Below are 104,017 nucleotides of genomic sequence, written 5' to 3'. Positions count from 1 at the left end.
GGGTTGGGGCGAACCAGCGGTACAGCGTCGGCCGTGACACCCACGCCTGCAGCCCCACCCCTGCGGGATCGCGATCGTGCCCGGCCGCATCTCGTCGGTCACGAGCACCTCCGATTCGACGGCGCCGTCGGCGGAAACGATCCGCACCCGGCCGCCGTCCGCAAGACCGGCCGCGCGCGCGTCGTCGGGGTGGATCCTGGTCCGGTGCCTGCGGTCGCCCTTCATCAGCGTCGGACTGTTGTGCATCCAACTGTTCTGCGACCGCATCTCACGAATGCCGATGGCCAGCAATGGATATCGCGGATCCTCATGCTGCCGGCCACCGAGGCGGCCGACCTCGGCGACGATCTGGGGCGGATCGAGCCGCACCTTCCCGTCCCGGTGCCGCACCACCTTGGCGAGAATCCCCGACGGGGCGTGTTCGTCGAGCACGATCCCGTGCGGATGCGCGGCGAGGCGTTCGAGGGTGAGCCCGCCCCGCCGCAACCCGAACCGATCGCCGTAGGGCCCGAACCGCAGCAGCAGGCCCATCATCCGGCGCGGGGTCATCCGGGTTGCCCGGAAACGGTCGAGCTGGGCGAGTACCCGGTTGAACCGCTCGAGCGGACCCGTCGCGAACAGCGAAAGACCCATCCTGCGGGCGAGTTCGGCGTACACCTGCCACTCCTGGCGGGCCTGCCCGTACGGTTCGAGCACGGCCTCTGTCGCCTGGACGAACAGCGTCGGCGAGCAGGCCGCGAACATGATCGGCAGGTCGTCGCGTTCCAGCATGGTGGTGCCGGGCAGGATGTAGTCGGCCAGCCGGTTGGTCTCGTTGACGTAGAGGTCGAGCGAGACGAACAGATCCAGTTGGGGCAGAGCCGCTTCCAGCGCCTTGCTGTTCGGGACCGACAGCACCGGATTGCCGGCGACCACGAACAGCGCCCGGAGCCGGCCGTCACCCGCAGTGGTGATCTCGTCCGCCATGACCGCCGCCGGGAAGGTGCCGAGGACGTCGGGGTGGTTCCCGATGCGCGAGCGCATCGTGTCGTAGCTGAAACTGCCCAGCCGCTCGCCCATGTCCTCGACCGGGATGACCGCGTGCGACATCAGCGATCCGCCGGGGCGGTCGAGGTTTCCGGTGACCAGCGTCAGCGCGTCGAGCAGGAAGCTCACCAGCGTGCCGTGACGGCCCAGACACGCTCCGGTGCGGCCGTAAGCGGTCGCGCTGGGCGCGGTCGCGAAATCCCGGGCCAGCATCCGGACGACGTCACCCGGGATGCCGGTCCGCTCGGCGGTCCGTTCCGGGACGAACTCGCGGCACAGGCGGCGTAGCGTCTCGCCGCCGGTCGACTGTTCGGCCATCGCGGTGCTGTCGGCGAGGCCCTCGGCGAAGATGACCTGCAGCATCGACAGCAGCAACCACGCATCGCTGTCCGGCCGGATCGCGAGATGTTCGTGGTCGCGGGCGGTCTCGGTGCGGCGCGGATCGACGACCACCACCCGCCCGCCGCGGCGCACGATGTCGGCCAGATCGTTCTTGATCCGCGGCGCGCGCACCGCAATACCGTGCGAGACAAGCGGATTCGCACCCACCATCAACAGGAAATCGGTGCGCAACAAATCCGGGAAAGGCAACTGACTCGCGGCACCGTAGAGCAACTTGCTGGCCACGAACCGGCTGTTGATGTCCTGCGAGCCGGCGGAGTACAGGTGGCGGGCCCCGATCCGCGCCATGAACACCCCCGACCACAGGCTGCTCGCGTACCCGAACGCCGCCGGGTTGCCGAAGTACTGCCCGACGGCCTCACCGCCGTGCCGGGCGAGGACCGCCGTCAGCCGCGTGGCGATGTCGTCGAGCGCCTCGTCCCAGCCGACCGCCTCGAAGGTCCCGTCGGCGCGGCGCCGGAGCGGTTCGAGCACCCGGTCCGGGTCGTTCTGGACGTCGGTGAACGCGATGCCCTTGGGGCACGCGCGGCCCCGGCTCAGCGGATTGTCGGGATCGGGCCGCAGCGAGACCAGCCTGCCGTCGTCGACGGTCGCGAGGAGCCCGCACATCGGCTCACAGATCCGGCAGTAGGTGACGCGATGCTCGGCCGTCGGCGCTGACATGGGTGAACAGTTTATGAGAACTGTCTCCTTGAAATCGGAGAACGCTATTTCCGTCATTCGCCTGACGATCGCGGCGTGATTTGTAACGCTGAACCCATGACGACTGTGCAGACCGAGTCCGGCGTGCTGGCCGGCGACGAACGGATGTTGATCGACGGCGAGTTGCAGGGCACGAGCAGCGGCGCCACCTTCGACGTCATCCATCCCGCCAGCGAAGAAGTGGCCGGACAGGCCGCCGACGGCACCGTCGACGACATGGCCCGCGCGGTCGCCGCGGCGCGGCGGGCGTTCGACGAGACGGACTGGTCGCGCGATCTCGACTTCCGCTACCACTGCCTCACCCAGCTGCACGAGGCGCTCGAGCGGAACAAGGAACGCCTGCGCCGCATCCTGATCACCGAGGTCGGCTGCCCCGTCACCGTGAGCGGCAGCCAGATCGAGAGCCCGATCGAGGAGGTCAAGCACTGGGCCGAGCACGGGAAGAACTTCGACTACCTCGTCGACACCGGGGTGCACCCCACGCAGCTGGGGCCGGCGCGGCGCAAGATCCACTACGAACCGGTCGGCGTCGTCGGCGCGATCACGCCGTGGAACGTGCCGTTCTATCTCAACATCGCCGAAACGGTGCCCGCCCTGATGGCCGGGAACACCGTCGTGCTCAAACCCGCGCAGCTGACCCCGTGGTCGGGCAGCGAGTACGGCCGCATCGTCGCCGAGGAGACCGACATCCCGGCCGGCGTGTTCAACGTCGTCGTGTCCAACGCCAACGAGGTCGGCGCGGCGCTGTCGGCCGACCCGCGGGTCGACATGATCACCTTCACCGGGTCCACCGCGACCGGGCGGGCGATCCTTGCCGCGGGCGCGCCGACGGTCAAGAAGACGCTGCTCGAACTGGGCGGCAAATCCGCCCACATCGTGCTCGACGACGCCGACTTCAACTCCGCACTGCCGATGGCGGCGATGATGGCGTGCGTGATGAGCGGCCAGTCGTGCATTCTTCCGTCGCGAATCCTGTTGCCGCGCAGCCGCTATGACGAGGGTCTGGCGATCCTCAAGACCATGATGGAGGGTTTTCCGGTCGGCGATCCGTGGACGCCGGGCACCATGCAGGGCCCGCAGATCAGCGAGACCCAGCGCCAGAAAGTGCTCGGGCTGATCAAGTCGGGCATCGACTCCGGCGCCCGACTGGTCACCGGCGGGGGCATCCCGGAGAACCTGCCGGTCGGCTACTACACCCAGCCGACGCTGCTCGCCGACGTCGACCCGGACAGCCAGATCGCCCAGGAGGAGATCTTCGGACCGGTGCTGACCGTCACGCCGTACGACACCGACGACGAGGCCGTCGCCATCGCGAACAACACCATCTACGGGCTCTCGGGTGAGGTGTCCGGCGGTGACGTGGACCGGGCGTTCGCGATCGCCTGCCGGATGCGCACCGGCAACGTCACGATCAACGGCAAGAGCCACTTCGGCATCTCCAGCCCGTTCGGCGGGACCAAGCAGTCGGGGCTGGGCTACCGCAACGGCGAAGAGGGCTACAAGGAGTACCTCGAAGCGAAGACCATCGGCATGCCCGAATGACCGGAGGGACCGACGATTCCGAGATCGCCGCATTGCTGTATCGGTACGCCCGCGCCGTCGACAGCAAGGATTGGGAGCTCTACCGCTCGGTGTTCACCGACGACGCGCACATCGACTATTCGTCGGCCGGCGCGGTGGTCGGCAGCCGCGACGAGGTCGTCGACTGGTTCGCCGCCAATTTCGGCGTGATCCCGTGGAGCATGCACTACATCACCAACATCGAGATCCTCGACCACGACGGTGACACCGCGACAGTGCGGGCGATGTTCTACAACCCGATGCAACTGCCCGGCATGCCGGACATGAGCTCATGCGGCGGCTACTACCACCACGAACTGGTGCGCACCGCGGACGGCTGGCGCAGCAGGCACCTGCGCGAAGAGAACGTCTGGTTCACCAACAAGCCGTGACGATTCCGGCGTCAGCCCTCGGCCGCCAATTGCCCGCAGGCGGCGGCGATCTCGCGGCCGCGGGTGTCGCGCACCGTGCACGACACCCCGCGCTCGCGCACGCGGCGGACGAACTCGCGCTCGACCGGCTTGGGGCTGGCATCCCACTCGCTGCCCGGCGTCGGGTTCAGCGGGATGACGTTGACGTGCGCCAGCGGCCCGAGCGCGCCATGTAGCCGTTTGCCGAGCAGGTCGGCCCGCCACGGCTGATCGTTCACGTCGCGGATCAGCGCGTATTCGATCGACACCCGGCGTCCGGTGACGTCGGCGTAGTAGCGCGCCGCGTCGAGCGCTTCGGAGACCTTCCACCGGTTGTTCACCGGCACCAGGGTGTCCCGCAGTTCGTCGTCGGGCGCGTGCAGCGACAACGCCAGCGTGACGTTGAGCCGTTCGTCGGCGAGCTTGCGGATCGCCGGCGCCAGACCGACCGTCGACACGGTCACCGAGCGTGCGGAGATCCCGAACCCGTCGGGCGGTGGTGCGATGATCCGGCGCACGGCGGCGATCACCCGGTTGTAGTTCGCGAGCGGCTCCCCCATGCCCATGAACACGATGTTGGAGAGCCGCCCGCCCCGCGCGGCCGGCGCGATGCCCTCACCGTCACGGTCACGCAGTTCGACGGCGGCCGCACGGACCTGCTCGAGGATCTCGGCCGTCGACAGGTTGCGCGTGAGCCCGCCCTGGCCCGTCGCGCAGAACGGACACGCCATTCCGCACCCGGCCTGCGACGAGATGCACACGGTGTTGCGGTCGGCGTAGCGCATGAGCACCGACTCGAAGGTCGTGCCGTCCACCGCCCGCCAGAGCATCTTGCGGGTCTCCCCCGCGTCCGTCTCGATCTCGCGGACCGCGGTGAGCAGATCCGGGAACAGCGCCCCGGCGACCCGATCGCGCACGGCGGCCGGCAGATCGGTCATCTGTTGCGGGTCGGCGGTCAACCGGCCGTAGTACTGGTTGGCCAACTGTTTGGCCCGGAACGCCGGTAATCCCAGTTCGGCCACCGCGGCCGCGCGGGCGCTGTCGTCGAAGTCCGCGAAATGCCGCGGCGGCTTACTGCGTCGCGGGGCGTCGAATACCAGGGGCAGGGGGTTGGGCATCGGCGCCAGTATCCCACCTGCGGCGGGGTGCCCGCTCAGGCCAGCAGCGTGAGCACGATCCAGGTGGCCACCGCCGACGGCAACATGCCGTCCATCCGGTCCATCATGCCGCCGTGGCCGGGCAGCAGATTGCTCATGTCCTTGATGCCCAGATCACGCTTGAACTGCGACTCCACCAGGTCGCCGAGCGTGCCGGTGATCACCAGCATCACCCCGAGCGCGACACCGGCGTACCACGGCTTGTCCAGCAGGTAGACCACCGCGAGCACCGCGGCGGTGCCGCCGAACAGCAACGAGCCGGCCAGCCCCTCCCAGGACTTCTTCGGGCTGATCGCCGGGGCCATCGTGTGCCTGCCGAACAGCACGCCGGCCACATAGCCGCCGATGTCGGAGAACACCACGCCCAGCATCAGGCAGAAAACCCGGTTGGCGCCGTCGTCGGGGTAGATCAGCAGCGCGCCGAAACTCGCGAACAGCGGCACCCACGTCGCCAGGTACACCGTGGCGCCGATGTCGCGGGAGTAGTTCTGCGGTGCGTGGTTGAGGCCCTGGCCCACCAACCGCCAGATCATGCAGACCACGACGGTGGCCGCGAACGCGCCGAGCGCGCCCGCCGGGCCGAACGGCCAGGTCAGCCACAGCGTGGCCTGACCGCCGAGCAGCAGCGGGATCAGCGGCATCCGGTAGCCGGCCTCCGTCAGCCGGCTGCTCACCTCGTAGGTGCTGACCGCGACGGCGGCCGCGACCAGCGCCAGCCACAGGTACGGCGCGAACAACAGGATCGCGATGAGCCCGCCGCCGAGCACGACACCGACCGCGATGGCGGCAGGGAGGTTGCGCCCGGCTCGCGACGACTTCTTCGGCGGCTCGTCGACCGGTGTTTCTGACACGGAACCCGCTTGCTGCTGAGAGGCCGCTAGACCTCCAGCAACTCTCCCTCTTTGTGCTTCACCAGTTCGTCGATCTGGCTGGTGTAGGTGTGGGTGGTCTTGTCGAGGTCCTTCTCGGCACGGCTGACCTCGTCCTCGCCGGCTTCGCCGTCCTTCTTGATGCGGGCCAGTTCCTCCATCGCCTTGCGGCGGATGTTGCGCACCGACACCTTGGCGTCCTCGCCCTTGGCCTTGGCCTGCTTGACGAGGTCGCGGCGGCGCTCCTCGGTGAGCTGCGGGATGGACACCCGGATGATGTTGCCGTCGTTGGTGGGGTTGACGCCGAGATCGGAGTTGCGGATCGCGTCCTCGATGTTGCGCAGCTGGTTGGCCTCGTACGGTTTGATGACCACCATCCGCGCCTCGGGCACGTTGATGCTCGACAGCTGGGTGATCGGGGTGGGGGCGCCGTAGTAGTCGACGTTGATCCGGTTGAACATGCCCGGGTTGGCGCGGCCGGTGCGGATCGACGACAGGTCGTCACGCGCCACCGACACCGCCTTCTCCATCTTCTCCTCGGCGTCGAAGAGGGTTTCGTCGATCACAGTCTTTCTCCCGTCGCTACGTTCGCCCGGCGTCGCCGCACCCGTTCAGGTGGTGACCAGTGTTCCGATCTTCTCACCCGCGACCGCGCGGGCGATATTGCCGTCGACGAGCAGGTTGAACACCAGGATCGGCATGCCGTTGTCCATGCACAGCGAGAACGCGGTGGCATCGGCGACCGCCAGCCCGCGGTCGATGACCTCGCGGTGGGTGATGGCCGTCAGCATCTCGGCGTTCGGGTCCTTGCGGGGGTCGGCGGTGTAGACGCCGTCGACGGCCTTGGCCATCAGCACCACCTCGGCGCCGATCTCCAGGGCCCGCTGGGCCGCGGTGGTGTCGGTGGAGAAGTACGGCAGCCCCATGCCCGCACCGAAGATGACCACGCGGCCCTTCTCGAGGTGGCGCACCGCACGCAGCGGGATGTAGGGCTCGGCGACCTGACCCATGGTGATGGCGGTCTGCACGCGGGTGTCGATGCCTTCCTTCTCCAGGAAGTCCTGCAGCGCGAGGCTGTTCATCACGGTGCCGAGCATGCCCATGTAGTCGCTGCGGGTGCGTTCCATCCCGCGCTGCTGCAGCTGGGCGCCCCGGAAGAAGTTGCCGCCGCCGATGACGACGGCGACCTGGACGCCGCTGCGGACCACTTCGGCGATCTGGCGCGCCACGAGGTGTACGACGTCCGGGTCGAGACCCACGGCGCCGCCACCGAACATCTCGCCGCCCAGCTTGAGCAGCACCCGCGAATACAGCGGCCGGATCTCGCCGACCACCGCGCCGGCGCCGTTGTCACTGTTCGGCTCCGACATCAGACCCTCGGCCTCCTCGCTACGACGTACCGGGCGCTCCCCCAGGTGGCACACCCATCCTGCCTCATGTGGGGTCGCCGGTGTGGCAGGGGCGGTCGAATTCGACACCGCGTCCGGTCGGGCCTGAGGTTAGGGTCGGACGTCGTGACCACCGCGGCCGGACACGTGTACGTGTCACGGCTGCTCACCGACGGCGCCATGGAGCGGTTGCGTACGCTCGGCCGGCCGCTGAGGGTCGGTGACGAGAACCCACCCACGCGAGGCGACCTCGAAGCCGGGTTCGCCGGTGCGTGCGCGGCGGTGGTGACGCTGACCGAACGGGTCGACGCCGACCTGCTCGCCGCCGCCGGGGACGGGCTGCGCGTGGTCGCGAACGTGGCCGTCGGCTACGACAACGTCGACGTCGCGGCGGCCCGCGCCGCGGGGGTGACCGTCACGAACACCCCCGGCGTTCTCGACGCCGCCACCGCCGACCACACGTTCGCCCTGATCCTCGCGGTCACCCGCCGAGTCGTCGACGGCGACCGGTTCCTGCGCTCTCGGCAGCCGTGGGTGTGGGGCCCCCGGATGCTCACCGGTCTCGACGTCAGCGCGGGCGCGACGCTCGGCATCCTCGGCTACGGCCGCATCGGCAGAGCGGTCGCGCGGCGGGCGCGCGCGTTCGACATGACGGTGCTGGCCACGACGCGCAGCCGTACCGCCGGCGCCGAGGACGGGGTCCGGTTCGTCGACACCGGAACCCTGCTGTCCGACAGCGACGTCGTCTGCGTGCTGACGCCGTTGACCGACGAGACGCGTCATCTCATCGACGCCGCGGCGCTCGCTCGCATGAAACCAACGGCCTACCTGGTCAACACCGCCCGCGGCGGCGTCGTCGACGAGACCGCGTTGATCGACGCGCTCACCGCGCGCCGCATAAGTGGCGCCGCGCTGGATGTGTTCGAGAATGAACCCCATGTCGATCCCGCGCTGCTCGATGCCCCCAACCTGGTCGTCACCCCGCACATCGCCAGCGCGGGCGAGGCGACCCGCGACGCCATGGGCGTCCTCGCCGTCGACAACGTCGCGGCCGTGCTCGCCGGCCGGCCCGCGCTGACCCCGGTCCGATGAGAATCGTTCTCGCGCCGGACTCTTTCAAGGAGTCCATGAGCGCCGCACAGGCCATCGAGGCCATGCGGGAGGGGGTGCGCGCGGCCCGTCCGGACGCCGACTGCGTCGGGGTCCCGATGGCCGACGGCGGGGAGGGCACCGTCGACGCGGTGGTCGACGCGCTCGACGGCGAACGGGTCACCGTCGAGGTGGCCGATGCGCTGGGACGGCCCGTGCAGGCCACCTACGGCCACGTCCGGGCCCGAGGGCTCGCCGTGATCGAGATGGCGGCCGCCGCGGGGCTGGAGCTGATCGCGCCCGCGGAACGGGATGTGTTGCGCGCAGGCACGTTCGGGGTGGGACAACTCATCAGCGATGCGCTCGACCGCGGCGCCACCGAGTTCCTCATCGGCCTCGGCGGCTCGGCCACCAACGACGGCGGCGCCGGGATGCTCACCGCGCTCGGGGGCCGGTTGTACGACGGGGCCGGCGCGCCGCTGCCGCCAGGTGGTGCGGCGCTGGCCGACCTGGACCGCATCGACCTCGACGGCCTCGACCCGCGGTTGTCGGCCGTGCGCATCCAGTTGGCCTGTGACGTCACCGCACCCCTTCTCGGCCCCACGGGCGCCAGCGCGGTGTTCGGCCCGCAGAAGGGGGCGAGCGCCGCCGACGTCGCCCGGCTCGAGGCCGCGCTGGCCCGGTTCGCCGAGGTGGCCGACGCCGCGCACGCCGAGACGCCCGGCGCCGGGGCGGCCGGCGGTCTCGGCTTCGCACTGCTCGAATTCCTCGGTGCCACAAGCCGACCCGGTGTCGAGGTGGTCGCCGAGACGGTCGGGTTGGAGCAGGCGTTGCGCGGTGCGGCGTGGGTGTTGACCGGTGAGGGCGGCGTCGACGCGCAGACGCTGATGGGAAAGACACCCTTCGGGGTGGCGCAGGTCGCCGCCCGCACCGGGACCAGGGTGGCCATCTTCGCCGGCCGCGTCGGCGACGACGCATCGGTGCTTCTGGAGCACGGCGTCGACGAGATCGTGGGGATCACCCCGGCCGGAACGCCGCTCGAGCGGGCGCTGCGGGAGGGCCCGCAGTCACTGGCCCGCGCGGTCGCCGACTTCCTCCGCCGAGCAGACACAGAATCGCGTGAATCTCGGTGAGATGACGCGATTCTGTGTCTGCTCGCGGCCGGGGTCACGACTCCCGGGCGACGTCGGCGACCGGCAGGCCCGCGTGGTGGGAGTGGCAGGCCTTCGGCGGTGACGGCGGCAGGTCGAGCGCCGGGTTGCCGTCGAAGAAGCCGACCGGCTTGAGGTGGAATCCGGTGTAGGCGCACGGCATCACCGGCCAGTCCTCGGGCCGCACCACGTGGTGGGCGCCCACGGTGTACCACAGCACGATGTCGGTGTCCTCCAGCGGCGCATCGTCGACGATGTATTGCGGCAGGCCCTGCATGTCGGCCGACTGGTACATGTAGTCGCCCGCTGCGTACAACTCCGCCGGGTCGTATTTCGTCACCCACAGGTTGTGCTGGACGAACCGCGCCCGGTCATAGATGTAGGACCCCTCCTGCACCATCACCGGCACGACGTCCTTCGGCGTCAGCTTGTAGGCCACCGGGGCGCCCAGTTCGTTGCGCTTCGACGGGTTGGCGATCTTCCAGTACCGCCCGGTGGACCAGTCCCAGTCCCGGGCGCCGTCGGCCTCCGAGGCCACCAGGGTGTCGCGGGTGATCCAGGCGTTGCGGTGCGGGTTGAGCGCCGGATCGGGTTCGGGAATCGAATCCACCTCGTACACGCTGTTTCCAGCGCCGTCGATGCTCATGTCCAACCGGAAGTTGAAGAAGTGCTGGTGGTTGGGTCCGTAGATGCCGGGAGCCACCATCTTGCCGTAGCGCGGGTCGTCCCCGTCGGCGACGGCACCGGTGGTCAGCACCCCCGACAGCTTGACCTCGACCTCCATCGAGGCGTCGTTGTAGAAGTACCAGAAGAACCCGTACTCGTAGTTCCCGACGGTGCAGATCATCGAGATCACCAGCCGCCGCGACCGCCGCACCTCGACCTCACCGGTGCGGAAGTCGGTGTGTTTCCACGAGATCCCGTAATCCTCCTCGTGCATGCAGATGGCGTTCGGGATGGTGACCGCGTTGCCCGCCGAATCGTTGACCGTCCCGTCGAAGTAGAAGATCTCGCCCAGACAGTCACATCCGAGCGTCAGCGGGTTCGCCGAGAACCCCATCCCGACCTCGCCCATGTCGAAGACGTTCTTGTTCCAGTGCGTCGGCGCGGTGTCGCCGTAGGGCACCACCATCTCCGACAACGACGCCCGGTACACGATCGGTCGGGTCTCCCCGCGGTCGGTGTAGGTGATTTCATGCAGCACGACGCCTTCGCGGGGGTTGAAACCCACTCGCATGGACCACTTCTGCCACTGCACCCGCCAACCGTCGACGGTGAAACTCGGCCCCTCGGGCTGGGTGATCTCGATCGGTTTGACGTCGTCGCGGAACTGCGTGAACGCGGGCCGGTTGTTCGGGTCGAACATGAACCGCTCGCTGTAGTTACCCGCGGTCGGCGGCAACGGCACCACCCCGTGGTCCTCGACGTCGACGACCCGCATCGCGTCGAGGTCGAACGTGACGATCAGCCCTTCGACCGGCCTGGCGTATCCGTGTTCGGACGGCGCCGCCCGCATGAACGTCAGCGGCCGGCAGATGAGCGGTGAGTTGTCGTAGTGGTCCTGGCCGCCGTAGTAGCCCGCGGGCCACGGGTCGATCATCGCGAGACCGAAGTCGGTGACGCCGCGCTTGCGCATGGCCGCCTGCCACCGCGGGTCCTGCCGGACGACCTCCTCGACGCCGGTCATGTGCTCGACGAGATAGGACGGGAACCGGCCCGGCACCGCGCGCCACGAGTCGACGACCCGTGCTCCGAGGTCGACGACGGCCTCGCTGACGAGTTTGGCCGCCCCGTCGTACATGGTCGCGAACGCCCGGCGCGGCACGCCGTCGAGACCGTCGAAGGTCAGGCTGGGGTTCTTGGCCGGCTCGGCGAGCGAGATCATCACGAACTTCAGTGTCGGCGTGGCGTAATCGGAATCCATGATGATCGCCGCCGCCGCCTCGATCTCGGTGCCGGTGAGCGGGTCGAGCGGGTAGGCGACCGCGCCGTCGGTGGTCTCGGTGGCGGCCACGGTGCTGTCCATGGTCATGCGTTCACACCCCTTCAGGGCTGGTGTCGGATTTGTTGAGGTCGAGGACCGCCAGGTGCGCCAGCGCGTCGTCCTGGGTCATCTTGTGCGCCGAACGGCGGCCGAAGATGTAGACGACCAGGCCGAGGGCGAACATGCCGAGGCTGATACCGCCCACCCACGTCATCCACGTCGCGGCGGGTACGTCGATCCACGGTGTGACGAACGAGTAGTAGATGCCGCCGATGGTGCCCAGCGTCCCGACCACGACGGTGATCCACACGCCGGCCATACCACCGGGGATGCGCCAGAACTGTTCGTTGACATAGCGATCCGCGTACTTCTTACGGGCGATGATCACCGGGATCAGGAAGAAGAACCCGGACAGCAGCCACACCGTCGACAGCCCGCCCTGCAGGTAGATCGTGACGTTGGCCATGCTGCTCTGCGAGTACAGGCCGACCAGGATCAGCGACGAGATGACACCCTGGATGAGGATGGCCGTCACCGGGTTACGCGTGCGCGGGTTGAGGTGGGTGAAGATGCGCGGCAGGTGACGTTCGAGGCCGGAGACGAAGATGAGCCGCGAGTAGGCGACCTGATAGGTCATCAACGCCACGATGATGATGAACGCCAGCACGACCGCGCAGACCTCCATCAGACCGGGGAAGCCGGCGACGTCGAGCATGCCGATGATGCCGGTGACCGGGTCGATCTCGTCACCGGGCAGCGCCATCATGGTGCCGAGCGTGGTGAGCAGGTAGATCGCCACGAGCGCGGTCGATCCCCACAGGATCATCCGCGGACCGCTGCGCCGTACCGAGAGGAATTCCGCGCCCATGTTGTACGGGGTCTCGACGCCGAGCAGGTACAGCAGCACCGTGCCGTAGAGGAAGCCGGCGACCGCGAAGTTCGGGATCGTCGCCTCTTCCCACGAGAACGGGGTCGCCGAACCGTTCTTGGCGGCGTAGAGCAGCCCGCAGAGGAAGATCGTCAGCGTCAGCACGCCGTAGACGACGAAGACGACGTTCATGATCCGTTGGTTGGCGGCGAGTTTGGCCAGCGCCAGCCCGATGACCGTCCACAGGATCACCAGCTGCAGGATGATGCTCATGGTCAGCCCGAGTTCGGCGTGGAAGGCCAGGAGCAGGAACTGCAGCACCACCGCCGGCGAGGATGCGGCGTTGAGGATGACCGGGACCCACGACAGGTACCCGCCGATGAATCCCCAGGTCTCCCCCATGGTGCGGTAGGCCCAGATGTACACACCGCCCTGACCGGGCCACAGGTTGCCGAGTTCCACCACGGCCATTCCCGCGGGGATCAGGAACGTGAGGATGCCGAGCACCCACATCGGGATGGCCGTCCACCCCCCGGCGGCCATCACCGACGAGCCGGTGACCCAGCAGATGATGAACACGTATGCGGCCGTGAGCCCGAACGTGCTCATCACCTTGGGCAGGATCTGCTCGGGGACGAGTTCGGTGGTCATCAGCGCGTCGCGCCCCGTCGGCGGCGCGGCCTCAGCTTGTGTCATGGATTCTCCGAAAAGTGTTGTTTCAGTTGACGATCTGTCCGTCTTTCATCCGGACGACACGGCTCGCTTCGTCGGCCACCGTGGGGTCGTGGGTGCTGGCGACGACCGTGACACCGAGCGTCGAACACAGGTCGCGCAGCATGCGCACCACCGTCTCCCCCGTGCGGTGGTCGAGGTTGGCTGTCGGCTCGTCGGCGAGGACGAGCGCCGGGTTGCTGATCAACGAACGGGCGATCGCCGTGCGCTGCTGTTCGCCGCCGGACATCTTGGTCGGCTGGTGGTGGATGCGGTGGCCGAGGCCGACGAGTTCGAGCAGTTCGATCGCCCTGGTGCGCAACGCTTTGCGGTCGTACGGTTCGAACATCAGCGGAAGCTCGACGTTCTCGACCGCCGACAGGAACGGGATCAGGTTGTAGCTCTGGAAGATGAACCCGATCGTGTCGTGGCGCAGGGCGGCGAACTGGCTCTCGGTCAGGGTGCGGGTGTCGCGCCCGGCGACGGTCACCGAACCCTTCGTCGGGCGGTCCAGCCCGCCGATGATGTTGAGGAGCGTGGATTTCCCGCTGCCGCTGGGCCCCATCAGGCAGACGAACTCGCCCGGCATCACCGTGAGGTCCGCGGCGACCAGCGCACGCACCACTTCGTCGCCGAGTTTGTGCAGCTTCCACACGTCGGCGATCTCGATCAGCGGAAGCGGCGGCGAGGTGGCCGTGTCGTGGTCTCGGCGTTCTTCGATGGCGGTCATGTCAGCCTCCTGCGGTCAGGGAGCGGATGGGCGGGCGCGACGCGGCCGCCCAGGTGGGCGGGATGCTGGTCGCCAGTGCCGCGACGACACTGACCGCGACGGCCGTCGCGACACCGGTGAGCAGGCCGCTGGCCGTGACTCCGCCGGCGGCGAGGCCGGTGGCCCCGAGGACGACCCCCGCCACCGCGGCCGCCGCCGCGCCGGTCAGCGCGCCGAGCATCGCGGCGACGAGGGGTTCGACGAGCAGCGCCGCGACCACCGGCAGACGCGGAATTCCGTTGGCGCCCAGCACCCCGAGTTCCCGGGTGCGGTGCGCGACGGTGCGCGTGGTGGCCACGGCCACCTCGACGACACCGACCAGCAGCACGCTGATGGCGATGAGGACGACGGCGCGGTCGATCTGGTCGGCGTGGCCGAGCGACGCGGATTGCGCCCGGATCCCGCCGGACATCCCGAACACGATGACGACCAGGAACGCACCGGTCGCGGTCGTGACGACGGGCAGCATCAGCTCGCGGATGCGGCGGCGGGTCGACAGCCACCCGTAGGACAGTCCCCGGCGGATCATCTGGCCCCCAGCAGGTCGACCGGACGTTGTTGCAACAACCGGTGCACGGGTACGAGCGCCCCGACGATCGCCATCGCGGGGATGAACGCGGCGACCATGCCGGCGGCCTGCAGCCAGGCAATCGGTGTCGCGATACCCGGGATCACCAGCGCGACAGCGACTCCCGCGCCCAGCACTCCGACGAGGTAGGCGGCGACGAAGACGAGCGCCGATTCGACGAGGAAGAAGTAGAGCACCTCGTCGGCGAGGCCGATGCTCGACATGATCCCGAACTCGCGCTTGCGTTCGGCGACGGCGGCCAGGAACGACGACACCGCGATCACGAACCCGAGGGCCAGACCGATCGTCGAGATCAGGCCGAGCGTCGAACTCGTCACCTTGCCCGAGAACAGCGCCGAGAACTTCTGCTCGAACGACAGCGGTCCGTTGCCCCCGACGGTGTCGTAGATCAGACCTCCTCCACCCGGATCGGGGGTCTGCGACGGGTCGGCGGTCGCGGCCAGACCGGTGGCCGCACCGAATGTCTGCGCGAGGTCGCGCCGGTTCTCCTGTCCCGCCGGTGCGCTCACGGTCCACCAGCCGTCGTCGCCGACCAGCCCGTGGGCGACCGGGGTGGCGACCGTGACCGAATGACCGGCGCTTGCGACCTCGGCGACCAGGTCGTGGCCCCCGACGTCGACGTGGTCACCCGGGGACACACCGAGCCGCTCGGCCAATGTGTCGCCGAAAACCGCTCGGCCCGAGGGGGTCTCGTCGTCGCCCCGCAGCGACACCGGGACACCGTTGATCTCCGCGCGTCCCGACAGTGTCCGCGTGGCGCTCCACCCGGCGGGAACCTCGATCGCCGGGGCGGCACCTCCGGCGATCAGCGCCTGGGTGTCGGGGTCGTACCGCACACCGGCGGCGGGCACCACCCACAGGTGCGCGTCACCGAGCACGTCGCTGACCGAATCAGCGCCGGTGATCGCGTAACTCGACGAGATCGTGCGCACCACCGTCACGCAGGCGATCGCCAGGGCGATACCGAGGACGGCCAGCACGAAGCGTGCGGGCCGGCGGCGGATGTTGGCCAGCGCGAAACGGACGAGGCACCCGAAGGTGTTCCCGGAAGAGGTGGCGATCAGCGGTGATCGTGCGGAAGTCGTTGCGTTGTCGACCTGACTGGTCTGCACGAGAAGAGATCGTCAGACCGTCTCGTTTCCCCTGCAGCAGCGCGCAGTGTCCGCGGCGTTAACTCCCGGCCGGTTCCGTTACGGCGCTGTGTCCCGGTCCTGAACCCGTCGGCCGGCCGGGCGCATCACGTCGTCGAGCGCGACGGTGACGCGAAAGCCGCAGAGCACCAGGATGTGCAGCAGATACAGCCACAGGGCCAGAGCCGACACCGCGCCGACGATGGGCAGGCCGCCGAACGGCGCCGACCACGGAATCGGGATCGCCAGGAACAGCACGAAGCCCTGCAGAAATCCGGCCAGGATCGCGCCGGTGCCGAATGCGCCGATCAGCAGCGGCCGCCAGGCCAGCCGGCCGGGTCCGATCAACCCGAACACCCCCACCAATGCGGTCGACACGGTCAGCCAGACGATGTGGAAGGCCACCACGATGCCCCAGATCAGCGACCATCCCCCGCGGTCGTAGAGCGGGCCGACGTAGGGCGCCGAGGCGAGCACCGCGAGCAGCAGCAGCGGAGCCACCGCCGCCACGCCGAGTAGGCCGACGCGGCCGCGCCATCCGGTGAGAGTGTCGGGCGCAGAAGACATCTGGACGAACGCTCGGCGCAGCCCCTCGCCGTACAGGCTGGCCGGGAAGAGCACGACGAGGGCCTGCACCCACGACATCGACAGGGCCACGGAGGTGAGCGTGCGCAGCGCTTGGGGGGTGCCGTGCCCGTCGGGCAGACCGCCGACCGCGGCGTCGATCGCCGAGGTGACGGTCTCGTGGCCGACCAGGGCGCCGACCGCCCACAACGACACCAGCGCCAGCGGAGCGATCCCGATGATCCCGAAGAACGTGGCGCCCGCCGCCCACAGCGACAGGTCGCTGCCCGGGAAGGTCCGGCGGACTTCGGTGGCCAGCCGGCGTACCCGGCTCACCGCGCGCCCCGCCCTTGCGGATGCTGGCAGGCTGATGCTGTGAGCCCACGACCCCCGGCCGACGATGACGGCTGGTCGGCGCTGCACGACGGGGTCCGACCGTCGGGTGTGGCGCGCGGCTGGCTGCGGATGGTGGGGGCGCTGGCCACCGGGCCGGTGCTGCGGGTGCCACCCGACCTGCTGTCGGCGGCGGGGGTGCTGGCGCTGGCCGGGGCGTTGGCCGTGGTCGTATGGGGCAGCGTCGCCGGCGCCGGGTGGCTGTGGCTCGCGGTGCCGCTGATCGTGGGCGCCGGGGTGCTCGACACCCTCGACGGTGCGGTCGCGCTGCGCACGGGTCGGGCCCGGCCGCTGGGCGCGATCGTCGACGCGGTCGCCGACCGCATCGGTGACGTGCTGCTCGGCGGTGTGCTGCTGGCGCTCGGCGCGCCGCCCGGGTGGGTGGCCGCGGCGGTCGTCCTGGTCCTGCTGCACGAGTACATCCGGTCGCGCGCCCAGGCGGTCGGCATGCCGGGCGTCGGCGCGGTCACCGTCGCCGAACGGCCGACCCGGCTGATCGTCGTGGCGTTGGCGGCGGGTGGGGCCGCGGCGTTGCCGGCCGGCCTGCCGCTGCTCGGATGGGGCTGGGGCACCACGTTCGCCATCACGTGGACGGTAATCGGGGCCGTCGGGATGGTGCAGCTGGCGGTCGGGGTGCGGCGTTCGACACCGCCGCGCTTCCGGCAGGCCCGATGAGACCGGCGACGATCTCGGCCGACATCAGCACCAGCGGGATGCCGCCGCCCGGATGCGCCGAGCCGCCGACGAGGTAGAGCCCGGGCACGCGGCTGCGGTTGGCCGGGCGGCGCAGCGCGGCGCGCGGTCCGTGCGACGCGGTGCCGTAGATGGTTCCACCGGGCGCGCCGGTACGGCGTTCCAGGTCGGCGGGGGTGATCACCTCGACGAACCGGACGCGGTCGCGGACGTCGGCGCCGCGTTCGGCCAGCAGGTCGAGCACACGTCGGGTGTAGTGCTCGCGGAGGCCGGGAGCGTCCCAGTCGACGCCGCCTGCCGGGTTGTGTGCGGGTGCGTTGACGAGCACGAACCAGCTCTCCGAATCGTCGTCGGGGCGCAGCGCCGGGTCGTCCGGTGCGTGCACGTAGATGGTGGGGTCGGGTACGGGTCGCGGGGCGCGCCCGAAGATCGCGTCGAACTCGGCAGCGTAGTCGCGCGGGAAGTAGATCCGGTGCGCCGGACCCGGCCGCCGCCCGGACAGGCCGAGCAGCACCACGAAGCCCCCCATCGACGGGGACCGCCCACGCAGTCGCCGCCGCAACGCCCCGCCGGCACGTGGCGGCAGCAGCCGCTCGTACAGCACGCCGGCGTCGGCATCGCTGACCACCGCGTCGGCAGAGACCTCGACCCCGTCGACCCGCACCCCTGTCGTGCGCCCGCCCGACACCGTCACCGCGTCGACCGCCGCGCCGGTGTGGATCTCGACCCCGAGTGCGCCGCAGCGCTGTTCGACGGCCTCGACGATGCGGCGCAGCCCACCCGGTACGTACCAGGAACCGAACTCCTGCTCGACGAACGCCGTCACCGACAGCACCGCCGGGGTGCGGCGCGGGTCGGAGCCGGAGTACGTCGCATACCGGTTGAGCCACATCCGCATTCGCGGATCGGTCAGCACCCGGCGGCCCAGCCCGTCGATGGTCTGCCATGGCGCGACCGCCCTGAGATCAGCGGGGCGCACAGCCATCCGGGCCAGCGCGGGCAGTGAGACCGGCCGGCGCAGCACCGGGTCACCGACCAGCTCCCACAGCCGCCGGGAGCGGGTGTGCAGGCGTCGCCACGACTCGCCGGCGCCGGGACCCAGGGCCGCGTCGAGCGCCGCGGGAACCCGGGTGTGGTCGAAGGGCAGTTCGAGGCGGGTGCCGTCGGCGAAGAAATACGCGCATGCCGGGTCGACGGGGGTCAGCGGGAGGTCGGCCGGGCCGCCGGTGTCGAGGAACAGCTGCTCGAGGATGCCGGGCATGGTCAGCAGCGACGGTCCCGTGTCGAACGCGAACCCGTCACGCTCGAGGAGGCCGAGTTTTCCGCCGACGGTGCTCGCGCTCTCGTAGACCGTGACGCGGTGGCCGGCCGCGCCGAGGCGAGCGGCGGCGGCGAGCCCGCCCAGCCCCGCGCCGATGACCGCCACCGTGCTCATACCTTGCGGCCTTTCCAGTGCAGCGTGCCGCGAATCTGACCGATCCATGACGACACCAACAGCGCCAGCAGCATCAGCACCGAGACCGGGTGCGCGGCCGCATCCGAGCGCCGGCCGCCCCACGGCGCCGCAAGGGCGCGGCCCACCACCGCGGCGGCGTAGCCGAGCGCACCGACGCGTGAACCGGTCACCGCGGCGGCCGCAGGCACGACGTAGACGACCGCCAGCATCGTGCCGACCGCGAGCGCGCCGAGCGGGGAGCCGAACGCCGCCCACAGCGACTTGCGGTACCCGTCGCGCAGTTCGCGGCCCGTCGCGTACATCCGGCACGTCGCCAGCCGCGAGCCGTCGGCGAGCCCCGTCCGGCCACCGGAGACGCGCACCGCCCGCGCGAGCGAGATGTCGTCGAGTACCGCCCCCGCCACCGACCCCCAGTCGCCGGCGCGGGCCAGCGCACCGGCCTCGACCACCAGGAACTGGCCGTTGGCCGCGGCCATCGACGGACGCCGCGACCGCTCGGCCAGCCGCAGCGGAAGGGTGGTGAGCCAGGACCACGCCAGCAGCGGTTGCACCAGTCGGCCGGCGACACCGGCGGTGATCTGGCGCGGCCACGGGGAGAGCAGGTCCAGCGGCCGCGGTCCGCGCAGCACGGCGATCGCGGCGGCGACCGCATGCGGGGTGAGCACGACGTCGGCGTCGACGAACACGAGGATCTCCCCACGCGCCGCGGCGGTCAGTTGTGCGCAGGCGTGCGGTTTGCCGAGCCATCCCGGTGGGGGGTCGGCGCCGGTCAGCACGGTCACACCCGACCGCGGCCCGGCGGTCCGGCGCACGACGTCGGCGGTGCCGTCGGTCGACCGGTCGTCGAGGACGAGGATCTCGGAATCGCACAGACCCCGCTGCCCGACCAGTGACCGGATCGTCGGCGCGATCCGGTGTGCCTCGTCGCGGGCCGGGACCAGGATCGATACGCTCGCCGTCACCGGCGGCGGATCGGCGGGCGGGCGCCGCAGCAGTCGCAGGTTGACCAGCTGGTGCAGCGTGCCCAGGCACGCGAGTGACGAGCCGATGACGACGAGTGCACGCGACGTTTCGGCGAATCGATCATCGGGCACCTTGGAGACTCTACGAAGTCTCGCCCCGCCCGCGCAGGCGGCGTTCGGCGGCGTCCGAGAAGTGCCAGAAGTGGAGGTACACACGGTGGCGTTGGCCGTGCCCGTCGCGCCGGTGCGCGGAACGGCGGTGGTGTGGACGCTGGTCGCCGCCGCCGTCGGCGTTCAGATCGCCTACCCGCTGATGCCCGACGCCTGGCGCACCGAGGTGACGGTGACGAGTGTGGTGGTCTTCTTCGTCGCCGCGGTCGCCGACGCCGCACGGGTGCACGGGGCGGCCGGCGCGGGCGTCCTGGTCGCGGTGGCAGGCGGCGGCGGCCTGGCCGCCGAGGCGGTCGGGGTCTCCACCGGATGGCCGTTCGGGCCGTACGCCTACACCGGCACACTCGGCCCCGAACTTCTCGGCGTTCCGGTCGTCGTCCCGCTGGCCTGGGTGATGATGGCCTGGCCCGCGCTGGTGGTGGCCAGGACGCTGGCCGTGCGGCCCGTGGCCGTCGTCGCGCTCGGGGCGGTCGCGCTCACCGCGTGGGATGTCTTCCTGGACCCCCAGATGGTCTCCGCCGGGCACTGGACGTGGTCCGCCACCGTGCCGGGCCTGCCGCTGATCCCGGACATCCCGTGGACGAACTACCTGGGTTGGTTGATGGTGTCGACGGCGATCATGGCGGTCCTGAACCGGGCACTGCCGAGGGAGTCGGCGCCCTCGGCGCCGGCCGCGGCGTTGTACCTCTGGGTGTACTTCTCCTCGGTGCTCGGGCATGCGGCGTTCTTCGGCCTGCCCGGCTCGGCACTCGTCGGCGGTCTGCTGATGGGCACGGTCGCGGTGCCGTTCGCGGTGGCGCTGGGCCGGCGCCGCCGCGACGGCGGGATGGTGCCCGGGTGACGACACCGCACAGCCGGGCCGCGCCGGGGCGGATGCGGCCGCGCCGACTGGTCATACCCGATCCGCTGGCGCCGCGCCGGGTTCCCCCGGGAGCGGAGGCGATCGTCGTCGGCGGTGGGATCGCGGGGATCTCGGCCGCGGTCGTGCTCGCCGAGCGCGGTGTCGCCGTCACGGTGCTGGAGGCGGCCGAACACCTCGGCGGGCGCCTGGGCGCCTGGCCCGAACGGCTGCCCGACGGCAGCGAACAGAACGTCGAGCACGGGTTCCACGCCTTCTTCCGGCACTACTACACCTGGCGGTCGGTGCTGCGGCGCGTCGACGCCGACCTGTCCTTCCTCGCTCCGGTGCCGAGCTACCCGGTCATCTCCGCGACGTGGCCGGCCGAGGATCTGGCCGGCCTGCCCGCCGCACCGCCGCTGAACCTCCTGGCGCTGGCGATGCGGTCCAAGAGCCTGTCGCGGCGGGACCTGATGCGCGCCGACCCCGACGCCGGCCGAGCGCTGCTGGCCTACGACCGCGCGACCACGGTCGCCGAGCTCGACACCACCGACGCCGCAACGTTTCTCGACCGATTGGGGATGTCCGAGCGCACCAGGAGCATGTTGTTCGAGGCGTTCGCCCGGTCCTTCTTCTGCAACCAGGGCGACCTGTCCGCGGCCGAGTTGGTCGCGATGTTCCACTACTACTTCCTCGGCAACCCGGAGGGCATCGGCTTCGATGTGCCCACCACCGACCACGCGACCGCGATCTGGCATCCACTGCGCGAGTATCTGACCCGGCTCGGCGCCGCCGTCCGCACCGGCACCCCGGTCACCGGCATCGCACCGGACGGCCACGGTTGGCGCGTCGGCACCGGTGAGGGTGACCTGGTCGGCCGGCACGTGGTGCTCGCCGTCGATCCGGGCGCGTTGCGTCGGCTGATCGCCGACTCCCCGGCCCTGGCCGCGGCGGCGCCGTTGCTGTCGCAGCGTTGCGAAACCCTGTCCGTGGCACCGCCGTTCGCGGTCAGCAGGCTGTGGCTCGACCGCGACGTGGCTGCTGAGCGCGCACCGTTCAGCGCGGTGACCGGACAGCCGACGCTCGATTCGGTGGCGGTGTATTCACGTCTCGAGGAACCGAGCGCGCGGTGGTCCCGCTCCACCGGCGGCTCGGTCGTCGAATTGCATTCCTACGCTTGCCGATCGACCGATGCCGAGGCGGCGGCCCGGGCGCTGCGCGAGGAGCTCGCGGCACTGTGGCCGGAAACCGCCGACGCCGCGGTGATCCACGAACACCACCGTCTGGAGGCGACGGCGCCGGCGTTCCCGCCCGGGTCGACGGGCACCCGGCCCACCGTGCGCAGCGACGCCCGCGGTCTGCGGGTGGCCGGCGATTTCGTCGAACTGCCCTTCGTGGCCGGACTGATGGAACGGTCGGCGATGTCGGGGGTGCTCGCCGCCAACGACATCCTGGCCGAACTCGGCGCGGCGGCCGAGCCCGTCACCGGGGTGCCGCAGCGCGGTCTGCTCGCCGGGGTGCCGCGGGTGGGTCGCAGAAGCCGCAGCTGAGCAGGACCCTCAATCCTGGATGCGCCGCCACGGCCGCGCCTGCTCGAGTTCGTAGGCCAGTTCCAGCAGCCGCCTCTCCTGCCCGACGGTCGAGGCGAACATCATGCCGATGGGCAGTCCGTGGTCGGAATGCCCGAGCGGCAAGGAGATCGCCGGGTCGCCGGTGGCGTTCTGCAGCGGTGTGAACGCCACCCAATCGACCAGCCGATCGATGATCTGCCGGTAGTCCGCCGTCGGGTCGAGGTGGCCGATCCGCGGTGGAGCGTCGGCCAGGGTGGGGGTCAGCACGACGTCGTGGTCGCGGGCGAGGCGCGCGGTGATGCGACGGGTGCGGGCCAGGCGCGCGATGGCAACCGGCAGCCTGTGCAGGTTGCGCGCGGCGTGGGCTTCGAGACCTAGTGTGAGGTTGTCCAGGCGGGTGCGATCGAAGCTGGCGCCGAACGTGCGACGGCCACCCCGGACGAGGGCGAACGACAGGAACGACCAGTAGAGCAGGAAGTCGTCCATGAAGTGTCCGGGGACGGGGTTGTCGATCGGGGTGACGTGGTGGCCCAACTCCTCGAGCAGCGCAGCGGTTTTCATCGTCTCCTCGCGCACCTCGAGGCTCGCCTCACGGGCGATCGAGTGGGTGCACACCGCGATGCGCAGCCGCTGCCTGCCGGGCGCGGTCACGTCACCGATCGGCGGCAGTCCGGGGTTGCGATGCACCCGTTCCATCTCGCGGTAGAACGCGGCGGTGTCGCGGACCGAGCGGGTGACGACACCGTTGGCGACGATCCGCACCGGCATCTGGCGCACATCCCGGTCGAGCGGCAACCGGCCGCGGGACGGCTTGAGGCCGATCAATCCGTTGCAGGAGGCCGGAATCCGGATCGACCCGCCTCCGTCGTTGGCGTGGGCGACCGGGACCACACCGGCGGCGACGAACGCCCCGGAACCCGATGAGGACGCGCCCGCGGTGTGGTCGGTGTTCCACGGGTTGCGCACCGCGCCGAGCCGGGGGTGTTCGGCGGAGGCCGAGAACCCGAACTCCGACAGCCGCGTCTTGCCCAGCGCCAGCAGACCGGTCGCCAGGTACGCGCGGGCGAAGTCCCCGTGCGCCGCCGCGGGCCGGGGCTCCCACGCGTCGGTGCCCTGCATGGTCGGCATGTCGCCGACGGCGACGTTGTCCTTGATGTAGGTCGGGACACCGTCGAAGTAGCCACCGAAGGACCGGGGTGCGCCCGCCCGTGCCCTGGCCCGCTCGAACGCTTCGTAGGCCAGGCCGTTGAGCGCCGGGTCGACCGCCTCGGTGCGCGCGATCGCCGCCTCGACGAGGTCGGCGCGCGACACCCGCCCCGAGCGCAGGGCCTCAACGATGCCGACGGCGTCCAGGTCTGCGAGGGCGTCGTCGGTGAAGGCGCTGATGCGGGTCATGGCCCGACGGTACCAACACGTACCGCACAGTCGGTGGAGCAGACGCAAAAGTGCCCCGGTACTCGCGTTCCGGGGCACCTCTACGAGTGATCGCGCGTCAGGCCTGGCCGACCTCGAACCGGACGAACCGGGTGACGGTCACGCCTGCCTCGTCGAGCAGGGCCTTGACCGTCTTCTTGCTGTCGGAGACCGACGGCTGATCGAGCAGCACGACGTCCTTGTAGAAACCGGTGACCCGGCCCTCGACGATCTTCGGCAGCGCCTGCTCGGGCTTGCCCTCGTTGCGGGCAGTCTCCTCGGCGATGCGGCGCTCGTTGGCGACGACGTCCTCGGGCACGTCCTCGCGGGTGAGGTACTTCGCCTTGAGCGCGGCGATCTGCAGGGCGACCGCGTGGGCCGCACTCTTGTCGTCACCTGTGTACTCGACCAGCACGCCCACCGCCGGCGGCAGATCCGCCGCACGCTTGTGCAGGTAGGTCTCCACCTGGCCGTCGAAGTAGGCGACGCGGCGCAGTTCGAGCTTCTCGCCGATCTTGGCGCTCAGGTCCGCGATGACCTGCTCGACGGTGGTGTCACCGACCTTCGCGGCCTTGAGGGCGTCGAGGTCGGAGGCCTTGGCGGCGGCCGCCGCGGCGACGATCTGATCGGCCACCGACTGGAACTCCGCGTTCTTGGCGACGAAGTCGGTCTCGGAGTTCAGCTCGATCAGTGCGCCGTCCTTGGCGGCGACCAGGCCCTCGGCGGTCGCGCGCTCAGCGCGCTTGCCGACGTCCTTGGCGCCCTTGATGCGCAGCAGTTCGACAGCCTTGTCGAAGTCGCCGTCGGCCTCGACGAGCGCATTCTTCGAAGCCATCATGCCGGCGCCGGTCAGCTCCCGAAGCCGCTTGACGTCGGCAGCGGTGTAGTTCGCCATGTGAGCCTTCCTACGGGTTCTGGGGGGCGGTGGGTTCGGTCTGGATGTCCGCCTCGGGCGTGCCGGGCGCGGCACCGGCCGCGGTCGGCGACGCCGTCGCGCCGGCGAGCAGTTCCTGCTCCCACTCGGCGAGCGGTTCGGCGGCCACCCCATCCTGGCCGGCCTCGGCCTTGGCGCCGTTGCCGCCGCCGGCCCGGGCCTGCAGACCCTCGGCGACCGCGGAGGCCACGACCCTGGTCAGCAGCGCAGCGGACCGGATCGCGTCGTCGTTGCCCGGGATCGGGTAGTCGACGACGTCGGGGTCGCAGTTGGTGTCGAGGATCGCGATGATCGGGATGTTCAGCTTGCGGGCCTCGGCGACCGCGAGGTGCTCCTTGTTGGTGTCGACGACCCAGATGGCCGAGGGCACCTTCTGCATGTCTCGGATACCACCGAGGCTGCGCTCGAGCTTGTTCTTCTCGCGGGTCAGCATCAGGATTTCCTTCTTGGTGCGACCCTCGAAGCCACCGGTCTGCTCCATCGCCTCGAGTTCCTTGAGGCGCTGCAGACGCTTGTGCACGGTGGAGAAGTTCGTGAGCATGCCGCCCAGCCAGCGCTGGTTCACGTAGGGCATGCCCACGCGGGTCGCCTCTTCGGCGATGGACTCCTGCGCCTGCTTCTTGGTGCCGACGAACATGATCGAACCGCCGTGCGCGACCGTCTCCTTGACGAACTCATACGCCTTGTCGATGTAGGTCAGCGTCTGCTGCAGATCGATGATGTAGATGCCGTTGCGGTCGGTGAAGATGAACCGCTTCATCTTGGGATTCCAGCGACGGGTCTGGTGCCCGAAGTGGGTGCCGCTGTCGAGCAGCTGCTTCATGGTTACAACAGCCATGATGGCCATGTCCTCTTGTTGTCGGTTGCCGCCCGGCGTCGGGTGACGCTGGGCCCTGGTGACTGCTGGAGTGCCGGACCCGTCTGGGACGGGACCGCCGGCATCCGGTTCGACTCTCCGGTCGAGGTGCAGACACGCGAAGTCAGCCCGCTCGAAGCGAACTGCAGGTAGGAGTTTACACCGTCGGAACAGGTGCTTTGTCCACAGCGTGAGCCCGCTCCACAGGGCGGCGGCGCACCCCTGGCGATCTCCACGGAAAACGTCTGAACTGGGCCGATGCGACTCCTGGCGGTGCTGGTGGCGATCTCCGTCGCCGTGGCGGCGCCGGTGGCGGCCGAGACGGGCAGGTTGGACTGGCCGGTGCGGCCGCGCCCTCCGGTGGTGCGGACGTTCGACGCGCCCACACCGAACTGGCAGCGCGGACACCGCGGGGTCGACCTGGCCGTCGCGCCCGGGCAGTCCGTGTACGCGGCGCAGGCCGGCACGGTGGTGTTCGCCGGCGAACTGGCCGGGCGGCTTCTGGTCTCGGTCGCCCATCCCGGCGGCCTGCGCACCAGCTACGAACCGGTGCGGCCGTCGGTGCGGGCGGGGCAGACCGTGCGTGCCGGCGCGGTGCTCGGCGAGGCGCTGGCGGGCCACCCCGGGTGCGCAGCCGAGGCCTGCCTGCACTGGGGGGCGATGTGGGGTCCCGCGTCGCGCGCGCAGTACGTCGACCCGCTGGGGCTGTTGGAGACGACACCGATCCGGCTGCTGCCGCTCCGCCCGTAGCGAATTCGGCGTGTTGGGTCACGCTGGGCGCGACTGCGCACGCCGAGAGCGCCCACAATCGACGTCATGATCGCCGGCGAAGCCCACCGGTCACGACCCTTCCGATTCGGCCTCACCACAGCACGGTCGCGCGACGCGTCGGACACCCGGCGCTTCGCCCGCGCGGTGGAGTCCTCGGGGTTCGACGTGCTCACCTTCGCCGACCACCTGGTGCCGGCGACACCGCCGTTCACCGGGGCGACGGCCGCGGCGATGGTGACCGACCGGCTACACGTCGGGACATTGGTGCTCAACAACGACTTTCGACACCCGGTGGAGACCGCGCGCGAATCGGCGGGCGTGGCCACGGTGTCCGACGGCCGGTTCGAACTCGGCCTCGGTGCGGGCCACATGAAATCGGAGTACGACGCGGCGGGAATCCCGTTCGACCGTGGCGGTGTCCGTGTCGCCCGACTGGAGGAGTCGGCCGGGATCATCCGTGCCCTGCTCGACGGCGACGCGGTCGACGTCGACGGTGCGCACTACCGGGTGCACGCCGGGGCCCGGGCGCTGCTGCCCGCACCCCCGCACCGGGTGCCGATGCTGATCGGCGGCAACGGAGAGCGGGTGCTGCGGTTGGCGGGCCGGCTCGCCGACATCGCCGGGTTCGCCGGTATCGCCCACAACCACGACGCCACCGAGGTCGCGTTGACGCACTTCGGACCCGAGGGGCTGCGGGACCGCATCGCGCTCGTGCGCGACGCCGCAGGCGACCGGTTCGACGAGATCGAACTCAACGCGCTGATCCAGGCGGTGGTGGCGACCGACGACCGTGACGCCGCCGCCGCGGAACTGGCTGCCGCGCTCGGCGGGGTCAGCGCCGCCGAACTGCTCGACTCGCCGTTCGTGTTGCTCGGCACCCACGAACAGATGGCGCACACGCTGGACGAACGGCGACAGACCTTCGGGGTGACCTACTGGACGGTGTTCGACGAATGGGCCGGCCGGCCGTCCGCGATGCCGGACCTCGCGCAGGTCATCGCGTTACTGCGGTCGTGACGCGGCCCGCCAGCCCAGGTAGACCAGTCCCAGACCCACCACCGCGATGACCGGTCCGGCGATCGACCACGTCGTGGTGCCACTCATCGGGCTCCCCCCGACGAACCCGAACCCCTGGAGCGCGAAGAGCCCACCCGCCAGGGCCATCAGGATCCCGACCACGACCAGCACGACGCTCTTCATCCGGCAACACTAACCTCAGGCCGGCTCACACCGTCGCACTCAGGCGCGCGGGTGGGCCTGGTCGTGGACGGCGCGCAGCCGCTCCACGGTGACGTGGGTGTACAGCTGGGTCGTCGCGAGCGTGGAATGGCCCAGCAGTTCCTGCACGATGCGCAGATCGGCGCCGCCTTCGAGCAGATGTGTGGCGGCGCTGTGCCGCAGGCCGTGCGGGCCGATGTCGGGCGCGCCGTCGACCGCGCCGACGGTCTGATGCACGACCGTGCGGGCCTGGCGCGGGTCGAGTCGCCGCCCGCGCGCGCCGAGCAGCAGCGCGGGCCCCGACTCGGGTGTGGCCAACGACGGACGGCCACCGCTCAGCCAGGCTCGCAGTGCCTGCTCGGCCGGTTCGCCGAACGGGACGGTGCGCTGCTTGTCCCCCTTGCCGAGTACGCGCAGCAGCCGCCGGGGGGTGTCGACGTCGTCGATGTCCAGTCCGCACAGTTCGCTGACGCGGATCCCGGTGGCGTAGAGCATCTCGACGATCAACCGGTCGCGCAGGGCGAGCGGATCACCCTGCTGCGCACCGAGATTCGCGGCGTCGAGCGCGTCGCGGGCCTGGTCACGGCGCAGCACCGCGGGCAACGTCCGCCGCGCTTTGGGCACCTGCAGCCGAGCGGCCGGGTCACCCGTCATCAGGCCCCGACGCACGGCCCACGCGGTGAAGGTCTTCACCGCCGAGGTCCGCCGGGCCAAGGTGGTGCGCGCCGTTCCGTCGACGGCCTGGGCGGCGAGCCAGGCGCGCAGCACGGGCAGGGTCAGCGACGTGAGGTCGGCGCCGGGGGTCCGGGCGTCGACGAACGCCGACAGGGAGCGCAGATCCCCGAGGTACGCGCGCCGGGTGTGGACGGAGCGGCCCCGCTCCAGCGCGAGGTACTGGTCGAACTCCTCGAGGACGGACTCCACGCCCCTACCGTGGCAGAGCCGCCACGGGTGTCCAGCCGACGCGCCGCAGCGTGTCCGGGGTGAGATCGGCCAGCGTCGGATAGCCGTCGACGGCCATGGTGAGGTCGGCTTCGGCGAGCAGCGACCGCAGGACGTGGACGACGCCCTCGACGCCGCCGAGCGCCAACCCGTAGGCGTACGGCCGGCCGATGCCCACGGCGGTGGCGCCGAGCGCGAGCGCCTTGACGATGTCCGAGCCGCTGCGGATGCCGGAGTCGAACAGCACCGGGAGCCCGTCGGCGGCCTCGACGACGCCGGGCAGGCAGTCGATCGCCGGGAGGCCGCCGTTGGCCTGGCGACCGCCGTGGTTGGAGCAGTAGATGCCGTCGACGCCTTCGTCTTTGGCGCGCCGGGCGTCGTCGGCGTGACAGATTCCCTTGACGATCAGGGGCAGCTTGGTCAGCGAGCGCAGCCAGGGCAGGTCTTCCCACGTCAGCGGGTTGCCGAACAGCGACACCCACTTGAACACGGCGCCCTGCGGGTCCTCCTCCGGTGGCCGCGCCAGGCCGGCCCGGAACACCGGGTCGCTGGTGTAGTTGGCCAGGCAGCGCCCGCGCAGCTGCGGGAAGTTCGAGGTCGACAGGTCGCGGGGCCGCCACCCTGGCACCCAGGTGTCGAGCGTGACGATGATCCCCCTGTAGCCGGCGGCCTCGGCGCGCTGCACCAGGCTCGCGGCCAGGTCCCGATCGGTCGGGGTGTAGAGCTGGAAGAAGCCCGGTGTCTCCCCGAACTCGGCGGCGACGTCTTCGAGTGGGTCTTCGGTGAGCGTGGACACCACCATCGGCACCCCGGTGCGCGCGGCGGCCCGCGCGCTCGCGAGGTCACCGTGCCCGTCCTGCGCGCAGATGCCGATGACGCCGATCGGCGCCATGAAAACCGGTGCAGGCAGGGACAATCCGAACAGGTCGACCGACAGGTCGCGATCACGGGTGGCCCGGAACATCCGCGGTATCAGGCCCCAGTTGTCGAAGGCCGTGCGGTTGACCCGCTGCGTGCGTTCGTCGCCCGCCCCGCCCGCGACGTAGGAGTACACCGACGGCGGCATCGCGGATTGGGCCTTGGCCTCCCATTCCGCGAACGTCATCGGCAGGTTCGGCACGATGCCGGACAGCCCCTGCAGGTAGATCTCGAGTTGGTAGTCGCCGAATGCCATGCCCGTCAGCGTGCCAGCCCGGGCACCGGCGGGGGCGCAGACTCGCGTCTCAGTTCGCCGCTTCGGCCTTGGCCAGCTCGGCCTTCCACTGCCGGAACGTCTCCTCGGTGCGGCCGCGTCGCCAGTAACCGGAGATCGACGAGGCCCACTTGGCCTCGACACCGCGTTCCTTGCGGATGTAGGGCCGCAAATTGTGCATGACGGCCTGAGCCTCACCGTGGATGAACACCTGCGCCTGCCCGGGTAGCCACGCGGCATCCTTGACCGCCGCGATGAGCGGGGCGTTGTCGCCGGCGGCTTCCTCGGGGACCAGATCGGCGCGGCCGCCCCGGTAAACCCAGCTGACCGTGACGCCTTCGGGCGCGGCCAGGGGGATCTCGTCACTGGGCCCGGCGACCTCGACGAAGACGTAGCCGACGGCATCGTCGGGCAGCGCCTCGAGCACGGCGCCGATGGCGGGCAGGGCGGCCTCGTCGCCGGCGAGCAGATGCCAGTCGGCCGCCGGATCGGGGCTGTAGGCGCCGCTCGGACCCATGAGGTAAGCCGGCTGCCCCGGCCGCGCCGAGGCGGCCCACGGACCGGCCACCCCGTGTTCCCCGTGGACGACGAAGTCGATGGTGACCTCACCGCGCTCCGGGTCGGCCTTGCGGACGGTGTACGTCCGCACCACCGGCCGCTTTTCCGGTGGCAGTGCCGTGAAGCTGTCGATCGTGAGCGGCGTCTCGAGTGCGGACACGTCGACACTGTCGGGGACGATCACGAGTTTGACGTAGGCGTCGGCGAACTCGTTGGGCGTGAAGGTGCCGAAGCCGGACGTCGTTCCGTTGCCACCGAGCACCACACGAATCATGTGTGGTGCCAGCTGCTCCGTGCGCAACACTTCGAACGTGTGCACCGGTCGTCCCGCCACAACTGCCTCCTGACTCTCGACTGATCCCCCGACGATACGAGCGGGCCCGCCCGCGCGGTGACCTACCGCCCCCTGGCGATCTTCCAGCGCCCGCCCTCGTGGACCACCAAGCCTGCCACCTCCAGCATCGCCAGCGGCCCAACCACCTGGTGGGCGGGTATGCCCGCGGCGACCGCCAACTCGTCCGCGCTGCGCGCACCCCGCATGGGCAGCGCGTCGTAGATCCGCCGCTCGGCGTCGGTGCACGCGTCGAGCGGTGACGTCGGCCCCGCCTCGACCGGGGCGAGCTCTCCCATCCGTCCCACCAGCTCGACGACCTCCTCGGGGCCGGTCACCAGGGTGGTCTCACCGTCGCGCAGCAGGCGGTGACACCCCACCGACGCGCTCGACGTGACCGGTCCCGGGACGGCGCACACGTGGCGACCGAGTGCCCGGGCCCACGCCGCGGTATTGGCCGCACCGCTGCGGGCCCCGGCCTCGACCACGACGGTGGCACCCGACAGGGCCGCGACGAGTCGGTTGCGGGTCAGGAAGCGGCTCCGGGTCGGGCGAGCTCCGGGCGGATATTCGCTGAGGAGCAGCCCGTCCCTGCGGATCCGGCTCAGCAGAGCGGCGTGGCCGGCCGGGTACGGCACGTCGACGCCGCCGGCGACCACCGCGACGGTCACGCCGTCGGCAGCCAGCGTCGCCCGGTGCGCCGCGCCGTCGATGCCGAACGCACCACCCGACACCACCGCCACCTCGCGCATCGCGAGCCCCGCGGCCAGGTCCCCCGCCACGTGCTCGCCGTATGCCGTGGCGGCCCGCGTGCCGACGATCGCCGCGGCCCGACCGGCGGTCTCGGCCACACCGACCGGGCCGACCGCCCACAGCACCAGTGGTGAATGTCCCTGCGGGCGATCGAGAGTGCCGAATGCGACGAAGCTCAGCAGCGGCCACTCGTCGTCGAACGGGGTGACGAGCCGACCGCCCATCCGGGCCAGCACGTCGAGATCGGCCTGCGCACAGTCCTGCTCCCGGCGGGCCTCGGTTCTGCGCTCGAGCGTGTCCTCCACGTCCCCGCGCCGCACCTTCTCGGCGGCCGCCACCGGACCCTGCGCAACAGCGAGCGCCGCCAGCTCCGGGCACGGCGGTTCGGCGACCCGGGACAGATACGCCCACGCCCGCTCGACGTCGGTGCTCATCGCAGCCCCTCCACGTGCCGGAAACTCAACGCCACGCCGACGTCGTCCTTGGTCGGTGAAGACCGCCCGGCCAGATCGGCCAACGTCCAGGCGACCCGCATCGAGCGGTCGACCCCACGGATGCTCAGCACGCCGCGTTCGAGCGCGGTCCGCAGCGGCGCCATCGCGTCACGCGGGAGCCGGAACCGCCTGCGCAGCAACGGTCCGCTCACCTCGGCGTTGGTGCGGACGCCGTAGGGACGCCACCGTTCCTCCGCCGCCGCGCGGGCCGCCGCGACGCGTTCGCGGACGACGGCAGTCGGCTCCCCCGCTTCGGGGATCAGCGCGCCGGCCCGCACGGGGTGCATGTCGACCCGGATGTCGACCCGGTCGAGCAGCGGACCCGACAGCTTGCCGAGATAGCGGCGTTTGACCCCGCCTGGACATATGCAGTCCTTGGGGTCGGTGCGCGCGCACGGGCACGGGTTGGCCGCGAGCACCAGTTGGAAACGGGCGGGATAGCGGGCGACGCCGTCACGCCGGGCGATCCGGATCTCGCCGTCCTCCAGCGGAGTGCGCAGCGCCTCCAGCGCGCTCACCCGGAGTTCGGCGCATTCGTCGAGGAACAGCACCCCGCGGTGGGCGCGACTGACCGCACCCGGACGCGCCATTCCCGTCCCTCCGCCCACCAGCGCTGCGACACTCGACGTCTGGTGTGGCGCCACGAACGGCGGCCGGGTGATGAGCGGCGCGGCGCCGGTCAGCAGGCCCGCCACCGAGTGGATCGCGGTCACCTCGAGCGACTCCGCTTCCGACAGCGGCGGCAGCAGGCCCGGAAGGCGTTGCGCCAGCATCGTTTTGCCCACCCCAGGTGGTCCGGTCAGCATGAGATGATGCGCACCCGCGGCGGCCACCTCGACCGCGAAGCGGGCATGCGCCTGCCCCACCACGTCGGCGAGGTCGGCCGCCTCGTCCGGTGCCGCCGGCGGCGCGGCGATCCGTCGTTCGAGCTCGTCCTTGCCTTCCAGCCACCCGTACAGCTGCCCCAGCGTCCGCACGCCCCACACGTCGACGCCGTCGACCAGGCTGGCCTCGGCGAGGTTCTCACACGGCACGATGACGGCCGGCCAGCCCTCCCGTTTGGCCGCGAGCACCGCGGGCAGCACGCCCTTGACCGGCCGGACCCGGCCGTCGAGCGCCAATTCGCCCAGGAGCAGCGACTTTTCGAGCCGGTCCCACTCCTTCTTGCCGTGCGCACAGGTCACCGCGGCCGCCAGGGCCAAGTCGTACACCGACCCCATCTTCGGCAGCGTGGCCGGCGAGAGCGCCAGCGTCAGCCGTGCCTGCGGCCACTCACAGCCGCCGCAATTGGTGATCGCCGCCCGCACCCGATCCCGCGACTCCTGCAGCGCCGCATCGGGCAGCCCGACCAGATGCACCCCCGGCAGGCCCGAACTGATGTGGGCCTCGATCTCGACGATCACCCCGTCGAGCCCGAACACCGCGACCGAGAACGCCCGGCCCAACGCCATCACGCCACCCCCTCGAGGTGGTGGATCACCGGGACGCGTCCGCCGAGGCGCACCCCGATGACGTCGATGCGCACCGCCGCCCAGCGCGTCTCCTGACCGGCCAGCCACAGCCCCGCGAGGCGGCGCAGCCGCCGCACCTTCTGCGGCGTCACCGCCTCCGCGAGACCGCCGAACCCGTCACCTGTGCGGGTCTTGACTTCGACGAACACCACCGCACTCCCATGCGGATCGGTGACGATCACGTCGAGCTCACCGTACCGGCACCGCCAATTGCGTTCCAGCACCTGCATTCCCAAACCACGCAAGTGCTCGACCGCCAGGTCCTCCCCCAGCGTGCCGATCTGCGCGCGCGTCCATGAAGTCATGACCCGACCCTGTGCAGCGCCACCGACACCGAACCCACCGCCGGACCGATTCATCCCCAGGCGCCGGTTCATCCACAGGCGCGCCGAGTTTCACGTCCGTCAAAACGGGGGACTCGTAGCCGTCCGTCCACGCGACTGCACCGACGCAGGAGGTTCCATGAGCATGAGCGCCAGACCCGGCTACGGCAACGTTCAAGGCAGCGCCCACGGCGCTGTCAACAGGGCCACCGACAGCAACGCCTTCGAATACGCCGCCCGGGCCGGGTTCGCCGCCAGCGGTGTGCTCCACCTGCTGGTCGGCTACATCATCCTGCGGATCGCACTCGGCAGCGGCGGCAGCGCCGACCAGTCCGGGGCGCTGGCGACGCTGGCCGGCCAGACCGGCGGCAAGGTTGTGCTGTGGATCGCCACCATCGGGTTGGTCGCCCTCGGTCTGTGGCGCCTGGCGGAGGCGGTCGTCGGATCCAAGCCGGGCGAGCAGTACGGGCAGACCCAGGGCGACAATCCCGCCTGGAAGCGCGCCAAGTCGGTGGGTCTGGCGATAGCCAACTTCGCGATCGCGTTCTCGGCCATGCAATTCGCCACCGGTGGCGGTCAGAGCAGCGGCCAGCAGAACTCGGGGATGTCGGCGCAACTCATGCAGCACGGATGGGGCAAGGCACTGCTGATCCTTGTCGGCCTCGGCGTCATCGCGGTCGGCGGCTACCACGTCTACAAGGGCGCAACGAAGAAGTTCCTCGAGGATCTGCGGGCCGCCGGCGGAACAGGCATCACCGCGGTCGGCGTCTCCGGTTACGTGGCCAAGGGCCTCGTGCTCGCCGGTGCGGGCATCCTCGTCATCGTCGCGACCCTGCAGGCCGACCCGGCCAAGGCCTCCGGACTCGACGCGGCGGTCAAGACGCTCGGTCAGGCGCCGTTCGGCAAGTTCCTGCTCATCGTCGCCGCGATCGGCATCGCGGCGTTCGGCGCCTACAGCTTCGTGCGCAGCCGCCACGGCCGGCTCTGACCACCCGTGAGACGGGAACCGCCGCCGCCGCGTCGCTGCGGCGGCGGTTCTCGTCGCCGGGATTACTCGGCGAGCGCGTCGAACAGCGTCGCGAGCTGACCCGGCTGCACCGTCACCCCGCACTGGTTGCGCTGATCGATCAGCGGCCGGGCGATGTTGCGCAGGTCCACGAACTCATTCGGGTGGGCGGTGAAGTACGCCCGGACCGAAGCCTCGCCCTCGCCGGCCGGCTGCGAAGCCGGTGGCGTCGCACGTGGCAGGCTGCGCCGCGGCGGTCGGCAGCGCGATGGTCGCCGCGGCCACGCCGCCCAGAGCGCACGCGGCAAACGCGCGGCCATTCCGCGGCGTGCGGTCTTCGATGACATGGTCATGTCTCGTCTTTCCTCGTCTGTGTGGTGAACGGTCGCTCTCCCCCGCGACCAGAGGCCAACGTACCCGCGCAGAACCGGAGGACTTCGAGCCCCGGAAACCGCCTGGTCAGAATGCGAAACGCGTGACAGATTGGGCAGTGATGTCGGCCTCAATCCGATGCCGTTCCCTGAGTGTTCGTTAAGGCATCGACGCGCGATTCAAGAAACCCGCAGAGTGCCTTCACGACATCGTTACCGCATCGTGACAGCTACCGAATGGCGCATCAGGGGCATTGCGGTCGTGGCGGTCCAGTCGGCGACAAGGTCCCGGCCGGCAGATAGGGAAGGGTATCTTCACTTAGGTCTGCCTCAGGTCACAGCGCCCGTGGCGCGGGAAGGATGCACTGGATGCGACCACGTTTGAGCCGGATCACCCGCCCGATCGTCACCGTCGTGTCGGTCCTCGCGGTGGTGACGGGTCTGGCCGCCTGCTCGAGTTCCGACGACTCCGACGAGCTGCTGATCTACAACGCGCAGCATGAGTCGCTGACCAAGGAGTGGATCGACGCCTTCACCGAGGAGACCGGGATCAAGGTCTCCTACCGTCAGGGCGGTGACACCGAACTGGGTAACCAACTGGTCGCCGAGAAGGATGCCTCACCCGCCGACGTCTTCCTGACCGAGAACTCGCCCGCCATGGCGGCCGTCGAGCGCGCCGGGCTGTTCGCCGACCTCGACGCCGCCACCGTCGGTCAGGTTCCCGCGCAGTACCGGCCGGCCACAGGCAAGTGGACCGGTGTCGCGGCGCGCAGCACCGTATTCGTCTACAACCCGTCCCGCCTCAAGGCCGATCAGCTGCCGAAATCGCTGCTCGATCTGCAGCGGCCCGAATGGAAGGGCCGCTGGGGCGCCCCGCCTGCGAAGGCCGACTTCCAGGCGATCGTCGCCGCCCTGCTCCAGCTCGAAGGTGAACCCGCGACGGCGCAGTGGCTGGCCGGGATGAAGGCGAACGCGGTCATCTACAACGACAACATCGCCACGCTCAAGGCGGTCAACGCCGGTGAGGTCGACGGCGGCGTGATCTACCACTACTACTGGTTCCGCGATCAGTCCAAGACCAAGGAGATCAGCGGCAACACCGCGCTGCACTACTTCAAGAACCAGGACCCGGGCGCGTTCGTCAGCCTCTCCGGCGGCGGGGTGCTCGAGTCCAGCGACAAGAAGGATCAGGCGCAGCAGTTCATCACGTTCATCACCGGTCGGGCCGGACAGGAGGTGCTCGAGAAGGGCACGTCGTTCGAGTATCCGGTTGCCAGCGGGGTGCCGGCCAACCCCGCCCTGCCGCCGCTGGACACGCTGCAGGCACCGACGGTCGATCCCTCCACGCTGGACGCCCAGAAGGTGACCGATCTGATGACGAAGGCTGGCTTGCTGTAGGTGGTCGCCGCCGCCCCGCCCGTTCCACCCCCCGCGACACCGGTCACGCGGTCCGACAAGACCGCCCGGCCCGGCCCACTGGTCTCCGGCACGGTGGCGATCCTGGTCGCCGCCACGCTGATCCCGCTGGGTTACGTCGTGTGGGGGGCGATCTCGATCGGGTGGAGCCGGGCCTACGAACTGGTGGTCCGGCCGCGCGTCGGCGAATTGCTGCTCAACACCGTCGCGCTGGTCGCGGTCACCGTTCCGCTGTGCGTGGTGATCGGTGTGGGGGTGGCGTGGCTGGTGGAACGCACCGACCTCCCCGGCCGTGCCTTCTGGCGTCCGGTGTTCGTCGCGCCGCTGGCGGTGCCGGCGTTCGTCAACAGTTACGCCTGGGTCGGCGTCGTCCCGTCGCTGCACGGACTCTGGGCCGGTGTCCTGGTCACCACGCTGTCCTACTTCCCGTTCATGTATCTGCCCGCGGCCGCGACGCTGCGCCGGCTCGATCCGGCCGTCGAGGAGTCGGCGCGCGCGCTCGGATCCCATTCGGCCGGGGTGTTCTTCCGGGTGGTGCTGCCCCAACTGCGGCTGGCCATCCTCGGTGGCGGGCTGCTGATCGCGGTGCATCTGCTGGCGGAGTTCGGCGCGTTCGCGATGGTGCGCTTCGACACCTTCACCGTCGCGATCTTCCAGCAGTTCCAGGTGACGTTCGACGGTGCGGCGGGCAGCATGCTGGCCGGGGTGCTGGTGGTGCTGTGCCTGGTGCTGCTCCTCGCCGAGGCCGCCGCCCGCGGGAAGGTGCGTTACGCGCGGATCGGCTCGGGGGCACAACGCGCCGCCGCGCCGGTTCACCTGGGCCGCAGCATGATCGGCGCACAGGTGACGCTCGCCGCCCTGGCCGTGCTGGCCCTCGGGGTGCCGGTGTGGACGATCCTGCGCTGGCTCTACATCGGCGGCGCCGAGGTGTGGGCGTTCGACGACATCGGCGAGGCACTCGGCCAGACGGTCGTGCTGGCCGGGATCGCCGCCGCGTTGACGACGGCGCTGGCATTCCCCGTCGCCTGGGTCGCGGTGCGGTCCAGCGGATTCCTCGCCCGCGCAGTCGAAGGCGCCAACTACGTGACGAGTTCGCTACCCGGCATCGTCACCGCGCTGGCGCTCGTCACCGTCACGATCCACGTCGTCCGCCCGCTGTACCAGAGCGTGGCGCTCATCGTGTTCGCGTACGTCCTGCTGTTCATGCCGCGCGCCCTGGTCAACGTGCGCGCCGGGCTGGCCCAGGTGCCGACCGGCCTGGAGGAGGCGTCCCGTTCGCTGGGCCGCTCCCCGACCGTGACGTTCCTTCAGGTCACGCTGCGCCTCACCGCACCCGCCGCGGCCGCAGGCGCGTCGATGGTGTTCGTCGCCGTCGCAACGGAATTGACCGCGACGCTGCTGCTCGCCCCGACCGGGACCCGGACGCTGTCGATGCGGTTCTGGTCCTACGCCAGCGAGTTGGACTACGCGGCCGCCGCACCGTTCGCCCTGGTGCTGGTCCTGCTGGCGGTCCCGGTGACGATGATCCTGCTCCAACAGTCGACGAAGGGGGCCGCCCGGTGACCGGCCCCGCCCTGCTCGAGGTCCGTGCGCTCGCGAAGACGTTCCACGGCAGCACCGTGCTCGACCACATCGACCTGGACGTGGCACCGGGCAGCCTGACCGCCATCGTCGGGGCCTCCGGCTGCGGCAAGACCACGCTGCTGCGGCTCATCGCGGGGTTCGAGACCCCCGACGACGGAACCATCACCATCGCCGGCCGGCGGGTCGCGAGCGCGACCAGCGCGGTGCCGCCGCACCGTCGCAGCGTCGGGTACGTCGCCCAGGACGGCGCCCTGTTCCCCCACCTGACGGTCGGCCAGAACATCGCCTACGGCCTGCCCGGGAGCGCCCGGAGCGCCGCGGTGCGCGCCCGGGTGGCCGACCTGCTCGACACCGTCTCGCTCGACGCCACGTTCGCCCAGCGCCGGCCGCACCAGTTGTCCGGTGGTCAGCAGCAGCGCGTCGCACTGGCCCGGGCGCTGGCCCGCGAACCCGACCTGATGCTGCTCGACGAACCGTTCAGCGCCCTGGACACCGGGCTGCGCGCCTCCACCCGGAAGGCCGTCGCGGGCCTGCTCACCCGCGCCGGCGTGACCACCCTGCTGGTGACCCACGACCAGGAGGAGGCGCTCTCGGTCGCCGATCAGGTGGCCGTCATGCGCGACGGGCGCTTCACCCAGGTGGGCTCGCCCGAACAGGTCTACCGCCAACCCGTGGACCGGTTCACCGCCGAGTTCCTCGGCGACTGCGTCACCCTGCCGTGCACCGTGTCGGGCAATGTGGCCGACAGTGCCCTCGGACGCATCCCGGTGACGGCCGACGACGGTCCGGCCACCCTGATGCTGCGCCCCGAACAGCTCGTGGCGACGGTGGTCGACGACAGCGGGCGGCTCGACGGTGTCGGGACGGTCATCGGCGTCGAATTCCTCGGCCATGACGTGTTGTTGACGATCGACCCGGCCGGTGACGCCGCGCCGATCGTCGTACGCCAGCACAGCCTCTCCCCGCCGCCCGTCGATGCCAAGGTGCGCATCGATGTGGTGGGTCACGGAGCGGTGCTGACATGAGCGGCCTCGTGACACACCTGCGTGCCCACGGCGATCGGACCGCGGTGCTCACCGACTCCGGGCGGGTGTCCTACGGCGACCTCGCCGACCGGGTGTCCGACGTCGCCGCTCGGCTCGGGGACACCCGTCGCCTGGTGCTGCTCGAGACCCGCAACGACCTCCCGACCCTGGTGCACTACCTGGGGGCCCTGGCGGGCGGCCACGTGGTGCTGCCGGTTCCGGCGGGACGGGACCACAGCGAGTTGACGGCCTCCTACGATCCCGACGTCGTCGTCGACGCGGCCGGCCTGCATCCCCGCCGCGCGGGCAGCGCGCACCGCCTGCACGACGACCTCGCGCTGCTGCTGTCCACGTCGGGCAGCACCGGGTCACCGAAGCTGGTCAGGTTGTCGCGGCGCAACCTGATCAGCAACGCCCGCGCGATTGCCGACTACCTCGACATCCGCGAAACCGACCGGGCCGCAACCACTCTCCCGATGTCGTACTGTTACGGCCTCTCGGTGATCCACAGCCACCTGCTGCGTGGGGCCGCGCTCATCCTCACCGAACACTCCGTCGTCGACGACGAGTTCTGGGCGTTGTTCCGCCGCCACCGCGGCACCAGCTTCGCCGGTGTCCCCTACACGTTCGACCTGCTCGACCGCGTCGGGTTCGACACCATGGACCTGCCCGACCTGCGCTACCTCACCCAGGCGGGGGGCCGGATGGCCCCCGAGCGGGTGCGGCGCCACGCCGAACTCGGCGCGGCCCGCGGCTGGCGGCTAATCGTGATGTACGGCGCCACCGAGGCGACCGCCCGGATGGCCTACCTCCCACCCGAGCTCGCCGCCACCCATCCCGGCTGCATCGGGGTGCCGATCCCCGGCGGCTCGTTCACGATCGAACCGCTCGACGGCTGGCCGGCCGACGACGCCGCGGGCGAACTCGTCTACCGCGGCGACAACGTGATGATGGGCTACGCGCACGGATCCGCCGACCTCTCGCGCGGCGACGAGGTCGAGGCGCTGCACACCGGCGACATCGCCCGCCGCCGCCCCGACGGCCTCTATGAGGTGATCGGCCGCAGCAGCCGGTTCGTCAAGATGTACGGCCTGCGCATCGATCTCCAGCGGCTCGAGACGGCGTTGCGCGACCGCGGCGTCGCCGCCCTGTGCACCGACCTCGACGACCGCCTCGTCGTCGCCGCGGCCGCACCCCACCGCCCGGCGGAGGTGGCGCGACTGGCCGCCGACGCCGCCGGGGTGCCGTCGAGCGCGGTGCACGCCGTCGCGGTCGCCGAGCTGCCCATGCTGCCGACCGGCAAGCCGGACTACCCCGCGGTCCGGGCGCTGGCCGCGCCGCTCGACGACACACCGCCGACCGCGGATCTGACGGCGGTGTTCGCCGACGTCCTGCACCTCGACCGCAACGCCGTCGACCCGGCCGCCAGCTTCATCGACCTGGGCGGCAACTCGCTGACCTACGTGACGATGTCGGTGCGGCTGGAACGGGCGCTGGGTAGGCTGCCCGGCGACTGGCAGCGAATGCCTCTGCGCGACCTCCAGTCTCAGGTCACGCCGAAGCGCCGGCGCTGGACCGCGACCCTGGAGACCAGCGTGGCGCTGCGCGCCGTCGCGATCGTACTGATCGTCGGGTCCCACGCCACGCTGTTCGAACTGTGGGGCGGGGCGCACGTGCTGCTCGGCATCGCGGGGTACAACTTCGGCCGCTTCTGCCTGACGCCCGCCCCGCGCGTGCAGCGGGTGCGGCACCTGCGCACCACGATCGCCTGGATCGCGATCCCGTCGGTGGTGTGGGTGGTGATCGCCCTGCTGGTCACCGACGACTACCACCTCTCGAACCTGTTGCTGGCCAACAAGTTCCTCGGTCCGCACGACAGCATGACCGCCGGGCGGCTCTGGTTCGTCGAGGTCATGGTGTGGACCCTCGTCGCGCTGGCGGCGTTGATGGCGCTGCCCGCCGCCGACCGGGCCGAGCGGCGCAGGCCGTTCGCGTTCGCCGTGGGTTTCCTGGCCGTCGGGCTGGCGCTGCGCTACGACGTCCTGGGGCTGGAACTCGGCCGCGAGGCCTGGTTCACGATGCTGACGTTCTGGTTCTTCGCGGCCGGCTGGGCCGCCGCGAAGGCCCGCACACCGTGGCAGCGCATCGCGGTCACGGTGGCGCTCGTGGTCGGGTTGTACGGGTACTTCGAGGACACCAACCGCGAGCTGCTGGTGCTCGCGGGCTTCGTGCTGCTGATCTGGCTCCCCGCCCTGCGCTGCCCGCCCGGGTTGACGGTGGTCGCGGGCGTCGTCGCCGAGGCGTCGCTGTACACCTATCTCACGCACTTCCAGGTGTATGCCTTGTTCGAGGGTCGCCCCGCGCTGGGTGTGGCCGCGTCGCTCCTGGTCGGTGTGCTGCTCACCCAGGCGCTCACCCTGCTCCGGCGGCGGTTGCGCGAGCGCAGACCGAGCGTCAGTGCGGCCGCGGTTCCCGCTCGGCGATGAGCCCTTCCTGCGCCAGCGTGGCAGCGATCACGCCGTCGGCGCGGACCAGGCTCGCGGTGATCACGCCGCGGCCCCGGGCGGCGGCCGGTGAGGTGGACTCGAGCAGGTTCCACTCGTCGGCCCGTACCGGTTGGTGAAACCACACCGACGAATCGGTGGTGCCGCTGCGATGGGTCCGCGCCCGCATCGAATGCCCGTGCACCTGCAGGGCCGGGTCGATCATGTAGAGGTCGGTGACGTAGACGGCGATCACCGTGTGCAGGAGCGGATTCGCGGGCAGGGCAACCGTGGCACGCCACCAGAACCGCCGCACGAAATCCTCGCCGGAGCCGTTGTCGACGACACGGATGTCGAGCTCGTCGAGCGGCACCGACGGCGCCGGACCGGGCGGCCCGGTGGGCTCCAGGCCGTCGGGGCCGGGGGCGGGCAGCCGACGGTGGCCGTGTTCGGGACCGGCCATCGGCACGGCGAATGACACCGTCGCGGCGGTCAGCAGCCGGCCGGCCTGCCGCGACTCGACCCGCCGGGCCGCGGTGGTGCGGCCGTCGTGGACCGCGGTGACCTCGTAGACCACCGCGTCGCCCGCCTCACCGCCGCGCAGGAACTGCAGATGCATCGCGGTCGGGGGGCGGTCGGGAGCCACGGTGCGCGCGGCCGCGGCCAGGCTCTGCGCGGCGAGGTGCCCGCCGTAGGCGCGTTTGCCCGCCGGCCCGCTCGGCGGTCCGACCCAGGTGTCCGCGCGCTCGCCCGCCGCCACGTCGAGGAACTCGAGCAGGCGGCTCACGCGCCACCCGATCCCGTTGCGACCGAACCGGATTCGGTGAGCCGGGAGACCTCGTCGGCGGAGATGCCGAGCCACTCGGACAGGACGGCCGCGGTGTCGTCGCCCAGCGCGGGCGCGGCGACCGCGGGCGGGTAGGTGCCGTCGAACGAGACCGGCAGACCGGGAGCCAGGTACCGACCGACGCGGGGCTGGTCGAGTTCGGTGAACAGCGGGTTGGCCGTGACGCGGGCGTCGCCCGCGACCTCGGCGAAACTGCGGTACCGCTCCCACAGCACCGACGTGCCGGACAGCGCCGACGCCACCTCGTCGGCGGTGTGCGCGCTGAACCAGACGGTGAACAACCCGGTCAGCGCATCGCGATGACGGTAGCGGTCGCCTTCGTCGGTGAAGTCGGCGCCGAGTGCCTCACCCAGCGCGGCGACGGCCTTGGCGGTCCCGGTCAGTTCGGTGAGGTCGCGGAAGTGCCGATTGGTCAGCGCCACCACCATGAACGCGGCGCCGTCGCTGCTGACGAAGTTCTGGCCGTAGGTGCCGTAGAGCGAATTGCCCACCCGCGGACGGGATTCGCCGGTCACCATCGCTTCGGTGAGGAACGCGAGATTGCCCGCGGTGGCCAGCGCCACGTTCTCCAGCGGAATACTGATCCGGGCACCGGCGCCGGTGCTGTCGCGGTGGCGCAGCGCGGTCGTCACCGCGAGCGCGGCATAGAGTCCGCAGGACACGTCCCACGCCGGCAGCACGTGGTTGACCGGGGTGGCCAACTCGGGCGGACCGGTCACCAGGGGGAATCCGGTGGCGGCGTTGACGGTGTAGTCGACCGCGGTGCCGCCGTCGGCGCGCCCCGACACCTCGACGTGAATGACATCCGGGCGGTGGGCGGCCAATGTGTCGTACGAATGCCACTGCCGCCCCGCGACATTCGTGATCAACACCCCTGCGTCGACGATCAGCCGGGTCACCAGATCCTGGCCTTCGGCACTGCGCATGTCCACGGCCACCGACCGCTTGCCCTTGTTCAGGCCGGCCCAGTAGATGCTGTCGCCGGCGTCGGTGAGCGGCCAGCGCCGGTAGTCGGCGGCGCCCCCGACCGGGTCGACACGGATCACCTCGGCGCCCAACTGCGTCAACGTCATCCCCGCCAGCGGCACCGCCACGAAGCTGGAGATCTCGACGATGCGTACCCCGGCGAGCGGCCGGACCGGATCGGTTGCAGGCATCCGCTCAAGTTAGCAAGCGCTCAGCCGCCCGCCGTGCGGGCCAGCTTGATCGCCGCCGCCTCGATGGTGTCCTCGCTCAGCAGCACCTGCAGGGCGGCGTCGCCCAGCGGAATGAAGCTGTCGCGCCCGGCCACCCGGTCGACCGGGCCGGTGTATCCGTGCGCCAGCAGCTCGGCGAGTACGCCTTCGCCCACCCCACCGGTCCGGCGGGTCTCGTCGACGATGAGCACCCGCCCGGTGGCCTGCGCCTCGCGCAGCATGTCCTCGACGGGCAGCGGCGCGAGCCAGCGCAGATCGACGACGCGGGTGGCGATGTGGAGGCGTTCGAGTCGGCGCGCCACCCGCAAGCTCATCCACAGCCCGTTGCCGAAGGTGAGGATCGTCAGATCGGCGCCGTCACCGTAGGTGCGCGCCCGGCCGATCGGGGCGGCCGTCCCGGTCAGCGGCGCCAGCCATTGTTCGTCGCCGTCGGTGTGCAGATCCTTGGTGTGGTACAGCGCGATCGGCTCCAAGTACAAGCACACCGCACCCGCGCTCTTCGCGGCGGCCACGCAGGACTGCATCATCGCCGCGGCGTCGTCCGGGCGTGCCGGAGAGGCGATCACCACACCGGGGATGTCGCGCAACGCCGCGATCGAGTTGTCGTTGTGGAAGTGTCCGCCGAAGCCCTTCTGGTACCCGTAACCGGCGACGCGCACGACCATGGGATTGCGATACTGCCGGTCGGCGAAGAACTGCAGGGTGGCGGCCTCGCCGCGGATCTGGTCGGCCGCGTTGTGAACGTAGGCCAGGTACTGGATTTCGGGGATGGGCAGCAGGCCCGACACCCCCGCACCCAGGGCGAGACCGAGGATGGCCTGCTCGTCGAGCAGGGTGTCGAACACCCGCGCCCGACCGGCCTTCTGTTGCAGACCGCGGGTGACGCCGTACACGCCGCCCTTGCGCGCCACGTCCTCGCCGAAGATCAGCGCCTCCGGGTGACGGGCCAACGTGTCGGCCAGGGCGCGGTTGATGGCCTGCGCCACCGTCACCGGCGAGGCCGACGGCTCCCCCGGCGCGGGTGCGCCCGACGCGGCGACCGCCTCGTCGAGGCTCTCGCGCAGCGGGCGTTCGACGGCGGCGGCGCTGCCGAGTTGCGGCGCGTCCATCACCTCGCCGGCCAAGTCGAGGACCTCGTACCGGGCGGCCTCGTACCGCTCGAGCACCTCCGCCGGCGACAGGACACCCTGGGCGACAAACGCTTTCGCGGTACCGAGCACCGGGTCGCGCTCGAAGTCTGCGACGATCTCGTCGGGGCGGCGGTAGCCCGGCTCGTAGTCGGAGCCGGCGTGGCCCATCAGCCGAACCGTGGTCAGGTGCAGGAACGCGGGACGACGGTGTGTTCTCACGTATTCCGCTGCCGCCCTGGCGGTTTCGAGGCTACCCACCAGGTCGGACCCGTCCGCGGCGAAATACCGCAACCCCTCGCGCCGGGCGTACGTGCGGGCGATCCAACCCCGCGGGGTCCTGGTGGAGATGCCGATGCCGTTGTCCTCGCACACAAACAGCAGGGGCATCGGCATGCCCTGATAGGCGGTGTGCATGGCGGTGTTGAGGGCGCCGACCGCGGTCGAGTGGTTGACCGAAGCGTCGCCGAAACTGCACACCGTGACCGCGTCGTCCGGCCAGCGGCAGGCCACGCCGAGTTTGCGGGCGCGGGCCGTCGAGAACGCCACCCCGACAGCGCGCGGCAGATGCGAGGCGATCGTGCTGGTCTGCGGGATGATGCCGAGGTCGGCGCGGCCGAACACCTTGTGCCTGCCACCCGAGATCGGCTCGTCGGCGGCCGCGACGAGGCCCAGGAGCACGTCGCGGATCCCACGGGTGAGACCGCCGTCGACCTGCTGGGCGCGGGCCAGGAAGAATCCGCCCGACCGGTAGTGCAACAGCGCCGGATCGGTGGGCCGCAGCGCCGCGGCCACCGCGGCGTTGCTCTCGTGGCCCGACGATCCGATCGTGTAATACCCGCGGCCCTGTGCGCGCAGCCATCGGGCGGCGAGGTCGAGGTGGCGGCTGGCGAGCGCGGCCCCGAACACCGCAAGCGCCTCGCACACCGTCACCGTCGAACCGACGCGCACCGGGTCGTCGTCGCCGCGCCGCGCCACGGCCGGCGCGGACAGCGCCGAGATCGTCGCCGTGAAGTGGTCGTCGAGGGCTTCCCGTCCGGTGCTGTCAGCCATACCGTCACACCAAGTCGATGGCCTCGGCGATGGACGGCAGCACCCGGCTCGGGCGGAACGGATAACGCTCGACGTCCTCGACGCTCGTCGACCCGGTCAGCACCAGAATGGTCTCCAGACCTGCCTCGATGCCCGCGACGACGTCGGTGTCCATCCGGTCGCCCACCATCACCGTGCTCTCCGAGTGCGCCTCGATGCGATTGAGCGCGCTGCGGAACATCATCGGATTCGGTTTCCCGACGAAGTAGGGTTCCCTGCCGGTGGCCTTGGTGATCATGGCGGCCACCGATCCGGTGGCGGGCAGCGGCCCCTCCGCGGAGGGGCCGGTCACGTCCGGGTTGGTGGCGATGAACCGGGCGCCGCCGAGGATCAGCCGGACGGCCTTGGTGATCGCCTCGAACGAGTAGGTGCGGGTCTCCCCCAGCACCACGAAATCCGGTCCGACGTCGGTCAGCGTGTAGCCCGCCTCGTGCAGCGCGGTGGTCAGACCGGCCTCGCCGATGACATAGGCCGATCCGCCGGGTAACTGGTCGGCCAGGAACGTCGCGGTGGCCAGCGCCGAGGTCCAGATCGACTCCTCGGGCACGATCAGCCCCGACCGCGCCAGCCGGGCGGCCAGGTCGCGGGGCGTGAAGATCGAATTGTTCGTCAGCACCAGGAAGGGTCGCTCGCGCTCGACGAGCCGCGCGAGGAATTCGGCGGCGCCGGGAAGGGCGTGCTCTTCGCGGACGAGTACGCCGTCCATGTCGGTGAGCCAGCATCTGGCGGTGGATCGCACGCGTTCAGTCTGACACTGCACGGCGGCGCACCCGGTCGTTCCGGCGCCACCGATAAGGTCGGCACCGTGAGCGTCCCGCCCGGTCTGACCCTGCAGAACTGGCAGACCGTTCCCCATCTGCACTGGGCATTCCAACATCTCGCCGACTTCCTGCCCACCGCGCGGATCTCCCGCGGTGACGGTCCCGTCGCCGAGATGCCCGCGCGGTCTGCCGCGCTGTCGGAGATCGTCCTGCCGGGCGGCACGACCACCGTCGGCGACGTGATGGGCGCAACCGCGACCGACGGGTGGATCGTCACCCGCCACGGCGCGGTCCTCGAGGAGCGGTATCCGGCGGGCATGCTCCCCGACACCCCGCACCTGCTGATGTCGGTCAGCAAAACCCTCGTCGCGACGGTCGCCGGGGCGCTGATCGGCGAGGGCGCGCTGGCGCCCGACGCGCTGCTGAGCACCTACGTCCCGGCGTTGGCGGAGTGCGGCTACGCCGGCGCGACCGTGCGAGACCTGCTCGACATGCGTTCGGGCATCGCGTTCTCCGAGGACTACCTCGACCCGCTGGCCGAGGTGCGGTTGCTCGAGCAGGCGATCGGGTGGGCGCCGCGCACCGTCCCTGACCTGCCCGACACCATGTACGGCTTCCTGCTGACCCTGCGCCGGAAGGGCCCGCACGGCGGCCCGTTCGACTACCGCTCGTGTGAGACCGACGTGCTGGGCTGGGTGTGTGAAGCCGCGGGCGGCACCCGCATGCCTGCACTGATGTCCGACGTGCTCTGGAGTCGTCTCGGGGCCCAGGCCGACGCGGTGATCGGCGTCGACCGCGAGGGCACCGGCATGTTCGACGGCGGGATCAACGCCTGTCTGCGCGATCTGGTCCGGGTGGGCACGCTGTTCCTCACCGAGGGGGTGTCGCTGAGTGGCAGGCAGGTCGTGGCGCCGTCGTGGATCGCCGACACGTTCACCGGTGCTGCGGACTCCCGCGACGCGTTCGCGGCGGGCCGCGACACCGCCCGCTTCCCGGGCGGGATGTACCGCAACAAGTGCTGGCTGCCGTATCCCGGCGACGACGTGCTGCTGTGCCTGGGCATCCACGGCCAGATGATCTACGTCAACCGGCGCGCGGGCATGGTCGCGGCGAAGCTGTCGAGCTGGGCGCTGCCCGAGGAGAACGACAAGTTGAAGGCCACCATCGCGGCGTTCGACGCGATCGCCGCCGAGTTCCGGTGAGAACCGAGGAGGCTACTCCGGCAGCCGCAGTTCCGGTTTCTCCACCTCTTCGATGTTGACGTCCTTGAACGTGATCACCCGGACCTGTTTGACGAACCGGGCGGGCCGGTACATGTCCCACACCCACGCATCGGCCAACCTCAGCTCGAAGTACACCTCGCCGTTGGCGTTGCGCGGCACCATCTCCACGCTGTTGGCCAGATAGAACCGGCGCTCTGTCTCCACCACGTAGCTGAACTGCCCGACGATGTCCTTGTACTCGCGGTACAGCGACAGCTCCATCTCGGTTTCGTACTTCTCGAGATCCTCGGCGCTCATCAGTACTGCTGTCCTTCACGTCGGTATGGCACGGCCGGTGGCTGTTCACTCCTGCGGCTCATCGCAATCCTCCCCTACCCGAGTTCACAGCACTGCCCGGGTTCGGCGTCGGTCAGCCCCCCGCTGATCTGCGGGGTACCCGCGGTGACCAACCGGCGCACGTTGATGAACGAATATCGGTGCTGCGGGCACGGTCCGAGTTCGGCCAGCGCGGCGGTGTGCGCCGGTGTGCTGTATCCCTTGTGCTCGGCGAAACCGTAGCCGGGGTGGTCGCGTTCCATCGCCACCATCAACCGGTCGCGGCTCACCTTGGCCAGCACACTGGCCGCCGCGATACACGCGGCCGCGGCGTCCCCGCCGACCACCGGCAGCGACGGCGTCGGCAGCCCCGGCACGCGGAACCCGTCGGACAACACGTAACCCGGCCGCACGGACAGACCCGCGACCGCCCGCCGCATCCCCTCGATGTTGGCGACGTGCACGCCGCGCCGGTCCACCTCCTCGGACGGGATGAACACCACGTGGTACGCCAGCGCGTAGCGGCGGATCAGCGGGAACAACCGCTCCCGCTCCTTCTCGCCCAACCTCTTCGAATCGTCGAGCGCGGCCAGGCTCTCCAACCGGTTCGGGCCGAGCACGCACGCCGCGACCACCAGCGGGCCGGCGCACGCGCCGCGGCCCACCTCGTCCACCCCAGCCACCGGCCCGAGACCGTTGCGGTAGAGCGCCGACTCCAGCGTGCGCAGACCTGAGGCCTTGCGGATCACCGTGCGGGGCGGCCATGACGCCGGCACGCTCAAACCCCCTCGCGCCTGCGGCTCATCGCGGTTCTCCTACGGTCCCTACTGGTTCGGGTCGGCGGTCTGCGGGTTCACCGAACCGACGCCGCCCCATCTCCCCGGCGGCCAGGCGATGAACCGTGCCTTCCCGATCACATTGTCCACCGGGATGGTGCCCGCCTCCGGGTCGCCCGTGCACAGCAGGCCGCGCTGCGCGTCACCGGGCAGGTTCGTGCAGTGCGCGCGCGAGTCGGCCGAATGCGTGCGGTTGTCCCCCATCACCCACAGCTTGTCCTCGGGGACGGTGACCGGCCCGAACTCGTTGCCCAGGCAGGGGTAGACGACAGGATCGGCCATCATCGTCTTGGGGTCCAGGTACGGCTCCACGAGCCGTTTGCCGTCGACGGTCAGCCCGGTGGCCGCACGGCACTCCACCGTCTGACCGCCCACCGCGATCACTCGCTTGACCAGGTCGTTCTCGTCCGGCGGGACGAATCCCACGACGGACAGCGCGTTCTGCACGAAGCGGATGGCGGGGTTGTCGGACCGGATCGACTTGTATCCGATGTTCCAGTTGGGCGGGCCCTTGAACACGATGACGTCGCCGGGTGCCGGTTCGGTGAACCGGTAGGTGACCTTGTCGACCATGATGCGGTCGCCGACGCAGCCGGGACACCCGTGCAGCGTGGGTTCCATCGACTCCGACGGGATCAGGTACGGCCGCGCGACGAACGTGAGCATCACGTAGTACAGAACGATCGCGATGGTGACCAGGATGGCCAGTTCGCGCAGCGCCGAGTGTTTGCGGCCGGGGGTCTCGTCCTGGTCGTCGGCGTGCGGTTCGGCGTCGGAGTCAGGCCTGCCGACAACGTCCTCGGACGACGACTCGGGCTTATCGGTCACGGGTTCACACTAGCCAGCGAACGGACCGGTGCCCGTCAGCGCCGTGGCGGGTCAGCGCTTCTCCTTGATCTTCGCCTTCTTGCCGCGGAGCTCGCGCAGGTAGTACAGCTTCGCGCGGCGGACGTCGCCACGGGTGACGACGTCGATGTGGTCGATGTTGGGCGAGTGCACGGGGAACGTGCGCTCCACGCCGACGCCGTAGCTCTCCTTGCGCACCGTGAAGGTCTCGCGGATACCGCCGCCCTGGCGGCGGATGACGACACCCTTGAAGACCTGGATGCGTTCCTTCGAGCCCTCGATCACCTTCACGTGCACGTTGACGGTGTCGCCGGGGCCGAAAGCCGGGATGTCGTCGCGCAGCGACGCCTGATCGACGAAGTCCAGCGTGTTCATCGGTGACACTTCCTTGTTGCTTTGCGGCGAGGGCGGGCTGTGCGAACAGCGCGCGCCGAGCCGGTGGGTACGGACGCTTTCGGGGCGTATCTCGCAGCGGACGTCAGGGGCGCACCCCACGTCCTGCGCGGACAACTGCTCAATTGTGCCAGACGGGCACCGGTCCAGTGAAATCGCCGCCTCGCGCGGCGCTCTGCCGCGGCCGGCGCTGATCAGCGACGCCACGGGTACACGTTAGGCTTGGATCAGTTGTTCGCCGCACCCGGTGCGCCGAGACGATTCCCCGCCAGAGGCGCCCCCAGTCATCGAGAAGGAGACCCATGCGACGGCCGTCGGTGCTGTTGACGGCCACCGCGGCAGGCATGGCCGTGGCAGTGGCCGTCTCGGGGTGTGAGGCGCGGGTGTACGGCACACCGCCCCACCCCGACGGTCCGCACCTCACCGTCGTCGCACCCCACGGCGCCATGGCGCCGCTGCCCGAGGCATCACCCGACCAGCCCGCCGCGTCGTTCACCGGGCTCGAGGACCGGGTGCGGCGGGCCACCGATCAGGCCGCCGATGCGGGTGCCGACGTCACCGTCCTGATCAAGGACCGCAACACCGGCCAGGTCGTGTCCAACGGCAACGGCCGCGGGATCGCGATCGCGTCGGTGGTGAAACTCTTCATCGCCGACGACCTGTTGCTCGGTGGTGAACCGTTGTCACCCGAGGACGTCGAGAACTTCCGGTCGATGCTGCGGTCGTCCGACGACAGCGCGGCCGAGGTCTTCTGGAACCGGGGCGGGGGCAGCGCGATCATCAAGCGGGTCGTGAAGCGCTACGGCCTCACCGGCACCCGTCCGCCCGGCGACGGCCGCTGGTGGAACACCATCAGCACCGCGGCCGACCTGGTGCGCTACTACGACATGCTGCTCTCCGGCGCGGGTGGTCTGCCCCGTGACAAGGCGGACCTGATCGTGGACAACCTCGCCGCCTCGACACCGAACGGCGTCGACGGCACCCAGCCCGGTGGGGTGTACCCGCAGCGCTTCGGGATCCCCGAAGGCCTCTACGCGGTGCCGGTCGCGGTCAAGCAGGGCTGGATGTGCTGCATCGGGTCGGACTGGATGCACCTGTCGACCGGCGTCATCGGTGCGGACCGCCGCTACATCATGGTGATCGGCTCCGACCAGCCGGCCGGTGCCGCCGAGGCCCGAGCCACCATCACCCGGGCCGTCGAGACCATGTTCCCGGACGGCCGGATCTAGTTGTCGCCCAACAGGTCCGGGCGCCTTTCCCGGGTCCGGGCGAGCGCCTGCTCGTGCCTCCACGCCGCGACTCTGGCGTGATTGCCGGACAGCAGCACCGCGGGGACGTCGAGTCCCCGCCAACTGGGCGGCCGCGTGTAACTGGGCCCTTCGAGCAGACCCGCGGAGTGCGAGTCGTCGGCATGGGAGGCGGGGTTGCCCAGCACCTCGGGCAGCAACCGCACGACGGCCTCGACCATCACCAGCGTCGCGGACTCGCCGCCGTTGAGCACGTAATCGCCGATGGAGACCTCCGCCACGCGCATCCGCCGGGCGGCGTCGTCGACGACCCGCTGATCAATGCCCTCGTAGCGTCCGCAGGCGAACACCAGGTGGCGTTCGGCGCTCCACCGCTGGGCGGTGGCCTGGTCGAACAGCCGCCCCGCCGGGGTCGGCACCACGAGCAGCGTGTCGTCGGTGCAGACGTCGTCGAGCGCCGCACCCCAGACCGGCGCCTTCATCACCATGCCGGGACCGCCGCCGTAGGGCGCATCGTCGACCGAACGGTGCACGTCATGGGTCCAGGCGCGAAGGTCGTGGACGCCGAGCTGGATACGTCCGGAGTCGATCGCCTTGCCGGGCAACGACTCCCGGAGAGGGTCGAGGTAGCGCGGGAAGATGGTGATCACATCAATTCGCACGGCTGCGCACCCTCTACTCCGGATCCAGCAGACCCTCGGGCGGATCGATCTCCACCAGACCGTCGGCCAGCAACACCCGGGGCACGATGGCCGTGACGAACGGCACGAGCACCTCGGCGCCCTCGGGAGTCTTCACCGACAGCAGTTCGCCTGCGGCGGTGTGCAAGACCTCGGCCACCGTTCCGACCTGCACGCCGTCGACCGTGCGCACGCGCAGCCCCTCGAGTTGGTGGTCGTAGTACTCGTCGGGGTCCTCGATCGGCGGCAGGTCGTCGCTGTCGACCAGGAACACCGTTCCCCGCAACGCGTCGGCGGCGGCCCCGACGTCCACGCCGTCGAGGCGCACCAGCAGCCGACCGCCGTGCGGCCGAACGGATTCGACGACGTAACGGCGCTCGGCGCCACCCCGGGGGGCGCGCCCGCGCAATGCTGCGCCGGGCACGAAGCGGGCGTCGGGATCGTCGGTGCGGACCTCGACCACCAGTTCACCGGTGACGCCGTGCGCCTTGGCGACCCGGCCGACTACGAGGTCCATGAACGGTGGTCGTTCGCTACTGGTCGGTGTCCACCACGTCGACGCGGATGCCCCGCCCGCCGATACCGGCGACCAGGGTGCGCAGCGCCGTCGCAGTGCGACCGCCGCGACCGATGACCTTGCCGAGATCGTCGGGGTGCACATGCACCTCGACCGTCCGGCCGCGCCGGTTGGTCACCATGTCGACCCGCACATCGTCGGGATTGTCGACGATCCCGCGGACGAGGTGTTCGACAGCGTCGACGACGACTGAGCTCACGGCGCCGCTCAGCTCTCAGTGGCGCCGGCGATTGTGGCGTCCTCGCCCTCAGCGGCGGGCTCGGACTTGTCGGCGTTGCCGGCCGGATCGGCGGTCGCCTCGATGTCGGAGGCCGCCTTCTTGGCCGCGGGCGCCTTCTTCTTCTTCGGCTGGGTGGCCTCGGTGCTCGGCCCGCCCTCGGCCTCGGCCAGGGCGGCGTTGAACAGGTCGAGCTTGCTGGGCTTGGGCTCCTTGACCTTCAGCGTGCCCTCCGCGCCCGGCAGACCCTTGAACTTCTGCCAGTCGCCGGTGATCTTCAGCAGCTGCAGCACCGGTTCGGTGGGCTGCTCGCCGACGCCGAGCCAGTACTGGGCGCGCTCGGAGTCGACCTCGATCAGGCTCGGCTCCTCCTTGGGGTGGTACCGGCCGATGACCTCGATGGAACGGCCGTCGCGGCGGGTGCGCGCGTCGGCGACGACGATGCGGTACTGGGGGTTGCGGATCTTGCCCAGACGGGTCAGCTTGATCTTGACAGCCATGGGTGTTGCGACACTCCTCGTGCGTTGCCACGCTGCAATTCAGCGATGCGGGCGGGTTTGCCCGATCCGGTTTTGCCTCGCGTGTGTGACCACCGCGCGGCCGGAGTCGCGGGCGGACAGCGGACCATTGTGCCAGACCGGCGGGTCCGGCCGGAAATCGCTTCGGCCGGGCACACTGGAGCCATGCCACTACGTCAAAAACTGCTCACCAGCATGGCCGAACAGCTGGGCCGCCCGCACGGACGCCTCGGCGGGGTCGTCGCCGGTGCCCTGAACCGCGGTAACGGCCAGGCCATCGCGACGGCGGTGGCCGCCGCGCAGGTGCCGGCCGGCGGCGTCGCCGCCGACATCGGATTCGGGGGCGGCGCGGGACTGCGGCTGCTCGTCGACGCGGTGGGCACCGGCGGCACGGTCCACGGGGTGGAGCTCTCCGACGACATGCTCGACCGGGCCCGGCGGCAGTTCCGCCGCGACATCGACAGCGGCCGGCTGCGGCTCGCACAGGGTTCGCTCACTGCGCTACCGCTCGATGACGCCACGCTCGACGCGGCGATCACCGTCAACACCGTGTACTTCGTCGACGATCTGGACGCCGTGTGCGCCGAGTTGGCGCGGACCCTGCGGCCCGGCGGCCGCGCCGTCATCGGCGTGGGCGATCCGGAGGCGATGCGCCGGCTGCCCGTCACGCCGTACGGCTTCCGGCTGCGTCCGGTGGACGACATCGTCGCCGCCCTCGAACGGGCGGGGTTGACCGTGAGCGTGCAGAGCCGGGCCGACGGCCGCCTCCCCCGCCACACGATCACCGCCCAACGCCCGGCCTGACCTGCCGCCGAAGCTCACACCAGCTTGTCGAAACACCTCTCCTCGACGCGGCGGGTCATCCGCCAGCCGTCGGCGGTGCGGGCGAACTCGTCGACGTACCAGATGCCGACGAAGTAGACCTGCGCGGCTCCGGCGCCGGGATCGCCGCCCATCACCATCGGGTTGAAGCAGATCGTGCGCGAGGTCGCCGTGTCACCGGACACCCGGACGTCGAAGTTGCCGACCAGGTGCGAATAGGCCGGGAAGTTGGGCAGCACCTCGGCCAACCACTTCTTGACCTCCGGGTACGGACCGTCCACCCCGCCCGTGGCGCGGTAGTCGATGTAGGCGTCCGGGGTGAACACCCGGTCGAGGTCGTCGAACCGGCGCTGGTCGATCGCCGAGGAGTAGTCGACCATCAACTGCTGGATCTCCAGCCGGTCCGAGATTTCCGCCAGGCTCAACATGGATCGATTGAACACGATTAGGCTCACCCGCCATGGGGAGGCTCGTCACTGTTCTCGCAATCCTGCTCGCCGCGCTGGGCTTCGTCGCCGCACCCGCCGCGACCGCCGACATCGACATCCAGCCGGCGGGGTCGGTCCCGATTCCCGCCGGTCCGGCCGAGGCGTGGATCGTCGCGGACATGGACACCGGGCAGGTGCTGGCCGGCCGCAACGACAACACCCGCTACGCCCCCGCGAGCACGATCAAGACGCTGCTCGCCCAGGTGGTGCTCGACGAGGTGCCGCTGGACACGACGATCGTCGCCGACGAGGCGGACACGCGGGTGGAGTGCAACTGCGCCGGGGTGGAGCCGGGCCGCGAGTACACCGCCCGTCAGCTGCTCGAGGCCCTGCTGCTGGTGTCGGGCAACGACGCCGCCAACACGCTGGCCCGCATGCTCGGCGGTATGGACGCCGCCGTGGCGAAGATGAACGGCAAAGCCGCCCTGCTCGGCGCCTACGGCACCAACGTCGCGACCCCGTCGGGACTGGACGGGCCGGGGATGCCGTTCTGGTCCACACCCCACGATCTGGCCGTGATCTTCCGCGGGGCGATGACCTATCCGGTGTTCGCGCAGATCACCGCCATGCCCTCGACGGTGTTCCCGACGAAGTCCGGCGACGCCGTCCTGGTCAACCAGAACGAGCTGCTGCGCCGCTACCCCGGCGCCATCGGTGGCAAAACCGGGTTCACCGACATCGCGCGCAAGACGTTCGTGGGCGCGGCGCAGCGTGACGGCCGACGGCTGGTCGTCGTGCTCATGCACGGGCTGGTCAAGGAGGGTGGCCCCACCTACTGGGATCAGGCGGCCGGCCTGCTCGACTGGGGTTTCGGGCTGGACCGCGGCGCGAGTGTCGGATCCCTGTAGCGGCCGACCGAAACACAGTGTCATTGCATCGCAACGGTTTCGAGACCGATCCGAGGCGTGAGCGCCGTTAGGCTCTGGCGCCGTGGCCTGTTCGCGTTCGCGGTGGTGGTCGCGGACGCTCATCGCGGGATGCGCGCTCGTGATGACGATGTCGTCGGTCGGCGTGGTCACGGGATCGCCCGCCGTGGCCCAGCCGCAACCGGCCGGTGCCGTCACCCTGCCCGAGGGCCCTGCACAGGCATGGCTGCTCGCGGACCTCGACTCGGGCCGGGTCCTGGCCAGCCGCAATCCCTATGAACCGCACGCCCCCGCGAGCACGATCAAGGTGCTGCTCGCCATGGTGGTGCTCGACCATCTCTCACCGGACAACTTCGCGCGGGCCAACGCGTCGCACACCCAGGTCGAATGTTCCTGTGTCGGACTCGAACCCGGCCAGGCCTACACCACCCGCCAGTTGCTGGCGGCGCTGCTCATGGTGTCGGGCAACGATGCGGCCAACATGCTCGCCGACATGCTGGGCGGCCAGCGTGCCGCGGTCGCGGCGATGAACCGTAAGGCCGCTCTGGTGGGTGCGAAGGCGACCAGGGCCTCGTCGCCGTCCGGACTCGACGGACCCGGCTGGGAGTCGATCACCACACCGCATGACCTGGCCGTGATGTTGCGGGCCGCCTTGAGATATCCGTTGATCGCACAGATCATGCGGTCCCCGTCCGCGTCGTTCCCGGGCAGGACGCTGACCAACCAGAACGAGTTGCTCAGCCGCTACCCCGGCGACATCGCAGGCAAGACAGGCTTCACGAACCTCGCCCGGAAGACGTATCTCGGTGCGGCACAACGCGGTAACCGCCGGCTGGTCGTGGTGCAGATGTACGGCACCGGCGATCTCTACGGTCAGGCGATCGGACTGTTCGACTGGGGCTTCAGCCAGCCCTGAGCTGCGGCCGAACGCTAGAAGACCCGGCCCCCGAGGATCACCACGGCGGGGTTGTTGACGACGGCGGCGCCGCGGCGCGGATCGTCGGCGTAGCAGACCAGATCGGCCGGCGCGCCGTCGACGAGAGCCGGCCGGCCCAGCCAGGTGCGCGCGTCCCAGCACGCCGCACCGAGCGCATCGGTCGCGCTCATCCCGATCCCGCGCAGGGCGTCGATCTCGTCACCGATGCGGCCGTGGGCGATGGTGCTGCCTGCGTCGGTGCCCGCGTAGATGGGCACACCCGCTTCGCGCGCTGCGGCCACCCGCGCGTAGCTGCGCCGGTAGAGGTCGCGCATGTGGGCGGCGTAGGTCGGGTACTTGGCCGCCGAATCGGCGATGCCGGGGAAGTTCTCGAGGTTGATCAGGGTCGGCACGAGCGTCGTACCGCGTTCGACCATCATCTCGATGGTGTCGTCGGTGAGGCCGGTGCCGTGTTCGATGCAGTCGATCCCGGCGCCGATCAGCCCGGGCAGCGCATCCTCGCCGAAGACGTGCGCGGTCACCCGGGCGCCGTTGGCGTGGGCGGCGTCGATTGCCTGCTTGAGGATCTCGTCGTCCCACAGCGGCGCCAGATCGCCGATCGAGCGGTCGATCCAGTCGCCGACGAGTTTCACCCAACCGTCGCCGCGGCGCGCCTGCTCGGCGACGATCGCGGGCAGGTGCGTCTCGTCCTCGACGTCGACGGCGTAACCGGCGATGTAGCGCTTGGGCCTGGCCACGTGGCGCCCGGCGCGGATGATCCGGGGCAGGTCGTCGCGCTCGTCGAGGCTGCGGGTGTCGGTGGGCGAACCGCAGTCGCGCAGCAGCAGCGCGCCGACGCCGCGTTCGGTCTCTGCCTGCGCGGCCGCCTCCTCGATGCCGACCGCACCTCCGGGCACCGGCCCGAGCCCGACGTGGCAGTGCGCGTCGACCAGGCCGGGCACGATCCAGCCATCGGCCCAGACGGTGTCCGCGTCGGCGACGGGTTCCGCCCGCAGGAGACCGTCGACGATCCACCACTCGACCGGCTGCTCGTCGGGCAGGCCGCGGCCGCGCACGTGGAGCGGGCGCATCAGTTCTTGGGGAACTTCAGCTTGCTCAGGTCGAAGTCGGCCAGACCGGGCGGCAGCTCGTCGAGACCCTTCGGCATGTTCGACAGGTCGGGAAACCCGGCGGGCATTCCGGGCATGCCCGCGCCGAGCGGGTTGCGGTTCTTCGGCGGAGTCGGACCCCGGCCCTTCTTCCCCTTCTGCTTGTTCTTGCCCTTCGCGGCCTTACGGGTGTTCTTGCCGCGCCCAAACGGCATCCCCATCTGGCCTGCCATCTGCGACATCATCTTGCGGGCCTCGAAGAACCGGTCGACGAGCTGGTTGACCTCGGACACCGTCACGCCGGAGCCGTTGGCGATCCGGAGCCGGCGGGAGGCGTTGATGATCTTCGGATCGGCACGTTCGGCCGGTGTCATGCCGCGGATGATGGCCTGCACCCGGTCGAGTTGGCTGTCGTCGACGGCGGCCAGCGCGTCCTTCATCTGACCGGCGCCGGGGAGCATGCCGAGCAGGTTGCCGATCGGGCCCATCTTGCGGATCGCCAGCATCTGCTCGAGGAAGTCCTCGAGGGTGAGCTCGCCACTGCCGATCTTGGCCGCGGTGGCCTCGGCCTGCGCCGCGTCGAAATGCTGTTCGGCCTGCTCGATGAGGGTCAGCACATCGCCCATGCCGAGGATCCGGCTGGCCATCCGGTCGGGGTGGAAGACGTCGAAGTCCTCGAGCTTCTCCCCGGCCGAGGCGAACAGGATCGGCACGCCGGTGACCTCGCGGACCGACAGCGCGGCACCTCCGCGGGCGTCGCCGTCGAGTTTGGTCAGCACGACGCCGGTGAACCCGACGCCCTCGCGGAACGCCTCGGCGGTGGTGACCGCGTCCTGGCCGATCATCGCGTCGAGGACGAACAGCACCTCGTCGGGGTCGACGGCGGCGCGGATCGCGGCGGCCTGACCCATCAGCTCCTCGTCGATGCCGAGCCGGCCCGCGGTGTCGACGATCACCACGTCGAAGTGCTTGGCCCTGGCCTCGGCGAGACCGGCGGCGGCCACCGCGACCGGGTCGGCGGTGCCCTTCACCTCCGGCGCGCCGGGCGCGGTGCCGGGGTGCGGCGCGAACACCGACACGCCCGCGCGCTCACCGACGATCTGCAACTGGTTCACGGCGCCGGGACGCTGCAGGTCGCAGGCGACCAGCAGCGGGGTGTGGCCCTGCCCGCGCAGCCACTTGGCGAGCTTTCCGGCCAGCGTCGTCTTACCGGAACCCTGCAGGCCGGCGAGCATGATGACCGTCGGCGGGGTCTTCGCGTACGCCAGCGGGCGGGTCTCCCCGCCGAGGATGCCGATCAACTCCTCGTTGACGATCTTGACGACCTGCTGGGCGGGGTTCAGGGCGGCCGACACCTCGGCACCCTTGGCGCGTTCCTTGATGCGCGCGACGAACGCGCGCACCACCGGCAGCGAGACGTCGGCCTCCAGCAGCGCCAACCGGATCTCCCGGGCGGTCGCGTCGATGTCGGCGTCGGTCAACCGGCCTTTGTTGCGCAGCCCCTGCAGGGCACCGGTCAACCGGTCGGACAAGGATTCGAACACGGTGTCCACCTTAACGGTCGAGGTCTGCTTCCCCACCGGGCGGCGCTCGGGGCGCCGGACCCGCTCAGCTCGCCTGTTCGGCCGGCTTCGGCGGTGGTGGCGGGGTGGGCAGCACCGCGTAGAGGTCGCGTTCCAGCTCGGCGCGGATGGTCTGGCGGTCGGCGTCGGTACCGGTGGCCAGGGCGGGCACGGCGATGCCGAACACGTCGACCACCGACGACCCGAGCGTGGTGACCTTCGCCCAGGCGATGTCCACCCCGTCGCGTTCGAACACCGCGGTCAACCGCGCCAGCAGACCGGCGCGGTCGACGGTGCGGATCTGCACGACGACTTCGCTCGGCGACGCGCCGCTCGACCACAGGACGCGCGGTGGGGCCGGGACGTGGTTGGCCGGCACCGCGGCGAGGATCTCCCCGGCTCGTGACGTGCCGTACTGGGCGGCCTCGCGTTCGCGCCGCTCGAGCGCCGCGAGCACGTCGAGTTCACCGTCGAGGGCGAGCATGAACTGCTGGCGCAGCAGCCCGGCCGCGGGCGGTGCGCCGAAATGCGGTGAGACCACGAAGGTGTTGATCGCCGAACCCTGGTGGCTGTTCACCGAGGCGGAGTGCACACGCAGCGAGTTCAGCGCGAGCACGCCCGCGGCCTTGGACAGCAGCCCGCGCCGGTCCGGGGCGATCATCGTCACCTGGTGGATGTGGGGACTGTCGGTGGGGGTGAGCTCGACGTGAACCCCGACCGCACCGGCCAGGTCGAGGTGGCGGGGGTCGATCGGGTCCGGATGCGGCAGCGGTTCGCCCGCCATCACCAGCCGGCACCGCCGCACCAGGTCACCGATCAGCGAGGCCTTCCAGTCGCCCCACACCCCCGGGCCGGTGGCCAGCGAGTCCGCCTCGGCCAGCGTGTGCAGCAGTTCCAGCAGCACCAGGTCGCCGCCGAGTTTGTGCACCACCGCGTCGATGGTCTTGGGGTCCTGGAGGTCGCGGCGCGTCGCGGTGTCCGGCAGCAGCAGGTGGTAGCGCACCATCTTCGACAGCAGTTCGATGTCCGACGGCCACAACCCCAGCCGGGTGCCGATCTGATCGGCGAGCTCGGCGCCGATCACGCTGTGGTCCCCGCCGCGGCCCTTGCCGATGTCGTGGCACAGGGCCCCGAGCACCAGGAGGTCCGGTCGCGAGACCCGGGTGGTGAATGCGCTTGCCCGCGAGACGGTTTCCACCGAGTGACGGTCGACGGTCCAGATGTGCACGACGTCGCGCGGCGGCAGGTCGCGCACCGCACCCCATTCGGGGAAGAGCCGGCCCCACAGCCCGGTGCGATCCAGCGCCTCGATGGTCGACACCACCGCCGGACCCACGCCCAGCATCACGAGCAGATCCTTGAGCGCCTCTCGCGGCCACGGTGTGCGCAGTTCGGGTGCGGTCTCGGCGAGCCGGCTCAGGGTCGACACCGCCATCGGCAGGCCCGTGGTCGCCGACGCCGCCGCCACCCGCAGAATCAGTCCGGGGTCGCGCTCGGGACGGGCGTCGCGGGCGAGGATGACCTCACCCGCGTATTCCACGACGCCCTCGTCGAGCGGGCGCCGCACCGGCCGGCGCAGCGCGGCGAAACCGCGGCGCGGCAGCGCGTTGGCGGCGGTGCGGAGACCGGCGTCGACGTAGTAGCTGATGGTCCGCGCGGCGTCGGAGAGCATGCGGGCCAGATCGAACCGGTCACCGATGCGCAGCGCGGCGCCGATCTCGTCGGCGTACTGCGCCAGCAGCAGATCGCGGCCGCGGCCCGACACGCGGTGGAGTTCGGTGCGCACGTTGAGCAGCGCCAGGTGCGCCCCGCCGAGCGTGCCCGTCGGCGACGCGAGCGCCGGGCTGGGATACACGTCGGCCAACTGTGCGATCGCCAGCGCGTTGAGCAGCTGCACGTCACGCAGCCCGCCCCGGCCGGATTTGAGATCGGGCTCGGCCCGGTGGGCGATCTCACCGCTGCGGTGCCAGCGCGCCTGGGTGTGCTCGACGAGGTCGGCGAACCGCGGCGCGATGCCGGTGCGCCACTGCCTGCGCGCCCCGCCCACGAGCAGGTTCGACAGGTCCGCGTCCCCGGCGATGTGGCGCACCTCGAGCATCGCCAGCCCCGCTGAGATGTCCTCGCCGGCGACCTTCAGCGCCTCGGGCACCGTCCGCACGCTGTGGTCGAGCCGAATGTTGGCGTCCCACAACGGGTACCACAACAGCTCGGCGACCTGGCTGACCACGTCGGCGGGCATGTTGTCGTGCAGCAGCATCAGATCGAGATCCGAATAGGGCAACAGCTCACCGCGGCCGAGCCCGCCCGTCGCGACGATCGCGAACCCACTGGTCGCGGTGATCCCGATCTCGTTCGCCTTTGTGCCGAGCCAGAATTCGTGCAGATCGAGCAGAGCGTCGCGCAGTGCGGCGGTGTCGAGGGGACGCGGCCCGCCGGTGAGCAGCTGCTGTGTCGCCTTGACCAGATCGGTGGCGGGGCGCAACGAGCCCGCCGCCGGCGCCGTCCATCTGGGGGCGCCGGCGGCGGGATCGTGTTGTCTGCCTTGTGTCATATCGGAAGTCCTCCCCCGGACCAGTGAACGGTGACGGTGTTGACCCGGGAGACGACCCCCTCGTCGCTCAGAGGGCGTCGGCCCCCCGCTCGCCGGTGCGCACCCGGACGACGGTGTCGACCGGGCTCACCCAGACCTTCCCGTCACCGATCTTGCCGGTGCGGGCGGCCTGGACGATGACATCCACGACCTTGTCGACCGCCGAATCGTCGACGATCACCTCGACCCGCACCTTCGGCACGAAATCCACGGAGTACTCGGCCCCGCGGTACACCTCGGTGTGGCCCTTCTGCCGGCCGTAACCCTGGACCTCGCTGACGGTCATCCCGAGGATGCCCGTCTGCTCGAGCCCGGTCTTGACGTCTTCGAGCGTGAACGGCTTGACGATCGCAGTGATCAGCTTCATTTCGTCGGTCCCTTCCAAGAAAATTGTTGCCGATCAGACGAGTTCATAAGCCGTTTCCGCATGCTCGGTCTCATCGATGCCGGTGTCCTCGTCTTCCTTTGTCACACGCCAACCCAGCGGCTTGACGATGAAGGCGATGATGACTGTCATCACGCCCGTAAAGACCACTGCTACCAGAGCGATCACGACCTGCACCACCAGTTGCTGGATCCCACCGCCGTAGAACAGGCCCGTCTCGGTGGCCAGGAAGCCGATGCCCACGGTGCCCCACAGGCCCGCCACCAGGTGCACACCGACCACGTCGAGCGAATCGTCGTAGCCGAACTTGTACTTGAGGCCGATGGCCAGAGCCGACAGGATGCCCGCGATGGCGCCGAGGATCAGCGAGCCGATCGGCGAGAGCGATCCACAGGCGGGGGTGATCGCGACCAGGCCGGCCACGATGCCCGATGCGGCGCCGACGCTGGTGGCGTGGCCGTCGCGGATGCGCTCCACCGCGAGCCAGCCCAGCATCGCCGCGGCGGTGGCGGCGGTGGTGTTCACCCAGACCAGACCGGCGAGCGCGTCGGCGGCGCCTTCGGATCCGACGTTGAAGCCGAACCAGCCGAACCACAGCAGTGCGGCGCCGAGCATCACGAACGGGATGTTGTGCGGACGGAACGGGGTCCGGCCGAAGCCGGCGCGCTTACCGATCAGCAGGGCCAGCACCAGGGCCGCCATACCGGCGTTGATGTGGACCACTGTGCCGCCGGCGAAGTCGATCGGCGGGACGTTGGCCGCGCCCTCATCGGCGTTGTAGCCGAAAAGCCAAGAGGCGAAACCGTTTTCGTCGCCCGAGAGCAGGCCGCCGCCCCAAACCATGTGCGCCAGCGGGAAGTACACCAGCGTCACCCAGATGCCGCCGAACACCAGCCAGGTGGCGAACTTCATGCGCTCGGCCACCGCGCCGCTGATCAGCGCGACGGTGATCACCGCGAAGGTCAACTGGAAGGCGACCCAGACGATCGCGGGCACCGAACCGAAACCACCGATCGGGTACAGCTCCTCGCCACCGATCTCGCGCGACTCCAACAGCGGGCTCAACCCGAACAGCGCAAACGGGTTGTCGAAGATGCCCAGGATGTCGTTCTCACCGGTGTGCGCCGACGCGAACGACATCGAGTAGCCCCAGAGCACGTAGATCACGCTCACGACGCCCAGCGCCCCGAAGGACATCATCATCATGTTGAGGACGGACTTCTGGCGGGACAGGCCGCCGTAGAAGAACGCGAGAGCGGGTGTCATCAACAGCACCAGGGCGGCGCTGGCGAGCACCCAGGCGGTGTCGCCGCTGTTGAAGGCGGCGAACGCTTCGTCCGGTAAGGCTAAGACCACTTTGTGTGAACCTCCTTGGGAAATGCGCCGACGGATCGGCCTCCCGAGAAGACTCTTGTGCGCGCGTTTCGCTGGTGATGCGTGAGCGTTTCTGACATGTGAACGCAGCGACCCGCCTGGTTACGCTCATGTTTCCGACCGTCACATGCGGTCGATTCGCCGTCCGCCGGTCTCAGCCCAGCAGCGCGTCGACGAATGCGCCGGGTTCGAACGGTGCGAGATCGTCGGGCCCCTCCCCGAGGCCGACGAGCTTGACCGGGACGCCGAGTTCCTGCTGCACCCGGAAGACGATGCCGCCCTTGGCGGTGCCGTCGAGTTTGGTCAGCACCACACCGGTGATCTTGACCACCTCGGCGAAGACCCGCGCCTGCGGCAGGCTGTTCTGACCGATCGTCGCGTCGAGCACCAGCAGCACCTCGTCCACCGCGGCGCGCTTCTCGACCACCCGCTTGACCTTGCCCAGTTCGTCCATCAGCCCGGTCTTGGTGTGCAGCCGGCCCGCGGTGTCGATGGCGACGACGTCGGCGCCGTTCTCGATGCCCTTGGACACCGCGTCGAAGGCCACCGATGCGGGATCGGCGCCTTCCGGTCCGCGCACGACCTCCGCGCCGACGCGCGAGGCCCAGGTCTGCAACTGATCGGCCGCCGCGGCCCGGAAGGTGTCGGCGGCGCCGAGGACGACGCGGCGCCCGTCGGCGACCAGCACGCGGGCGAGTTTGCCCACCGTGGTGGTCTTGCCGGTGCCGTTGACGCCGACGACCAGCAGCACCGACGGTTTGTCGGCGTGCGGCAGCGCGCGGATGGACCGGTCCATCTCGGGGTGCAGTTCGGAGACGAGGACGTCGCGCAGCACCGCGCGGGCGTCGGCCTCGGTGCGCACCGATTCACTGGCCATCCGGGTGCGCAGCGCGCCGACCACCGATTCGGTGACGACCGGGCCGAGATCGGCGATCAGCAGGGTGTCCTCGATCTCCTCCCACGACTCCTCGTCGAGGTCGCCGCCGCCGAGCAGGCCCAGCATGCTGCGGCCCAGCGCGTTCTGCGACTTCGCCAGGCGGCCCCGCAGGCGGTCGAGGCGCCCGTGGGTGGGGGCGATGACCTCGGCGGGCTCCGGTTCGGGCTCGGGTAGAGGCTCCGGCGCCGGTTCGGGCTCGGGTTCGGGCGCCGGTTCGGCGACGGGTTTCTCGGGCGCGCGCGGTGGGGCGGCCTCGACCGGCGGCTCCGGGAGCCGCACGTCGGCGATCGGACGTTTGGGAGCGTCGCGAGGGATCGTGGCGTCGTCGCCGACGGCGGGCAGGCCGCTGGTGTCGATGCGGTCCTTCGGGCGGACCGGCGGCGCCACCGGCGGCGTTGCGGTCGCTGACGATTGTGTGAACGTGATGCCGGAACTGGCCGTGTATCCGCCGGAGCGGTCGATCGGTGTGGCAGTGTCGGATTTCGAGAGCCTGATCCGCCTACGCCGGTACCGGACCAGGCCGACGACGAGCGCAACGACGAGAAGAACGGCGATGACCGCGATTGCGATCCACACAGCCAGCGAGAGATCCAGGGTCACCCGGCCATTGTCTCAGGGTCGGTAACCGGTGACGTTGCGGCCTCACAGCAGCCGAAGCGGCAGCGCGATCGGGATGGAGACCCGCAAGCGCCGCCACATCGACGTGTGCCTGGACGGGCCGGTGGAGTACGAGACCGTCACCACGGGGCTGGAGCATTACCGGCTGCCGTACAACGCGCTGACCCAGACCTCGCTCTGCCGGGTGCGGCTCGACACCACCTTCCTCGGTAAACCGCTGGCCGCGCCGGTGCTGATCGGCGCGATGACCGGCGGCGCCGGACTGTCCGGCACCATCAACCGCAACCTCGCGGCCGCCGCACAGCGCCTCGGCGTCGGCATGATGCTCGGGTCCCAGCGCATCATGTTCGGCAACGACGCGGTCGCGCGGAGTTTCGCCGTCCGCGACATCGCCCCGGATGTGCTCCTGATCGGCAACGTGGGCCTGGCGCAGCTGTCCGAACCCGTGCTGCCCGCGCTCGAAGCGGCGCTCGAACGGGTGGGCGCCGACGCGCTGGCCGTGCACACCAACCCCCTGCAGGAGGCCATGCAGCGCGACGGCGACACCGACTTCACCGGGTCGATCGACCGGTTGCGCGCCCTCGCGGCCACGCTGCGGCAGCCGGTGATGCTCAAAGAGGTCGGCCACGGGATCGGCGCCGCCGTCGCCGCGGAGTTGGCAGGCAGCGCGCTGGCCGCCGTCGACGTGGCCGGGGCGGGCGGCACGTCGTGGGCGCGGGTCGAGCAGCTGGTCCGCTACGGCGAGATCCGCTCCCCCGCACTGGCCGAATGGGGCATCCCGACCGCGCAGGCGCTGCTCGAGGTACGCCGCACCCTGCCCGACGTGGCGCTGGTCGCCTCCGGCGGCATCCGCACCGGGATGGACGCCGCCAAGGCGCTGGCGATGGGCGCCGACGTGGTGGCCGTCGCGCGGCCGCTGCTCGCGCCCGCCATCGAATCGGCCGACGCGGTGGTGGCGTGGCTGCGGGGTTTCATCGACGAACTGCGGGTGTGCCTGCACGGCTGCGGCGCGGCGGATCTGACCGCGTTGCGCCGCGTCGGCGTGCATCCCGCGGATCAGTCGCGCCGAACGTGAACTGAGTGCGAGAAAACAGCCGAATTCTCGCAGTGAGTGCACATTCGCGGCTACGACTGCGTGCCGACCAGTTCCTGGCCGCGCAGCCGCTGCGAGATCACCTGCGTGATGCCGTCGCCCTGCATCGTGACGCCGTAGAGCGCGTCGGCGACCTCCATCGTCGCCTTCTGGTGCGTGATGACGATGAGCTGGGACCGTTCGCGCAGCTGCTCGAACAGGCTGATCAGCCGCCGTAGGTTGACGTCGTCGAGTGCGGCCTCCACCTCGTCCATCACGTAGAACGGCGACGGGCGGGCCCGGAAGATCGCCACCAGCATGGCCACCGCGGTCAGCGATTTCTCCCCGCCCGACAGCAGCGACAGCCGTTTGATCTTCTTCCCCGGCGGCCGCGCCTCGACCTCGATGCCGGTGGTCAGCATGTCGCCGGGGTCGGTCAGCAGCAGCCTGCCCTCGCCACCCGGGAACAGGGTGGCGAACACCTGGGTGAACTCGCGCTCGACGTCGGCGTAGGCCTCGGTGAACACCTGCAGGATGCGGTCGTCGACGTCGGCGATCACGTCGAGCAGATCCTTGCGGGCGGCCTTGACGTCCTCGAGCTGGGTGGACAGGAAGTTGTAGCGCTCCTCCAGCGCCGCGAACTCCTCCAACGCGAGGGGGTTGACCCGGCCGAGCTCCTTGAGCTCCTTCTCCGCGAGCTTGGCGCGACGCTCCTGGGTGCCCCGGTCGTAGGGCATCGGCGCCGGGGTGACCACCTGCTCGCCGCGCTCCTTGGCCTGTTCGTACTCGGCCATCTCCAGCTCGGTCGGCGGCAGCGCCACGTGCGGGCCGTACTCGGCGATCAGGTCGGCGGGCGCCATCCCGAACTGTTCGAGCACGGTCGCCTCGAGTTGTTCGATGCGCAACGCGGCCTGCGCCTTGGCCACCTCGTCGCGGTGCAGCGCGTCGGTCAGCGCGGTCAGGCGGGCACCGAGTTCGCCGACCTCCTCGCGCGCCCTGCCCAGCGCGGCCGCCCGCTGCTGGCGTTCGGCGGCCAGCGTGTCGCGGTTGCGCGACGCCGCGGCGACGACCGCACCGAGGCGTGCGGCGACCTGTCTGCCGGACTCGGCGACCGCGCCCGCAACGGCCGCCGCGTGCTCGCGGGCCTGTTTCGCGCGTTGCGCCCTCAGCCGCGCCTCGCGTTCCGAGGCCGCTGCACGGCGCAGCGAATCCGCCCGTCCGCGAACGGCATTGGCGCGTTCCTCGGCGGTGCGCACCGACAGCCGCGCCTCGACCTCGGCGGCGCGCGCGGCCTCGGCCGCGGCGACCGAGGCCTGCCGGTCGACGGGCTCGGCGTCGAACATCGGCGCCTGCTGCGCATTGTGCAGCCGGGTCTCGAGCTCGGTGAGTTCCTCGACCGTGCGGGTGCGGCCCGCCTCAAGTTCGTCGCGCTGCCGGATCAACCGCCGATATTCGTCGGCGGCCGCGCGGGCGTCCTGACCGAGCCGGCCGAGTTGCTCGTAGATGGACGAGATGGCGGCGTCGGACTCGTTGAGCGCGGCCAGTGCGTGTTCGGCGGCGTCCTGACGGGCGCGCTGTTCGGTCAGCGCCCCGGACAGCGCGGCGGCCAGTTCCCCGACCTGCCTCTCGGCGGCCTCGAGGTCGGCGCGGGCCTTGTCGATCTCCGACGCGATCTCCAGCGTGCTGGGTTTGCGGTCCGATCCGCCGCTGATCCAGCCCGCCCCCACCAGGTCGCCGTCGGCGGTCACCGCGCGCATCCGCGGCCGGCCCGCCACCACGTCGAGGGCCGCGGCGAGGTCGCCGACGATCGCGACGCCCGACAGCATCGCGGTCACCGCACCGCGCAACCGCGGCGGGACGTCGACCACATCGGTGGCCCACACCGCTCCGGCCGGCAATCCGGGCAACTCGTCGGCGGGCGGCTCCGGCCAGTCGCCCAGGACGATCGCGGCCCGTCCGCCGTCGGATTCCTTGAGCGCGGCGACCGCCGCACGCGCCGCGCCGGAATTCTCCGCGGCCAGCGCGTCGGCGGCTGCACCGAGCACCGCCGCCACGGCCACCTCATGACCCGCGCGCACCTTGACCAGCTCGGCGACCGAGCCGAAAAGGCCTGCGCCACCGTGGTTCTGCTGCAACCAGGCCGCCCCGTCGCGTCGGTCGAGGCCGACGGCCAGGGCGTCGATGCGCGCCCGCAGCGAGGCCACCTGTCGTTCGGCGGCGCGTTCGGCGGTCTGCAGCTCGGCCACCCGCTCGTCGGCTTGGCGCAGCGCCGCCACCGTCCGATCGTGGTGCTCGTCGAGCCCGACCTCCCCCTCGTCGAGTTCGCCGACGCGGGACTGCACGGTCTCGAACTCGGCCTGCGCGGCCTCGGCTTTGGCGGCGGCCTCCTCGATGCCGACCGTCAACCGCGCCACGGTCTCGTCGATCGACTCCACCCGGGTCCGCATGGTGTCGACCTGACCGGCCAGCCGCGCCAGGCCCTCGCGACGGTCCGCCTCGGCCCTGGCGGCGGCCATGTGCGCGCGTTCGGCCTCCGCGGCGACGCGCTCCCGGTCGGCCAGCTCCTCGCGGGTCGCCTCCAGCACCGCGCGCGACTCGGCCAGTTCGTCCAGCAGTTCGGCCTCGTGGGCCGCCATGTGGTCGGCCTCGGCCTCCAGTTCCTCCGGATCGCGGCCGGTCGACGGCTCCGGTTCGGCGTCGAGCAGCTGGGTCCGCTCGTCGGCGATCCGGACGGTGGCGCTGACCCGCTCGGCCAGGGCCGAGAGCCGGAACCACGTCTGCTGGGCGAGTTCGGCGCGTTCGGTCAGCTCGGCCACCGCGACCTCGTGACCGTCGAGTTCGACGGTGGCGGCCTCGAGTCGCGTGGTGATCTCGTCGTGCTCGCGGCGCAGCATGGTCTCGGTCTCGTGGGTGCTGTCGAACTCCGAACGCCGGGTCACCAGATCGTCGGCGGCCAACCGCAGACGGGCGTCGCGCAGATCGGCCTGGATGGTCTGGGCCCGCCGCGCCATCTCGGCCTGGCGGCCGAGGGGTTTGAGCTGGCGGCGCAGTTCGGTGGTCAGATCGGTGAGCCGGGCCAGGTTGGCCTGCATGGAGTCGAGCTTGCGGACCGCCTTTTCCTTGCGCTTGCGGTGTTTGAGGACACCGGCGGCCTCCTCGATGAAGGCGCGGCGGTCCTCCGGGCGGGATTCGAGGATCTCGGAGAGTTTGCCCTGCCCGACGATGACGTGCATCTCGCGGCCGATGCCGGAGTCGCTGAGCAGTTCCTGGACGTCCATCAGGCGGCAGTGGCTGCCGTTGATCTCGTACTCGCTGCCGCCGTCGCGGAACATCCGGCGGGTGATGGACACCTCGGAGTACTCGATCGGCAGGGCGTTGTCGGAGTTGTCGATCGTGACGGTGACCTCGGCGCGGCCCAACGGCGCCCGCGACGACGTGCCGGCGAAAATGACGTCCTCCATCTTGCCGCCGCGCAGCGTCTTTGCGCTGTGTTCGCCCATCACCCAGGTCAGCGCGTCGACGACGTTCGACTTACCCGACCCGTTGGGGCCGACCACACAGGTGATGCCCGGCTCGAACCGCAGAGTCGTCGGCGCCGCGAAGGACTTGAAGCCCTTGAGCGTCAGACTCTTCAGATGCATGACGTGCCAGACTACCTAGCGCTCGTCGAATCCGGTGATGCGCTCGCGCGCGTCCGACCAGTCGGCGATGACCTTGTCGACCCGCCCCGGCGTCTCCCCGCCCTCGAGCAGGCCGAGCAGGCGTTCGCAGTCCGCGCGCGGGCCCTGCGCGACCACCTGCACCCGGCCGTCCGGTTTGTTGGCGGCGAATCCGCTCAACCCCAGTTCGAGCGCCCGGGAGCGCGTCCACCAGCGGAAACCCACGCCCTGCACGCGGCCGTGCACCCAGGCCGTCAGGCGGACGTGGTCAGGCCCGGCCGACATTCTCGACCTCGAAGGTGACCTTGGTGCCCGACTTGAGCGTGCGCCCGACCGTGCACACGTGGTCGACGGCACGTTCCACGACGGTCAGCAGGCGGGCCACCTCGGCCTCGGACAGGCCGGAGAGGTCGATCTCCAGCGACTCCTCGAGCAACGGATAGCGTTCCTGCTCGCGGTCGGCGGGCCCGGAGACACGGATAGTCGCCCGATAGTCGTCGCCGAGGCGGCGGCGCAGCGGTTGGTCGCTGCTCATCCCGCTGCAGGCCGCCAGCGCGATCTTCATCAGTTCGCCCGGGGTGAACACCCCCTCGACGTCCTCGGAGCCGACCAACACCTGCGCGCCTCGTGAGCTGCGCCCCGTATAGCGGCGCACCCCGGTGCGCTCCACCCACAGATCCGTCATGGCCCCCATCTTCGCCGACCGGCTCGCGAAACAGCATTCCCTGTCGTCAAGTGGGTGCATTGGCAGCAGGGAATGCTGTTTCGCGCGCGGAGGGTCAGGCGCGCCGGATCCGCGGGCGTGGCTGGCAGCGTGGGCAGTAGAACGACGAGCGGTTCATGAACTTCTCGCGCCGCATGATCGCCCCGCAGCGCCGGCACGGCTCACCCTCGCGGCCGTAGGCGTCCAGCGACCGGTCGAAGTATCCGGATTCGCCGTTGACGTTGACATAGAGCGAGTCGAACGACGTGCCACCCTGGCCCAGCGCCTCGGTCATCACCTCGGCCGCCGCGTCGAGCAGTTCGGCGAGCTTGGGCCGGGTCAGCGCCGAGGCCAACCGGGCCCCGTTGACCTTGGCCCGCCACAGCGCCTCGTCGGCGTAGATGTTGCCGATCCCCGACACGACGGTCTGGTCGAGCAACTGTCGCTTGATCTCGGAATGCTTGCCGCGCAACACCTTCACAACAGCATCGCGGTCGAAGAAGGGGTCGAGCGGATCCCGCGCGACATGCGCTACCGGCACCGGGACGTCGGTGCCGTCGACGGTGACCAGGTCGGCGAGCAGCCAGCCACCGAACGTGCGCTGGTCGACGAAGCTCAGCGCGGTCCCGTCGTCGAGCAGCGCCGCGATCCGCAGGTGATCGGCCTTCCGGATCGGCCCGAGCAGCATCTGCCCGCTCATCCCGAGGTGCACCACCAGTGCGGAGCCGTCCGAGAGGGTCAGCCACAGGTACTTGCCCCGCCGCCCGGTCCCGGTGATGCGCGTGCCGAGCAACCGGGCGGTCAGATCGGCGGGTCCCGCCTCGTGGCGGCGCACCGCCCGCGGATGGTGCACCCGCACCGCGGCGATCGTCTTACCGGTGACGTGGGCGTCCAGACCCCGCCGGACGACCTCGACCTCGGGCAGTTCGGGCATGGACGGCTAGGCGCCGACGTCGGGGGCGGACAGCGCGGTCCACGCCGCCGCGGCGGCCTTGAGCTCGGCTTCCTTCTTGGTGCGGCCCACGCCCTTGCCGTACTCGATGTCGGTGACCAGCACCGCGGCGGTGAACTCCTTGTCGTGGTCGGGCCCGGTCGAGGACACGACGTACGACGGTGCGCCGAGTCCGCGCGCGGCGGTCAGCTCCTGCAGGCTGCTCTTCCAGTCCAGACCCGCGCCCAGCGTCGGCGCGGTCTCCAGCAGTCCGGCGAACAGCCGCAGGATCACCTCGCGCGCGACGGCCTGTCCGTGCTCGACATAGATTGCGCCGAGCAGGGATTCGACCCCGTCGGCCAGGATGCTGGACTTGTCCGCGCCGCCGGAGTTCTCCTCGCCCTTACCGAGCAGCAGGTAGGCGCCCAGGCCCTTGTCGGACAGCCCGCGTCCGACGTCGGCGAGAGCCTGGGTGTTGACGATGCTGGCCCGCAGCTTGGCCAGGTCCCCTTCGGAGCGGTCGGGGTGACGGTGGAAGAGCTCCTCGGTGATGGTCAGCCCGAGGACCGCGTCGCCCAGGAATTCCAGCCGTTCGTTGGTGGGCAGGCCACCGTGCTCGTAGGAGTAGCTGCGGTGGGTCAGAGCCACGGTGAGAAGTTCGTCGGGCAGGGCCACGCCGAGCGCCAGCAGCAACGGCGAACGGTCCAGCGTCACTTCTCGTCTCGATCCAGCAACCCGGCGAGCTTCGCCCAGCGTGGGTCGATCGTGTCGTGGTGGTGTCCCGGTTCGGCGGTGGCCAGCGCGATGCCGCATTCGGCGCACAGTCCCGCGCAGTCGGGGCCGCACAGCGGAGCGAACGGCAGCGCGAGTCCGACCGCGTCGATGATCGGCTGTTCGAGATCGATCGTGTCGGGCACCCCGTTGGCGCCGACGCGGGCCACCTCGTCCTCCTCGGTGGTGGCGTCGGTGGTGCTGTCGGGGTAGGCGTACAACTCGGTCAGCTCGATCTCGACCTCACCGGTCAGCGAGGTCAGGCACCGCGCGCACTCACCGGTGGTCGGCGCCGCCACCGTGCCGGTGACCAGCGCGCCTTCGGACACCGACTGGACCTGTAGGTCGAGTGTCAGCGGGGCGCCCTCGGCGATGCCGATCAGGTCGAGCCCGATCCGTGACGGGCTCGGGACGGTCTCGTGAAAGGTCATCATCGAGCCGGGCCGCCGGCCCAGGCGCGAGATATCGAGCACGAGCGGCGATCGTGCTGCCCTGTGCGTGGACATGCCTCGATCCTACGGCGCGGGTGTCCGCGTCCACCGGCGCACCGGGGTCGGCCCGCTCAGCGGGCGGCGTAGTCGTGCGTGCCCGCCGCGGTGCGCAGTTGATGGCGGCCGCGACCCACCGACCGCAGCGTGCCGTTGAGGAAGTCCTCGAACTCGGCGAGTTTGCTGTCGACGTAGATGTCACATTCGCCGCGCAGCCGGTCCGCCTCGGCGTGGGCGGCGTCGATGAGCCGGGTGGCCTCGGCGGTGGCGGTGGACACGATCTCGGTCTGCGACACCAGGCGCTGCTGCTCCTTGATGCCCTCCTGAACGGCCTTCTCGTAGGCGAGGTTGCCGCTCTCGATCAGCCGGTCGGCCTCGGACTTGGCCCGCCCGGTGCTGGCGTCGTATTCGCGTTTGGCGGTGGCCATCACCCGGGAGGCCTCCTCGCGCGCCTCGCCCACCATGCGTTCGCTGTGTTGGCGGGCCTCGCCGACCATGCGGTCGGCCTGGGCCTTGGCGTCGGCGAGCAGGCGGTCGGCCTCGGCGCGCGCATGGTTGACCATCGACTCGGCCTCGGCGCGCGCGTTGGTCACCATCGACTCCGAGTGCTCCTTGGCGTCGCGCAGCATGGAGTCGCGGGCGTCGAGCACGTCCTGGGCGTCGTCGAGTTCACCGGGGATGGCGTCCTTGATGTCGTCGATGAGTTCGAGCACGTCGCCGCGAGGGACGACACACCCGGCCGTCATCGGCACGCCGCGGGCTTCTTCGACGATCGCGCCCAGTTCGTCGAGCGCTTCAAAAACTCGGTACACGGCAACACCCTCCAGGCGTAGTTGTTGGTTACCAGTGTGCCTGGTGTTACGCCTGTGACTCGGCTTCCCGCGCCGGTGTGTCGCTCCGGCCAGGCACATCTGACACGGTGTTCAACCGAGGTTATGTCAAGTACCCGGCCGGTACCTCGGCGCGGTGCGCCCACGGCCGTCGGCTCAGTCCCGCAGTTTGGCCCGCAACCGCACGTTCACGGCGTCGGGCAGCAGCGCCGAGACGTCACCGCCGAGGGTCGCGACCTCCTTGGCCAGCGACGACGACACGAACGAGTACTGCGGCGTGGAGGCGATGAAGAAAGTGTCGACGCCCGCGACGTGCTTGTTCATCTGCGCCATCTGCAGTTCGTACTCGAAGTCGGTGCTGCTGCGCAGCCCCTTGACGATCGCGGTGTAGCCGCGGGCCCGGACGAAGTCGACCACCAGGCCCTGCCCCGACTCGACCCGCAGGTTCGGCAGATGCGCGCAGGATTCCGCGATCATCTCCATGCGCTCGTCGAGCGTGAACATGCCCTTCTTGTTCGGGTTCACCAGCACCGCGACGACGAGCTCGTCGAACTGAGCCGCGGCCCGCTCGAAGACGTCGACGTGGCCGAGGGTCACCGGGTCGAACGATCCAGGACACACCGCGCCGCTCATGGGTGACGACCGTACCCGATCATGGTCGGCCGTCACGCCGACGGAGGTCGCCGTTCGGCCATGTCGAGGCGGGTGTCGCCGTAGCGCCGCGAGGGCCACCGCGACCAACCCTGCGGCCACCTCGGCTCGCCGCCCGACGCCCGCCGCTCGATGACGGCGACCGTGCCGTCGCGCGCCCAGCCGTGCGCGTCGAGCGCCGCGAGCAGCGCCTCCACCTCGCTGTCGGGCACGTCGTAGGGCGGGTCGGCCAGCACCAGGTCGACCGGCCGGTCCGCACCGCCCGCCAGCACGGTCGCCACCGGGGCGCGCCGCACCTCGGCCACGGTGCCGACGCCGAGTTCGGCGACGTTGCGGCTGATCGTCGCGGCCGCGCGGTGGTCCTGCTCGACGAGCACCGCGCGTGAGGCGCCCCGCGAAAGCGCCTCCAGGCCAAGGGCTCCCGAACCGGCGTACAGGTCGAGCACGGTGATGCCGTCGAAGTCCAGCCGCGCGTCGAGCACGTTGAACAGCGACTCGCGCACCCGGTCGGATGTCGGACGAGTTCCCTTGGGAGGCACCGAGATCCGGCGGCCCCCGAGCACCCCGGCGATGATCCGGGTCAGCTGACGACCACCAGCAGGTCGCCGCCCTCGACCTGGGCGGTCTCCGAGACCGCGACCCGTTCGACGGTGCCCGCCTTGGGTGCGGTGATCGCGGCCTCCATCTTCATCGCCTCGATGGTCGCGATGGTCTCCCCTGCGCTGACCGTGTCACCGACCTCGACACCGACCGTCACCACCCCGGCGAACGGGGCGGCGATGTGGTCGGGGTTGGCGCGGTCGGCCTTCTCCGCGGTCGGCACGTCGCTCGCGACGCTGTGGTCGCGCACCAGCACCGGGCGCAGCTGTCCGTTGAGGATGCACATCACCGTGCGCATCCCGCGTTCGTCCGGATCGGAGACGGCCTCGAGCCCGATGAGCAGTTCCACGCCGCGTTCGAGCACGACGCGGTGTTCGTCTCCATGGCGCAGGCCGTAGAAGAACTGGTTGGCGCTCAACCGCGACGTGTCGCCGTAGGTGTCGCGGTGCGCCTCGAACTCCTTGGTCGGGCCGGGGAACAGCAACCGGTTGAGCGCGGCCTGCCGTTTGACGCCCGGCTGGGCCAGCACCGCCTCGTCCTCGGCGGACAGTTCCTCGACCGGTTTGGCCGGGGCCCGTCCGGCCAACGCCTTGCTGCGCAGCGGTTCGGGCCACCCGCTCGGTGGGTCACCGAGTTCGCCCCGCAGGAAACCGATCACGCTGTCGGGGATGTCGAACCGGGCCGGGTCCTCGGCGAACTCCTCGGCGGTGACGCCCGCGCCGACAAGTGCGAGCGCCAGGTCACCGACCACCTTGCTCGACGGGGTCACCTTCACCAGCCGGCCCAGGATGCGGTCGGCCGCCGCGTAGGCCTCCTCGATCTCCTCGAACCGGTCCCCCAGCCCCAGGGCGATCGCCTGCTGGCGCAGATTGCTCAGCTGACCGCCGGGGATCTCGTGGCGGTAGACTCGCCCGGTCGGCGCGGGCAACCCGGATTCGAACGGCGCGTACACCTTTCGCAGCGCCTCCCAGTACGGCTCCAGTTCGCACACCGCTTCCAGCGACAGCCCGGTGTCGTACTCGGTGTGGGCCGCCGCGGCGACGATCGAGCTCAGCGCCGGCTGGCTGGTGGTTCCCGCCAACGGAGCCGCGGCGCCGTCGACCGCCGAGGCACCCGCCTGCCACGCCGCCAGATAGGTGGCCAGCTGACCGCCGGGCGTGTCGTGGGTGTGCACGTGCACCGGCAGATCGAACCGCGAACGCAATGCCGAGACCAACGTCGCGGCGGCCTGCGGACGCAGCAGCCCCGCCATGTCCTTGATGGCCAGCACGTGCGCGCCCGCCTCGACGATCTGGTCGGCCAGTTTGAGGTAGTAGTCGAGCGTGTAGAGGTCCTCCCCCGGGTCGGACAGGTCGCCGGTGTAGCTCATCGCGACTTCGGCGATGGCCGTTCCGGTTTCCCGCACCGCGTCGATCGCCGGCCGCATCGAGTCGACGTTGTTGAGCGCGTCGAAGATGCGGTAGATGTCGATGCCGACCGCCGTCGCCTCGTCGACGAACGCCGTGGTCACCGTTTCCGGATACGGCGTGTAGCCCACCGTGTTCCGGCCGCGCAGCAGCATCTGCAGACAGATGTTCGGCACCGCCTCGCGCAGGGCGGCCAGCCGCTCCCACGGGTCCTCCTTCAGGAAGCGCAGCGCCACGTCGTAGGTCGCGCCGCCCCAGCATTCGAGCGACAGCAGCTGCGGCGTCATGCGGGCGATGTGCGGCGCAACCATCAGCAGGCCGGTCGTGCGGATGCGGGTGGCCAGCAGCGACTGGTGGGCGTCGCGGAACGTGGTGTCGGTGACCCCGACGGCCGGTGAGTCGCGCATCCACCGGGCGAACCCTTCGGGCCCCAACTCGAGGAGCCGCTGTCTGCTGCCCGGCTGCGGCGGCGCCGAGGGGTCGATCTGCGGGAGTTTGTCCTGCGGGTACACCGTCGACGGCCGCGGCCCGTGCGGCTGGTTGACCGTCACGTCGGCGAGGTAGTTGAGGATCTTGGTGCCCCGGTCCGCCGGGGTGCGTGCGGTCAGCAGGTAGGGCCGCTCGTCGATGAACGACGTGGTGACGCGGCCCGCGCGAAAATCCGGGTCGTTGACGACGGCCTGCAGGAACGGGATGTTCGTCGACACCCCGCGCACCCGGAACTCGGCGAGCGCGCGCCGCGCCCGCGCCACCGCGGTGGAGAAGTCGCGGCCCCGGCAGGTCAGCTTCACCAGCATGGAGTCGAAGTGGGCGCTGATCTCCGCGCCGAGCACGGTGCCGCCGTCCAACCGGATCCCCGCGCCACCCGGCGAGCGGTAGCCGGTGACGCGCCCGGTGTCGGGGCGGAAGCCGTTGGCCGGGTCCTCGGTGGTGATCCGGCACTGCATGGCCGCTCCGCGGATCTGCAGGGATTCCTGGCTCAGCCCGAGGTCGGCCAGCGTCTCGCCGTCGGCGATTCGCATCTGCGACGCCACCAGATCGACGTCGGTGATCTCCTCGGTGACCGTGTGCTCGACCTGGATCCGCGGGTTCATCTCGATGAACACGTGCCTGCCACGTTCGTCGAGCAGGAATTCGACCGTACCGGCGTAGCTGTAGCCGATCTGACGCGCGAAAGCCACCGCGTCGGCGCAGATCCGTTCGCGCAGTTCGGGATCGAGGTTGGGCGCCGGGGCCAGCTCGATGACCTTCTGGTGGCGCCGCTGCACACTGCAGTCGCGTTCGAACAGATGCATGACGTCGCCCTGCTGGTCGGCGAGGATCTGCACCTCGATGTGGCGGGGATTCACAACCGCCTGCTCCAGGTACACCATCGGATCGCCGAACGCCGACTCAGCTTCCCGGCTGGCCGCTTCGATCGCCTCGGCCAGGGCGTCGGGGTCGGTGACCCGCCGCATACCGCGGCCACCGCCACCGGAGACGGCCTTGACGAACACCGGGAACTCCATGTCGGTGGCCGCGGCGACCAGCTCGTCGACCGAGGACGACGGCGCCGAGGACCGCAGCACCGGCAGGCCGGCCGCCCGTGCGGCCTCGATGGCCCGCGACTTGTTTCCGGTCAACTCCAGCAGTTCGGCCCGGGGGCCGATGAAGGTGATGCCGGCCTCGGCGCAGGCGGCCGCGAGTTCGGGGTTCTCCGAGAGGAAGCCGTACCCGGGATACACCGCGTCGGCGCCGGCGTGCCTGGCGACCCGGATGATCTCGTCGACCGACAGGTAGGCGCGGACGGGATGTCCCATCTCGCCGATCTGATATGACTCGTCGGCCTTGAGGCGGTGCAGCGAGTTGCGGTCCTCGTACGGATACACCGCGACGGTGGCGATGCCCATCTCGTATGCGGCGCGGAACGCTCGGATGGCGATCTCGCCGCGATTGGCGACCAGGACTTTGGAGATCACGCGTTTACCTAACCGCCACGTTGTTTCCGGAGTGTTACACGAGGGTGGACCAGTAGTCCCAGAACCGGACCAGAATCAGCAGAATCACCGCGGTGAACCACAGCGCGGTCAGCGACCACCGCCACTGGTACACCCCGCGTGCGACGGCGTGACCGGCTTCGGCATCCTCCCCGCTCGCGGGGGCCGGCCGCAGTGCGATCGACGCCGTGACCACCAGCAGCGGAACCGTCACCGCCCAGACGACCATGCAGTAGGGGCACAGCGCCCCGATGCGGTAGAGGCTCTGGAAGATCAGCCAGTGCACGAACACCGTACCGAGCAGGGTGCCGACGGCCAGGCCGGACCAGTACCACCGCGGCAGGCGCACGTTGGCCACGGCCAGCACCCCGGTCACCGTGACGACGGTGAACGCGGCGATGCCGATCAGCGGGTTCGGGAAGCCGAACAGCGCGGCCTGCGGCGTCACCATCACCGATCCGCAGGACAGCACTGGGTTCAGCGAGCACGACGGGGTGTACGAGGGATCGATCAGCAGCTCGATCTTCTCGATGGTGAGCGTGGCTGCGGCGAGCAGACCCACCACACCGGCGATGAGGACCCACACCGCGCTCGGCCTCGGCACCGCGGGGCCGGCCGTCCGGCCGGCCGGCGAAGCGGTCGACGAGACGGTGCCGGGCGCGGTGGCGGTCATGACGCGGGAGCCGGCGCCGCACCGTCCAGGCCGGGCACGTCGCCGACGATCTCCTTGATCTTGGCCACGAGCGCGTCGGGGGTCGACGGGTCGTAGTCCTCACCGTTGATGCGCACGGTCGGGGTGGCGCGGATCTCGGTGGCCTTGGCCATGCCCTTGACCATGTCGACGTAGCGGCCCTTCTTGATGCAGTCCGGCACGGTCCCGCCTGCGCCGGCCTGGCGCGCCAGCTCGGTCAGCTGCTCGTCACCGGGGTAGGTGCCGCCGCCCTCGGCGGGCTGGATGCCCTCGGTGTAGAGCGCGGCGTGGAACCGGCGGAAGGCGTCCTTGTTCTCGTCGGCGACGCAGTACGCCGCGCTGCCTGCCCGCGACGAGTAGCCCTCACCCTGCGCGTCGAGGATCGAGACCATGTAGTAGTCCGCGGCGACCGCACCGGTGTCGATGAGCTTGTTGATCGTCGGCCCGAACTGACGCTCGAAGTTGCCGCACGCGGGGCACAGGAAGTCCTCGTAGAGCGAGAGCACGGCCTTGGGCTCGCTGCTGCCCTCCTGGGTGACCACCTTCTCGGAGGCCACCCGCACCGCGGTCGCCTCACCGGAGCCCGGCTTGTCCTCCGCCGACATCACGATGTAGAGGACGAGCGCGACGGCGAACACCACGACAACCGCCGTCAGACCGATCTGGACGAACAGATTGCGCTTGCGATCGGCCGCCTTCAGGTCGTAGCGGGGAGTCTTCTTCGGTTTCGTGGCCACGCGACAAGAGTACCGGCGGCCTTCCTAGCCCCGGCTGAGGTGGGCGCGCAGCGCCGAGATCATCGCCGCGGTGGCGGTGGCGCTGGCGCCCCCGAGCGGGAAGAAATTGGCGAATGCGTGGATCAGCGAGCCCTCCTGACGCAGGTCGACGGCCACGCCCGCGGCCCGCAACGCCTCGGCGTAGCGGTTGCCCTCGTCACGCAGCGGGTCGAAGCCGCCGGTGAACACGAGCGCAGGCGGCAGCCCCGACAGGTCGTCGGCCAGCAGCGGCGACACCTCGGGGTGCGTGCGGTCGACCGGCGCGCCCTCGAGGTAGAGGTCCATGAACCAGTCCATGTGGCGGGCGGTGAGGAAGTAGCCGTCGGCGAACAGCGTCTTGGAGCGGGTCTCGCTGCACACGTCGACGACGGGGTAGATGAGCAGCTGCAGCGCGGGCAGCCGCGCACCGTCGTTGCGGGCCCGCTGGGAGACGACGGCGGCGAGGTTCCCACCCGCGCTGTCGCCGCCCACGGCGATGCGGTCGGCGTCGACACCGAGTTCGTCGGCGTGCTCGGTCGCCCAGCGGAACGCCGCGTAGGCGTCGTCGGCGGCGGCGGGCGCCTTGTGCTCGGGCGCCAGCCGGTAGTCCACCGAGAGCACGGGGATCCCGGCGTCCCGGCAGATCAGCCTGCACAGGTCGTCGTGGGTGTCGAGGTCCCCGATCACGAAGCCGCCGCCGTGGTAGAAGACCAGCAGCGCGGGTTCGGGGTCCGCGCTCGTCGGGCGGTACAGGCGCGCCGGGATGGGCCCGGCCGGGCCGGGAACGGTCAGCTCCGTCACGTCGGAGACGATGCCGGCGGCGAACATCGCGGCGGTGATGCGCAGCTGGCGCCGCGAGACGGCGACGTCGTCGCTGGCGACCAGGCCGTTGATGCCCGCGGCGCGTTGGGCGGCCAGGAGCAACTGCAGCGTGGTGTCGAGGGTGTTGCCGTCCACGGCGACCGAGCGGAAGCCCAGCAGGGCCCGCTTGACGGGTTCGGGCAGCAGCGGAAGGGCCCGCAGTGTCACCCGGGTCGCCGCGTTGAGGACGGCGTCGCGAGTCCGGCTCCTGCCCCGCGGTGCCGGGTCGCCGTCCTCGACGGTCGGTCCGACGGGCGGTGCGGTGGCTGGCAGACTCGGCGGCATGGGTACTCCTCTGATCAGGTTGAACGACGGCAATTCGATACCTCAGGTCGGCCTGGGGGTCTGGCAGACGCCGCCCGAGGACACCGAACGCGCGGTGGCGGCGGCGCTGGCCGCCGGCTATCGACACGTCGATACGGCCGCAGCGTACGGCAACGAGAAACAAACGGGCAGGGCGATCGCGCAGTCCGGCCTGGATCGGACGCAGGTGTATCTGGTCACCAAGCTGTGGAACTCGGAGCAGGGCTACGACGCGACGCTGAGCGCGTTCGACGCGAGCGCGGATCGCCTCGGTGTCGACTACCTGGACCTGTACCTCATCCACTGGCCGGTGCCGGAGAGGAACCTGTTCGTCGAGACCTTCACGGCCTTCGCCCGGCTCCGTGAGGACGGTCGCATCCGATCCATCGGGGTGAGCAACTTCGAACCCGAACATCTGCGCGTCCTGGTCGATGCGACGGGCATCGTGCCCGCGGTCAACCAGATCGAGTTGCACCCGCTGCTGCCCCAGCGGGATCTGCGAGAGATGCACGCGCAGTTGGGGATCGCGACAGAGGCGTGGAGCCCCCTGGGCCAGGGATCGCTGTTGACGCACCCCACGGTGACCGCCGTCGCCGAGTCACACGGGAAAACCGCAGCACAGGCGCTGATTAGGTGGCATATACAACTCGGTAATATCGTCATCCCCAAGTCGGTGAACCCACAACGGATCGAGAGCAACTTCGACGTGTTCGACTTCGAGTTGAGCGAGCAGGACATGGCGTCCATCTCGTCTCTCGAGGACGGCTCCCGCCTGGGACCCGACCCCAGAACCTTCAACTTCGCAGGATAGGTGACATGACGTCAACGCGCGGTGAGGCAGCCGGCATCCCCTCCGTCTCCCTCAACGACGGACACTCGATCCCGGCCGTCGGGCTCGGCGTCGGTGAGCTCTCCGAGGCGGAGGCCGAGCGGTCGGTGGCCGCCGCGCTCGAAGCGGGCTACCGGCTGATCGACACGGCCGCGGTGTACGGCAACGAGGCCGCGGTGGGGCGCGCGGTCAAGGCCTCGGGCATCCCGCGCGAGGAGATCTTCGTGACCACCAAACTGGCGGTCGCCGACCAGGGCTTCGGAAGTTCACAGGACGCCGCGCGCGCGAGCCTCGAGCGCCTCGGTCTCGACTACGTGGACCTCTACCTCATCCACTGGCCCGCCGGTGACCACGGCAAGTACGTCGACAGCTGGGGCGGTCTGATGAAGCTCAAGCAGGACGGCGTCACCCGGTCCATCGGGGTCTGCAACTTCAACGCCGAGCACCTGTCGAACATCATCGACCTGTCGTTCTTCACCCCCGCCATCAACCAGATCGAGCTGCACCCGCTGCTCAACCAGGCCGAGCTGCGCGAGGTCAACGCCGGCTACGGCATCGTGACCGAGGCGTACGGCCCGCTGGGCGTCGGCCGGCTGCTCGACCACGCGACCGTGACCGGTATCGCCGGGGCCCACGATCGCACGCCCGCGCAGGTCCTGCTGCGCTGGAGCATTCAGCTGGGCAACGTGGTGATCTCACGCTCGGCTGACCCGGAGCGCGTCAAGTCCAACCTCGAGGTGTTCGATTTCGAGCTGACCGACGACGAGATGGCGGCCCTCGACGGCCTCGACGAGGGCACCCGCTTCCGCCCCGACCCGGAGACCTATACCGGCCCCTAGGGTCACCCGTACCGCACAGAGTCCAACCCAACGGCCGGCGCACTCGCGCCGGCCGTTGTCGTTGTGTGCACCGGCGCGCTCCTGTACGGTCGTACAGCAAAGGTGTTCCGAACCGCCGCCGAGGAGCCGACGTTGACCGAGCTGTACTACGACCCTTGGGATTTCGACATAGACCTCGACCCCTATCCGACCTACCGGCGGCTGCGCGACGAGTGCCCGGTCTACCACAACGAACGGCACGGGTTCTGGGGAGTGAGCCGGTACGCGGACGTCGACGCGGCGCTGAAGGACACCGCACGGCTCAGTTCGGCCAAGGGCGACATCCTCGAGGTCGTCATGACCGATCCGGTCATGCCGCCGGGCATCTTCATCAACGAGGACCCACCGTTGCACACCATCCACCGGGCCATCGTGTCGCGGGCGTTCACTCCCAAGAAGATGCGCGCGATCGAGGACAAGATCCGCGCCTTCTGCGTCGCCTGCCTCGATCCGCTCGTCGGGGGCGACCGCTTCGACTTCGTCGCCGATCTCGGCGCGGAACTCCCGATGCGCACCATCGGGATGCTCGCCGGGATACCCGACGCCGAACAGCCCGCGGTGCGCGCGCACGCCAACCAGGTGCTGCGCAACGAAGCCGGAAAACCGATGGACATCGACAAGAACCGCTACTTCACCGGTGACATGTTCGGCGAGTACGTCGAATGGCGGGAGAGCAACCCGTCCGACGACCTGATCACCGAGCTGCTCAACGTGGAGTTCGAGGACGAGACCGGGACGGTCCGCAAGCTGACGAAGCAGGAGCTCACCGTGTTCCTCGCCGTCGTCGCCGGCGCGGGCGTGGAGACCACCGGTCGGCTGTTCGGCTGGATGGGCAAGGTGCTGGCCGAACATCCCGACCAGCGCAAGGAATTGGCACGAGACCCCGCGCTGATCCCGTCGGCGATCGAGGAATTGCTGCGCTACGAGCCACCAGGGCCACACGTCGCCCGCTACGTCACCACCGACAACGTCACCTTCTGCGGACAGGTCGTGCCCGCACACAGCCCCCTGCTGGTGATGCTCGCCTCGGCCAACCGCGACGAACGCCACTTCGACGACCCCGACCGGTTCGACATCCACCGAAAACCCGGTGGTCACCTGACCTTCGGCCGCGGCGCGCATTTCTGCGTCGGCGCGCCGCTGGCCCGCCTGGAGGGCAGGGTGGCACTGGAGGAGGTCCTCGCGCGCTGGCCGGAGTGGGACATCGACATGTCAGCCGCGCGGCGGTCGCGGACCTCGACGGTGCGCGGGTGGGACAGTATGCCCGCGGTTGTCTGACGTTGAGCCGCTCAGCCTTTCGGACAGGTCTCGGCGGCCTGCCGCAGCGCGGGCACCGAGGGCGCGTCGACCGGTAACCCGTAGCCGCGCAGCACCGCGATGAACTGCATCGCGTACTGGCAGTGGAACGCCGCATTGGGCGGCATCCAGCGCGCCGGTTCCTGGTCACCCTTGTCCTGGTTCGCCTGCCCTTGCACCGCAAGGAGATTGGCCGGGTCGTTGGCGAACCGCACCCGCATCTCGTCGGTCCAGTTGCGTGCACCCTGGTCCCACGCGTAGGCCAGCGGGACGATGTGCTCGATCTGCACGGCCGCACCGGTCTGGTTGCCGCGGGTGAACGAGATGACGACGTTGGTGTAGGGATCGTGCAGGACTCCCGTGGCCACGGCCGTGGGGCATCGGCTGATCGAGACGTAGGTCTTGTCCACGAGATCGCGGTCGAGGATGTCGTTGCGGGTGTCGCAGCCGTTGCGGCCGCCCGGCGCACTGTTGTCGTCGGTCCACGCGTCACCGAACGCGGCCCGCCGGTAGTCGTGGCCGCGGATGCGCGCCGGCACCGTCGCCACACCGGCGAGGACGTCAGCCCCCGGTGCGACGGTGGGCACGTCGGCGTCGGCGACGAACTGCGCTGAGCGCTCCGCCGTCGTCGACACGGTCTGATAGGCGACGAGCACTGCGAGCACCGTGGCGAGCACCACCCACAGTGTCCGCGTGCGGCTCACGACTTCTCCAGGTACTCGACGCGGTCGGTGTCGGTGAACGGCGCGGCGAGCGTGGCCATTCCGCGGTGGTCCGGCTCCTTTTCGTAGAGCGTTTCGCACAGCTCCCGCGCCGCGAGGATGACATCGAGGTGGTCGGACAGCGACAGAAAGTGCAGCGAGTTCAGGCGGCCGGACTGGTGCATCCCGAGCACGTCGCCCTCTCGGCGTTCCCTCAGGTCGAGGTCGGCGAGGGCGAATCCGTCGAGTGTGCCTGCCACCGCCGTGAGCCGCGCGCCCGCCTTCGAGGTCTCCGGCAGGCGGGTGGCCAGCAGACACAGGCTGGGGTGGCTGCCGCGGCCGATGCGGCCCCGCAGTTGGTGCAACTGGCTGATGCCGAACCGGTCGGCGTCCATCACCACCATCACCGTGGCGTTGGGTACGTCCACCCCGACCTCGATGACCGTCGTGCACACCAGCACGTCGATCTCACCGGCTCGGAAGGCCGTCATCACCGCGTCCTTCTCGTCTCCGGAGAGCCGGCCGTGCATCAGCCCGAGGCGTAAGCCGGCCAGCGGACCGCTCTTGAGGATCTCGTACAGCGCGACGACGGTCACCGGCGGCGGCCCCTGCTCCTCCTTCTGCGGTGTGTCGCTCTCGTCGATGCGTGACGCCACCACGTACGCCTGCCTGCCGTCGCGGACCTCCTCCACGATGCGGGCCCACGCACGGTCCAGCCACCTCGGGTGCTGGGTCACGAAGATCGTGTTGCTGGTGATCGGCTGACGGCCGCGGGGCAGCTCGCGCAGCGTCGAGGTCTCCAGGTCGCCGTAGACGGTCAACGCCACCGTGCGCGGTATCGGGGTCGCGGTCATCACCAGCAGGTGCGGGGTGATGCCTCCACGAGCCTTGGCGCGCAACCGGTCCCGCTGTTCGACACCGAACCGGTGTTGTTCGTCGACCACGACCATGCCCAGGTTGTCGAATTCGACGGAATCCTGCAGCAGCGCGTGCGTGCCGATGACGATTCCGGCCTGACCGGTGGCCACCTCGTCACGCACCTGCCGCTTCTGCTGCGGGGTCATCGACCCGGTCAGCAGCGCGAGGCGGGTCGCCGACTCCGCCCCGCCGAGCTGACCGGCCATCCCCAGCGGGCCGAGGGTCTGGCGGATCGAGCGGTCATGTTGGGCGGCAAGCACTTCGGTGGGCGCCAGCATGGCGCACTGATAACCGGCGTCGACCATCTGCAACATGGCCAGCACGGCGATGACCGTCTTGCCCGACCCCACCTCGCCCTGCAGCATGCGGTTCATCGGGCGGGTCCCGGCCAGTTCCGTCGCCAGCACGGCGAGCACCTCGCGCTGGCCGTCGGTGAGCTCGAAGGGCAGGCGCTCCCGCATCCCGGCGACCAGACCGTTCTCCCGCGGGGGCGCCGGCGGGCCCGCCTCGGTCAGTTCCCCGTAACGCCGCGACACCAGCCCCCACTGCAGGCCGACGGCCTCGTCGAACGTCAACCGGTCCCGGGCGCGGTCCCGCTCGAGTTCGTTCTCGGCGAGGTGGATCGCGCGCAGCGCAGCGTCCTCGGCGATCAGATCCCGATCGCGCACAACGGTTTCCGGCAGGGGCTCGGGCACCGGGTCCAACACGTCGAGGACCTGCCGCACACAGGCGTAGATGTCCCAGCTCTGCACCTTGGCGCTGGCCGGGTAGATCGGGAAGAAGTCCCGTTCGAACGCGGCGAGCAGGTCGTCGCCGGTCGCGCCCGAGGACGCCGCGATGGTCTTGAGGGATTTGGTGCCGATCGTCGTGCCCACGGGAGATTCGAGGACCAGGAACGCCGGATGCGTCAGCTGCAGGGTGTTTCGGAAGTACTTCACCTCACCGGAGATCATCAGCCGGGTGCCGACGGGCAGTTTGTTGATCATCCAGTCGGCGTTGAAGAACGTCGCGGTCACCACGGGTTTGCGACTGCCGAGGGTGACCCGCAGGTATTTCCGGGGCCGCTTGCCCGGCAGCGGCTTCATCTGTCCGGGTTCGGCTTTGGTGATGACGTCGACGAAGGTGACGTGCTCGCCCTCCTCCAGGTCGAGCGTCTCCCCCTCGCCGCGCACGCTCATCCCGTCGCTGTACTTGCGCGGGTAGTGGCGCAGCAGATCGTTGACGGTGCGGATGCCGAAGTGCTCCTCCAGCGCCGCCGCGGACTTGCCGCCGATGACGAAGTCGAGCCGGTCGGTCAGCGCGACCATGTCACTCGACTCCGATCAGCAGCGCATCGCCTCGGTGGCCGGTGTGGTAGGTGATCAGTTCGGCGCCGTAATGGTTTCGGTGCACGTGCGCGCGCAGCGCGTCGCCCACCGCGCCGTCGACCCCCTCGCCGGTGAGCACCGTGATCAGTTCGCCGCCTGCCAGGAGCAGCAGGTCGATCAGCCCGGCGGCCGCCGCGGTCACATCCGGGCCGACGATGAGCACCTCGTCACCGGAGATGCCCAGGCCGTCACCCGGGTTGCAGGCGCCCGCCCAGGTGAGCGCCTCCTCCGTGGCGACCCGGACGGCGCCGTGCCGGGCGGCCGCGCCGGCGCGGGCCATGGTGTATCCGTCGTCGACGGCCTGACGTGCGGGGTCGTGGACGGCCAGCGCCGCCAGCCCCTGCACCATGGACCCGGCCGGTACCGGCACGACGTCGATGCCCCAGCCCATCGCGGCGGTGCACCCCGCGACGAGTTCCTCGGCGGCCACGTAGCCGTTCGGCAGCACCATGACCTGCCCGGCCCCGGTGTCGACGAGGCCGCGCAGCAATTGCTTGGCGGTGACCTGGGCATCGGGTTCGGGCCGCAGGACATGCGCGCCCTCGCCGGCGAACAACTCGGCCGCGCCCGATCCGTCGACGACGGCGAGCACGGCGCGTTCGCGGCTCCAGGTGCCCTGCGGGTGGGCGGTGGTCGCGCCGGCCAGGGCGGTGATCTGGATGCGGCTGGGGACGCCGACGGCCAGACCGGCCTCGACCGCGGCTCCGGCATCGTCGGAATGGACGTGCACCGAGTACTGCCCGGGGTTGCCCGAACCCCCGGCCGCCGCGATCACGACGGAGTCACCGAGACCTTCGAGCCGGCGGCGCAGCACCTCCACCCCGTCGGACCCGCATCCGCCGAGGAGGTACATGACCTCGAACTGCGGGGCGGCGCTCGCGGCGCCGGGAGCCGGGTGCGCCGCCGGCTGGTAGGCCTGGCGCCGCGGGGCACGGCCGGTGAGGGCGCGGGCCAGGGCGTCGAGCAGCACGAGCAGCCCACGACCACCCGCGTCGACGACACCGGCGTCGGCGAGGACGTCCAGCTGCCCGGGGGTCGCGTCGAGCGCGACCGCCGCGGCGTCGGCGGCGGCGGCGACGGCGCCGGGCAGCGCGGACGCCGTGGCGCCGGCCGCCTCGGCCGCCGCCGCGAGGACCGACACGATGGTGCCCGGCCTGGTGTCCAGTGCGGCTTCGACGAGGTCGACGCCGTGCCGCAGGGCCGAGGCGAACAGCGCACCGTCGATCTCCGGCAGCGTCCCGCCCCGGCGGGCCGCGGCGTCGGCGGCGACCTCGGCGACACCGCGCAAAATCTGCGAGAGGATCACCCCCGAGTTGCCGCGGGCGCCGTGCAACGCCCCCGCCGCGAGTGCGGCCGCCACCTCGGCGACGTCGCCGGCGCAGCTTCGAGCCTCGGACCAGGCCGAACGCATGGTGAACAGCATGTTGGTGCCGGTGTCGGCGTCGGGAACCGGGAAGACGTTGAGCCCGTTGATCTCGTCGGTGTGCGACACCAGGTCCTCGACCGCGGCACGGGCCCAGTCGCGCAGCACGGTCGCGTCGAGCCGCCCAGCCGCCATCTCACCTCCTGCCCTCACCCCGGTCGTGCGCGCCAGCCTATCGACCTCCGCGGACACCGCTGCCGCACCGAGGCGGCCTGTGGACGGCCGCCGCGCAGGCACTCGCGACCGGTTTTGGCGATCACCGACCCGGCCGGTATCCTGATCAGGTTGTCGGGTCAATCCGCGCTCGCCGCGGCCCAGGGACCCGGACCCCCACGTACTGATCCAAGGAGTTCTAGATATGGCTGCCGTGTGCGATGTCTGCGGAAAGGGCCCCGGCTTCGGCAAGTCGGTGTCGCACTCCCATCGCCGGACCAGCCGTCGGTGGAATCCGAACATCCAGACCGTGCGCGCCGTCTCCCACCCCGGCGGCAACAAGAAGCGCGTCAACGTGTGCACCTCCTGCCTCAAGGCGGGCAAGGTCTCTCGCGGCTGACCTGCCCACGGTTGAGCCCGGCGCCGTCCGGGTAGCCCCGCGGCATGTCCTTGCGCGAGAAGAGTAGGTCTGTCCTGTTCGCCGCCGCGGCGGTGGTCGCCGTCGGCGCGTTCGCGACCGCATGTGGTGACGATTCGAGCGAGGGCGGGGAGACCACGTCCACGACCGAGACGACCACCACCGAGACGACCACCGAGACGACGTCGGTGACGGTCAGCCCCCCGGCCGAGACGACGCCGCCCGCGCCGGGCACCGTGGCGCCCGAGGTGCCGCCCGACACCTCCGAGGGTGAGGGCGGTGAGGGCACCGTCGAGATCCCGGCACCCCCGGCGGTCCCGTCGCCGCCCGCGATCCCGGCCATTCCGTCGCCCCCGGCGATCCCCTCACCTCCGCCTATCCCCGCGATCCCCTGATCGGGACCCGGTCACGGCAGCCGCCAGTCGATCGGTTCGGCGCCCAGTTTCGTCAACAACTCGTTGGCCCGGCTGAACGGCCGCGACCCGAAGAACCCGCGTGACGCCGACAGCGGCGAGGGGTGCGGGGACTCGATCGCCACGCACGCCTCGCCCGTCAGCATCGGTTTGAGGGTCGCGGCGTCACGGCCCCACAGCACCGCCACCATCGGCGTGTCCCGGGCGACGAGCGCCCTGATCGCGCATTCGGTGACCGCCTCCCAACCCTTGCCGCGGTGCGAGGCGGGGGTGCCGGGGCGCACCGTCAGCACCCTGTTGAGCAGCAGCACACCGCGCTGCGCCCACGGGGTGAGGTCGCCGTTGGCCGGCGGCGGGTACCCGAGGTCGGCGGTGTACTCGGTGAAGATGTTGGCCAGGCTGCGCGGCAGCGGACGGACCTCTGGGTCCACCGAGAAGCTCAGGCCGACGGCGTGCCCGGGTGTCGGATAGGGATCCTGACCCACGATGAGGACCCGCACCTGGTCGAACGGGAACGAGAACGCCCGCAGCACGTTCGCGCCGGCAGGCAGGTAGCGGTGCCCCGCGGCGAGTTCGGCGCGCAGGAACTCCCCCATCTGGGCCACCTGCTCACGCACGGGTTCGAGCGCGTGGGCCCAACCCTGGTCGACGAGTTCGGAGAGCGCGCGTGCAGTCACGAAAAGCCAACCTAGCGTGCGGTGTTCGTCAGAACGACTGCCATCCCCGGTTTCCGGCCCATGGGCCGCCGTCGACCAGCACGCCCGCCGGGCCGGCGGCCACCCGCCCGACCGTGCGCCACCCGTCCGGCGGCGGGCCGGGGAAGGCCGCGGCCAGGGCGTGGTCCTCCCCGCCGGCGAGCACGAACGCCCACGGGTCGCCGCCGACGGCCGCCGCGGCGCCCGCCACCGCGTCGTGGTCGGCGCGCAACGCCGCCCGGTCCACGTCGATACGGCATCCCGATGCGTCCGCGATATGCCCGAGATCGGCCAGGAGCCCGTCGGAGACGTCGGTCATCGCCGTCGCGCCCGCGTCCGCTGCGGCGCGGCCCTGACCGTAGGGCGGCGCGGGCACGAGGTGTCGACCACGCAGCTCGCCGAACTCCTCGATTCCGTTGTGCCACAACTCATATCCAGCGGCGGACCGACCGAGCTCCCCGGCGACCGCGACGACGTGACCAGGACGCGCTCCGTCCCTGCGCACCGGCGCCCGGCCGGCGAGGTCACCCAGCACCGTCACCGAGATCACCCACTGAGGCGCGCGGACCAGGTCGCCACCGGCGATGCCGGCACCCATCGCGGCCGCCTCGTCCCACATGCCGTCGCTGAGGCGCATCGCCGAACCGGCCGGGGTGTCCGCCGGTGCGCCGAACGCGACGACGAACGCGGTCGCCGCCGCACCCATCGCCTCCACGTCGGCGGCGTTCTGCGCGATCGCCTTGCGCCCGACGTCGTACGGCGTCGACCAATCGAGCCGAAAGTGCCTGTCCTCGACCAGCATGTCGGTCGAGACCACCGTCCGGCCGTCCGCGAACGCCACCATGGCGGCGTCGTCACCGGGTCCGAGGGTGATCGACGGCGGCAGCCGCCGCCCCCGCACCAGCGCATCGATCACCGCGAACTCACCGACGTCCGCCATGCTCGCGGTCGGGTCGAACGGCGCCATCTCACCTCCACCCGGCGGCCACCACGACGCGCAGCACCGGCTCCACCTGCGGTACGTTTGGTCCCCGGAGTCTATGGGGCGGGACGGAGGCGAACACGGGTGGTCGAGGCTTTCATGCTGATCCAGACCGAGGTGGGCCGCGCCGAGGTCGTCGCTTCACGGTTGGCGGAACTGCCCGGTGTGCAGACCGCGGAATACGTCACCGGACCCTACGACGTGGTGGTCCGGGTCGGCGCCGAGAACCTCGACGATCTGCGGTCGGGCGTCGTCCCGAGCGTGCAGGGGGTCGAGGGGATCACCCGGACCCTGACCTGCCCGATCGCGAACGGGACGCACCCATAGGCTTGTCGGGGTGACCCCCGCAGATCCGCAACGAGCGCCGCGAGACGGCCCACCCCGCGCCTTGATGATCGCGGCGATCGTGGTGGCCGTGGCGGCGCTGGTGGTGGTGCTCGGTATCGCAGCCGTGCGCCAGGGCCGCCCGCAACAGCAGCCGGTGCCGATCGCGGCGGTCCCCGCACCGCGCGCGGACAGCCCGGAGTGTGCCGCGCTGGTGGGTGCGCTCCCCGAGGTGCTCGGCGACTTCCGCCGCGCGCCGACGGCCGAACCGACCCCGGTCGGCACCGCGGCGTGGCAGGCAGGCCCGGACACCGAGGCGATCATCCTGCGCTGCGGGCTGGACCGTCCGGTCGACTTCGTGGTCGGGGCGCCGATCCAGATGGTCGACGCGGTCCAATGGTTCCGCGTCGGGGAAGAGGCCGCCCCGGGCAGCAGGCCGGAGAGTCAGCAGACCCGCAGCACCTGGTACGCCGTGGACCGCCCGGTGTACGTGGCGCTCACCTTGCCACAGGATTCCGGCCCGACGCCCATCCAGCTCGTCTCCCGGGTGCTGACCGACACGATGCCGGCCCGGCCGATCGCCCCCGGGCCGCCGCGTTAGCGCAGACCGGTTCCGCGGGCCACCGCGGTGTCCACCATCGCCGCGAGCAGCGTCGGGTAGTCCACGCCGCAGGCCGCCCACATCCGCGGATACATCGAGATCGTGGTGAAACCCGGCATGGTGTTGATCTCGTTGATCACCGGCCCGTCGTCGGTGAGGAAGAAGTCGACGCGTGCCAGCCCCTGACAGTCGATCGCCCGGAAGGACCGGATGGCGAGGCGGCGGATCTCGTCGGCCACGTCGTCCTCGATCTTGGCGGGCACGTCGAGTTCGGCGCCGTCGTCGAGATACTTGGTGGCGAAGTCGTAGAACCCGTCCTCGCGGCCACGCACCCCGGCCACCCTGATCTCCCCGACCGTGCTGGCCTCGAGCCGGCCGTCCGGATACTCCAGCACGCCGCACTCGAGTTCGCGGCCGGGCACGGCGGCCTCGACGATGACCTTGGGGTCGTGCTCGCGGGCCAGATCGATCGCCGCGGGAAGCTCCGCCCAGTCCGCCACCCGGCTGACCCCGATCGAGGAGCCGCCGCGGGCGGGTTTGACGAACACCGGCAGACCGAGGCGTTCGCGTTCGTCGAGCGTCATGTCCGCACGGCCGGGACGCAGCACCACGTGGTCGCCGACGGGTAGACCCTCGGCGATCAGCAGCTTCTTGGTGAACTCCTTGTCCATGCCCGCGGCGCTGGCCAGGACGCCCGCACCGACGTAGGGCACCCCGGCGAGTTCCAGCAGCCCCTGGATGGTGCCGTCCTCGCCGTAGGGGCCGTGCAGCACCGGGAACACCACGTCGACCGCGGCGAGGACCTCACCCGCCTGGGCCGGGCTCAGCGACACCAATTCGCCGCGTCGGCCCGGGTCGGCGGGCAGCGCCAGGGCCGTTCCGGATGCGGCGCTCACCTCGGGCAGCTGCCCGTCGGCGATGGCCAGGGTCTCCGGCCTGCCGTCGGTGAGCACCCAGGACCCGCCGGGGGTGATCCCGACGGGGACCACGTCGAAGCGTTCGGGGTCGAGGTTGCGCAGGATGCTGCCTGCGGAGACGCAGGAGATGGCGTGTTCGGAACTGCGCCCGCCGTAGACGACGGCAACGCGGGTGCGCTGGTTGCGGGCGATCACAGTCTGCAGAGGCTACCGTCCCGCCCGTCCCGGGGACGATTCGATATCAGCCGAGCGCGGCGTGGAGGTCGGCGACCAGGTCGTCGGTGTCCTCGATGCCCATGGACAGCCGGGCGAACCCGTCGGGCACCGGGTCGCCCCACCGGGCGCGCCGGTCTATCGAGGTGTGGATGCCGCCGAAGCTGGTCGAGGCGACCAGCAGGGCGCTGCGCTCGACGAGCGCGTGGACGGCCGCCGCGTCGGACAGTTCCACCGACACCAGCCCGCCGAACCGCCTCATCTGCCGCGTCGCCACCTCGTGTGCGGGGTCCTCGGGCAGGCCGGGATAGCGCACACTCCGCACGGCGGGGTGGTTGCGCAGCAGCATCGCGACCGCCAGCGCGTTCTGGCACTGCCGTTCGAAGCGCAGTCCGGCGCTGCCGAGACTGCGGAGCACCAGCCACGCCTCGAACGGTCCGAGGATCGGACCGGCCAGCAGTCGGTCGCTCTCCAGCGCGGCCATCATCTCGGGATGGCTGCCCGCGACGTAGCCGGCGATCAGATCGCTGTGCCCCGAGAGCGCCTTGGTCGCGCTGGCGACCACGAGATCGGCGCCCAGCGACAGCGGTTGCTGACCGAGGGGGGTGGCCGTCGTGTTGTCGACGATCAGGGTGGCGCCGCGCCGTCGGCACGTCATCGCCAGCCGGTGCAGATCCACCACCTCGAGCCCCGGGTTCGCCGGTGTCTCCGCCAGCACCACATCGGCCTCGGCCGCTGCCGCGCACATCTCGGCCGCCCCCGCTTCGACAACCGTGACACCCTGTGGCGCAAGGTATTCCGAGGCATATCGACGCACCTGGTAATAGCCGTCGGCAGGGACGACGAGCCGTCTGCCCGGACCGCTCAGGACCCGCAGCGCGGTGGTGATGGCCGCCATGCCGGATCCGAAGGCCAATGCGGCGGACGCGCCTTCGAGTTCGGCCAGTGCCGCCTCGAGCCGCCGCCAGTTCGGGTTGGAGCTGCGGCCGTAGGTGTCCAACGGCTGCGCTTCGTCCGGTGACAGGTGGTACGCCGAGACCGGGATCGGCGGGGTGGCCACGGGTTGACCCGCAACCGCTTCGGCGCCAACGGCTTTGACGCTTCGCGTGGAGTCGCCGTAGACGCCTTCCATCTGCGCTACTCCGGTTTGGTGCTGCGCCCGAGCAGCAGCACGACGGCTTCGTCCACGGAAAGTCCCTTGTGGCAGACGCGGTTCACCGCGTCGGTGAGGGGCATCTCGACGTCGTAGCTGTCGGCCAGCGCCAGCACCGATCGGCACGAGGTGACGCCCTCGGCCACATGTCCGCCCGCCGCGCGCAGCGCCGACTCCATGGTGCCGCCCCGACCCAGCCGTTCGCCGAAGGTGCGGTTGCGCGACTGCGTCGAGGTGCAGGTCGCGACGAGGTCACCGACGCCGGCCAGTCCGGCCAGCGTCGCCGGTTTGGCGCCCAGCGCGATCCCGAGCCGCATGATCTCGGCCAGGCCGCGCGTGATGATCGCCGCGACGGTGTTCTCCCCCAGTCCGACACCGACGGCCATCCCGCAGGCCAGGGCGATGACGTTCTTGCACGCGCCGCCGATCTCGGCACCGACCACGTCGGCGTTGGTGTAGGGCCGCAGGTAACCGGTGGCGAGCGCGCGTTGCAGGGCGACCGCGCGGCCGCTGTCGCTGCACGCGACGACGGTCGCGGCGGGCTGTTCGTCGGCGATCTCGCTGGCCAGGTTCGGGCCGGTCACCACCGCGACGCGGGACCAGTCCGCGCCGGTGACCTGGACGATCACCTGGCTCATCCGCATGAGCGTGTCCAGTTCGATGCCCTTGGCGAGGCTCACGAGCGTGGCGTCGTCGTTGATCAGGCCCTTCCACTGCTCGAGGTTGTTCCGCAGGCTCTGCGCCGGAACACCCAGCACCACCGTGCAGGCCCCGGCGAGGGCCTCGGCCGCGTCGGCGGTGGCGCGGATCGAGGCGGGCAGGTCGACCTCGGGGAGGTAGCCGCTGTTGCGATGGGTCTCGTTGATCTCCGCGGCGACCTCCGGTCGCCTCGCCCACAGCGTCACCGAGTTCCCCGCGTCGGCGAGGACTTTGGCCAGCGCCGTCCCCCACGCACCGGAACCCATCACCGCCGCCGTCACCACGCGTTCACCCTAGCGCGCAGCCGCGTGGGCCCCGACGGCGTCGGCCGAACAACCGCGGTGCTGGCAGGATGGCGCCATGCGCGGCACGACAAGCAACGGCGCCGCCGCGTCCGGCACCGACGTGGCGGTGGTCGTCGCCGTCAAACGCCTCGCCGCCGCCAAGACCAGGCTGGCGCCGATCTTCGCCCCCCGGGATCGCGAGACGGTGGTGCTGGCGATGCTGGTCGACACCGTCGCGGCGGCCGCGGCGGTCGCGTCGGTCACCGTCGTCACTCCCGATCCCGCCGCCGCGGACGCCGCCCGCGCGCTCGGCGCGCAGGTGCTCGACGATCCGACCCCGGCCGGCCATCCCGACCCGCTCAACAACGCGTTACGTGCCGCCGAGGCGGTCGTCCGCACGGTGAGCCCGAATGTCGTTGCCTTGCAGGGTGATCTGCCCGCGCTGCGGGCTCGGGAGCTGAGCGAGGCGATCGCCGCCGCGCGGGCCCGGCCCCGCAGCTTCGTCGGGGACCGGCACGGCACCGGCACGTCGGCGCTGTTCGCCTTCGGCGTTCCGCTGGATCCTCGGTTCGGTCCCGATTCGGCGGAGCGGCACCGCCGTTCGGGTGCGGTCGAGCTGACCGGCTCGTGGCCGGGCCTGCGCTACGACATCGACACCCCCGACGATCTCCTGGCGGCCCGCCGCCTCGGTGTCGGGACGCAGACCGCGCGCGCGGTCGGCGCCCGAAGGTGAACATTCGCGTACGCGGTGGCAGGACGGCAGCGACATAGGGGAGGATCGGGCCATGACCGAAGCCGAGGCCGCGATCCGCGCGGAGGGCACCATAGAGAGCACCGACCGGGCGCCGGGAGATTCCACCCCGGAAGCGCCGCCGGCGGCGACGTCCCCCGCCATCGACAACGCCCTGCCCGAGGACCGCTACCTCAACCGCGAACTGAGCTGGCTCGACTTCAACGCCCGGGTCCTGGCGCTGGCCGCGGATCCGAGCCTGCCCCTGCTGGAACGCGCCAAGTTCCTCGCGATCTTCGCGTCCAACCTCGACGAGTTCTACATGGTGCGCGTCGCCGGTCTCAAACGCCGCGACGAGATGGGGCTGTCGGTGCGTTCGGCCGACGGGCTGTCGCCGCGTGAGCAGTTGCGCAGGATCAGCGAGCGCACCCAGCAGATCGCGTCGCGCCATGCGCGGGTGTTCCTCGACGCGGTGCGCCCCGCGCTGGCCGACGAGGGCATCGTCATCGTCACCTGGTCCGAACTCGACGAGGCCGAACGCGCGCAGCTGTCGACGTACTTCCACGAACAGGTCTTCCCGGTGCTGACCCCGCTGGCCGTCGACCCCGCCCACCCGTTCCCGTTCGTCAGCGGCCTGTCGCTGAACCTGGCGATCACCGTCCGCCAGCCCGAGGACGGCGGACAGCACTTCGCGCGAATCAAGGTGCCCGACAACGTCGACCGGTTCGTCCGGCTCGGGGTGCGCGGCGACAGCGGTGAGGTGGTGCGGTTCCTTCCGATGGAGGAGCTGATCGCCGCGTTCCTGCCGGTGCTGTTCCCCGGCCTCGAGATCGTCGAGCACCACGCCTTCCGGATCACCCGCAACGCGGACTTCGAGGTGGAGGAGGACCGCGACGAGGACCTGCTGCAGGCGCTGGAGCGCGAGCTCGCCCGCCGGCGGTTCGGTTCGCCGGTGCGCCTCGAGGTCTCCGACGACATGACCGAGAGCATGCTCGAACTGCTGTTGCGGGAACTGGACGTGAATCCGGGCGATGTCGTCGAGGTGCCGGGGCTGCTCGACCTCTCCGCGCTGTGGCAGATCTACGCCGTCGACCGTCCGGCGCTCAAGGACCGGCCGTTCGTGCCCGCCACCCCACCGGCTTTCGGTGAACGCGAGACGCCGAAGAGCATCTTCGCCACGCTGCGCGACGGCGACGTGCTGGTGCACCACCCGTACGATTCGTTCTCCACGACCGTGCAGCGGTTCATCGAACAGGCCGCGGCCGATCCGAACGTGCTCGCCATCAAGCAGACGCTGTACCGCACCTCGGGCGACTCCCCGATCGTCAACGCGCTCATCGACGCCGCCGAGGCCGGTAAACAGGTGGTGGCGCTCGTCGAGATCAAGGCGCGGTTCGACGAACAGGCCAACATCAAGTGGGCACGCGCACTGGAACAGGCCGGCGTCCACGTGGTGTACGGGTTGATCGGGCTCAAGACCCACTGCAAGACAGCGCTCGTCGTGCGCCGTGAAGGGTCGATGATCCGGCGCTACTGCCACATCGGGACCGGTAACTACAATCCGAAGACCGCCCGCCTGTACGAGGACGTCGGGTTGCTCACCGCCGCACCGGACATCGGCGCCGATCTGACCGACCTGTTCAACTCGCTGACCGGGTACTCCCGCAAGGTCGCCTACCGCAACCTGCTGGTGGCGCCGCACGGGGTTCGCCGGGGCATCATCGAGCGCATCGAGCGGGAGGTGGCCGCCTCCCGCGGCGGCGCCGAGGGCCGGATCCGCCTCAAGGCCAACGCGTTGGTCGACGAGCAGGTCATCGACGCGCTCTACCGCGCATCGCAGGCCGGTGTCCGGGTCGAGGTGGTGGTGCGCGGAATCTGCGCCCTGCGACCCGGTGCGCCGGGCTTCTCGGACGACATCGTGGTCCGCTCGATTCTGGGCCGGTTCCTGGAGCATTCGCGGGTGATCCACTTCCGGGCCATCGACGAGTATTGGATCGGCAGCGCGGACATGATGCATCGCAATCTCGACCGTCGCGTCGAGGTGATGGCTCAGGTGAAGGACCCCCGGCTGACCGCACAACTCGACGACGTGTTCGAGTCGGCGATGGACCCGGCGACCCGCTGCTGGGAACTCGGCCCCGACGGACACTGGTCGGCGTCGCCACGCGAGGGTGAGACCGTGCGCGACCACCAGGTGTCGCTGATGCAGCGTCATCGCCACCCGTGACGCGCCGTGCGACCCTGGGCACCCCCGCGGGCCCGCGATGACCTGCAGGAGTTGAGTTGTCCAAGACGAAGTCGACGAATGCCGTTGCCTCGCCTGCCAAATCCGTGCTCGCGGCGGGTGCGGTGCTGTGGCGGCCAGGCGGGGACGGGTCGTCTCCCGAAATCGCCGTCATCCACCGCCCGCGCTACGACGACTGGTCGCTGCCCAAGGGGAAGGTCGATCCCGGGGAGACCGAACCGGTCACCGCCGTGCGTGAGGTGCACGAGGAGACCGGTTACTCGTGCGTTCTCGGCCGTCGACTGGCGTCGGTGAGCTATCCCCTCGAGGAGGGCGTCAAGAAGGTCCGCTACTGGGCGGCGCACGCCGTCGACGGGGCCTTCTCCCCCAACGACGAAGTCGACGAGTTGGTGTGGCTGCCGGTGCGGGAGGCGATCACCCGACTGGGCTACCCCCATGATCGAAAAGTGCTGCGCCGGTTCACGAAGGTGCCGCCGGACACCCGGACGGTGCTCGTGGTGCGGCATGCGACGGCGGGAAGCAAGTCGCGCTACCGCGGCGACGACCGCAAGCGGCCGCTGGACAAGCACGGCCGCGCACAGGCCGAGTCGTTGGTCGGTCAGCTACTGGCGTTCGGGGCCGACCGGCTTCACGCGGCCGACCGGACCCGCTGTGAGCAGACCATCGAGCCGTTGGCCCAGGAACTCGGTGAGACGGTGCACCCGGAACCGGCGCTGACCGAAGAGGCCTACGCCGAGGACAAGAAGGCGGCGCGCCGGCGCGTCCTGGAGATCGCCGCCGAGGCGGGCGAGGCGGGGCACACACCGGTGATCTGCTCGCAGGGCAAGGTGATTCCCGACCTGATCGAGTGGTGGTGCAACCACGACGGGGTCCGGCCCGACAAGTCCCGTAACCGCAAGGGCAGCACGTGGGTGCTGTCGTTGGCCGGAGGGCGACTGGTCGCCGCCGACCACATCGGCAGCCCGTTGGCCCTCAGGTAGACGCCGGAACCGCCGCGGGTCGTCGCGACCCGCGGCGGTTCGGCGTCACTCGAAGGATTACTTGCGGCCCTTCTTCGCCGGCGCCTTGCGGGCCGGTGCCTTGCTGGCCGTCTTCTTGGCGGCGGTGGCCTTCTTGGCGGGAGCCTTGGCGGCGGCCTTCTTGGCCGGTGCCTTGGTCGCAGCCTTCTTGGCCGGTGTCGCCTTCTTGGCCGCGGCGGTCGTCTTCTTCGCCGGCGCCGACTTCTTGGCGGCGGCCGTCGTCGTCTTCTTGGCCGCGGTCTTCTTGGCCGGTGCCGTCTTCTTGGCGGCAGCGGTCGTCTTCTTCGCCGGCGCCGACTTCTTGGCGGCGGCCGTCGTCTTCTTCGCTGCGGTCTTCTTGGCGGGCGCCTTCTTCGCGGTACGCTTCGCCGGGCCGGCAGCCACACCGCGCTTGACGGCGGGGCCTTCGGACGCGAGCTTCTGTGTGCCGGAGACGATCGCCTTGAATTGGGCACCCGGCCGGAACGCGGGCACCGAGGTCGGCTTGACCTTCACCGTCTCACCCGTGCGGGGGTTGCGTGCGACGCGCGCTGCGCGCCGGCGCTGTTCGAAGACGCCGAAACCGGTGATGGTCACGCTGTCACCCTTGTGCACCGCACGCACGATGGTGTCCACGACGTTCTCGACCGCGGCGGTGGCTTGCCGACGGTCGGTGCCCATTTTGGTTGTCAGTGCGTCGATAAGCTCCGCTTTGTTCATGCAAAACCTCCGAGACCAGTGGTCCTTCTTGGACCGACTAGTGGACACGGTAAACCCACTGACCACTGATTTCCAAGAGCCACGCGCAGTTTCGGCGGGCGTTGGCGAACTTTTCGGCAATCCGGTTGGCCCCCTTGGGGTCCTGCCGGGGTGCCGGGAAAAGGATGCGGAAGCGGTGATTTCGGGTCGGCCGGAGGCCCGGATCAGGCCGGCAGAGTGCGCGGTTTCCAGCTCGGCCTGCGCCGCTCGTAATCCTCGATCTCGGTCTGTTTCCGCAGCGTAAGGCCTATATCGTCGAGCCCCTCGAGCAGTCGCCAGGCCGTGTAGTCGTCAATCTTGAACGGCACCATGACCGTTCCCGCGATGATGTTCCGATCTTGAAGATTGACAGTGATTTCCAGTCCCGGATTCTGCTCGATCAGCTTCCACAAAAGTTCAACGTCATTTTGGTCGACCTCGGCGGCCAGCAGGCCGGCCTTACCCGCATTCCCGCGGAAGATGTCGGCGAACCGTGACGAGATGACGACCCGGAAGCCGTAGTCCATCAGCGCCCACACCGCGTGCTCGCGGGAGGAACCCGTCCCGAAATCCGGCCCCGCGACCAGAACTGACCCGCGGTCGAACGGCGGCAGGTTGAGCACGAACGAGGGGTCGTTGCGCCACGCGGCGAACAGACCGTCCTCGAAACCGGTTCTGGTGACTCGCTTCAGATACACGGCGGGGATGATCTGGTCGGTGTCGACGTTCGACCGACGCAGGGGCACGCCGATCCCGGTGTGGGTGCGAAAGGCTTCCATCGCGAGTTCTCCTTCAGCGAGCGGGGACGGCGGACAGGTCCGCAGGGGATGACAGGGTGCCGCGGACCGCGGTGGCGGCGGCCACCGCCGGGGAGACCAGATGGGTCCGCCCGCCTTTGCCCTGGCGCCCCTCGAAGTTGCGGTTTGACGTCGACGCGCAGCGCTGCCCCGGGGAGAGCTGATCGGGGTTCATGCCCAGGCACATCGAGCAACCCGCCTGCCGCCACTCGGCCCCGGCCTCGGTGAAGATCCGGTCGAGCCCTTCGCTTTCGGCCTGCGCGCGGACCCGCATCGAACCGGGCACCACGAGCATCCGGACGCCGTCGGCCACGCTGCGGCCCCGCAGGACCTCGGCCACCACGCGCAGATCCTCGATGCGGCCGTTGGTGCACGATCCGACGAACACGGTGTCGACCGCGACGTCGCGCATCGCGGTGCCGGCCTCGAGACCCATGTACGTCAAGGCCTTTTCCGCCGCCTGCCGCTCACCCTCGTCCACGATCAAGTCGGGGTCGGGCACCGCCCCGGACAGCGGCACACCCTGCCCCGGGTTGGTGCCCCACGTCACGAACGGGCTCAGATCGGCCGCATCCAGGTGGACCTCGGTGTCGAATTCGGCTCCGGGGTCGGTGCGCAACTGCCGCCACGCCTCCACCGCCGCATCCCAGTCGGCGCCGGTGGGCGCGTGTGGGCGGCCGCGCAGGAACTCGAAGGTGACGTCGTCGGGGGCCACCATGCCCGCCCGCGCGCCGGCCTCGATGCTCATGTTGCAGATCGTCATCCGGCCCTCCATCGACAGCGATTCGATGGCGCTGCCGCGGTATTCGATGACGTGGCCCTGTCCGCCGCCGGTGCCGATCTTGGCGATGACGGCCAGGATGATGTCCTTCGCGCTCACCCCGGGCGGGAGTTCCCCGTCGACGTTGACCGCCATCGTCTTGAACGGCCGCAGCGGCAGCGTCTGCGTCGCCAGCACGTGTTCCACCTCGGAGGTGCCGATGCCCATCGCCAGGGCGCCGAACGCGCCGTGGGTCGAGGTGTGGCTGTCACCGCAGACGACGGTCATCCCCGGCTGCGTGAGACCCAGCTGGGGACCGATGATGTGCACGATGCCCTGTTCGGCGTCACCCATCGGATGCAGCCGGATCCCGAACTCGGCGCAGTTGCGCCGCAGCGTCTCCACCTGGGTGCGCGAGACCGGGTCGGCGATCGGCTTGTCGATGTCGACCGTCGGCACGTTGTGGTCTTCGGTGGCGATGGTGAGATCCGGCCGCCGCACCGGCCGGTTCGCCAGGCGCAGACCGTCGAACGCCTGTGGGCTGGTCACCTCGTGGACGAGGTGCAGGTCGATGTAGATCAGATCCGGTTCGCGCGCGGCACCCTCGCCGGTGCCGTGGGCGACGACGTGGTCGGCCCACACCTTCTCGGCCATGGTGCGCGGTGTGGCGGGCTGTGCCATTACCTTCTCGATTCTCGATACGCGGCCTGCGACGTAGCGCTGGCAATCTCACATTTCGGGACGATAGTATCTCCCTGTGAGACAGGATAGCGGCATCGGCGTGCTGGACAAAGCCGTGGGCGTACTGCATACCGTGGCGGAGTCGCCCTGTGCCCTGGCGGAACTGTGCGAGCGCACGGGGCTGCCCCGGGCGACGGCGCACCGGCTGGCCGCGGGCCTGGAGACCCATCGGCTGCTGGCCCGCGACGCGGACGGGCGGTGGCGGCTCGGTCCGGCCCTGACCGAACTGGCGGGCCAGGTCAACGACCCGCTGCTGGCCGCGGGGGCGGTGATCCTGCCGCGCCTGCGAGAGATCACCGGGGAGAGCGTGCAGCTCTACCGGCGCGAGGGCACCGCGCGGATCTGCATCGCGGCCCTGGAACCGCCCGCGGGACTGCGGGATACGGTGCCCGTCGGCACCCGGTTGCCCATGACGGCGGGATCGGGCGCCAAGGTGCTGCTCGCGTTCGCCGACACCGCCACCCAGCAGGCGGTGCTGCCGGACGCCCTGTTCACCGAACGCACGCTGGCGGAGGTGCGCAAGCGCGGTTGGGCGCAGAGCGCCGCCGAACGCGAGCCCGGGGTCGCCAGCGTCTCGGCGCCGGTGCGCGACGGTAAGGGGGCCGTGGTGGCGGCCATCTCGGTGTCCGGTCCGATCGACCGGATGGGGCGCCGCCCGGGCGCGCGGTGGGCCGCCGATCTGCTCGCCGCCGCCGACGCCCTCACCCGTCGGCTGTAGAGCGTGACGGAGATCTCGCCGCGGCGGCTCGCGCCCTGAGACGACGACGGCGCCCGACTCCGAAGAGCCGGGCGCCGTGATCTTGTACCCCCGATGGGATTCGAACCCACGCTACCGCCGTGAGAGGGCGGCGTCCTAGGCCGCTAGACGACGGGGGCTAGAACTTTCGGTTGGTCAGCATAGCTCAGCCGAACAACGCTGACCTAATCGCCTGCAGAGCCTGGAAAGCCCTTCGCGCAGGCGGGCGAACCAGCTGGGGTACCAGGACTCGAACCTAGAATGGCTGAACCAGAATCAGCTGTGTTGCCAATTACACCATACCCCATTGGCTGCTCATCACCGCTGGTCACGAGCATTTTCGGAGCGCTTGCGCGGTGAGGATCGCCCCCGCGCATCGTTCCGGCGCCGACGTGCACACTACCAAAGATTTCGGGGTGCTTTCGCCACGCCCGCCCCCGGACCCACCCCGGGGCTAGACAGCCGCGGCCGCACGCTCGCGCCCGGCCCGCAGGCGGGCGAGGCTGCGATCGCGCCCGAGCAACTCCAGCGACTCGAACAGCGGCGGGCTGACCGAGGCCCCCGTGGCGGCGACGCGGATCGGCCCGAACGCCTTGCGCGGCTTGAGTTCGAGATCGTCCAGCAGCGCCTTCTTGAGCGCCTCCTCGATCGCGGCGGTCGTCCACGGCCCGACACCCTCGAGGCCCGCGAGCGCGGCGTCGAGCACCTGCACCGCGTCGGCCTTGAGTTCCTTGCCCGCCGCCTTCTCGTCGAGGACGAAGGCGCCCTCGTCGAGGAACTTCAGCAGACCCCACGCGTCGCCGAGCACGACGATCCGGGTCTGCACCAGCCGGGCGGCCTCGGCGAACCGGGCGTCGTCGAGACCGGTGTCGTGCCCGTGGACGGCGAAATAGGCCTTCAGGCGGGCGGTGAACTCGTCCTCGGACAGCATCCGAATGTGTTCGGCGTTGAGCGCATCGGCCTTCTTCTGGTCGAACCGCGCGGGATTGGAGTTCACGTCGGCGACGTCGAAGGCGGCCACCATCTCGTCCAGGCTGAACACGTCGCGGTCGTCGGCGATACCCCATCCGAGCAGCGCCAGGTAATTGAGCAGACCCTCCGGGATGAACCCCCGGTCACGGTGCAGGAACAGGTT

Annotated in this window: 99 protein-coding genes and 2 tRNA genes (1 of these 101 only partly in view); 31 read left to right on the top strand and 70 right to left on the bottom strand. The window is 70.5% G+C overall.

Translation table 11 applies throughout. From position 1 onward, the window contains the following. On the bottom strand, positions 1-2,091 hold a 2,091-nt coding region (locus AU196_RS03610), incomplete at its 3' end, for a molybdopterin-dependent oxidoreductase (RefSeq protein ID WP_059093711.1). A 96-nt stretch (positions 2,092-2,187) separates the two neighbouring features. Between AU196_RS03610 and AU196_RS03605 the strand changes: the two genes are divergently transcribed. Both AU196_RS03605 and AU196_RS03600 read left to right on the top strand, forming a co-directional pair. Continuing rightward, on the top strand, positions 2,188-3,672 hold the full coding sequence (locus AU196_RS03605) for an aldehyde dehydrogenase family protein (protein WP_059093710.1): 1,485 nt from the start codon (positions 2,188-2,190) through the stop codon (positions 3,670-3,672). Further along, a complete protein-coding gene (locus AU196_RS03600) occupies positions 3,669-4,082 on the top strand; it encodes a nuclear transport factor 2 family protein (protein WP_059093709.1) in 414 nt (137 codons plus the stop codon). Before AU196_RS03605 ends, AU196_RS03600 begins: the two co-directional genes overlap by 4 nt. A gap of 11 nt (positions 4,083-4,093) precedes the next feature. Here AU196_RS03600 and rlmN read toward each other — a convergent pair whose 3' ends face one another. The 4 genes from rlmN to pyrH are packed head-to-tail and all read right to left on the bottom strand — an operon-like array spanning position 4,094 to position 7,496. Continuing rightward, complete coding sequence (gene rlmN / locus AU196_RS03595; protein WP_059093708.1) at positions 4,094-5,218, bottom strand: dual-specificity RNA methyltransferase RlmN; 1,125 nt, start codon at positions 5,216-5,218, stop codon at positions 4,094-4,096. 35 nt (positions 5,219-5,253) lie between these two features. After that, positions 5,254-6,108, bottom strand: coding sequence for a phosphatidate cytidylyltransferase (locus AU196_RS03590; protein WP_059093707.1), 855 nt, complete (start codon positions 6,106-6,108; stop codon positions 5,254-5,256). A gap of 26 nt (positions 6,109-6,134) precedes the next feature. Beyond that, the gene (frr, locus tag AU196_RS03585) at positions 6,135-6,692 is read right to left on the bottom strand and encodes a ribosome recycling factor (RefSeq protein WP_059093706.1); all 558 of its coding nucleotides are present in this window, start codon (positions 6,690-6,692) and stop codon (positions 6,135-6,137) included. A 45-nt stretch (positions 6,693-6,737) separates the two neighbouring features. Continuing rightward, the gene (pyrH, locus tag AU196_RS03580; RefSeq protein ID WP_059093705.1) at positions 6,738-7,496 is read right to left on the bottom strand and encodes a UMP kinase; all 759 of its coding nucleotides are present in this window, start codon (positions 7,494-7,496) and stop codon (positions 6,738-6,740) included. 144 nt (positions 7,497-7,640) lie between these two features. Here pyrH and AU196_RS03575 point away from each other — a divergent pair, with 144 nt between their 5' ends. Together AU196_RS03575 and AU196_RS03570 are read left to right on the top strand one after the other, a co-directional pair. After that, entirely contained in the window at positions 7,641-8,606 is a 966-nt protein-coding gene (locus AU196_RS03575) for a 2-hydroxyacid dehydrogenase (RefSeq protein ID WP_082695610.1), read from the top strand. Then, the gene (locus tag AU196_RS03570) at positions 8,603-9,736 is read left to right on the top strand and encodes a glycerate kinase (protein WP_059093704.1); all 1,134 of its coding nucleotides are present in this window, start codon (positions 8,603-8,605) and stop codon (positions 9,734-9,736) included. Before AU196_RS03575 ends, AU196_RS03570 begins: the two co-directional genes overlap by 4 nt. Positions 9,737-9,770: 34 nt before the next feature. On the opposite strand, the gene AU196_RS03565 is transcribed toward AU196_RS03570, so the two are convergent. The 6 genes from AU196_RS03565 to AU196_RS24995 form a co-directional block, all read right to left on the bottom strand. Then, positions 9,771-11,786 carry a primary-amine oxidase gene (locus AU196_RS03565; RefSeq protein ID WP_059093703.1) on the bottom strand — a complete coding sequence of 672 codons (2,016 nt, stop codon included), beginning with the start codon at positions 11,784-11,786 and terminating at the stop codon, positions 9,771-9,773. A gap of 4 nt (positions 11,787-11,790) precedes the next feature. Continuing rightward, positions 11,791-13,302 carry an APC family permease gene (locus AU196_RS03560; protein ID WP_059093702.1) on the bottom strand — a complete coding sequence of 504 codons (1,512 nt, stop codon included), beginning with the start codon at positions 13,300-13,302 and terminating at the stop codon, positions 11,791-11,793. A 22-nt stretch (positions 13,303-13,324) separates the two neighbouring features. Next, positions 13,325-14,047, bottom strand: coding sequence for an ABC transporter ATP-binding protein (locus AU196_RS03555; protein WP_059093701.1), 723 nt, complete (start codon positions 14,045-14,047; stop codon positions 13,325-13,327). Between the two features lies 1 nt (position 14,048). Then, positions 14,049-14,615, bottom strand: coding sequence for an FtsX-like permease family protein (locus AU196_RS03550; RefSeq protein WP_059093700.1), 567 nt, complete (start codon positions 14,613-14,615; stop codon positions 14,049-14,051). Then, positions 14,612-15,787 (bottom strand): ABC transporter permease, encoded by a 1,176-nt coding sequence (locus AU196_RS03545; protein ID WP_059093699.1) that lies wholly within the window; start codon positions 15,785-15,787, stop codon positions 14,612-14,614. The genes AU196_RS03550 and AU196_RS03545 overlap by 4 nt, the downstream gene beginning before the upstream one ends. A 78-nt stretch (positions 15,788-15,865) precedes the next feature. Next, positions 15,866-16,705: a YhjD/YihY/BrkB family envelope integrity protein gene (locus tag AU196_RS24995; protein WP_197415691.1), complete on the bottom strand. Its 840-nt coding sequence runs from the start codon at positions 16,703-16,705 to the stop codon at positions 15,866-15,868. Between the two features lie 39 nt (positions 16,706-16,744). Here AU196_RS24995 and AU196_RS03540 point away from each other — a divergent pair, with 39 nt between their 5' ends. Continuing rightward, positions 16,745-17,437, top strand: a complete 693-nt coding sequence (locus AU196_RS03540) for a CDP-alcohol phosphatidyltransferase family protein (RefSeq protein WP_157546006.1) — start codon at positions 16,745-16,747, stop codon at positions 17,435-17,437. On the opposite strand, the gene AU196_RS03535 is transcribed toward AU196_RS03540, so the two are convergent. Then, a complete protein-coding gene (locus AU196_RS03535; protein WP_082695607.1) occupies positions 17,346-18,890 on the bottom strand; it encodes a phytoene desaturase family protein in 1,545 nt (514 codons plus the stop codon). The two genes, AU196_RS03540 and AU196_RS03535, sit on opposite strands and share 92 nt — an antisense overlap. Next, positions 18,887-20,005: a glycosyltransferase family 2 protein gene (locus AU196_RS03530; RefSeq protein ID WP_059093698.1), complete on the bottom strand. Its 1,119-nt coding sequence runs from the start codon at positions 20,003-20,005 to the stop codon at positions 18,887-18,889. Before AU196_RS03530 ends, AU196_RS03535 begins: the two co-directional genes overlap by 4 nt. 70 nt (positions 20,006-20,075) lie before the next feature. Between AU196_RS03530 and AU196_RS03525 the strand changes: the two genes are divergently transcribed. Continuing rightward, on the top strand, positions 20,076-20,885 hold the full coding sequence (locus AU196_RS03525; protein WP_231737318.1) for a carotenoid biosynthesis protein: 810 nt from the start codon (positions 20,076-20,078) through the stop codon (positions 20,883-20,885). Continuing rightward, entirely contained in the window at positions 20,882-22,432 is a 1,551-nt protein-coding gene (locus AU196_RS03520) for an FAD-dependent oxidoreductase (protein ID WP_157546003.1), read from the top strand. Before AU196_RS03525 ends, AU196_RS03520 begins: the two co-directional genes overlap by 4 nt. A gap of 9 nt (positions 22,433-22,441) precedes the next feature. Here AU196_RS03520 and AU196_RS03515 read toward each other — a convergent pair whose 3' ends face one another. The 3 genes from AU196_RS03515 to rpsB all read right to left on the bottom strand — a co-directional run bounded on the left by AU196_RS03515 (position 22,442) and on the right by rpsB (position 25,638). Next, a complete protein-coding gene (locus AU196_RS03515) occupies positions 22,442-23,848 on the bottom strand; it encodes an amidase (protein WP_059093696.1) in 1,407 nt (468 codons plus the stop codon). A gap of 97 nt (positions 23,849-23,945) precedes the next feature. Continuing rightward, positions 23,946-24,761: a translation elongation factor Ts gene (tsf, locus tag AU196_RS03510; protein WP_059093695.1), complete on the bottom strand. Its 816-nt coding sequence runs from the start codon at positions 24,759-24,761 to the stop codon at positions 23,946-23,948. 10 nt (positions 24,762-24,771) lie between these two features. Next, positions 24,772-25,638, bottom strand: coding sequence for a 30S ribosomal protein S2 (gene rpsB / locus AU196_RS03505; RefSeq protein WP_059093729.1), 867 nt, complete (start codon positions 25,636-25,638; stop codon positions 24,772-24,774). A 276-nt stretch (positions 25,639-25,914) separates the two neighbouring features. On the opposite strand from rpsB, the gene AU196_RS03500 reads away from it, so the two are divergent. Both AU196_RS03500 and AU196_RS03495 read left to right on the top strand, forming a co-directional pair. Beyond that, entirely contained in the window at positions 25,915-26,406 is a 492-nt protein-coding gene (locus AU196_RS03500; RefSeq protein WP_059093694.1) for a M23 family metallopeptidase, read from the top strand. 66 nt (positions 26,407-26,472) lie between these two features. After that, a complete protein-coding gene (locus AU196_RS03495) occupies positions 26,473-27,444 on the top strand; it encodes a TIGR03621 family F420-dependent LLM class oxidoreductase (RefSeq protein ID WP_059093693.1) in 972 nt (323 codons plus the stop codon). Here the strand turns inward: AU196_RS03495 and AU196_RS03490 are convergent. The 7 genes from AU196_RS03490 to AU196_RS03460 all read right to left on the bottom strand — a co-directional run bounded on the left by AU196_RS03490 (position 27,430) and on the right by AU196_RS03460 (position 33,731). Further along, the gene (locus AU196_RS03490) at positions 27,430-27,627 is read right to left on the bottom strand and encodes a hypothetical protein (protein WP_059093692.1); all 198 of its coding nucleotides are present in this window, start codon (positions 27,625-27,627) and stop codon (positions 27,430-27,432) included. The genes AU196_RS03495 and AU196_RS03490 overlap by 15 nt on opposite strands. A 39-nt stretch (positions 27,628-27,666) precedes the next feature. Beyond that, positions 27,667-28,569, bottom strand: a complete 903-nt coding sequence (locus AU196_RS03485; protein ID WP_059093691.1) for a tyrosine recombinase XerC — start codon at positions 28,567-28,569, stop codon at positions 27,667-27,669. 4 nt (positions 28,570-28,573) lie between these two features. After that, a complete protein-coding gene (locus tag AU196_RS03480; protein WP_059093690.1) occupies positions 28,574-29,761 on the bottom strand; it encodes a lactate 2-monooxygenase in 1,188 nt (395 codons plus the stop codon). Between the two features lie 49 nt (positions 29,762-29,810). Then, positions 29,811-30,671 carry a siderophore-interacting protein gene (locus AU196_RS03475; RefSeq protein WP_059093689.1) on the bottom strand — a complete coding sequence of 287 codons (861 nt, stop codon included), beginning with the start codon at positions 30,669-30,671 and terminating at the stop codon, positions 29,811-29,813. Between the two features lie 62 nt (positions 30,672-30,733). Continuing rightward, positions 30,734-31,855, bottom strand: coding sequence for a DNA-processing protein DprA (gene dprA / locus AU196_RS03470; protein WP_059093688.1), 1,122 nt, complete (start codon positions 31,853-31,855; stop codon positions 30,734-30,736). Further along, positions 31,852-33,366 (bottom strand): YifB family Mg chelatase-like AAA ATPase, encoded by a 1,515-nt coding sequence (locus tag AU196_RS03465; RefSeq protein ID WP_059093687.1) that lies wholly within the window; start codon positions 33,364-33,366, stop codon positions 31,852-31,854. The genes dprA and AU196_RS03465 overlap by 4 nt, the downstream gene beginning before the upstream one ends. Next, positions 33,366-33,731, bottom strand: coding sequence for a YraN family protein (locus tag AU196_RS03460; RefSeq protein ID WP_059093728.1), 366 nt, complete (start codon positions 33,729-33,731; stop codon positions 33,366-33,368). The genes AU196_RS03465 and AU196_RS03460 overlap by 1 nt, the downstream gene beginning before the upstream one ends. Positions 33,732-33,894: 163 nt before the next feature. On the opposite strand from AU196_RS03460, the gene AU196_RS03455 reads away from it, so the two are divergent. After that, on the top strand, positions 33,895-34,737 hold the full coding sequence (locus AU196_RS03455; RefSeq protein WP_082695606.1) for a DUF1206 domain-containing protein: 843 nt from the start codon (positions 33,895-33,897) through the stop codon (positions 34,735-34,737). A gap of 62 nt (positions 34,738-34,799) precedes the next feature. Here the strand turns inward: AU196_RS03455 and AU196_RS03450 are convergent, their stop codons facing one another. Then, positions 34,800-35,108 carry a hemophore-related protein gene (locus AU196_RS03450; RefSeq protein WP_231737316.1) on the bottom strand — a complete coding sequence of 103 codons (309 nt, stop codon included), beginning with the start codon at positions 35,106-35,108 and terminating at the stop codon, positions 34,800-34,802. 387 nt (positions 35,109-35,495) lie between these two features. Between AU196_RS03450 and AU196_RS03445 the strand changes: the two genes are divergently transcribed. Genes AU196_RS03445 through AU196_RS03430 form a run of 4 tightly spaced genes read left to right on the top strand, consistent with a single transcriptional unit; the run spans position 35,496 to position 41,637 of the window. Next, entirely contained in the window at positions 35,496-36,524 is a 1,029-nt protein-coding gene (locus tag AU196_RS03445) for an iron ABC transporter substrate-binding protein (RefSeq protein ID WP_059093727.1), read from the top strand. Then, positions 36,525-38,105, top strand: coding sequence for an ABC transporter permease (locus tag AU196_RS03440; protein WP_059093684.1), 1,581 nt, complete (start codon positions 36,525-36,527; stop codon positions 38,103-38,105). Further along, on the top strand, positions 38,102-39,151 hold the full coding sequence (locus AU196_RS03435) for an ABC transporter ATP-binding protein (protein WP_059093683.1): 1,050 nt from the start codon (positions 38,102-38,104) through the stop codon (positions 39,149-39,151). The genes AU196_RS03440 and AU196_RS03435 overlap by 4 nt, the downstream gene beginning before the upstream one ends. Then, positions 39,148-41,637 carry an AMP-binding protein gene (locus AU196_RS03430; RefSeq protein WP_059093682.1) on the top strand — a complete coding sequence of 830 codons (2,490 nt, stop codon included), beginning with the start codon at positions 39,148-39,150 and terminating at the stop codon, positions 41,635-41,637. The genes AU196_RS03435 and AU196_RS03430 overlap by 4 nt, the downstream gene beginning before the upstream one ends. On the opposite strand, the gene AU196_RS03425 is transcribed toward AU196_RS03430, so the two are convergent. Genes AU196_RS03425 through AU196_RS03410 form a run of 4 tightly spaced genes read right to left on the bottom strand, consistent with a single transcriptional unit; the run spans position 41,606 to position 46,635 of the window. Further along, on the bottom strand, positions 41,606-42,421 hold the full coding sequence (locus AU196_RS03425) for an acyl-CoA thioesterase (protein ID WP_059093681.1): 816 nt from the start codon (positions 42,419-42,421) through the stop codon (positions 41,606-41,608). The two genes, AU196_RS03430 and AU196_RS03425, sit on opposite strands and share 32 nt — an antisense overlap. Further along, positions 42,418-43,638: a CoA transferase gene (locus tag AU196_RS03420; RefSeq protein ID WP_059093680.1), complete on the bottom strand. Its 1,221-nt coding sequence runs from the start codon at positions 43,636-43,638 to the stop codon at positions 42,418-42,420. The genes AU196_RS03425 and AU196_RS03420 overlap by 4 nt, the downstream gene beginning before the upstream one ends. Before the next feature lie 20 nt (positions 43,639-43,658). Beyond that, positions 43,659-45,857, bottom strand: coding sequence for a thiamine pyrophosphate-dependent enzyme (locus AU196_RS03415; protein WP_059093679.1), 2,199 nt, complete (start codon positions 45,855-45,857; stop codon positions 43,659-43,661). Positions 45,858-45,861: 4 nt separating this feature from the next. After that, positions 45,862-46,635 (bottom strand): HAD-IIA family hydrolase, encoded by a 774-nt coding sequence (locus tag AU196_RS03410; protein WP_059093678.1) that lies wholly within the window; start codon positions 46,633-46,635, stop codon positions 45,862-45,864. A gap of 66 nt (positions 46,636-46,701) precedes the next feature. Between AU196_RS03410 and AU196_RS03405 the strand changes: the two genes are divergently transcribed. Beyond that, positions 46,702-47,859, top strand: coding sequence for a serine hydrolase domain-containing protein (locus AU196_RS03405; protein WP_059093677.1), 1,158 nt, complete (start codon positions 46,702-46,704; stop codon positions 47,857-47,859). Between the two features lie 12 nt (positions 47,860-47,871). Here AU196_RS03405 and AU196_RS03400 read toward each other — a convergent pair whose 3' ends face one another. The 4 genes from AU196_RS03400 to rplS all read right to left on the bottom strand — a co-directional run bounded on the left by AU196_RS03400 (position 47,872) and on the right by rplS (position 50,252). After that, entirely contained in the window at positions 47,872-48,177 is a 306-nt protein-coding gene (locus AU196_RS03400) for a DUF2469 domain-containing protein (RefSeq protein ID WP_011559372.1), read from the bottom strand. A 74-nt stretch (positions 48,178-48,251) separates the two neighbouring features. Beyond that, positions 48,252-48,971: a ribonuclease HII gene (locus AU196_RS03395; RefSeq protein ID WP_059093676.1), complete on the bottom strand. Its 720-nt coding sequence runs from the start codon at positions 48,969-48,971 to the stop codon at positions 48,252-48,254. Between the two features lie 48 nt (positions 48,972-49,019). Next, positions 49,020-49,859: a signal peptidase I gene (gene lepB, locus AU196_RS03390; RefSeq protein ID WP_059093675.1), complete on the bottom strand. Its 840-nt coding sequence runs from the start codon at positions 49,857-49,859 to the stop codon at positions 49,020-49,022. Positions 49,860-49,910: 51 nt separating this feature from the next. After that, entirely contained in the window at positions 49,911-50,252 is a 342-nt protein-coding gene (gene rplS / locus AU196_RS03385; protein ID WP_059093674.1) for a 50S ribosomal protein L19, read from the bottom strand. Positions 50,253-50,572: 320 nt separating this feature from the next. Between rplS and AU196_RS03380 the strand changes: the two genes are divergently transcribed. Next, positions 50,573-51,499, top strand: coding sequence for a serine hydrolase (locus tag AU196_RS03380; protein WP_059093673.1), 927 nt, complete (start codon positions 50,573-50,575; stop codon positions 51,497-51,499). Here AU196_RS03380 and trmD read toward each other — a convergent pair. The 4 genes from trmD to rpsP are packed head-to-tail and all read right to left on the bottom strand — an operon-like array spanning position 51,496 to position 53,491. Continuing rightward, the gene (trmD, locus tag AU196_RS03375) at positions 51,496-52,179 is read right to left on the bottom strand and encodes a tRNA (guanosine(37)-N1)-methyltransferase TrmD (protein WP_059093672.1); all 684 of its coding nucleotides are present in this window, start codon (positions 52,177-52,179) and stop codon (positions 51,496-51,498) included. The genes AU196_RS03380 and trmD overlap by 4 nt on opposite strands. A 13-nt stretch (positions 52,180-52,192) precedes the next feature. Further along, positions 52,193-52,714: a ribosome maturation factor RimM gene (rimM, locus tag AU196_RS03370; protein WP_059093671.1), complete on the bottom strand. Its 522-nt coding sequence runs from the start codon at positions 52,712-52,714 to the stop codon at positions 52,193-52,195. Positions 52,715-52,730: 16 nt separating this feature from the next. Continuing rightward, complete coding sequence (locus tag AU196_RS03365; protein WP_003928628.1) at positions 52,731-52,973, bottom strand: RNA-binding protein; 243 nt, start codon at positions 52,971-52,973, stop codon at positions 52,731-52,733. Positions 52,974-52,981: 8 nt separating this feature from the next. Next, complete coding sequence (gene rpsP / locus AU196_RS03360; RefSeq protein ID WP_059093670.1) at positions 52,982-53,491, bottom strand: 30S ribosomal protein S16; 510 nt, start codon at positions 53,489-53,491, stop codon at positions 52,982-52,984. A gap of 183 nt (positions 53,492-53,674) precedes the next feature. Between rpsP and AU196_RS03355 the strand changes: the two genes are divergently transcribed. Beyond that, complete coding sequence (locus AU196_RS03355; RefSeq protein ID WP_059093669.1) at positions 53,675-54,313, top strand: class I SAM-dependent methyltransferase; 639 nt, start codon at positions 53,675-53,677, stop codon at positions 54,311-54,313. Between the two features lie 14 nt (positions 54,314-54,327). Here AU196_RS03355 and AU196_RS03350 read toward each other — a convergent pair whose 3' ends face one another. Then, positions 54,328-54,759 carry a nuclear transport factor 2 family protein gene (locus AU196_RS03350; protein WP_197415690.1) on the bottom strand — a complete coding sequence of 144 codons (432 nt, stop codon included), beginning with the start codon at positions 54,757-54,759 and terminating at the stop codon, positions 54,328-54,330. Positions 54,760-54,791: 32 nt separating this feature from the next. On the opposite strand from AU196_RS03350, the gene AU196_RS03345 reads away from it, so the two are divergent. Beyond that, entirely contained in the window at positions 54,792-55,667 is an 876-nt protein-coding gene (locus AU196_RS03345; protein WP_059093667.1) for a D-alanyl-D-alanine carboxypeptidase family protein, read from the top strand. A 142-nt stretch (positions 55,668-55,809) separates the two neighbouring features. Further along, complete coding sequence (locus AU196_RS03340; protein ID WP_059093726.1) at positions 55,810-56,601, top strand: D-alanyl-D-alanine carboxypeptidase family protein; 792 nt, start codon at positions 55,810-55,812, stop codon at positions 56,599-56,601. A gap of 14 nt (positions 56,602-56,615) precedes the next feature. Here the strand turns inward: AU196_RS03340 and AU196_RS03335 are convergent, their stop codons facing one another. The 6 genes from AU196_RS03335 to ftsY all read right to left on the bottom strand — a co-directional run bounded on the left by AU196_RS03335 (position 56,616) and on the right by ftsY (position 65,140). Continuing rightward, positions 56,616-57,692 (bottom strand): amidohydrolase family protein, encoded by a 1,077-nt coding sequence (locus tag AU196_RS03335; protein ID WP_059093666.1) that lies wholly within the window; start codon positions 57,690-57,692, stop codon positions 56,616-56,618. Then, positions 57,692-59,254: a signal recognition particle protein gene (gene ffh, locus AU196_RS03330; protein WP_059093725.1), complete on the bottom strand. Its 1,563-nt coding sequence runs from the start codon at positions 59,252-59,254 to the stop codon at positions 57,692-57,694. The genes AU196_RS03335 and ffh overlap by 1 nt, the downstream gene beginning before the upstream one ends. 64 nt (positions 59,255-59,318) lie before the next feature. Continuing rightward, positions 59,319-61,823: a [protein-PII] uridylyltransferase gene (locus AU196_RS03325; RefSeq protein ID WP_059093665.1), complete on the bottom strand. Its 2,505-nt coding sequence runs from the start codon at positions 61,821-61,823 to the stop codon at positions 59,319-59,321. A 67-nt stretch (positions 61,824-61,890) separates the two neighbouring features. Continuing rightward, entirely contained in the window at positions 61,891-62,229 is a 339-nt protein-coding gene (locus AU196_RS03320; protein WP_011559357.1) for a P-II family nitrogen regulator, read from the bottom strand. A 33-nt stretch (positions 62,230-62,262) separates the two neighbouring features. Further along, the gene (locus AU196_RS03315; protein ID WP_059093664.1) at positions 62,263-63,603 is read right to left on the bottom strand and encodes an ammonium transporter; all 1,341 of its coding nucleotides are present in this window, start codon (positions 63,601-63,603) and stop codon (positions 62,263-62,265) included. A 172-nt stretch (positions 63,604-63,775) separates the two neighbouring features. Next, positions 63,776-65,140 (bottom strand): signal recognition particle-docking protein FtsY, encoded by a 1,365-nt coding sequence (gene ftsY, locus AU196_RS03310; protein WP_502687205.1) that lies wholly within the window; start codon positions 65,138-65,140, stop codon positions 63,776-63,778. Between the two features lie 91 nt (positions 65,141-65,231). Between ftsY and fni the strand changes: the two genes are divergently transcribed. Next, positions 65,232-66,251: a type 2 isopentenyl-diphosphate Delta-isomerase gene (fni, locus tag AU196_RS03305; RefSeq protein ID WP_197415695.1), complete on the top strand. Its 1,020-nt coding sequence runs from the start codon at positions 65,232-65,234 to the stop codon at positions 66,249-66,251. Positions 66,252-66,301: 50 nt separating this feature from the next. Here fni and smc read toward each other — a convergent pair whose 3' ends face one another. The 13 genes from smc to AU196_RS03240 all read right to left on the bottom strand — a co-directional run bounded on the left by smc (position 66,302) and on the right by AU196_RS03240 (position 80,855). After that, on the bottom strand, positions 66,302-69,889 hold the full coding sequence (gene smc / locus AU196_RS03300) for a chromosome segregation protein SMC (RefSeq protein WP_059093661.1): 3,588 nt from the start codon (positions 69,887-69,889) through the stop codon (positions 66,302-66,304). Positions 69,890-69,904: 15 nt separating this feature from the next. Continuing rightward, positions 69,905-70,192 (bottom strand): acylphosphatase, encoded by a 288-nt coding sequence (locus AU196_RS03295; protein ID WP_059093660.1) that lies wholly within the window; start codon positions 70,190-70,192, stop codon positions 69,905-69,907. Beyond that, the gene (locus AU196_RS03290) at positions 70,176-70,592 is read right to left on the bottom strand and encodes an OsmC family protein (RefSeq protein ID WP_059093659.1); all 417 of its coding nucleotides are present in this window, start codon (positions 70,590-70,592) and stop codon (positions 70,176-70,178) included. The genes AU196_RS03295 and AU196_RS03290 overlap by 17 nt, the downstream gene beginning before the upstream one ends. 94 nt (positions 70,593-70,686) lie before the next feature. Further along, on the bottom strand, positions 70,687-71,544 hold the full coding sequence (mutM, locus tag AU196_RS03285) for a bifunctional DNA-formamidopyrimidine glycosylase/DNA-(apurinic or apyrimidinic site) lyase (protein WP_059093658.1): 858 nt from the start codon (positions 71,542-71,544) through the stop codon (positions 70,687-70,689). Positions 71,545-71,550: 6 nt separating this feature from the next. Further along, complete coding sequence (rnc, locus tag AU196_RS03280) at positions 71,551-72,255, bottom strand: ribonuclease III (RefSeq protein WP_059093657.1); 705 nt, start codon at positions 72,253-72,255, stop codon at positions 71,551-71,553. Next, entirely contained in the window at positions 72,252-72,818 is a 567-nt protein-coding gene (locus tag AU196_RS03275) for a YceD family protein (RefSeq protein ID WP_059093656.1), read from the bottom strand. The genes rnc and AU196_RS03275 overlap by 4 nt, the downstream gene beginning before the upstream one ends. A 56-nt stretch (positions 72,819-72,874) precedes the next feature. Next, complete coding sequence (gene sepIVA, locus AU196_RS03270) at positions 72,875-73,612, bottom strand: cell division protein SepIVA (protein ID WP_059093655.1); 738 nt, start codon at positions 73,610-73,612, stop codon at positions 72,875-72,877. A 174-nt stretch (positions 73,613-73,786) separates the two neighbouring features. Next, the gene (gene coaD / locus AU196_RS03265; RefSeq protein ID WP_059093654.1) at positions 73,787-74,263 is read right to left on the bottom strand and encodes a pantetheine-phosphate adenylyltransferase; all 477 of its coding nucleotides are present in this window, start codon (positions 74,261-74,263) and stop codon (positions 73,787-73,789) included. 32 nt (positions 74,264-74,295) lie between these two features. Further along, the gene (rsmD, locus tag AU196_RS03260; protein WP_082695605.1) at positions 74,296-74,865 is read right to left on the bottom strand and encodes a 16S rRNA (guanine(966)-N(2))-methyltransferase RsmD; all 570 of its coding nucleotides are present in this window, start codon (positions 74,863-74,865) and stop codon (positions 74,296-74,298) included. Next, positions 74,862-78,245, bottom strand: a complete 3,384-nt coding sequence (locus tag AU196_RS03255; protein WP_059093653.1) for a pyruvate carboxylase — start codon at positions 78,243-78,245, stop codon at positions 74,862-74,864. Before AU196_RS03255 ends, rsmD begins: the two co-directional genes overlap by 4 nt. Before the next feature lie 34 nt (positions 78,246-78,279). Further along, complete coding sequence (locus AU196_RS03250) at positions 78,280-78,936, bottom strand: vitamin K epoxide reductase family protein (protein ID WP_059093652.1); 657 nt, start codon at positions 78,934-78,936, stop codon at positions 78,280-78,282. Next, complete coding sequence (locus AU196_RS03245) at positions 78,933-79,691, bottom strand: thioredoxin domain-containing protein (protein ID WP_059093651.1); 759 nt, start codon at positions 79,689-79,691, stop codon at positions 78,933-78,935. The genes AU196_RS03250 and AU196_RS03245 overlap by 4 nt, the downstream gene beginning before the upstream one ends. Before the next feature lie 24 nt (positions 79,692-79,715). After that, positions 79,716-80,855: an alpha/beta hydrolase gene (locus AU196_RS03240; protein WP_059093650.1), complete on the bottom strand. Its 1,140-nt coding sequence runs from the start codon at positions 80,853-80,855 to the stop codon at positions 79,716-79,718. On the opposite strand from AU196_RS03240, the gene AU196_RS03235 reads away from it, so the two are divergent. The 3 genes from AU196_RS03235 (at position 80,854) to AU196_RS03225 (ending at position 83,858) form a co-directional block, all read left to right on the top strand. Further along, entirely contained in the window at positions 80,854-81,684 is an 831-nt protein-coding gene (locus AU196_RS03235) for an aldo/keto reductase (RefSeq protein ID WP_059093649.1), read from the top strand. The two genes, AU196_RS03240 and AU196_RS03235, sit on opposite strands and share 2 nt — an antisense overlap. Positions 81,685-81,689: 5 nt before the next feature. Then, positions 81,690-82,541 carry an aldo/keto reductase gene (locus tag AU196_RS03230; RefSeq protein ID WP_059093648.1) on the top strand — a complete coding sequence of 284 codons (852 nt, stop codon included), beginning with the start codon at positions 81,690-81,692 and terminating at the stop codon, positions 82,539-82,541. Between the two features lie 132 nt (positions 82,542-82,673). After that, positions 82,674-83,858, top strand: a complete 1,185-nt coding sequence (locus tag AU196_RS03225) for a cytochrome P450 (protein ID WP_059093723.1) — start codon at positions 82,674-82,676, stop codon at positions 83,856-83,858. 11 nt (positions 83,859-83,869) lie between these two features. Here AU196_RS03225 and AU196_RS03220 read toward each other — a convergent pair whose 3' ends face one another. From AU196_RS03220 to AU196_RS03210, 3 genes are read right to left on the bottom strand one after another with little or no spacing between them, the layout of a single operon-like run. Next, complete coding sequence (locus AU196_RS03220; RefSeq protein WP_059093647.1) at positions 83,870-84,580, bottom strand: HNH endonuclease family protein; 711 nt, start codon at positions 84,578-84,580, stop codon at positions 83,870-83,872. Further along, on the bottom strand, positions 84,577-86,802 hold the full coding sequence (gene recG / locus AU196_RS03215; protein WP_059093646.1) for an ATP-dependent DNA helicase RecG: 2,226 nt from the start codon (positions 86,800-86,802) through the stop codon (positions 84,577-84,579). The genes AU196_RS03220 and recG overlap by 4 nt, the downstream gene beginning before the upstream one ends. Before the next feature lies 1 nt (position 86,803). Continuing rightward, the gene (locus AU196_RS03210; RefSeq protein WP_059093645.1) at positions 86,804-88,420 is read right to left on the bottom strand and encodes a DAK2 domain-containing protein; all 1,617 of its coding nucleotides are present in this window, start codon (positions 88,418-88,420) and stop codon (positions 86,804-86,806) included. Between the two features lie 223 nt (positions 88,421-88,643). Between AU196_RS03210 and rpmB the strand changes: the two genes are divergently transcribed. Then, on the top strand, positions 88,644-88,838 hold the full coding sequence (gene rpmB, locus AU196_RS03205) for a 50S ribosomal protein L28 (RefSeq protein WP_059093644.1): 195 nt from the start codon (positions 88,644-88,646) through the stop codon (positions 88,836-88,838). A gap of 44 nt (positions 88,839-88,882) precedes the next feature. Next, positions 88,883-89,251 (top strand): hypothetical protein, encoded by a 369-nt coding sequence (locus AU196_RS03200; protein WP_059093643.1) that lies wholly within the window; start codon positions 88,883-88,885, stop codon positions 89,249-89,251. A gap of 11 nt (positions 89,252-89,262) precedes the next feature. Here AU196_RS03200 and AU196_RS03195 read toward each other — a convergent pair whose 3' ends face one another. Together AU196_RS03195 and AU196_RS03190 are read right to left on the bottom strand one after the other, a co-directional pair. Beyond that, positions 89,263-89,946 carry a uracil-DNA glycosylase gene (locus AU196_RS03195; protein WP_059093642.1) on the bottom strand — a complete coding sequence of 228 codons (684 nt, stop codon included), beginning with the start codon at positions 89,944-89,946 and terminating at the stop codon, positions 89,263-89,265. A 28-nt stretch (positions 89,947-89,974) separates the two neighbouring features. Continuing rightward, positions 89,975-90,931: a thiamine-phosphate kinase gene (locus AU196_RS03190; protein ID WP_059093641.1), complete on the bottom strand. Its 957-nt coding sequence runs from the start codon at positions 90,929-90,931 to the stop codon at positions 89,975-89,977. A gap of 99 nt (positions 90,932-91,030) precedes the next feature. Here AU196_RS03190 and AU196_RS03185 point away from each other — a divergent pair, with 99 nt between their 5' ends. Together AU196_RS03185 and AU196_RS03180 are read left to right on the top strand one after the other, a co-directional pair. Further along, positions 91,031-91,273, top strand: a complete 243-nt coding sequence (locus AU196_RS03185) for an Lrp/AsnC ligand binding domain-containing protein (RefSeq protein WP_157546000.1) — start codon at positions 91,031-91,033, stop codon at positions 91,271-91,273. Positions 91,274-91,337: 64 nt separating this feature from the next. Beyond that, positions 91,338-91,871, top strand: coding sequence for a DUF3515 domain-containing protein (locus AU196_RS03180; protein WP_059093640.1), 534 nt, complete (start codon positions 91,338-91,340; stop codon positions 91,869-91,871). Here the strand turns inward: AU196_RS03180 and AU196_RS03175 are convergent. From AU196_RS03175 to AU196_RS03165, 3 genes are read right to left on the bottom strand one after another with little or no spacing between them, the layout of a single operon-like run. Further along, positions 91,868-92,983 (bottom strand): D-alanine--D-alanine ligase family protein, encoded by a 1,116-nt coding sequence (locus AU196_RS03175; RefSeq protein WP_059093639.1) that lies wholly within the window; start codon positions 92,981-92,983, stop codon positions 91,868-91,870. The two genes, AU196_RS03180 and AU196_RS03175, sit on opposite strands and share 4 nt — an antisense overlap. 46 nt (positions 92,984-93,029) lie before the next feature. Next, positions 93,030-94,133, bottom strand: a complete 1,104-nt coding sequence (locus tag AU196_RS03170) for a cystathionine gamma-lyase (RefSeq protein ID WP_059093638.1) — start codon at positions 94,131-94,133, stop codon at positions 93,030-93,032. A 5-nt stretch (positions 94,134-94,138) separates the two neighbouring features. Then, positions 94,139-95,119, bottom strand: coding sequence for an NAD(P)H-dependent glycerol-3-phosphate dehydrogenase (locus tag AU196_RS03165; RefSeq protein ID WP_197415694.1), 981 nt, complete (start codon positions 95,117-95,119; stop codon positions 94,139-94,141). A gap of 94 nt (positions 95,120-95,213) precedes the next feature. Between AU196_RS03165 and cofC the strand changes: the two genes are divergently transcribed. Genes cofC through mutT1 form a run of 3 tightly spaced genes read left to right on the top strand, consistent with a single transcriptional unit; the run spans position 95,214 to position 99,092 of the window. Beyond that, on the top strand, positions 95,214-95,870 hold the full coding sequence (cofC, locus tag AU196_RS03160) for a 2-phospho-L-lactate guanylyltransferase (RefSeq protein WP_059093636.1): 657 nt from the start codon (positions 95,214-95,216) through the stop codon (positions 95,868-95,870). 52 nt (positions 95,871-95,922) lie between these two features. Next, complete coding sequence (locus tag AU196_RS03155) at positions 95,923-98,094, top strand: RNA degradosome polyphosphate kinase (protein ID WP_059093721.1); 2,172 nt, start codon at positions 95,923-95,925, stop codon at positions 98,092-98,094. 56 nt (positions 98,095-98,150) lie between these two features. Further along, a complete protein-coding gene (mutT1, locus tag AU196_RS03150) occupies positions 98,151-99,092 on the top strand; it encodes an 8-oxo-(d)GTP phosphatase MutT1 (protein ID WP_059093635.1) in 942 nt (313 codons plus the stop codon). Between the two features lie 57 nt (positions 99,093-99,149). Here the strand turns inward: mutT1 and AU196_RS03145 are convergent, their stop codons facing one another. The 3 genes from AU196_RS03145 to leuC form a co-directional block, all read right to left on the bottom strand. Then, positions 99,150-99,830, bottom strand: a complete 681-nt coding sequence (locus AU196_RS03145) for an HU family DNA-binding protein (RefSeq protein WP_059093634.1) — start codon at positions 99,828-99,830, stop codon at positions 99,150-99,152. 203 nt (positions 99,831-100,033) lie between these two features. After that, complete coding sequence (leuD, locus tag AU196_RS03140; RefSeq protein ID WP_059093633.1) at positions 100,034-100,627, bottom strand: 3-isopropylmalate dehydratase small subunit; 594 nt, start codon at positions 100,625-100,627, stop codon at positions 100,034-100,036. Between the two features lie 13 nt (positions 100,628-100,640). Further along, positions 100,641-102,086, bottom strand: a complete 1,446-nt coding sequence (leuC, locus tag AU196_RS03135) for a 3-isopropylmalate dehydratase large subunit (RefSeq protein ID WP_059093632.1) — start codon at positions 102,084-102,086, stop codon at positions 100,641-100,643. Between the two features lie 76 nt (positions 102,087-102,162). Here leuC and AU196_RS03130 point away from each other — a divergent pair, with 76 nt between their 5' ends. After that, entirely contained in the window at positions 102,163-102,864 is a 702-nt protein-coding gene (locus AU196_RS03130) for an IclR family transcriptional regulator (protein ID WP_059093631.1), read from the top strand. An 85-nt stretch (positions 102,865-102,949) separates the two neighbouring features. Here AU196_RS03130 and AU196_RS03125 read toward each other — a convergent pair. From AU196_RS03125 to gltX, 3 genes are all read right to left on the bottom strand, one after another. Further along, positions 102,950-103,022: transfer RNA gene (locus tag AU196_RS03125), tRNA-Glu, on the bottom strand. A gap of 95 nt (positions 103,023-103,117) precedes the next feature. After that, positions 103,118-103,189 (bottom strand) — tRNA-Gln (locus tag AU196_RS03120). Positions 103,190-103,336: 147 nt separating this feature from the next. Next, a protein-coding gene (gene gltX / locus AU196_RS03115; RefSeq protein WP_059093630.1) for a glutamate--tRNA ligase crosses the window boundary here: on the bottom strand, positions 103,337-104,017 show its 3' portion. Its footprint extends 792 nt past the window's final position; 681 of the gene's 1,473 nt are visible here — the last part of the coding sequence; the start codon falls outside the window, past its right edge; its stop codon occupies positions 103,337-103,339.

This window comes from Mycobacterium sp. IS-1742 (assembly GCF_001500125.1).
Taxonomy (GTDB): Bacteria; Actinomycetota; Actinomycetes; order Mycobacteriales; family Mycobacteriaceae; genus Mycobacterium.
The sequence above is the reverse complement of the archived record's forward strand: the minus strand, read 5'-3'. Positions and strand labels throughout refer to the sequence as shown.

Excerpts from the sequence above, each read along its gene's own strand:
- AU196_RS03605 (WP_059093710.1), top strand. The coding sequence starts at position 2,188 with ATGACGACTGTGCAGACCGAGTCCGGCGTGCTGGCCGGCGACGAACGG.
- AU196_RS03600 (WP_059093709.1), top strand. The coding sequence starts at position 3,669 with ATGACCGGAGGGACCGACGATTCCGAGATCGCCGCATTGCTGTATCGG.
- rlmN (WP_059093708.1), bottom strand. The coding sequence starts at position 5,218 with ATGCCCAACCCCCTGCCCCTGGTATTCGACGCCCCGCGACGCAGTAAG.
- pyrH (WP_059093705.1), bottom strand. The coding sequence starts at position 7,496 with ATGTCGGAGCCGAACAGTGACAACGGCGCCGGCGCGGTGGTCGGCGAG.
- AU196_RS03570 (WP_059093704.1), top strand. The coding sequence starts at position 8,603 with ATGAGAATCGTTCTCGCGCCGGACTCTTTCAAGGAGTCCATGAGCGCC.
- AU196_RS03565 (WP_059093703.1), bottom strand. The coding sequence starts at position 11,786 with ATGACCATGGACAGCACCGTGGCCGCCACCGAGACCACCGACGGCGCG.
- AU196_RS03560 (WP_059093702.1), bottom strand. The coding sequence starts at position 13,302 with ATGACACAAGCTGAGGCCGCGCCGCCGACGGGGCGCGACGCGCTGATG.
- AU196_RS03555 (WP_059093701.1), bottom strand. The coding sequence starts at position 14,047 with ATGACCGCCATCGAAGAACGCCGAGACCACGACACGGCCACCTCGCCG.
- AU196_RS03550 (WP_059093700.1), bottom strand. The coding sequence starts at position 14,615 with ATGATCCGCCGGGGACTGTCCTACGGGTGGCTGTCGACCCGCCGCCGC.
- AU196_RS03535 (WP_082695607.1), bottom strand. The coding sequence starts at position 18,890 with ATGAGCACGGTGGCGGTCATCGGCGCGGGGCTGGGCGGGCTCGCCGCC.
- AU196_RS03515 (WP_059093696.1), bottom strand. The coding sequence starts at position 23,848 with ATGACCCGCATCAGCGCCTTCACCGACGACGCCCTCGCAGACCTGGAC.
- tsf (WP_059093695.1), bottom strand. The coding sequence starts at position 24,761 with ATGGCGAACTACACCGCTGCCGACGTCAAGCGGCTTCGGGAGCTGACC.
- rpsB (WP_059093729.1), bottom strand. The coding sequence starts at position 25,638 with ATGGCTGTTGTAACCATGAAGCAGCTGCTCGACAGCGGCACCCACTTC.
- AU196_RS03500 (WP_059093694.1), top strand. The coding sequence starts at position 25,915 with ATGCGACTCCTGGCGGTGCTGGTGGCGATCTCCGTCGCCGTGGCGGCG.
- AU196_RS03495 (WP_059093693.1), top strand. The coding sequence starts at position 26,473 with ATGATCGCCGGCGAAGCCCACCGGTCACGACCCTTCCGATTCGGCCTC.
- AU196_RS03490 (WP_059093692.1), bottom strand. The coding sequence starts at position 27,627 with ATGAAGAGCGTCGTGCTGGTCGTGGTCGGGATCCTGATGGCCCTGGCG.
- AU196_RS03480 (WP_059093690.1), bottom strand. The coding sequence starts at position 29,761 with ATGGCATTCGGCGACTACCAACTCGAGATCTACCTGCAGGGGCTGTCC.
- dprA (WP_059093688.1), bottom strand. The coding sequence starts at position 31,855 with ATGAGCACCGACGTCGAGCGGGCGTGGGCGTATCTGTCCCGGGTCGCC.
- AU196_RS03465 (WP_059093687.1), bottom strand. The coding sequence starts at position 33,366 with ATGGCGTTGGGCCGGGCGTTCTCGGTCGCGGTGTTCGGGCTCGACGGG.
- AU196_RS03460 (WP_059093728.1), bottom strand. The coding sequence starts at position 33,731 with ATGACTTCATGGACGCGCGCGCAGATCGGCACGCTGGGGGAGGACCTG.
- AU196_RS03455 (WP_082695606.1), top strand. The coding sequence starts at position 33,895 with ATGAGCGCCAGACCCGGCTACGGCAACGTTCAAGGCAGCGCCCACGGC.
- AU196_RS03450 (WP_231737316.1), bottom strand. The coding sequence starts at position 35,108 with ATGACCATGTCATCGAAGACCGCACGCCGCGGAATGGCCGCGCGTTTG.
- AU196_RS03445 (WP_059093727.1), top strand. The coding sequence starts at position 35,496 with ATGCGACCACGTTTGAGCCGGATCACCCGCCCGATCGTCACCGTCGTG.
- AU196_RS03430 (WP_059093682.1), top strand. The coding sequence starts at position 39,148 with ATGAGCGGCCTCGTGACACACCTGCGTGCCCACGGCGATCGGACCGCG.
- AU196_RS03420 (WP_059093680.1), bottom strand. The coding sequence starts at position 43,638 with ATGCCTGCAACCGATCCGGTCCGGCCGCTCGCCGGGGTACGCATCGTC.
- AU196_RS03415 (WP_059093679.1), bottom strand. The coding sequence starts at position 45,857 with ATGGCTGACAGCACCGGACGGGAAGCCCTCGACGACCACTTCACGGCG.
- AU196_RS03400 (WP_011559372.1), bottom strand. The coding sequence starts at position 48,177 with ATGAGCGCCGAGGATCTCGAGAAGTACGAAACCGAGATGGAGCTGTCG.
- rplS (WP_059093674.1), bottom strand. The coding sequence starts at position 50,252 with ATGAACACGCTGGACTTCGTCGATCAGGCGTCGCTGCGCGACGACATC.
- AU196_RS03380 (WP_059093673.1), top strand. The coding sequence starts at position 50,573 with ATGCGACGGCCGTCGGTGCTGTTGACGGCCACCGCGGCAGGCATGGCC.
- rimM (WP_059093671.1), bottom strand. The coding sequence starts at position 52,714 with ATGGACCTCGTAGTCGGCCGGGTCGCCAAGGCGCACGGCGTCACCGGT.
- rpsP (WP_059093670.1), bottom strand. The coding sequence starts at position 53,491 with ATGGCTGTCAAGATCAAGCTGACCCGTCTGGGCAAGATCCGCAACCCC.
- AU196_RS03355 (WP_059093669.1), top strand. The coding sequence starts at position 53,675 with ATGCCACTACGTCAAAAACTGCTCACCAGCATGGCCGAACAGCTGGGC.
- AU196_RS03350 (WP_197415690.1), bottom strand. The coding sequence starts at position 54,759 with ATGTTGAGCCTGGCGGAAATCTCGGACCGGCTGGAGATCCAGCAGTTG.
- AU196_RS03345 (WP_059093667.1), top strand. The coding sequence starts at position 54,792 with ATGGGGAGGCTCGTCACTGTTCTCGCAATCCTGCTCGCCGCGCTGGGC.
- AU196_RS03340 (WP_059093726.1), top strand. The coding sequence starts at position 55,810 with ATGACGATGTCGTCGGTCGGCGTGGTCACGGGATCGCCCGCCGTGGCC.
- AU196_RS03335 (WP_059093666.1), bottom strand. The coding sequence starts at position 57,692 with ATGCGCCCGCTCCACGTGCGCGGCCGCGGCCTGCCCGACGAGCAGCCG.
- AU196_RS03325 (WP_059093665.1), bottom strand. The coding sequence starts at position 61,823 with ATGACACAAGGCAGACAACACGATCCCGCCGCCGGCGCCCCCAGATGG.
- AU196_RS03320 (WP_011559357.1), bottom strand. The coding sequence starts at position 62,229 with ATGAAGCTGATCACTGCGATCGTCAAGCCGTTCACGCTCGAAGACGTC.
- fni (WP_197415695.1), top strand. The coding sequence starts at position 65,232 with ATGGAGACCCGCAAGCGCCGCCACATCGACGTGTGCCTGGACGGGCCG.
- smc (WP_059093661.1), bottom strand. The coding sequence starts at position 69,889 with ATGCATCTGAAGAGTCTGACGCTCAAGGGCTTCAAGTCCTTCGCGGCG.
- AU196_RS03295 (WP_059093660.1), bottom strand. The coding sequence starts at position 70,192 with ATGTCGGCCGGGCCTGACCACGTCCGCCTGACGGCCTGGGTGCACGGC.
- AU196_RS03290 (WP_059093659.1), bottom strand. The coding sequence starts at position 70,592 with ATGACGGATCTGTGGGTGGAGCGCACCGGGGTGCGCCGCTATACGGGG.
- mutM (WP_059093658.1), bottom strand. The coding sequence starts at position 71,544 with ATGCCCGAACTGCCCGAGGTCGAGGTCGTCCGGCGGGGTCTGGACGCC.
- AU196_RS03275 (WP_059093656.1), bottom strand. The coding sequence starts at position 72,818 with ATGTCCACGCACAGGGCAGCACGATCGCCGCTCGTGCTCGATATCTCG.
- coaD (WP_059093654.1), bottom strand. The coding sequence starts at position 74,263 with ATGAGCGGCGCGGTGTGTCCTGGATCGTTCGACCCGGTGACCCTCGGC.
- AU196_RS03250 (WP_059093652.1), bottom strand. The coding sequence starts at position 78,936 with ATGACCGCCACCGCGCCCGGCACCGTCTCGTCGACCGCTTCGCCGGCC.
- AU196_RS03235 (WP_059093649.1), top strand. The coding sequence starts at position 80,854 with ATGGGTACTCCTCTGATCAGGTTGAACGACGGCAATTCGATACCTCAG.
- AU196_RS03240 (WP_059093650.1), bottom strand. The coding sequence starts at position 80,855 with ATGCCGCCGAGTCTGCCAGCCACCGCACCGCCCGTCGGACCGACCGTC.
- AU196_RS03230 (WP_059093648.1), top strand. The coding sequence starts at position 81,690 with ATGACGTCAACGCGCGGTGAGGCAGCCGGCATCCCCTCCGTCTCCCTC.
- recG (WP_059093646.1), bottom strand. The coding sequence starts at position 86,802 with ATGGTCGCGCTGACCGACCGGCTCGACTTCGTCATCGGCGGCAAGTCC.
- AU196_RS03210 (WP_059093645.1), bottom strand. The coding sequence starts at position 88,420 with ATGGCGGCTGGGCGGCTCGACGCGACCGTGCTGCGCGACTGGGCCCGT.
- rpmB (WP_059093644.1), top strand. The coding sequence starts at position 88,644 with ATGGCTGCCGTGTGCGATGTCTGCGGAAAGGGCCCCGGCTTCGGCAAG.
- AU196_RS03200 (WP_059093643.1), top strand. The coding sequence starts at position 88,883 with ATGTCCTTGCGCGAGAAGAGTAGGTCTGTCCTGTTCGCCGCCGCGGCG.
- AU196_RS03190 (WP_059093641.1), bottom strand. The coding sequence starts at position 90,931 with ATGGCGCCGTTCGACCCGACCGCGAGCATGGCGGACGTCGGTGAGTTC.
- AU196_RS03180 (WP_059093640.1), top strand. The coding sequence starts at position 91,338 with ATGATCGCGGCGATCGTGGTGGCCGTGGCGGCGCTGGTGGTGGTGCTC.
- AU196_RS03170 (WP_059093638.1), bottom strand. The coding sequence starts at position 94,133 with ATGGAAGGCGTCTACGGCGACTCCACGCGAAGCGTCAAAGCCGTTGGC.
- AU196_RS03165 (WP_197415694.1), bottom strand. The coding sequence starts at position 95,119 with ATGGGTTCCGGTGCGTGGGGGACGGCGCTGGCCAAAGTCCTCGCCGAC.
- cofC (WP_059093636.1), top strand. The coding sequence starts at position 95,214 with ATGCGCGGCACGACAAGCAACGGCGCCGCCGCGTCCGGCACCGACGTG.
- AU196_RS03155 (WP_059093721.1), top strand. The coding sequence starts at position 95,923 with ATGACCGAAGCCGAGGCCGCGATCCGCGCGGAGGGCACCATAGAGAGC.
- AU196_RS03145 (WP_059093634.1), bottom strand. The coding sequence starts at position 99,830 with ATGAACAAAGCGGAGCTTATCGACGCACTGACAACCAAAATGGGCACC.
- leuD (WP_059093633.1), bottom strand. The coding sequence starts at position 100,627 with ATGGAAGCCTTTCGCACCCACACCGGGATCGGCGTGCCCCTGCGTCGG.
- leuC (WP_059093632.1), bottom strand. The coding sequence starts at position 102,086 with ATGGCACAGCCCGCCACACCGCGCACCATGGCCGAGAAGGTGTGGGCC.